107 protein-coding genes, 3 tRNA genes and 3 pseudogenes (2 of these 113 only partly in view) are annotated in these 115,343 nt (G+C 67.3%); 43 read left to right on the forward strand and 70 right to left on the reverse strand.

Annotation, left to right across the window (positions count from 1 at the left end; genetic code table 11):
- A protein-coding gene (locus tag GBRO_RS15405; RefSeq protein WP_041919924.1) for a zinc-binding metallopeptidase family protein crosses the window boundary here: on the reverse strand, positions 1–259 show its beginning. It extends 743 nt beyond the left edge of the window; 259 of the gene's 1,002 nt are visible here — the first part of the coding sequence; its start codon is at positions 257–259; the stop codon falls past the left edge of the window.
- A 36-nt stretch (positions 260–295) separates the two neighbouring features.
- On the opposite strand from GBRO_RS15405, the gene GBRO_RS15410 reads away from it, so the two are divergent.
- Positions 296–1,279 (forward strand): SURF1 family cytochrome oxidase biogenesis protein, encoded by a 984-nt coding sequence (locus GBRO_RS15410; RefSeq protein ID WP_012834823.1) that lies wholly within the window; start codon positions 296–298, stop codon positions 1,277–1,279.
- Here GBRO_RS15410 and GBRO_RS15415 read toward each other — a convergent pair.
- Positions 1,257–2,249: a cobalamin biosynthesis protein gene (locus GBRO_RS15415; RefSeq protein WP_012834824.1), complete on the reverse strand. Its 993-nt coding sequence runs from the start codon at positions 2,247–2,249 to the stop codon at positions 1,257–1,259. The two genes, GBRO_RS15410 and GBRO_RS15415, sit on opposite strands and share 23 nt — an antisense overlap.
- A 221-nt stretch (positions 2,250–2,470) precedes the next feature.
- Between GBRO_RS15415 and GBRO_RS15420 the strand changes: the two genes are divergently transcribed.
- Both GBRO_RS15420 and GBRO_RS15425 read left to right on the forward strand, forming a co-directional pair.
- Positions 2,471–3,313 (forward strand): spermidine synthase, encoded by an 843-nt coding sequence (locus tag GBRO_RS15420; RefSeq protein ID WP_012834825.1) that lies wholly within the window; start codon positions 2,471–2,473, stop codon positions 3,311–3,313.
- A gap of 226 nt (positions 3,314–3,539) precedes the next feature.
- A complete protein-coding gene (locus tag GBRO_RS15425; protein WP_012834826.1) occupies positions 3,540–5,519 on the forward strand; it encodes a serine/threonine-protein kinase in 1,980 nt (659 codons plus the stop codon).
- A gap of 3 nt (positions 5,520–5,522) precedes the next feature.
- Here GBRO_RS15425 and GBRO_RS15430 read toward each other — a convergent pair whose 3' ends face one another.
- Positions 5,523–6,383 (reverse strand): maleylpyruvate isomerase family mycothiol-dependent enzyme, encoded by an 861-nt coding sequence (locus GBRO_RS15430; protein WP_012834827.1) that lies wholly within the window; start codon positions 6,381–6,383, stop codon positions 5,523–5,525.
- Positions 6,384–6,506: 123 nt separating this feature from the next.
- Between GBRO_RS15430 and GBRO_RS15435 the strand changes: the two genes are divergently transcribed.
- From GBRO_RS15435 to GBRO_RS15445, 3 genes are all read left to right on the forward strand, one after another.
- On the forward strand, positions 6,507–8,063 hold the full coding sequence (locus GBRO_RS15435) for a serine/threonine-protein kinase (protein ID WP_012834828.1): 1,557 nt from the start codon (positions 6,507–6,509) through the stop codon (positions 8,061–8,063).
- Between the two features lie 150 nt (positions 8,064–8,213).
- Positions 8,214–9,188, forward strand: coding sequence for a helix-turn-helix transcriptional regulator (locus tag GBRO_RS15440; RefSeq protein WP_012834829.1), 975 nt, complete (start codon positions 8,214–8,216; stop codon positions 9,186–9,188).
- 169 nt (positions 9,189–9,357) lie between these two features.
- A tRNA-Val gene (locus GBRO_RS15445) sits at positions 9,358–9,429 on the forward strand.
- A 102-nt stretch (positions 9,430–9,531) separates the two neighbouring features.
- On the opposite strand, the gene GBRO_RS15450 is transcribed toward GBRO_RS15445, so the two are convergent.
- Complete coding sequence (locus GBRO_RS15450) at positions 9,532–11,259, reverse strand: glycosyltransferase family 39 protein (RefSeq protein ID WP_227892965.1); 1,728 nt, start codon at positions 11,257–11,259, stop codon at positions 9,532–9,534.
- Positions 11,260–11,724: 465 nt separating this feature from the next.
- Here GBRO_RS15450 and GBRO_RS27400 point away from each other — a divergent pair, with 465 nt between their 5' ends.
- From GBRO_RS27400 to GBRO_RS15460, 3 genes are all read left to right on the forward strand, one after another.
- On the forward strand, positions 11,725–11,859 hold the full coding sequence (locus GBRO_RS27400; RefSeq protein WP_012834831.1) for a hypothetical protein: 135 nt from the start codon (positions 11,725–11,727) through the stop codon (positions 11,857–11,859).
- A gap of 78 nt (positions 11,860–11,937) precedes the next feature.
- Positions 11,938–13,683, forward strand: a complete 1,746-nt coding sequence (locus GBRO_RS15455) for an ABC transporter ATP-binding protein (protein ID WP_012834832.1) — start codon at positions 11,938–11,940, stop codon at positions 13,681–13,683.
- Entirely contained in the window at positions 13,680–14,588 is a 909-nt protein-coding gene (locus tag GBRO_RS15460) for a serine/threonine-protein kinase (RefSeq protein ID WP_012834833.1), read from the forward strand. The genes GBRO_RS15455 and GBRO_RS15460 overlap by 4 nt, the downstream gene beginning before the upstream one ends.
- Here GBRO_RS15460 and GBRO_RS15465 read toward each other — a convergent pair.
- Positions 14,546–15,511, reverse strand: coding sequence for a GlxA family transcriptional regulator (locus GBRO_RS15465; RefSeq protein ID WP_012834834.1), 966 nt, complete (start codon positions 15,509–15,511; stop codon positions 14,546–14,548). The two genes, GBRO_RS15460 and GBRO_RS15465, sit on opposite strands and share 43 nt — an antisense overlap.
- Positions 15,512–15,592: 81 nt before the next feature.
- On the opposite strand from GBRO_RS15465, the gene GBRO_RS15470 reads away from it, so the two are divergent.
- The 3 genes from GBRO_RS15470 (at position 15,593) to GBRO_RS15480 (ending at position 18,570) form a co-directional block, all read left to right on the forward strand.
- Complete coding sequence (locus GBRO_RS15470; RefSeq protein WP_012834835.1) at positions 15,593–15,826, forward strand: hypothetical protein; 234 nt, start codon at positions 15,593–15,595, stop codon at positions 15,824–15,826.
- A gap of 233 nt (positions 15,827–16,059) precedes the next feature.
- Complete coding sequence (locus GBRO_RS15475; RefSeq protein WP_012834836.1) at positions 16,060–16,785, forward strand: SGNH/GDSL hydrolase family protein; 726 nt, start codon at positions 16,060–16,062, stop codon at positions 16,783–16,785.
- A 144-nt stretch (positions 16,786–16,929) separates the two neighbouring features.
- Positions 16,930–18,570, forward strand: coding sequence for an acyltransferase family protein (locus GBRO_RS15480; protein WP_012834837.1), 1,641 nt, complete (start codon positions 16,930–16,932; stop codon positions 18,568–18,570).
- Between the two features lie 23 nt (positions 18,571–18,593).
- Here the strand turns inward: GBRO_RS15480 and GBRO_RS15485 are convergent, their stop codons facing one another.
- The 3 genes from GBRO_RS15485 to GBRO_RS15495 all read right to left on the reverse strand — a co-directional run bounded on the left by GBRO_RS15485 (position 18,594) and on the right by GBRO_RS15495 (position 20,260).
- On the reverse strand, positions 18,594–19,085 hold the full coding sequence (locus GBRO_RS15485; RefSeq protein WP_012834838.1) for a peroxiredoxin: 492 nt from the start codon (positions 19,083–19,085) through the stop codon (positions 18,594–18,596).
- Positions 19,082–19,516, reverse strand: coding sequence for a DUF3052 domain-containing protein (locus GBRO_RS15490; protein ID WP_012834839.1), 435 nt, complete (start codon positions 19,514–19,516; stop codon positions 19,082–19,084). The genes GBRO_RS15485 and GBRO_RS15490 overlap by 4 nt, the downstream gene beginning before the upstream one ends.
- Positions 19,517–19,666: 150 nt before the next feature.
- Positions 19,667–20,260 (reverse strand): hypothetical protein, encoded by a 594-nt coding sequence (locus GBRO_RS15495; protein ID WP_012834840.1) that lies wholly within the window; start codon positions 20,258–20,260, stop codon positions 19,667–19,669.
- Between the two features lie 221 nt (positions 20,261–20,481).
- Between GBRO_RS15495 and aceE the strand changes: the two genes are divergently transcribed.
- The 7 genes from aceE (at position 20,482) to GBRO_RS15530 (ending at position 30,619) form a co-directional block, all read left to right on the forward strand.
- On the forward strand, positions 20,482–23,313 hold the full coding sequence (gene aceE, locus GBRO_RS15500; protein WP_012834841.1) for a pyruvate dehydrogenase (acetyl-transferring), homodimeric type: 2,832 nt from the start codon (positions 20,482–20,484) through the stop codon (positions 23,311–23,313).
- A gap of 60 nt (positions 23,314–23,373) precedes the next feature.
- On the forward strand, positions 23,374–24,645 hold the full coding sequence (locus GBRO_RS15505) for a PucR family transcriptional regulator (protein ID WP_041920588.1): 1,272 nt from the start codon (positions 23,374–23,376) through the stop codon (positions 24,643–24,645).
- 195 nt (positions 24,646–24,840) lie between these two features.
- Positions 24,841–25,749 carry an ACP S-malonyltransferase gene (locus GBRO_RS15510; protein WP_012834843.1) on the forward strand — a complete coding sequence of 303 codons (909 nt, stop codon included), beginning with the start codon at positions 24,841–24,843 and terminating at the stop codon, positions 25,747–25,749.
- Between the two features lie 132 nt (positions 25,750–25,881).
- Entirely contained in the window at positions 25,882–26,187 is a 306-nt protein-coding gene (acpM, locus tag GBRO_RS15515) for a meromycolate extension acyl carrier protein AcpM (RefSeq protein ID WP_012834844.1), read from the forward strand.
- Complete coding sequence (locus GBRO_RS15520) at positions 26,184–27,455, forward strand: KasA/KasB family beta-ketoacyl-ACP synthase (protein WP_012834845.1); 1,272 nt, start codon at positions 26,184–26,186, stop codon at positions 27,453–27,455. Before acpM ends, GBRO_RS15520 begins: the two co-directional genes overlap by 4 nt.
- 47 nt (positions 27,456–27,502) lie before the next feature.
- On the forward strand, positions 27,503–28,954 hold the full coding sequence (locus GBRO_RS15525) for an acyl-CoA carboxylase subunit beta (protein WP_012834846.1): 1,452 nt from the start codon (positions 27,503–27,505) through the stop codon (positions 28,952–28,954).
- 147 nt (positions 28,955–29,101) lie between these two features.
- Positions 29,102–30,619, forward strand: a complete 1,518-nt coding sequence (locus GBRO_RS15530) for a DUF6345 domain-containing protein (protein ID WP_012834847.1) — start codon at positions 29,102–29,104, stop codon at positions 30,617–30,619.
- Positions 30,620–30,672: 53 nt separating this feature from the next.
- Here GBRO_RS15530 and GBRO_RS15535 read toward each other — a convergent pair whose 3' ends face one another.
- The 5 genes from GBRO_RS15535 to GBRO_RS15555 form a co-directional block, all read right to left on the reverse strand.
- On the reverse strand, positions 30,673–31,191 hold the full coding sequence (locus tag GBRO_RS15535) for a DUF3145 domain-containing protein (protein WP_012834848.1): 519 nt from the start codon (positions 31,189–31,191) through the stop codon (positions 30,673–30,675).
- A gap of 168 nt (positions 31,192–31,359) precedes the next feature.
- A complete protein-coding gene (locus GBRO_RS15540) occupies positions 31,360–32,172 on the reverse strand; it encodes a serine hydrolase domain-containing protein (protein ID WP_012834849.1) in 813 nt (270 codons plus the stop codon).
- 51 nt (positions 32,173–32,223) lie between these two features.
- On the reverse strand, positions 32,224–33,354 hold the full coding sequence (locus tag GBRO_RS15545) for an NDMA-dependent alcohol dehydrogenase (protein ID WP_012834850.1): 1,131 nt from the start codon (positions 33,352–33,354) through the stop codon (positions 32,224–32,226).
- Positions 33,355–33,586: 232 nt separating this feature from the next.
- Entirely contained in the window at positions 33,587–35,191 is a 1,605-nt protein-coding gene (gene fadD5, locus GBRO_RS15550) for a fatty-acid--CoA ligase FadD5 (RefSeq protein ID WP_012834851.1), read from the reverse strand.
- 69 nt (positions 35,192–35,260) lie between these two features.
- Positions 35,261–36,085 (reverse strand): enoyl-CoA hydratase-related protein, encoded by an 825-nt coding sequence (locus tag GBRO_RS15555; RefSeq protein WP_012834852.1) that lies wholly within the window; start codon positions 36,083–36,085, stop codon positions 35,261–35,263.
- 232 nt (positions 36,086–36,317) lie between these two features.
- Between GBRO_RS15555 and GBRO_RS15560 the strand changes: the two genes are divergently transcribed.
- Positions 36,318–37,529: a TetR/AcrR family transcriptional regulator gene (locus GBRO_RS15560; protein ID WP_012834853.1), complete on the forward strand. Its 1,212-nt coding sequence runs from the start codon at positions 36,318–36,320 to the stop codon at positions 37,527–37,529.
- A 3-nt stretch (positions 37,530–37,532) separates the two neighbouring features.
- On the opposite strand, the gene GBRO_RS15565 is transcribed toward GBRO_RS15560, so the two are convergent.
- Positions 37,533–38,567, reverse strand: a complete 1,035-nt coding sequence (locus GBRO_RS15565; RefSeq protein ID WP_148223280.1) for a hypothetical protein — start codon at positions 38,565–38,567, stop codon at positions 37,533–37,535.
- On the opposite strand from GBRO_RS15565, the gene GBRO_RS15570 reads away from it, so the two are divergent.
- The gene (locus GBRO_RS15570; protein ID WP_012834855.1) at positions 38,554–39,693 is read left to right on the forward strand and encodes an acyl-CoA dehydrogenase family protein; all 1,140 of its coding nucleotides are present in this window, start codon (positions 38,554–38,556) and stop codon (positions 39,691–39,693) included. The genes GBRO_RS15565 and GBRO_RS15570 overlap by 14 nt on opposite strands.
- Positions 39,650–40,366 (forward strand): GntR family transcriptional regulator, encoded by a 717-nt coding sequence (locus GBRO_RS15575; protein WP_012834856.1) that lies wholly within the window; start codon positions 39,650–39,652, stop codon positions 40,364–40,366. The genes GBRO_RS15570 and GBRO_RS15575 overlap by 44 nt, the downstream gene beginning before the upstream one ends.
- A gap of 104 nt (positions 40,367–40,470) precedes the next feature.
- Here GBRO_RS15575 and GBRO_RS15580 read toward each other — a convergent pair.
- The 3 genes and pseudogenes from GBRO_RS15580 to GBRO_RS15585 form a co-directional block, all read right to left on the reverse strand.
- Positions 40,471–40,895, reverse strand: a pseudogene (locus GBRO_RS15580) (pyridoxamine 5'-phosphate oxidase family protein).
- An 87-nt stretch (positions 40,896–40,982) separates the two neighbouring features.
- The gene (locus tag GBRO_RS27555; protein WP_321573995.1) at positions 40,983–41,420 is read right to left on the reverse strand and encodes an HNH endonuclease signature motif containing protein; all 438 of its coding nucleotides are present in this window, start codon (positions 41,418–41,420) and stop codon (positions 40,983–40,985) included.
- Positions 41,398–42,561, reverse strand: a complete 1,164-nt coding sequence (locus GBRO_RS15585) for a DUF222 domain-containing protein (RefSeq protein ID WP_012834858.1) — start codon at positions 42,559–42,561, stop codon at positions 41,398–41,400. The genes GBRO_RS27555 and GBRO_RS15585 overlap by 23 nt, the downstream gene beginning before the upstream one ends.
- A gap of 350 nt (positions 42,562–42,911) precedes the next feature.
- Here GBRO_RS15585 and GBRO_RS15590 point away from each other — a divergent pair, with 350 nt between their 5' ends.
- Positions 42,912–43,247, forward strand: a complete 336-nt coding sequence (locus GBRO_RS15590) for a hypothetical protein (protein ID WP_147290658.1) — start codon at positions 42,912–42,914, stop codon at positions 43,245–43,247.
- Positions 43,248–43,263: 16 nt separating this feature from the next.
- Here GBRO_RS15590 and GBRO_RS15595 read toward each other — a convergent pair.
- Positions 43,264–43,336, reverse strand: a tRNA-Asn gene (locus GBRO_RS15595).
- Between the two features lie 199 nt (positions 43,337–43,535).
- Between GBRO_RS15595 and GBRO_RS15600 the strand changes: the two genes are divergently transcribed.
- Positions 43,536–43,609 (forward strand) — tRNA-Ile (locus tag GBRO_RS15600).
- Between the two features lies 1 nt (position 43,610).
- Here the strand turns inward: GBRO_RS15600 and GBRO_RS15605 are convergent.
- Together GBRO_RS15605 and GBRO_RS15610 are read right to left on the reverse strand one after the other, a co-directional pair.
- Positions 43,611–43,994, reverse strand: coding sequence for an ArsR/SmtB family transcription factor (locus GBRO_RS15605; protein WP_012834860.1), 384 nt, complete (start codon positions 43,992–43,994; stop codon positions 43,611–43,613).
- Positions 43,981–45,342 carry an MFS transporter gene (locus GBRO_RS15610; protein ID WP_012834861.1) on the reverse strand — a complete coding sequence of 454 codons (1,362 nt, stop codon included), beginning with the start codon at positions 45,340–45,342 and terminating at the stop codon, positions 43,981–43,983. The genes GBRO_RS15605 and GBRO_RS15610 overlap by 14 nt, the downstream gene beginning before the upstream one ends.
- Before the next feature lie 136 nt (positions 45,343–45,478).
- Here GBRO_RS15610 and GBRO_RS15615 point away from each other — a divergent pair, with 136 nt between their 5' ends.
- Complete coding sequence (locus GBRO_RS15615) at positions 45,479–46,198, forward strand: HNH endonuclease family protein (RefSeq protein WP_012834862.1); 720 nt, start codon at positions 45,479–45,481, stop codon at positions 46,196–46,198.
- A gap of 430 nt (positions 46,199–46,628) precedes the next feature.
- Here GBRO_RS15615 and dnaG read toward each other — a convergent pair whose 3' ends face one another.
- Entirely contained in the window at positions 46,629–48,548 is a 1,920-nt protein-coding gene (gene dnaG, locus GBRO_RS15620; protein ID WP_012834864.1) for a DNA primase, read from the reverse strand.
- A 90-nt stretch (positions 48,549–48,638) separates the two neighbouring features.
- Here dnaG and GBRO_RS15625 point away from each other — a divergent pair.
- Positions 48,639–50,849, forward strand: a pseudogene (locus tag GBRO_RS15625) (glycoside hydrolase family 3 C-terminal domain-containing protein).
- Positions 50,850–50,862: 13 nt separating this feature from the next.
- On the opposite strand, the gene GBRO_RS15630 reads toward GBRO_RS15625, so the two are convergent.
- From GBRO_RS15630 to GBRO_RS15640, 3 genes are all read right to left on the reverse strand, one after another.
- Positions 50,863–52,140, reverse strand: a complete 1,278-nt coding sequence (locus tag GBRO_RS15630) for a deoxyguanosinetriphosphate triphosphohydrolase (RefSeq protein ID WP_012834865.1) — start codon at positions 52,138–52,140, stop codon at positions 50,863–50,865.
- A gap of 37 nt (positions 52,141–52,177) precedes the next feature.
- On the reverse strand, positions 52,178–52,660 hold the full coding sequence (locus tag GBRO_RS15635) for a cold-shock protein (protein WP_041919927.1): 483 nt from the start codon (positions 52,658–52,660) through the stop codon (positions 52,178–52,180).
- 144 nt (positions 52,661–52,804) lie between these two features.
- Positions 52,805–54,196: a glycine--tRNA ligase gene (locus tag GBRO_RS15640; RefSeq protein WP_012834867.1), complete on the reverse strand. Its 1,392-nt coding sequence runs from the start codon at positions 54,194–54,196 to the stop codon at positions 52,805–52,807.
- 139 nt (positions 54,197–54,335) lie between these two features.
- Between GBRO_RS15640 and GBRO_RS15645 the strand changes: the two genes are divergently transcribed.
- The gene (locus GBRO_RS15645; protein WP_012834868.1) at positions 54,336–55,877 is read left to right on the forward strand and encodes a M28 family metallopeptidase; all 1,542 of its coding nucleotides are present in this window, start codon (positions 54,336–54,338) and stop codon (positions 55,875–55,877) included.
- Here GBRO_RS15645 and GBRO_RS15650 read toward each other — a convergent pair whose 3' ends face one another.
- Positions 55,878–56,432, reverse strand: a complete 555-nt coding sequence (locus tag GBRO_RS15650) for a hypothetical protein (protein WP_147290659.1) — start codon at positions 56,430–56,432, stop codon at positions 55,878–55,880. It lies immediately after the preceding gene.
- 144 nt (positions 56,433–56,576) lie between these two features.
- Here GBRO_RS15650 and GBRO_RS15655 point away from each other — a divergent pair.
- Both GBRO_RS15655 and GBRO_RS15660 read left to right on the forward strand, forming a co-directional pair.
- Positions 56,577–56,924, forward strand: a pseudogene (locus GBRO_RS15655) (ArsR/SmtB family transcription factor); the annotation flags it as partial.
- Between the two features lie 143 nt (positions 56,925–57,067).
- Entirely contained in the window at positions 57,068–57,481 is a 414-nt protein-coding gene (locus GBRO_RS15660; protein ID WP_012834871.1) for a Fur family transcriptional regulator, read from the forward strand.
- Positions 57,482–57,493: 12 nt separating this feature from the next.
- On the opposite strand, the gene GBRO_RS15665 is transcribed toward GBRO_RS15660, so the two are convergent.
- The 13 genes from GBRO_RS15665 to hrcA form a co-directional block, all read right to left on the reverse strand.
- Positions 57,494–57,889 (reverse strand): hypothetical protein, encoded by a 396-nt coding sequence (locus GBRO_RS15665; RefSeq protein ID WP_012834872.1) that lies wholly within the window; start codon positions 57,887–57,889, stop codon positions 57,494–57,496.
- Complete coding sequence (locus GBRO_RS15670; protein WP_012834873.1) at positions 57,886–58,716, reverse strand: isoprenyl transferase; 831 nt, start codon at positions 58,714–58,716, stop codon at positions 57,886–57,888. The genes GBRO_RS15665 and GBRO_RS15670 overlap by 4 nt, the downstream gene beginning before the upstream one ends.
- Before the next feature lie 13 nt (positions 58,717–58,729).
- Entirely contained in the window at positions 58,730–59,488 is a 759-nt protein-coding gene (gene recO, locus GBRO_RS15675) for a DNA repair protein RecO (RefSeq protein ID WP_012834874.1), read from the reverse strand.
- A gap of 153 nt (positions 59,489–59,641) precedes the next feature.
- Complete coding sequence (locus GBRO_RS15680; RefSeq protein WP_012834875.1) at positions 59,642–61,054, reverse strand: YhgE/Pip domain-containing protein; 1,413 nt, start codon at positions 61,052–61,054, stop codon at positions 59,642–59,644.
- 62 nt (positions 61,055–61,116) lie between these two features.
- Entirely contained in the window at positions 61,117–62,025 is a 909-nt protein-coding gene (gene era, locus GBRO_RS15685; protein WP_012834876.1) for a GTPase Era, read from the reverse strand.
- Complete coding sequence (locus tag GBRO_RS15690; RefSeq protein WP_012834877.1) at positions 62,022–62,363, reverse strand: cytidine/deoxycytidylate deaminase family protein; 342 nt, start codon at positions 62,361–62,363, stop codon at positions 62,022–62,024. Before GBRO_RS15690 ends, era begins: the two co-directional genes overlap by 4 nt.
- On the reverse strand, positions 62,353–63,825 hold the full coding sequence (locus GBRO_RS15695) for a hemolysin family protein (protein WP_012834878.1): 1,473 nt from the start codon (positions 63,823–63,825) through the stop codon (positions 62,353–62,355). The genes GBRO_RS15690 and GBRO_RS15695 overlap by 11 nt, the downstream gene beginning before the upstream one ends.
- A 2-nt stretch (positions 63,826–63,827) precedes the next feature.
- A complete protein-coding gene (gene ybeY, locus GBRO_RS15700) occupies positions 63,828–64,394 on the reverse strand; it encodes an rRNA maturation RNase YbeY (protein WP_012834879.1) in 567 nt (188 codons plus the stop codon).
- Complete coding sequence (locus tag GBRO_RS15705) at positions 64,391–65,503, reverse strand: PhoH family protein (protein ID WP_041920594.1); 1,113 nt, start codon at positions 65,501–65,503, stop codon at positions 64,391–64,393. The genes ybeY and GBRO_RS15705 overlap by 4 nt, the downstream gene beginning before the upstream one ends.
- 109 nt (positions 65,504–65,612) lie before the next feature.
- On the reverse strand, positions 65,613–66,407 hold the full coding sequence (locus GBRO_RS15710) for an alpha/beta hydrolase family protein (protein ID WP_085950372.1): 795 nt from the start codon (positions 66,405–66,407) through the stop codon (positions 65,613–65,615).
- Positions 66,395–67,144, reverse strand: coding sequence for a 16S rRNA (uracil(1498)-N(3))-methyltransferase (locus tag GBRO_RS15715; RefSeq protein ID WP_012834882.1), 750 nt, complete (start codon positions 67,142–67,144; stop codon positions 66,395–66,397). Before GBRO_RS15715 ends, GBRO_RS15710 begins: the two co-directional genes overlap by 13 nt.
- A 14-nt stretch (positions 67,145–67,158) precedes the next feature.
- A complete protein-coding gene (gene dnaJ, locus GBRO_RS15720) occupies positions 67,159–68,322 on the reverse strand; it encodes a molecular chaperone DnaJ (protein WP_012834883.1) in 1,164 nt (387 codons plus the stop codon).
- A 108-nt stretch (positions 68,323–68,430) separates the two neighbouring features.
- Positions 68,431–69,465 (reverse strand): heat-inducible transcriptional repressor HrcA, encoded by a 1,035-nt coding sequence (gene hrcA, locus GBRO_RS15725; protein ID WP_012834884.1) that lies wholly within the window; start codon positions 69,463–69,465, stop codon positions 68,431–68,433.
- Positions 69,466–69,551: 86 nt separating this feature from the next.
- Here hrcA and GBRO_RS15730 point away from each other — a divergent pair, with 86 nt between their 5' ends.
- Positions 69,552–70,064, forward strand: coding sequence for a type II toxin-antitoxin system VapB family antitoxin (locus GBRO_RS15730; protein ID WP_012834885.1), 513 nt, complete (start codon positions 69,552–69,554; stop codon positions 70,062–70,064).
- 117 nt (positions 70,065–70,181) lie between these two features.
- On the opposite strand, the gene hemW is transcribed toward GBRO_RS15730, so the two are convergent.
- Entirely contained in the window at positions 70,182–71,360 is a 1,179-nt protein-coding gene (gene hemW / locus GBRO_RS15735; RefSeq protein ID WP_041920596.1) for a radical SAM family heme chaperone HemW, read from the reverse strand.
- Positions 71,361–71,756: 396 nt separating this feature from the next.
- Between hemW and GBRO_RS15740 the strand changes: the two genes are divergently transcribed.
- From GBRO_RS15740 to GBRO_RS15760, 5 genes are read left to right on the forward strand one after another with little or no spacing between them, the layout of a single operon-like run.
- Positions 71,757–73,529 carry a nitrite/sulfite reductase gene (locus GBRO_RS15740; RefSeq protein ID WP_012834887.1) on the forward strand — a complete coding sequence of 591 codons (1,773 nt, stop codon included), beginning with the start codon at positions 71,757–71,759 and terminating at the stop codon, positions 73,527–73,529.
- The gene (locus GBRO_RS15745; RefSeq protein ID WP_012834888.1) at positions 73,526–74,275 is read left to right on the forward strand and encodes a phosphoadenylyl-sulfate reductase; all 750 of its coding nucleotides are present in this window, start codon (positions 73,526–73,528) and stop codon (positions 74,273–74,275) included. The genes GBRO_RS15740 and GBRO_RS15745 overlap by 4 nt, the downstream gene beginning before the upstream one ends.
- The gene (gene cysD, locus GBRO_RS15750) at positions 74,272–75,222 is read left to right on the forward strand and encodes a sulfate adenylyltransferase subunit CysD (protein ID WP_012834889.1); all 951 of its coding nucleotides are present in this window, start codon (positions 74,272–74,274) and stop codon (positions 75,220–75,222) included. Before GBRO_RS15745 ends, cysD begins: the two co-directional genes overlap by 4 nt.
- A complete protein-coding gene (locus GBRO_RS15755) occupies positions 75,222–76,529 on the forward strand; it encodes a sulfate adenylyltransferase subunit 1 (RefSeq protein WP_012834890.1) in 1,308 nt (435 codons plus the stop codon). Before cysD ends, GBRO_RS15755 begins: the two co-directional genes overlap by 1 nt.
- Positions 76,526–77,254, forward strand: a complete 729-nt coding sequence (locus GBRO_RS15760) for a sirohydrochlorin chelatase (RefSeq protein ID WP_012834891.1) — start codon at positions 76,526–76,528, stop codon at positions 77,252–77,254. Before GBRO_RS15755 ends, GBRO_RS15760 begins: the two co-directional genes overlap by 4 nt.
- Positions 77,255–77,418: 164 nt before the next feature.
- On the opposite strand, the gene GBRO_RS15765 is transcribed toward GBRO_RS15760, so the two are convergent.
- The 7 genes from GBRO_RS15765 to lepA all read right to left on the reverse strand — a co-directional run bounded on the left by GBRO_RS15765 (position 77,419) and on the right by lepA (position 85,918).
- Positions 77,419–78,420 (reverse strand): sulfate/molybdate ABC transporter ATP-binding protein, encoded by a 1,002-nt coding sequence (locus tag GBRO_RS15765; RefSeq protein ID WP_012834892.1) that lies wholly within the window; start codon positions 78,418–78,420, stop codon positions 77,419–77,421.
- Between the two features lies 1 nt (position 78,421).
- On the reverse strand, positions 78,422–79,360 hold the full coding sequence (cysW, locus tag GBRO_RS15770; protein WP_012834893.1) for a sulfate ABC transporter permease subunit CysW: 939 nt from the start codon (positions 79,358–79,360) through the stop codon (positions 78,422–78,424).
- Positions 79,357–80,229, reverse strand: a complete 873-nt coding sequence (cysT, locus tag GBRO_RS15775) for a sulfate ABC transporter permease subunit CysT (RefSeq protein WP_012834894.1) — start codon at positions 80,227–80,229, stop codon at positions 79,357–79,359. The genes cysW and cysT overlap by 4 nt, the downstream gene beginning before the upstream one ends.
- Positions 80,226–81,311, reverse strand: coding sequence for a sulfate ABC transporter substrate-binding protein (locus tag GBRO_RS15780; protein WP_041919930.1), 1,086 nt, complete (start codon positions 81,309–81,311; stop codon positions 80,226–80,228). Before GBRO_RS15780 ends, cysT begins: the two co-directional genes overlap by 4 nt.
- A 265-nt stretch (positions 81,312–81,576) precedes the next feature.
- On the reverse strand, positions 81,577–81,777 hold the full coding sequence (locus GBRO_RS15785) for a hypothetical protein (protein ID WP_041920598.1): 201 nt from the start codon (positions 81,775–81,777) through the stop codon (positions 81,577–81,579).
- 218 nt (positions 81,778–81,995) lie between these two features.
- Positions 81,996–84,068, reverse strand: a complete 2,073-nt coding sequence (locus tag GBRO_RS15790; RefSeq protein ID WP_012834897.1) for a M3 family metallopeptidase — start codon at positions 84,066–84,068, stop codon at positions 81,996–81,998.
- Positions 84,068–85,918, reverse strand: coding sequence for a translation elongation factor 4 (lepA, locus tag GBRO_RS15795; RefSeq protein WP_012834898.1), 1,851 nt, complete (start codon positions 85,916–85,918; stop codon positions 84,068–84,070). Before lepA ends, GBRO_RS15790 begins: the two co-directional genes overlap by 1 nt.
- A 47-nt stretch (positions 85,919–85,965) precedes the next feature.
- Between lepA and GBRO_RS15800 the strand changes: the two genes are divergently transcribed.
- Together GBRO_RS15800 and GBRO_RS15805 are read left to right on the forward strand one after the other, a co-directional pair.
- Complete coding sequence (locus GBRO_RS15800; RefSeq protein ID WP_052298289.1) at positions 85,966–86,679, forward strand: alpha/beta fold hydrolase; 714 nt, start codon at positions 85,966–85,968, stop codon at positions 86,677–86,679.
- Positions 86,676–87,098 carry a type II toxin-antitoxin system PemK/MazF family toxin gene (locus GBRO_RS15805; RefSeq protein WP_012834900.1) on the forward strand — a complete coding sequence of 141 codons (423 nt, stop codon included), beginning with the start codon at positions 86,676–86,678 and terminating at the stop codon, positions 87,096–87,098. The genes GBRO_RS15800 and GBRO_RS15805 overlap by 4 nt, the downstream gene beginning before the upstream one ends.
- Before the next feature lie 137 nt (positions 87,099–87,235).
- Here the strand turns inward: GBRO_RS15805 and GBRO_RS15810 are convergent, their stop codons facing one another.
- The 5 genes from GBRO_RS15810 to GBRO_RS15830 all read right to left on the reverse strand — a co-directional run bounded on the left by GBRO_RS15810 (position 87,236) and on the right by GBRO_RS15830 (position 92,715).
- Positions 87,236–87,760 carry a hypothetical protein gene (locus GBRO_RS15810; RefSeq protein ID WP_012834901.1) on the reverse strand — a complete coding sequence of 175 codons (525 nt, stop codon included), beginning with the start codon at positions 87,758–87,760 and terminating at the stop codon, positions 87,236–87,238.
- A gap of 73 nt (positions 87,761–87,833) precedes the next feature.
- A complete protein-coding gene (locus tag GBRO_RS15815; RefSeq protein ID WP_012834902.1) occupies positions 87,834–88,676 on the reverse strand; it encodes a transglutaminase family protein in 843 nt (280 codons plus the stop codon).
- The gene (locus tag GBRO_RS15820) at positions 88,673–89,650 is read right to left on the reverse strand and encodes an alpha-E domain-containing protein (RefSeq protein ID WP_012834903.1); all 978 of its coding nucleotides are present in this window, start codon (positions 89,648–89,650) and stop codon (positions 88,673–88,675) included. The genes GBRO_RS15815 and GBRO_RS15820 overlap by 4 nt, the downstream gene beginning before the upstream one ends.
- The gene (locus tag GBRO_RS15825) at positions 89,647–91,467 is read right to left on the reverse strand and encodes a circularly permuted type 2 ATP-grasp protein (RefSeq protein WP_012834904.1); all 1,821 of its coding nucleotides are present in this window, start codon (positions 91,465–91,467) and stop codon (positions 89,647–89,649) included. Before GBRO_RS15825 ends, GBRO_RS15820 begins: the two co-directional genes overlap by 4 nt.
- Positions 91,468–91,566: 99 nt before the next feature.
- A complete protein-coding gene (locus GBRO_RS15830) occupies positions 91,567–92,715 on the reverse strand; it encodes a hypothetical protein (RefSeq protein WP_012834905.1) in 1,149 nt (382 codons plus the stop codon).
- Positions 92,716–92,943: 228 nt separating this feature from the next.
- Between GBRO_RS15830 and rpsT the strand changes: the two genes are divergently transcribed.
- Complete coding sequence (rpsT, locus tag GBRO_RS15835; protein ID WP_012834906.1) at positions 92,944–93,204, forward strand: 30S ribosomal protein S20; 261 nt, start codon at positions 92,944–92,946, stop codon at positions 93,202–93,204.
- 110 nt (positions 93,205–93,314) lie between these two features.
- On the opposite strand, the gene holA is transcribed toward rpsT, so the two are convergent.
- The 12 genes from holA to GBRO_RS15895 all read right to left on the reverse strand — a co-directional run bounded on the left by holA (position 93,315) and on the right by GBRO_RS15895 (position 104,726).
- Entirely contained in the window at positions 93,315–94,289 is a 975-nt protein-coding gene (holA, locus tag GBRO_RS15840; protein ID WP_012834907.1) for a DNA polymerase III subunit delta, read from the reverse strand.
- Between the two features lie 21 nt (positions 94,290–94,310).
- Complete coding sequence (locus tag GBRO_RS15845; RefSeq protein ID WP_041919933.1) at positions 94,311–94,769, reverse strand: DUF4354 family protein; 459 nt, start codon at positions 94,767–94,769, stop codon at positions 94,311–94,313.
- Between the two features lie 188 nt (positions 94,770–94,957).
- Positions 94,958–96,517 carry a ComEC/Rec2 family competence protein gene (locus GBRO_RS15850; RefSeq protein ID WP_012834909.1) on the reverse strand — a complete coding sequence of 520 codons (1,560 nt, stop codon included), beginning with the start codon at positions 96,515–96,517 and terminating at the stop codon, positions 94,958–94,960.
- Positions 96,518–96,523: 6 nt separating this feature from the next.
- Positions 96,524–97,468 (reverse strand): ComEA family DNA-binding protein, encoded by a 945-nt coding sequence (locus tag GBRO_RS15855; protein ID WP_041919934.1) that lies wholly within the window; start codon positions 97,466–97,468, stop codon positions 96,524–96,526.
- A gap of 96 nt (positions 97,469–97,564) precedes the next feature.
- Positions 97,565–98,425, reverse strand: coding sequence for a DegV family protein (locus GBRO_RS15860; protein ID WP_012834911.1), 861 nt, complete (start codon positions 98,423–98,425; stop codon positions 97,565–97,567).
- Positions 98,426–98,457: 32 nt separating this feature from the next.
- Positions 98,458–99,216: a diglucosylglycerate octanoyltransferase gene (gene octT / locus GBRO_RS15865; RefSeq protein WP_012834912.1), complete on the reverse strand. Its 759-nt coding sequence runs from the start codon at positions 99,214–99,216 to the stop codon at positions 98,458–98,460.
- Positions 99,213–99,926: a histidine phosphatase family protein gene (locus GBRO_RS15870; RefSeq protein WP_041919935.1), complete on the reverse strand. Its 714-nt coding sequence runs from the start codon at positions 99,924–99,926 to the stop codon at positions 99,213–99,215. The genes octT and GBRO_RS15870 overlap by 4 nt, the downstream gene beginning before the upstream one ends.
- Complete coding sequence (gene rsfS / locus GBRO_RS15875) at positions 99,923–100,285, reverse strand: ribosome silencing factor (RefSeq protein ID WP_012834914.1); 363 nt, start codon at positions 100,283–100,285, stop codon at positions 99,923–99,925. Before rsfS ends, GBRO_RS15870 begins: the two co-directional genes overlap by 4 nt.
- A complete protein-coding gene (gene nadD / locus GBRO_RS15880; protein WP_041919936.1) occupies positions 100,282–101,022 on the reverse strand; it encodes a nicotinate-nucleotide adenylyltransferase in 741 nt (246 codons plus the stop codon). Before nadD ends, rsfS begins: the two co-directional genes overlap by 4 nt.
- A 73-nt stretch (positions 101,023–101,095) precedes the next feature.
- The gene (locus GBRO_RS15885; protein ID WP_012834916.1) at positions 101,096–102,499 is read right to left on the reverse strand and encodes a vWA domain-containing protein; all 1,404 of its coding nucleotides are present in this window, start codon (positions 102,497–102,499) and stop codon (positions 101,096–101,098) included.
- Entirely contained in the window at positions 102,499–103,422 is a 924-nt protein-coding gene (locus tag GBRO_RS15890; protein WP_012834917.1) for an AAA family ATPase, read from the reverse strand. Before GBRO_RS15890 ends, GBRO_RS15885 begins: the two co-directional genes overlap by 1 nt.
- Positions 103,422–104,726, reverse strand: a complete 1,305-nt coding sequence (locus tag GBRO_RS15895) for a glutamate-5-semialdehyde dehydrogenase (protein WP_012834918.1) — start codon at positions 104,724–104,726, stop codon at positions 103,422–103,424. The genes GBRO_RS15890 and GBRO_RS15895 overlap by 1 nt, the downstream gene beginning before the upstream one ends.
- Before the next feature lie 232 nt (positions 104,727–104,958).
- Between GBRO_RS15895 and GBRO_RS15900 the strand changes: the two genes are divergently transcribed.
- A complete protein-coding gene (locus tag GBRO_RS15900; RefSeq protein WP_012834919.1) occupies positions 104,959–105,189 on the forward strand; it encodes a hypothetical protein in 231 nt (76 codons plus the stop codon).
- A 33-nt stretch (positions 105,190–105,222) separates the two neighbouring features.
- On the opposite strand, the gene GBRO_RS15905 is transcribed toward GBRO_RS15900, so the two are convergent.
- The 3 genes from GBRO_RS15905 to GBRO_RS15915 form a co-directional block, all read right to left on the reverse strand.
- Positions 105,223–105,975 (reverse strand): HNH endonuclease family protein, encoded by a 753-nt coding sequence (locus tag GBRO_RS15905; protein ID WP_012834920.1) that lies wholly within the window; start codon positions 105,973–105,975, stop codon positions 105,223–105,225.
- An 82-nt stretch (positions 105,976–106,057) separates the two neighbouring features.
- Positions 106,058–108,316: an ATP-dependent DNA helicase RecG gene (recG, locus tag GBRO_RS15910; protein ID WP_012834921.1), complete on the reverse strand. Its 2,259-nt coding sequence runs from the start codon at positions 108,314–108,316 to the stop codon at positions 106,058–106,060.
- 67 nt (positions 108,317–108,383) lie between these two features.
- Positions 108,384–110,015, reverse strand: a complete 1,632-nt coding sequence (locus GBRO_RS15915; RefSeq protein WP_172491694.1) for a DAK2 domain-containing protein — start codon at positions 110,013–110,015, stop codon at positions 108,384–108,386.
- Positions 110,016–110,277: 262 nt separating this feature from the next.
- Here GBRO_RS15915 and rpmB point away from each other — a divergent pair, with 262 nt between their 5' ends.
- Both rpmB and GBRO_RS15925 read left to right on the forward strand, forming a co-directional pair.
- Positions 110,278–110,469, forward strand: coding sequence for a 50S ribosomal protein L28 (gene rpmB, locus GBRO_RS15920; RefSeq protein WP_012834923.1), 192 nt, complete (start codon positions 110,278–110,280; stop codon positions 110,467–110,469).
- 120 nt (positions 110,470–110,589) lie between these two features.
- Complete coding sequence (locus GBRO_RS15925; protein WP_012834924.1) at positions 110,590–111,450, forward strand: enoyl-CoA hydratase/isomerase family protein; 861 nt, start codon at positions 110,590–110,592, stop codon at positions 111,448–111,450.
- 15 nt (positions 111,451–111,465) lie between these two features.
- On the opposite strand, the gene GBRO_RS15930 is transcribed toward GBRO_RS15925, so the two are convergent.
- The 3 genes from GBRO_RS15930 to thiL are packed head-to-tail and all read right to left on the reverse strand — an operon-like array spanning position 111,466 to position 113,770.
- The gene (locus GBRO_RS15930) at positions 111,466–112,155 is read right to left on the reverse strand and encodes a uracil-DNA glycosylase (protein WP_012834925.1); all 690 of its coding nucleotides are present in this window, start codon (positions 112,153–112,155) and stop codon (positions 111,466–111,468) included.
- Positions 112,152–112,676, reverse strand: a complete 525-nt coding sequence (locus GBRO_RS15935) for a gamma carbonic anhydrase family protein (protein WP_012834926.1) — start codon at positions 112,674–112,676, stop codon at positions 112,152–112,154. The genes GBRO_RS15930 and GBRO_RS15935 overlap by 4 nt, the downstream gene beginning before the upstream one ends.
- Before the next feature lie 8 nt (positions 112,677–112,684).
- Entirely contained in the window at positions 112,685–113,770 is a 1,086-nt protein-coding gene (thiL, locus tag GBRO_RS15940) for a thiamine-phosphate kinase (RefSeq protein ID WP_012834927.1), read from the reverse strand.
- Positions 113,771–113,933: 163 nt separating this feature from the next.
- Here thiL and GBRO_RS15945 point away from each other — a divergent pair, with 163 nt between their 5' ends.
- Both GBRO_RS15945 and GBRO_RS15950 read left to right on the forward strand, forming a co-directional pair.
- Positions 113,934–114,179, forward strand: coding sequence for an Lrp/AsnC ligand binding domain-containing protein (locus GBRO_RS15945; protein ID WP_041919939.1), 246 nt, complete (start codon positions 113,934–113,936; stop codon positions 114,177–114,179).
- Positions 114,180–114,390: 211 nt separating this feature from the next.
- The gene (locus GBRO_RS15950; RefSeq protein WP_012834929.1) at positions 114,391–115,020 is read left to right on the forward strand and encodes a DUF3515 domain-containing protein; all 630 of its coding nucleotides are present in this window, start codon (positions 114,391–114,393) and stop codon (positions 115,018–115,020) included.
- Positions 115,021–115,024: 4 nt separating this feature from the next.
- On the opposite strand, the gene GBRO_RS15955 is transcribed toward GBRO_RS15950, so the two are convergent.
- On the reverse strand, positions 115,025–115,343 hold the 3' portion of the coding sequence (locus tag GBRO_RS15955; protein ID WP_041919940.1) for an NAD(P)H-dependent glycerol-3-phosphate dehydrogenase. Its footprint extends 689 nt past the window's final position; the window shows 319 of its 1,008 coding nt (coding positions 690–1,008); its start codon lies off the right edge, out of view — the gene reads right to left on this strand; its stop codon occupies positions 115,025–115,027.

Here is a 115,343-nt window from a genome sequence, read left to right on the forward strand (position 1 = left end):
CCGGACGCGTCCGGGTCAACCGGCACGACGCGCAGAGCTCCGACTTGCCGGTCCATTCGACCAGCCAATTACATTGCGCCACTTTGTTGTTCGCACACCGCTCGACGAGGACACCGTCGACCTCGGTGCGCTCCTTCTCGTCGAGCACGTAGATCGACCGAGTCGGCAACCAGAACCCGAGCGGGCTCTTGCAATGCAGGCAGAGGCTGTTCTCGAAGGAAAGGCGTTGTCCGCATTTGCGGCATAAGAAGTCGCGCATTGGTTCCACGCTACCCGGCCTCGGTAACGTTGAACCGTGCATGTGTTGCGAACCGTACTGCGACCTGGGTGGATAGCCCTGGGTGTCGTCGTGATCGCGTTCGCCGTGGCCTGCTTCACGCTGCTCGCGCCGTGGCAGCTGGGTAAGAACTCCTCTACCGAACACCGCAACGACCTCATCCGCGCCGCCGCCGACACCGGCCCGGTTCCGTTGGCGCAACTCGCCCCGACGGGCGCCTTCGACGCGTCCAACGAATGGCGTGAGGTCACGATCAGCGGTCATTACCTGCCGGCCGCACAGACGCTGGTACGGCTGCGCAACGTCGACGAGCAGGCCGCCATCGAGGTCGTCACTCCGTTCGCCGTTGCCGGTACCGACCGGGTCATCGCGGTCGACCGCGGCTTCGTGCGGCCCGCCGAGGGCGCCGCCCCGCCCATCCCGGCGGTCCCCACCGGCGAGGTCACGATCTCCGGACGCATTCGCGCACCGGAGGGAACCACACCCGGCCGCGGCGCGCACTCCGAAGAGAACATGCTCGCGGTGTATACCATCGATCCGGCCGAGATCGGGCGCGCCACCGGCCTCCGGATGGACGGGTTCTACGTCCAGCTCTCCCCGGCCCAGCCGGGGTCGCTGGGCGAGATCCCGTTGCCGCAGCTCGATTCCGGGCCCTACCTGTCCTACGGGCTGCAGTGGCTGGCCTTCGGCATCATGGCTCCGCTGGGTGCCGCCTACTTCCTCTACTCGGAGATCCGGCAACGGCGCCGAAGCGCCGCAGCCAACCGGGCACGGTCATCGACCGTCACCGCGGAGACCTCCTCGGAATCGGCACCTGCCGTGGACACCGCCGGAGCGGCGTCGTCGGCACGTGCCGAGCGTCGACGACGTGTTCGCAGTGACCTACGTGCCGCCAGTACCGCCCCGGATCCGCGTCAGGTCGGTCAGGTCGGCAGCGGCCCGGACGCCGAACGCACCCCGGATCAGGTGCGCGACAAGCTCAGCCAGCGCTACGGAGGCTGACCGATCGCCTGCGGCGAGGACCGCCGAGTGCGGCCAGCCCGAGCGCGACAACCAGCGCGGAGATCTGGACCCGCCGGGACAGGCGGACGGTCGCGCGCAGATCATCCGGCGTCGGCGGAGCACCCGCACCGAGAACGGGCCGATCCTCGGTTCCGTGCGGGTACACCGTCGGACCGCCGAGGCGCACGCCCAGCGCTCCCGCGAACGCCGACTCCACCACGCCCGCATTGGGACTCGGATGCGCGTGCGCATCTGCACGCCAGGCGGCCGCCGCCCGTCGCGGCGCACCGCCGACCACCACGGTGAGCGCACCCGCCAGCCGGGCCGGGACCAGGTTCGCGATGTCGTCGGTCCGCGCCGCCGCCCATCCGAAATTGCGGTATCGCGGGCTGCGGTAACCGACCATCGCGTCGAGCGTGTTGATCGCCCGGTAGCCGATGAGGCCACCGATGCCGCCCAGCGCACCCCACACCAGTGGGCCGACGGTCGCGTCGGAGGTGTTCTCCGCGAGCGATTCGACAGCTGCCCGGCAGATCCCGGCGGCATCCAGCGATTCTGGATCGCGGCCGCACAGACTCGGCACCAGCGCGCGCGCGGCAACGATGTCCCCGGCGTCCAGGGCGTCGGCCACCTGCGCGCCGACCCGGGTCAGTGACGTCCCGCCGAGCACAGACCACGTCACCGCTGCCGTGGCCAGACACCGGGCCGGGGCCGAGCGGCACACGTCGCGCAGCACACGCCCGCCGAGCACCGCGGGACCCACGGTCCCGGCGACGAACAGCGTTCCGGCCCACCGGGAATCGCGATAGAGATGCCGCTCGGCATCCGCGGCCAGGCGACCGAACACGGCGACCGGGTGTCCGCGCCGCGGATCGGCGGCGATCCGGTCGAGGGCGTAGCCCGCGGCAAGGCCGGCCGCGGTCGAGAACACCTGGGTGCGGCGGACTCCGGTGCGCTGCGATCGGATCACGCGGGAGATCGTATCGGGCGGCGATCCGCCGACCGACCGGCGCGTGCGAGACTGGTGTCCCGTGTTGGAAATTCGTTGCGCGGGTCCGGCGATCCAGGTGGATGCATCGCACGGCGGCCGAGCACGCAGCTACTGGATGTACCTGCGACGACGCCAACACAGCGAGGGCCCGCCCGGGTGTCGGAATCGTCAACGAGTTTCCGACGCGGGACACTAGCGTCGTGGCCAGGACCCCACCGCACCCGGTCGCGGGCACGTACCCGATCGACGGCGGCACCGCCGAACTCGCGCCCGACCCGGTGGCCGGCGGTTGGTTGCTGACCATCAACGGCACGCACAGCTCGCACATCCATCCGGACCCGACGCTGCTCGACTTCGAGTACCTGCGGCAGATGGCGGCCGTCATCGAGGATCGTCACGACACCGGATCACGGCTACGCGTATTGCATCTCGGCGCCGCCGCCTGTGCGTTGCCCCGCTGTCTTGCGTCCCGGTTCCCCGACGCCCGGCAGGTCGCGGTCGAGATCGATGCCGAACTCGCCCGGCTGGTGCGCGAGTGGTTCGATCTGCCGCGCGCGCCGCTGCTGCGCATCCGGGTCGGTGACGCGCGGGCGGTGACGACGAGCCTGCAGCCGGCGACCCGCGAGATCGTGGTTCGCGACGCCTTCGTCGGCGACCGGACGCCCCGTCATCTCACCACTCGTGAGTTCGCGTCCGCGGTGCACGACGTGCTGGTGCCGGGTGGGCTCTACCTGGCCAACTGCGGCGATGGCCGTCGGCTCGAGGAAGCCCGGACCGAGCTCGCCACCATCGCGTCGGTGTTCCAGAACGTGATGGTGATCGCCGATCCGCCAATGCTGAAGGGCCGACGCACCGGCAACGTGGTCCTGGCGGGCAGCGACGGCCCGCTGACCGCATCCGCCGCACTGGTTCGGCGCCTGCTCAGCGATCCCCTTCCGGCCCGCGTCGTCGACGGTCCCGAGGCCCGGGCCTTCGGCTCCGGTGTCCGCCACGACGTCCACAGCGGCACCGACGCCGGCGTCCACATAGAGGCCGACCTCTGACTGCATCGCGAACACAGTGGGTCAATCGTTCAGGCGAACGACATGAGATTTCGTTGCACGAATCCTGGTATTCACCTCAGTGCAACCTGGTCGTACACGGGTTCGAGTGGGGGGTGCGGTGCGTGTCCCCCCACCACTCGACATACGAGGACCTGCTTCACTCGATAGGCTTGCGTCCGTGGTGCGAACGGACGCACCTGATTCCACAACACGAACGAGGGGTGACGTGACCGAGCCGAAGTCGAGGACCGGCACCATGCTGGGTCCCTATCGAATCGGCCGTCTGCTGGGCCGGGGCGGTATGGGTGAGGTGTACGAGGCACTCGACACGGTGAAAGAGCGCACGGTGGCGCTCAAACTGTTGCCGCTGCACTATTCGGACGACGCCGATTTCCGCGAACGGTTCGAACGCGAGTCCAAGACCGCCTCGAAGCTGTCCGATCCGCACGTCATCCCGATCCACGACTGGGGCGAGCACGACGGGGTGCTCTACATCGACATGCGACTGGTGGAGGGGCACGATCTGCGCACCCTCCTCAAGAAGGGCCCGCTCGCACCCGACCGCGCGATCGACATCCTGACCCAGATCGCCGGTGCACTCGACGCCGCGCATCGCAACGGCCTCGTCCACCGTGACGTGAAGCCGGACAACATCCTGCTCAACCTCGACGACTTCGCCTACCTGGTGGATTTCGGGATCGCGCACGGCGCCTCCGACAAACACCTCACGATGGTGGGCACCGCGCTCGGGACGCTGGCCTATATGGCGCCCGAGCGCCTCAACGACGTCCCGGCCGGACCGGCGTCGGACATCTACGCACTGGCATGCGTCCTCTACGAGTCGGTCACCGGTTCGGTCCCGTTCCCGTCCAAGACCGACGCGGGCATCATGACCGCGCACCTGACCCAGCCGCCGCCGATGACCGGTGGCCCCCTGGACCCGGTGCTGGCCCGGGGTCTGGCCAAGGACCCGGCGCAACGCTTCGGGACCGCGAAGGAGATGATGCGCGCGGCTGCCGCCGCGATCTCCCACACCCCGTCGACGGTGACACCGCCGCCGCGGCCGTACGGCCCACCGCCGGGCGGTACCCCCGGCTCGGGACCCACCGCACCTCCCGGGTTCACCGGAACGCCGGGCGGTTCACGTCCCACGACCGGTCCGTCCCACCCGCGGACGACGTCCGGTCCGTCCTACCCGTCGTCGCGTCCCGGGTCGACGCCGACACCGGCGGGTCCGGGCATGTCGGGACCCACGCAGGTGCGTTCGGCGTACTCGGGGCCCACCCCCGGCGGCCCGTCGGGACCCACCCACGCCGGACCGGGCGCCCCGTCGGGCCCGCACACCCCGCCGCCCGGTGGCGGCTACACACCTCCGCCCGGTTCCGGCCCGCAATCGCTGTACGGATGGGGGGGCTCTCCACAAGGCCCCGGCCCGACACCGAAGACCTCCAACGGTTCTCGTGTCGCACTCATCGGCGTCGCAGTGATCGTGGTGTTGGCTCTGGTCGGCGCCGGTGTGTTCTTCGCCGTGCGGGCGGCCAGCGGTGGCGGTGACGACCCCGCGGCCTCGTCGACGACCCCGTCGGTCGCCACGATCGCATGCGACTACACCGACCGGACCGTCGTCGGTGGTGTGTCTCAGCCCAAACCGGCCGGGCAGCAGCCCAAGGACGGCACCGTCCATGCCACGTTCACCTTCGCGCAGTTCGGCGATCTGGCGGTCACCATGAACCGGTCCAAGGCGCCGTGCAACGTCGGTGCGGTCACCGAGGTGATCCAGGGCGGAAACTTCTACTCCGGCAACAGCTGTGGCGAACTCGGAACGTCCTACGTCTTCTGCGGGTCCTCCAACGGCAGGGTCGACAACAACCCCGGCTGGACCAGTCCGGACGAACTCCCCGAGGGCCTGACCCCTGGCGGGAAGAACACCAGCGGTGCGGACACCTTCACCTATCCGCGTGGCACGGTCGCGGTGTTCCCGTCCAGCGAGATCAGCTCCGACGGCGGTTCGACGATGCTGTTCTTCGTCTCCAAGGACATCAACCTGCCGCTGAGGTACACGATCGTCGGCACCGTGGACGCGTCCTCACTCGGGGTTCTCGACAGCATCGTGAACGTCGGGTTCATTCCGTCCGAGGCCGGCAACACCTACGGGAAACCCAAGTCCACCATCATCATTCAGCGGGCCGTCATCACGCCTGGTTAGCGGTCAGATCACGTAGTTCGCTCGTTCGACGATCCGCGCCGCCAGCTCCGCATCGCCGTCGACGCTCACCGAGGCGGGGTCGGCGTCGCGTCGCCCGCCGACCAGTCGCGCCAGGTCGACGGCATCGACGGTGAGCCGGACGGTGGCGGTGTCGTCGCCACCGTCGAAAGCGTCCACCGCCGCAGCGCGCTCTCCGACCGCGATGCGCACGTCTCGCGGCGCGGGACCGGTGATCCGGAAGTGCACGGTGGAACCGGCGGCTGCGCCGGCCCGTTTGCCGACGACAAACGGTAACGACGCGGCGATCTCGGCCAGCGCCCAGTCGGTGGTCAGCGCGTCGGGCGCGGTCGGCGTGGTCGGCGTGGTCGGCGTGGTCGGCATGGTCGAGGTGCCGATGCCGTCGCGCAGATCCACCTCGTGCATCCAGCAGTCGAAGATGCGGATCCGCATGAACCGCCCGTAGGTGTCGGCGCCGGCGGGTGTCATCGTCTCGGCGTCGAAGTCCTCCTGGGTCATGGCCCGCAGCGCACCGACGCGCACGGCGACGATCTCGTCGAGCGCGGCGAGCACGTCGCCACGCGCGACAGAACGGAACTGGGTGATCCACTTCTCGTTGAGCTCGCCGATCGGATTGCGCACGTGCGCAAGCGAACCCACGTCCGGCACCTCGTCGGCGTCGCGGCCGGCGAGCATGCTCTCGGTGCCGATGATGTGCGCGACGATGTCGCCCTGCGTCCATCCCGGCAGCACCGACGGCGACGTCCACCCGTCGTCGTCGAGCGTGTGGCCGAGCTCTGCGATCGCCGCCCACGCAGCGGTCAATGCCTCGGTCACGGGGCCGATGGGCACGAAGGTCGTGGCCATGATGTCGTTCTCCTCGCGGTTGGTCTCCGGGCTGCTCGACTCACCGTAGCGGTGTGTGCGGGTGGTGCCGCACGATTCGCGCCATACCGTCGGTGGCCGGCACCGACCACTAGGCTGATCGTCGTGGCATCAGACGATCGCTCGGGAACCGTCCTCGGGCACTACGCGATCGAGTCTTTACTCGGCCGCGGCGGGATGGGTGAGGTGTATCGCGCAACCGACACCCGAAAGGGCCGCGTCGTCGCGCTCAAACTGCTGCGCGAATCCGTCGCCGACGACGCGTCGTTCCGCGATCGGTTCCTGCGCGAGTCACGGGTGGCGGCCTCACTCAACGACCCGCACGTGATCCCCATCCACGACTGGGGTGAGATCGACGGCCTGCTCTACATCGACATGCGGCTCGTCGACGGCCGGGATCTGCGGGCCGTGCTGGAGTCCGACGGCCCGTTGTCGGGCGAACGCACGGTGTCGGTGCTCGGCCAGATCGCCGACGCGCTCGACGCAGCCCATCGCAGTGGTCTGGTGCACCGGGACGTCAAACCCGACAACGTGCTCATCGACAACCGCGACTTCGCATATCTGGTGGATTTCGGTCTCGCGCAGGCCGACACCGACACCCGAATGACCAGCGCCGGCACCGCCATCGGATCGTTCGGATACATGGCGCCCGAACGATTCGGTGATCATCCCGTCGGGCCACCTGCCGACATCTACGCACTCGGTTGCGTGCTGTACGAATGTCTGGCCGGCGCACACCCTTTCGCGTCCGCGACCACCGTCGAACAGTTGATCGCCGCGCATCTCGCCAAGCAGCCGCCCGCGCTGGGTTCGCCGTTCGACGCGGTGATCGCCGCAGCGATGGCCAAGGATCCCGCCGCGCGGTATTCGAGTGCCGGCGCACTCGTCGACGATGCCCGGGCCGCATCGAGACGACCGTCCTCGACCGCGACCTACGCTCCGGCCGCTCCCCCGACCGTCATGCCGCCACGGCCACCGGTGAGCACATCCGGTCCGCAGTACCTGGCAACGGCGGCCGGGCCGGGCGGATACCCGAGCCATCCGTACGCGCCGTCCGGACCGGTACCGCAACCGCCCCGATCCTCGATCCTGTTGCCCGCGGCGATCACCGCAATCGTCGTGCTGGTCATCGCGATCGGCGCCGTCGGCTGGGTGCTGTTGTCGTCGAACTCCGACGACGGGAAGAACGCAGCAACGGTCTCCGAAGTGCCCACGCGCTACGTCACCGTCGATCCGACGACCACGTCAGCGGAGGCGACGACACCCCCCCTCACGACGCCCCCAGCCGCAACCACACCGACGGCATCCACACCGACGGCGGATCCCCGCGGCGCCGGAGATCTGGGCTTGGCCGTTCCGATCTCCCGGCCCGCGTGCGACGGGACCGGCATCGTGGTGGTCGCCAACGCGACCACCCCGGGCAGCTATGCCACCGAGGTGCAGAACTATCTGAACCAGTACCCGGGGTTCAGCTACCTCCGCACCGATCAGTCCTGTCCGTCGCTGCGCCAGAGCCTCAACGGAAACCCGATCTATGCCGTCTACAAGGTTGCCGGGTCGACGCTCGCCGACATCTGCGCCCTGCGCAACCAGGTCGGCGGTGACGCCTACGGCAAGTGGCTGGACACCACGTCGGACCCGAGCACCTACCTCACCTGCTGAGCCGGCGGCCGCGTCCGGGCGCCGAAATATGTACGTGGGAGTCCGCCGGCTGGATGGTGCACGTGGCGGTGCCCAGCAAGCCAGGTTTTCGGCGGCACTCGGTTCTCATTGAGGTCAGAACCTGTCCGCAAGATGGGGCAGCATGTGAGCATGCTGGAAACATCCGCCCGTCTGCTCGCACTGCTCTCCCTGTTGCAGATGCGACGCGAGTGGTCGGGCAACGAGCTCGCCGACCGGCTCAACATCACCACCCGCACCGTCCGGCGCGACGTCGACAAGCTCCGTGAGCTCGGGTACCCGGTGGACGCAACGGTCGGCGTCGGCGGCGGATACCGCCTGGGCGCGGGGGCCGAGATGCCGCCCCTACTGCTCGACGACCAGGAGGTACTCGCCGTTGCGCTCGGGCTCGACGCGGTGACCACGGGCGCGGTCGCCGACATGGCGGAGGCGTCGGCGGGTGCGCTCACCAAACTGCGTCAGGTGATGCCGTCCCGGCTGCGGCATCGCCTCGACGCGCTCCGTGTGGAGGCGGTCCCCCACCAGCAGCCCGCCAGCGCGGTCTCGGCCGATGTCCTCACCGAGATCGCCACGGCCTGCCATCGAACGGAGCGCCTACGCTTCGACTACCGACGGCCCAACCGCGACGAGAGCCGACGCGAGGTGGAACCATATCGACTGGTGCGCAACGGTTATCGGTGGTACCTCGTCGCCTGGGACCTGACGCGGGAGGATTGGCGCTCGTTCCGCGTGGACCGCATGACCCCCAAGACGCCGACCGGTCCCCGGTTCACCCCACACGAACTCCCCGACGACTCGGCCGCCGCCTACCTTGCCCGCAACCTCGGTGCGGTCTACCGTCAGGCGACCGCGCGGGTCCGCATCCACGCCCCACTCGAAACCGTGGCGGCGATGGTCAACGACGCGTGGGGCACCATCGAGGCCGGCGACGACGCGAGCTGCGAACTGGTGGTCTACAGCACCTCACTGACCTCCATCGCCCGATGGATGCACGCCTTCGACGCGGACTTCACCATCCTCGAACCCGACGATCTGCGCGCCGAGTGCGCCGCGGTCGCCGATTACCACGAGCGGGCTGCACAGCGGTACCGCCGGGCCGTCGGTTGACACGCTCCGTGTCCAGAAAGGTCACCGCTGCGGGGGTCGGGGTGCACCGGTACATGTCGGCCACCGCAGGGGTGACCTTTCTGGATCGTGCGCCACGCGCATGTTTTGGTATCCCGCCTGGTAACCCGCTACATTCGTTTGTTGGCGCGCCCGAGCGGGCGTGGTCCGCGCGCGTATAGCTCAGCGGTAGAGCTCTGGTCTTACACACCAGCGGTCAGGGGTTCGAATCCCTTTGCGCGCACCGTTGCGATGAGCCCGCCCACGGCGTCATGTCATTTAGACCGCAGCACACTGACCGACTCGCCCCAGAACACCCCGCGGCCCGGCGGATGGTTCGGCTGAGTCAGTTCGACGAATCCAGTTCGTAGACAACGTAATTCCCGACGGTCCGCGGCGTGTAGTGCGCCATCACCCACTCGTCGATCTCGTCGCTCACCCCGCCGCGCGTACGTGAACCGAGCCCTGACCCGATACCGGACGACGCGTGACGAACCGACCTCGTCTCGTGCCCCGTCCGACCGTGTCGCGGCGTGGCCGCATTCGTCGTGGCGGCGTTCCCAGTTCCGTTGCCGGACATCACGTAATACCCGATCTCGTGGTCGGCGACGTCGCGCTCGAACTGGACGAGTGTCGGTGCCGGATCGTGGGAGAAGCCACCGATACCCATGATCGGCACCCGCGCCTGCAGTTCGAGCGACGCCGCGGTGCCGGTCCGGTTCACCGCGGCCGCCCAGCGGTCGTGGTTCGCCGCGAGGAGGCGATCGAGGGCCGGTGAGTCCTGCGTACTCCCCCACGTGCCGGAGTGCATGCCGGCGGTGGCCCCGTGACCGGCACCCGAGTGCGCCTGCGGCAGCACCGACGGACTACCCCCGGTATGCGCGACGCCGTCGCCGGTGATGGCGTAGGCGGCAGGCGCCGCGAGCACCGCGACCACCCCGGCGACGACGACCCCCAGGCCGATCCGCCGACTCCATCGCCGCGGGACGAGCACACCGAGCGCCGCGACCGATCCGACGATGAGTACCGCCCATCGCAGCCAGGGCTGCCACGTCGGTTCGCGGTCGAGCACCACGAACGCCCAGATCGCGCCGGCGACGATCATCGCCGCCAGTCCGCCCCGGGCCACCCACCGGCGGTACGCGGCGGCATCGTCGCGGGCCCGCCACGCCTCGACGACACCGATGCCGACGAGTCCCGCGATGGGCGGCGCGATGGCCATCGAATAGTACGGATGGACGGTTCCGCCCATGAACGACAACACGATTCCGTCGACGAGCAGCCAGAGCCCGAACATCACGGCGCCGGCCCGAACCTGGTCGGTGCGGGCGGCGCGTCCACGCAGGATCACCACCACGAGCAGGGCGATGAGCGCTGTCGGCAGCAGAAAGGAGATCTCGCCGCCGAACTCACCGCCGAATAACCGGCCCGGCCCCGGCGGGTTCCCGAACATGCCCGAGAATCGGTGTGCCAGAGCACCGGTGGGTGCGCCGGCGGCCGGGTTGCGATGCCCGCCGCCCTCGATCCGGTCGAGACCGTTGTAGCCGAAGACCAGGTTCATGAAGCTGTTGTCGTCGGAGCCGGCGAGATATGGGCGTGATGAGGCGGGCCACACCATCGTGAGAACCACGTACCATCCGGCGGACACGACCAGTGCCACCGCCGCGATCAACAGGTCACGCACCCGCCGGACCCAACCGCCCGCCCCGGCGAACAGATACACCGCGCCCAACGCGGGCAACACCATCAGCCCCTCGAGCATCTTGGCGAGAAAGGCGAATCCGAGTGCGACGCCGGCCAACGCGAGCCAGCGCACCGATGCTCGCGGCAACGCACGAACCGTGCAGTAGGCCGCGGCGGTCATCAGCAGCACCATCGACGCGTCGGGATTGTCGAACCGGAACGTCATCGCCGCCACCGGGGTCACCGCGAGTGCCGCCCCGGCCACGAGTCCCGCGGCACGCCCGGAAATCCGGGTCACGGCCGCATAGAGCAACGCCACCGCGGCCACCCCCATCAGCGCCTGCGGAATCAACAGGCTGGCCGACGAATAGCCGAAGATGCGCCCGGACAGAGGACCGCGGTGCCGAGCAGCAACGCCGCGAGCAACATGCGATCACGCGGCGTCGCGGGGGGCAGCGCCGGAACCGCCACCGTCGGTTCGGTGGGTGACTCCGAGCAAGCGGTGTCGGCAGAGGCCGGGGGCAGGGTGTGAACCATGCTCCGATCGTGCGCCACGCCCACTGAGGAGAAGGTGGCCTGAGGCTGCCAAACAGCTGTGAGATCACCGAGGGCACAGGAGTGTTCGCCGGATGTGCCGGAATTTGCCCGCCCGGGTCCGACGGCACCGTGACGGGGTGCGCTTCGGTCCCCGCTCGAACGGCCGGGTTCCTGCTCGATCGACCCCACTCGACGCGGATGAAAAGTTCCTCATGAACGCTTCATGGTCGCCTCACGGCGGGGCGGAAAAGTACTGAGTGGCTCCGCAAGACGGAGTCGGGCCGACCGGCCCGAAGCAACCATTCACGAAAGGCTCACCATGTCCCGCTCCGCCATCTTCAGTGCCCTCGAACCCGCCGTCCGCGGCCGCAACGTCCTCACCACCACCGACATCGGTCGATTCCGTCGTCGTCTTCCGCGCCGGCCCCGCCGCCCGGTCATCACCACGGACTGACTTCCCGGGTGGGGGGGGTGCGGACCTCGATACGCACCCCCACCTCCGGTGGCCGCCCGCACATCCTTCAGGAGAACCATGGCCGAGTTCCGCGCCCGTCTCGCCGCCCTGCTACACCCGCAGGCCGACACCCGTCCCATCGTCGAGATCTCGGCCGGGATGACCCTGCTCGACGTCATTCGGCAGTTCTGGCCTCGCCTGCGACCGTTGCGCTGGTGGCTGGCGTTGGGGCTAGCACTGCTGGTGGCGGCTCCGTTCATCGCCGTCGCCGAGATCACGCTGTTCCGCAAGCTCGTCGACGACGTGCTGGTGCCCGCCGATCCGCACCCACTGCTCTGGATCGCACTGGCCTACATCGGCCTGAACCTGCTCGGCGCGCTCGTCGACTCCGCCGACGACTACCTGGGGACCTGGGTATCCCAGACGTTCCTCACCGGACTGCGCCGCGACACCTTCGCCCACGTGCTGGCCCTGGCGCCACACCGCTTGGACCGGCACCGCCTCGGGGACGTTCTGAGTCGTCTCACCTCCGATATCGCGGCCGTCGAATCGTTCATGGTCGGTCAGCTCACCCGCGGCGTCGGGCAGGTGTGCACCCTTGTGGTGTACCTCGTGGCGCTGTTCTGGATGCAATGGCAGCTCGCGCTGGCATCCCTGGTGGTGATCCCGTTCTTCTGGTGGGCCGCAAGGCATTTCGCTGATCTCACCAAATCGGTGTCGCGTGAACGGCGACGACGGGCCGGCTCGCTCGGTTCGATCACCGAGGAATGCCTGGGAAACGCCGCGCTCGTGCAGCGCTACGGCATGATGCGCCAGGCCGTGGCCGACTACGACCGGCAGAATCGCGCGATCATGAGTGCGGAACTGACCGGCAGCCGGGTGCGGGCACTCTTCCTGCCGCTGGTCGACCTGCTCGAACTCATCGGTATCCTCGCCGTGATCGGCCTCGGGGTATGGGCGCTGTCCACCGACCGACTGACCCTCGGCGGGGTGCTGGCCTTCCTCACCCTGCTCGGACGCTGCTATCGCCCGATCCGTGATCTCGGCGACCTGCTGCCCTCCCTGTTCGCCGCGAGCGCCGGCGTCGAGCGCGTCCGTGAACTCCTCGACGAACCCGAGGTCGTCGACCGGCCCGGGGCCACCGATCTGCCGCGCGGTCGCCACCGGGTCGTCGTCGACGACGTCAGCACGCGCTATCCGGACACCACGCGCGATGCGCTGTCTGATCTCAGCTTCACCGTCGAACCCGGCGAGCGGGTAGCGCTCATCGGCACCAGCGGATCGGGCAAGACGACCGTCGCCCGGCTGCTCGACGGCACCCCGGCACCGGCGTCGGGCCGGGTTCTGCTGGGCCGGCACGACATCGCGTCGCTGACCCATGCGTCGGTGCGGGCGTCGGTCACCACGGTGATGCAGGAGACACTGCTGATGGACGCCACCGTCGCGGAGAACATCGCCTTCGCGCGGCCCGACGCGACCCGCGCCGAAATCGAACTCGCCGCGCGACGCGCCGACGCCCACGACTTCATCGTGGGGCTGCCGTCGGGATACGACACCCGAATCGGACAGCGCGGGCGACTGCTCTCCGGCGGTCAACGGCAACGGCTGAGCATGGCCCGGGCCCTGCTGCACGGTGGCGATCTGATGATCCTGGACGAACCGACCACCGGCCTCGACCCCGCTGCCGCGCACCGCCTGATGAGTACGCTGTGCGACCAGCGCGACCGCACCTGGTTGATCCTCACCCATGACCCGGTGGTCCTCGCCTACGTCGACCGCGTGGTGACCTTACCGTCGGAATCGTTGGCGGAGAGTGTGCGATGAGATTGCGTCCGCCACCCACCGACCCGGCGCCCGACCTCGACCACATCGACATCCTCGAACTGATGGCCACCGGCAAGCGGACCACCACCTGGGACGCCTTCGACACCGTGCGGCGGACCCGTTGCATCGTGAAGGTCATCCGCGCGCATCGGCGCGGTGACAACGAGATCCGCACGTCGGTCATCCGCGAGGGCGTCACGCTGCAGACGTTGTCACATCCGCACCTCGTCCGCGGTTACGGCATGTTCGGCGACGCCCCCGACGCCGACGGACCGGTCGGTTTCACCATGCAGACGGTGCCCGGGGCCACCCTTGATGTCGTCATCGACGACGGATGCCTCGACCCCGCGGACACCGTCGAACTCGGCCTGCAGGTGTCCTCGGCGCTGCAGTATCTGCACGGCCACAACTGGATTCATCTCGACGTGAAACCCTCGAACATCATCGTGCACGGCGGGCAGGCAACGCTGATCGACCTCGGCCTGCTGACCGGGCCCGGCGAGCGGCGCGCCGGCGCGGGCACCCGCGGTTACCTGGCCCCCGAGCAGGCCGACGGCCGCGCACTGACACCGGCGGCCGACACCTTCTCACTCGGCGTCACCCTGGTGGAGAGCCTGTCCGGTCAACGCCCCTTCGGCCGGGAGGCCGTCTGGTCGTCACGACGCCGAATCCCGTTGCGCGAGGGTCGGATGCCACGCCGGCCCGCCGGCGTGCCCGAACACCTCCCGGCCGGGTTGCGCGATCTGCTGCTCGAGATGGTCCACCTCGACCCCGCCCGACGACCGTCGATGTGCGATGTGTGGCAACGGCTTTCGTCGTTGTCGAGAACCACGACGAGGTCGGCGGCGACACCGGACACGGGTCAGCCCGCCTCCTCGCCCGCGCACGCGAAGCGCCGACGGTAGACCAGCGGGGCCACTCCCACGGCGGTCGCGAAGTGGTGACGCAGCAACGTCGCCGAGGTGAAACCGACGAGCCTGGCCACCTCCTCGATGGGCAGATCGGTGGTCTCCAGCAATCTCTTGGAGGCCAGCACGCGCTGCTCGGTCAGCCAGCGCCGCGGCGACACCCCGACCTCCTCGACGAACCGGCGCGCGAACGTGCGGCCGGACATGTGCATGCGGGTCGCCATGTCGTCGACCGCGATGTCGTGGTCGAGGTGCTCCATCAGCCACTGCAGCAGTTCCCCGAAGCCGTCGTCGGCGCAAGTCGGCATCGGGGTGTCGACGAACTGCCGCTGACCGCCGTCGCGGTGCGGCGGCACCACCATCCGCCGGGCGATCCGATTGGCCACCGCGGACCCCCACGACTCCCGCACGAGGTGCAGCGACGCGTCGATGCCCGCGGCAGTTCCGGCGCTGGTGGTGACCGGCCCGTCGTCGACGAACAACACATCGGTGTCGACCTCGGCGGAAGGGAACATGCGCGCCAACTTGGCCCCGTACATCCAGTGCGTGGTGCAGCGCCGACCGTCGAGCAGACCGGCGGCAGCAGCCACGAACGCCCCCGAACACACGGTCAGCACACGCCCCCCGTTGTCGACCACCGCACGCAGCGTGTCCAGGACCTCGTCCGGGTAATCACCGGAGGTGCTGCCACCGGGGATGGCCACCAGATCCACGTCCCGACAATCAGCGAACTGATACGGCGCGGCGATCGAAATCCCGTTGCCGACAGTCAGCGCCGACCCGGGTTCGGGGGAGGCCACCCGAAAGTCGAAGGCGGGCACACCGTCGTCGGTGCGGTCGGTCCCGAACACCTCGTAGAGGACGCCGAACTCAAAGAGCGCGACGTTTCCGAACAGGAGCACACCGACCGAACGCAGCATGCCTCCATGATGGCAGATAATTTGTGAATATTGGCTTTCCCGCCACTGGTGGCAGAAACTGCGTGGACGAACAATTTCTTCATGACCGCACTCGCCATCATCCTCATCCTGCTGATCGGACTGCCGATCATCGTCCCGATGTCCATCCTCGTCTACCGGACCCACCGCAAGATCGGCGATCCGATGCCCGTTCCGCTCGGCTTCCTCGTCGACTGGGTGAGTCGGGCACAGGCCCGCCCGTACGGACCGGACACCGACCGGATCGTCGACGAACTCACGGTGCTCACCCGCCGGGACCAGCAACCGAGCGCCTGAGCACCACCGCGATGAGACTCACCCGTACCCGATCCTTGATGAACCCGTAGCCATTCATGAATTGCGACGGATGGGACTGCTGTAGTTCAGTGGGACCATTGTGATTTCAGGTAACCGTGAATCCCGCTGCCGGCGACGTCCCGTACGACGGACCGCTGCGGCCTGCCTGGCCGCCCTCTCGCTGGCCGGCATCGGCGTACTCCACGACACGGGGGCGCGCTCACGCCGACCCCATGCTCCCGAACAGTTCATCCGAACTCGGACTCGACGGCCTCGACCTGACTCAGATCCCGTTCCTGCGCGACCTGCTCGCCCCGCGCACGGACCCGTCGTCGGGCCGCACCGGATGCGGCAACGTCATCCAGATCGGCGACTCCACGTCGGTCGGCATCGACGATGCTTCCCACGCACCCAACCCGGCCGACCGTCTGACGGCACGGTATCGCTCGGTCGGCGCGCGGACCGTCGCCCTCGACGCCGTCGGCGGACGATCGATCGTCGAGCGCGTGAACGGAGCGCCGAACGCCGACGAGGCCGTCGCGACACATCTCGCGCGGGGTGATCGCGGCTGCTGGGTGATCGCGATGGGAGTCAACGACGCCGCCAACATCGTCGTCGGCAGCCGTGTGGGTGCCGATGAACGCATCGACCGCATCATGAAGCAACTTCGGGGGCAACCGGTGCTGTGGCCAACGGTCGTCACCGGCTCCACCACGGTGCGCGGATATAGCGCCGCCGGCATGCGCAGTTTCAACGACGCCCTGCGTCGTGCCCTGTCGCGCTACCCGAACCTCGCCGTGTACGACTGGGCCGCGGAGGTGTCGCCGGCCTGGTTCGCCGACGGAATCCACTACACCGCAACGGGCACCGCCGAACGCAACCGACGGTTCGCCGCGGCACTCGCCGTCGCCTTCCCCGTGGGCGCGACGACACCCGCAGTGCGCTGGGTCCGGACCTGACTTCTCGGTAGCCGGAGAATCGTCCGACCGGCTGACAGCGCTGTCGTGCAAAGCGCGTAAGGTAGGCCGCCGACGCCCGGTCGGGCATCCCGACACCGCGGCGACTTTTGCACTCCCTCCCCCAAGAAGGCTGCACCACAACCAATGCCACGCCCCACACACAGGGGGGCGACCTACCTGCCGGCTCTCGACGGTCTCCGCGCGCTGGCGGTGATACTCGTCGTCCTCTATCACCTGCACGTACCCGGTTTCAGCAGCGGACTACTCGGCGTCGGGGTGTTCTTCACCCTGAGTGGGTTTCTCATCACCTCACTGCTGCTCGCCACCCGCAAGCGCACCGGCGGTTTCGCCCTCGGCCGGTTCTGGCCGGCCCGTGCCCGACGCCTCCTGCCGGCGCTGCTGCTCGTGCTCGCCACCTCGATTGCCGCGACCGCGGCGGTTATGCCGAACAAGCTCAATGAGTATTGGTGGCAAGGGGTTTCGGCGCTCGCCTACGTGAACAACTGGCACAACATCGCCTCGGCCGATGACTATTTCGACCGGTTTGCCGGACCCGGACCCTTTGATCATCTGTGGTCGTTGTCGATCGACAAGCAGTTCTATCTCATCTGGCCGCTGCTGCTCGCCGGGTTGCTGTTCATGTTCAAACGCCGTTTGTTCGTGACGCTCGCGATCATCGGGCTCGCCCTGCTGTCCTTCTATCTCCTCGACGCGACCGCGCACATCGGCTTCGACAACACGCGGGCCTATGAGGGCACCGACACCCGGGCCGGCGGGTTGCTCCTCGGCGCGGCACTCGCGTTCTGGTGGCCCGCTCGCGCGCGCACCGTCACCCACGGCATGCGGTGCACCATCGACGTGGCGGCCCTCGCCGGGCTCGTAGTCATCGTGTCGCTGGCGCGTAACACCCCCGACGGCGCGATCACGCTGTACCAGAGCGGGATCGCGCTGCTCTCCGTCGCGACCATCGCGGTCCTGATCGCAACCGTGGTTCCCGAGACGCTCGTCGCCACGGTGCTCGCACTCCCGCCGCTGCGATGGATTGGGGAACGTTCCTACGGCATCTACCTCTGGCACATGCCGGTCATCGCTTTCGTCCCGGCAACCATCCGCACCGGATACCCGGTGGCCAACGCGGCCATCGTCGTCGCGTTCACGGTGGTGATGTCGGCGCTGTCCTGGCGCTACGTCGAAGATCCCATCCGTCGCGGCGGCCTGCGTGCTGCTCTGCGTGCCCGTCCCGTCGTGAGGAAGCCCATGATCCCCCGCTTGCTCGACTCGATCATCGATCAGCTGATCCGGCTCGTCGGTCTGCTCGAGGGACAGCGCGGATGCTGGGTCATGGCGATGGGCATCAACGACACGGCCAACGTCGAGGTCGGCGGCCCCGGCCCGGTGGACATGCGTATCGACCGCCTGCTCGGGCCGCTACGCGGCCAGCCCGTGCTGTGGCCCACCGTCATCACCAGCCCGATCAACGAGAATCCCGCCTACGACAATCGCGCGATGCGCCGGTTCAATCGGGCGCTGGTCAAAGCGTGTGCGCGGTATCCGAATCTACGGATCTACGACTGGGCAGCCGAGGCGCGGCCGGACTGGTTCAGCGACGGCATCCACTACACCGAGGCCGGCTACATCCAGCGCGCCTACCGGTTCGCCATCGCGCTCGCGACGGTGTTTCCGGCCCACGATCTGGCGCCGGCGGGTTGCGTGTTGCGCAGTTCCGACGTCATCGCCCCACCGCCGACCCTGTCCCCGGTCGGCGGGCCGCCACGCCGCGGCTGACGAGACGCCGCCGCTCGCCGGCCTCAGTCGAGGGCGGCGAGCGCCTTGTCCCACAGATCGGCCTCGCGCACCTCGCCCGGGCCGACCATGTCGGAGAAGACGACGGTGCCGTCGCGGTCGACGACGAAGGTTCCGCGATTGGCGATACCCTGCTGTTCGTTGAAAACCCCGTAGGCCCGGGCGACCTCGCCGTGCGGCCAGAAGTCCGAGAGGATCGGAAACAGGAAGCCCTGCGCCGAGGACCACACCTTATGCGTTGGCGACGGTCCGACCGACACCGCGACAGTGGTCACCGCGTCGTTGTCGAAACGCGGCAGATGGTCGCGGATGTAGCCCAGTTCGCCCTGACATGTCCCGGTGAACGCCAGCGGGAAGAAGACGATCAGCACAGCGCGGTCGGCCCGCAACTTGTCCAGGGACACCACCTGATGGTTCTGGTCACGTAGCTCGAACCCGGGCGCGCTGGACCCGACCGCGGCCCGGTCCGGCGCCGACGGTGATGCGGAATCGCTCATGGGCGTTTGCCGGAGCGTGCCTTGGGCTGCACGAGACGCGATCCCGACCATTCCCCGAGGCTGACCACCGACGTCTGGGTCAGTCCCGCGGTGGGTGCGGCTTCGGCGATCTCGCTGGGGTCGACGTAACCGTCGTTGCCCGTCTTCGGCGAGAACACCCACACGAACCCGTCGTCGGCGAGCGGTCCGATGGCGTCCATCAACGCATCCACCAGATCGCCGTCGTCATCCCGCCACCAGAGCACGACGACGTCGATCACGTCGTCGGAGTCGTCATCGAGCATGTCCGCCCCGATGGCGTCCTCGATGTCGGCGCGCAGATCGTCGTCGGTGTCCTCGTCCCAGCCGAGCTCCTGCACGACCATTCCGGACTGCAAGCCGAGTTTCTGGGCCCTACTGTCCGCAGAGTTACCGTCTGTGGCGGCTACCACCGCGCGCAACCTCCTAGAAAATGCTGATCCATGCCGGGCGAGAATTCGCCATCAGCTTAGAGAACAGCCTAAGGCCTCGCACCGCAAGCCGAACAGGAGGTTCACCCCGGCGTTTCTCACACAGTCTCGGAGAGAACCGCCCACGCGTCGCTATCCGGTCGGCGTGGGCGTCGACGACGGGATCTGCGGACGGGGTGTGGCCGATGTCGCGGCGGGCATCGGAACATAGGGCACGCAGGCGTCGAGCAGTCGTTGTTTGTCGCCGGTCCACTGATCGGCGATCGGGTTGAGTCCGGTGAACCGCTCCCGGGCGATCGCGTCCTGCAGCCGGTTGCTCGTCGCCAGGAAAGCCCGCGCCGGATCGCCGACATCGGCCGGAGTGAGGTCGTTCAGGTGCCGCCGGATCTGATCGGAACCTGCGATGAGGCTGGCCCGCGCCTTCTCGTCGAGATCGCCCAACTGCGCGTAGGAGTCCGTTGTGTTGAGCCGCGTCAGGAAGGTGTTGTAGCCGCGCACCATCACGACCATCGCCGCCATGCCCTCCCGGCACAGGTCGACGCCCGCCTCACGTACCGCCGCCTCGCGCGAGGCGCCCACCTCCGAGCGGTAGGCGGCGACCTCACCGGGTGCAGCCACCCCTGACCCGGGCACCGTCGTCGCACACGACGATATCAGCACACTTCCCACCACGAGTCCGAGGACTGCTTCGACCGGCCGGGCCGCCGACCACGGGGAACCCACCATGTCCTCCCCCTACGCGCTAGTAACAAGGTCAACACGCTACCGCACCCCGCGGGACCGAGATGACCAACACGCATCCACCCGGTGCCAAAAGAACTCACATGGGGCACGATGTGAGAGGGACACCGCAGTTCTCACCATCAGACGAGGGCGCGGTACCCACCGTCATCGCACGCCGGTCCGCCACCCATTGGCCCGGCCGAGCCGAGGGAGTAGGCAACACAGTGACCGACAAGGCAGCAGGCACGACCGGCAGCGCCGACACCACCAGTGAGCGCAGCGGATCCGACGCGGACCCCCAGCGCAACGGACACGCGTCCAACCGCGTCCGGGTGATCCGCGAGGGAGTCGCATCGTATCTGCCCGACATCGACCCCGAGGAGACCGGCGAGTGGCTGGAGTCCCTCGACCAGCTGATCGATCAGGCCGGTCCGTCCCGGGCGCGCTACCTGATGCTGCGCCTGCTCGAGCGCGCCGGCGAGAAGCGGGTGTCCATCCCGTCGCTGACCTCCACGGACTACGTCAACACCATCACCACCGAACGCGAGCCCTGGTTCCCTGGCGATGAGGCCGTCGAGCGACGGTTCCGCCGCATCCTGCGCTGGAACGCGGCGATCATGGTCCACCGCGCCCAGCGACCCGGCGTCGGTGTCGGCGGCCACATCTCCACCTACGCGTCGTCGGCGACGCTCTACGAAGTCGGCTTCAATCACTTCTTCCGCGGTCTCGACCATCCCGGCGGCGGCGACCAGATCTTCATCCAGGGCCACGCCGCTCCGGGCATCTACGCCCGTGCCTTCCTCGAGGGCCGCATCGACGAGTCCCGCATGGACGGATTCCGCCAGGAACACAGCCACGCCGGTGAGGGCGGCGGCCTGCCGTCGTATCCGCACCCCCGGCTGATGCCGGATTTCTGGCAGTTCCCGACCGTCTCGATGGGCCTCGGCCCGATGAACGCCATCTACCAGGCGCGGTTCAACCACTACCTGCATGATCGCGGCATCAAGGACACCTCGGACCAGCATGTGTGGGCCTTCCTCGGTGACGGCGAGATGGATGAGGCCGAGTCGCGCGGCTTCGCCAGCTTCGCCGCGACCGAGGGCCTCGACAACCTCACCTTCGTCATCAACTGCAACCTGCAGCGTCTCGACGGACCCGTGCGCGGCAACGGCAAGATCATCCAGGAGCTCGAGTCGTTCTTCCGCGGCGCCGGCTGGAATGTCATCAAGGTGATCTGGGGCCGCGAGTGGGACAAGCTCTTCTACGCCGACAAGGAAGGGGCGCTGGTGAACCTGATGAACACCACGCCCGACGGCGACTTCCAGACCTACCGCGCCAACGACGGTGGATTCATCCGCGATCACTTCTTCGCCCGTGACCCGCGGACCAAAGAACTCGTCAAGAACATGTCCGACGCCGACATCTGGGAGATGAAGCGCGGCGGGCACGACTACCGCAAGGTGTATGCCGCCTACGCCGCGGCGATGGCACACAAGGGTCAGCCGACGGTGATCCTCGCGCATACCATCAAGGGCTATCTCCTCGGCAGCCACTTCGAGGGCCGCAACGCGACCCACCAGATGAAGAAGCTGACCCTCGACGACCTCAAGGCCTTCCGCGACAACAACCGGATCCCGATCACCGACGCGCAGCTCGAAGAGAACCCGTACCTGCCGCCGTACTACAACCCGGGACCCGAATCCGCCGAGATCCAGTACATGCTCGACCGCCGCAAGGCGCTCGGTGGCTCGCTCCCGGCGCGGCGCACCTCCTCCAAGGTGCTGCGGCCCGACGTCAGCCAGGCGTTGAAAACCGCTGCCAAGGGCTCGGGCAAACAGCAGGTCGCGACCACCATGGCGCTGGTCCGCATTTTCAAGGACCTGTTGCGCGACAAGGAGATCGGCAAGCGGATCGTCCCGATCATCCCGGACGAGGCACGCACCTTCGGGATGGATTCGTGGTTCCCGAGCCTCAAGATCTACAACCGCAACGGGCAGCTCTACACCGCGGTCGACGCCGAGCTGATGCTGGCCTACAAGGAGAGCTCCGAAGGTCAGATCCTGCACGAGGGCATCAACGAGGCCGGGTCGGCAGCATCATTCACCGCGGTCGGTACCTCCTACTCGACCCACGACGAACCGATGATCCCGCTGTACATCTTCTATTCGATGTTCGGCTTCCAGCGCACCGGCGACAGCTTCTGGGCGGCCGCCGACCAGATGACCCGCGGATTCCTCATCGGCGCCACCGCCGGACGCACGACGCTGACCGGCGAGGGCCTACAGCACGCGGACGGTCAGTCTCCGCTGCTCGCCGCCACCAACCCGGCGGTGGTCGCCTACGACCCGGCCTTCGCCTTCGAACTCGGGCACATCATCGCCGACGGGCTCGAGCGGATGTACGGGGAGAACCCGGAAAACGTCTACTACTACCTGACCGTCTACAACGAGCCGATCAGCCAGCCGGCCCGGCCGGAGAACCTCGACGTGGCCGGCGTACTCAAGGGGATCTATCGCTTCGCCGACGCCCCCGAGGGCAAAGAGCACCCGGCCAGCATCCTGGTCTCGGGGGTCACGATGCCCGACGCCCTGCGTGCCCAGGAGTTGCTGGCGCAGGAGTGGAACGTGGGCGCCAACGTGTACTCGGTGACCTCGTGGAGCGAGCTCGCCCGCGATGGTATCCGGGCCGACCGCGCCGCCGTCCGGGAACCGTCCGCCGACGGTGCCCGCGCGTACCTGACCGAAGTACTCGCCGACGTCCCCGGACCGTTCGTGGCGGTCAGCGACTACATGCGCGGCGTGCAGGAACAGATCCGCGCGTATGTGCCCGGCACCTACCTGACGCTGGGCACCGACGGCTTCGGCTTCTCCGACACCCGTCCGGCCGCGCGGCGCTTCTTCAACGTCGACGCCGAGTCGATCGTCGTCGGGGTGCTGGTGGCGCTCGCCCGGGACGGGCACATCCCGTTCACCGTGGCCCGCGAGGCCGCCGACAAGTATCAGATCACCGACGTCAGCGCCGCCGAGGTCTCCTACGCCGACACCGGCAGCGCCTGAAGATTCTCAGGCGTGGCGGCAGTCCATTGCCGCCGCGCCTGACCGCACTACATTGAAGTGGTGTCGGACGCGCGGATGAATCAACAGCCCCCGGGCATGGACGTGTTCGGCGAGCGCGGCGCGCACGTCCCTGCCCCGGCGACGGTGCACGACGCGCTGCCGGACACGTTGCTGCGACGCGTGAAGCAGTACAGCGGGCGGCTGGCCACCGAGGCCGTGCACTCGATGCAGGATCAGCTCCCCTACTTCGGGGATCTCGATGCCGCGCAGCGCGCCAGTGTCCAGTTGGTCGTGCAGACCGCGGTGGTCAACTTCGTCGAGTGGATCCAGGATCCCGAGGGCAACGTGAAGTTCACGGTGCAGGCCTTCCAGGTGGTGCCCCAGGACCTCGCGCGTCGGATCACGCTGTTGCAGACGGTCGAGATGGTGCGCGTCGCCATGGAGTTCTTCGAGAAGTGGCTGCCGCTGCTCGCCCGCAACGACGCCCAGCTGCGGGCCCTGACCGAATCCGTCCTGCGGTACGGCCGCGAGATCGGATTCGCCGCGGCGTCGATCTACGCCTCGGCCGCGGAATCACGCGGTGCGTGGGACTCCCGGCTCGAGGCACTCGTGGTCGACGCCGTGGTCCGCGGCGACACCGGACCGCAGCTGCTGTCCCGGGCGGCCGCTCTGAACTGGGATTCCGATGCGCCGGCGACGGTTCTCGTCGGAGCTCCACCACCCGAGCAAAATGTGTCGGTGCCGCTGGCGATCCACAACACCGCCCGGGCCCACGACCGGTCGGCACTGTCGGTGGTGCAGGGCAAGTTCCTGGTCGCCATCGTCAGTGGGGCGCTCAAACCGACCGAGAAATTCACCAGCGCACTACTCGAGCATTTCGCCGACGGACCGGTCGTCATCGGGCCGACGATGCCCAACCTGGGCAGTGCGCACGCGAGCGCGACCGAGGCGATGGCCGGGATCGAAGCCGTCGTCGGCTGGCCGAACGCTCCCCGGCCGGTGCACAGTCTCGAACTTCTGCCCGAGCGGGCGCTGAACGGAGACGAGTCGGCGATGGCCGCGTTGAGCGAGTCGTTGGTGCGTCCGCTCGCCAAAGGCGGGGCGACTCTGAACACGACTCTGGAGGCGTACCTCGACTCGGGAGGGTCGGTCGAATCGTGCGCCCGCGTACTGTATATCCATCCAAATACGGTTCGTTACAGACTGAAGAAAATTTCTGAAATCACAGGACGTGATCCAACTAACCCTCGCGACGCGTATGTCTTGAGGATCGCGGCAACAGTAGGTCGACTGACACACTTCCGACACGAATCGTTATCACAAGAAACATGAACCTCACACGCCACAGCCGAAAATGCGCGTTTGCGCAGTTGGGACCATAAAAGACACGGTTGAGTAACGAATCTCAGAGTGATGACGAACCAGGTTGCACAACGATCAATTTTGTAGGAACCCTACAAATCCATTGGTCAAGGTTCATGCTTCTCTACACCCACATATGTCCTCGAAACGGTGTTCTCTGGTCACGTGCTCACGATGCTTGCTCCCGGACAGGGTTCTCAGACGCCTGGCATGCTCACGCCATGGCTGGATCTTCCCGGCGTACGTGATCAACTGGCGACCTGGTCGAAGCTGACCCGCCTCGATCTGGAACGCCTCGGTACCACCGCCACCGCGGAGGAAATCACCGACACCGCAGTCACCCAGCCGCTCGTCGTCGCCGCGGCGCTGCTCGCCTTCGACGAGTTCAGCAAGGGTTCCGAACTCCCGGCCGATGCCGTGATCGCCGGCCACTCCGTCGGGGAACTCGCCGCCGCCGCGATCACCGGCGTCATCAGCTCCGACGAGGCACTCACGCTCGCCGCGGTCCGCGGGGCCGAGATGGCCCGTGCGTGTGCGATCGAGCCGACCACCATGGCCGCCGTTCTCGGTGGTGACGAGGCCGAGGTCCTCGCCCGCCTCGACGAACTCGCTCTGGTGCCGGCCAACCGCAACGCGGCCGGTCAGATCGTCGCCGCCGGTGCCGTGTCGGCCATCGAGGAACTCGTGGCCGCGCCGCCGGCGAAGGCCCGGGTCCGTACGATCCCGGTCGCCGGCGCATTCCACACGCACTACATGGCACCTGCCCAGGAGGCCGTGGCGCAGGCCGCCTCCCGCATCACCCCGTCCGATCCCAACCGCACCCTGCTGTCCAACTCGGACGGGCAGCCGGCGGCGGACGGTGCCGACGCACTGACCAAACTGGTCGCCCAGGTCACCAGCCCGGTGCGATGGGACCTGTGCTCGGCCTACCTGCGCGAGCAGGGCGTCAGCGGCGTCGTCGAGCTGCCCCCGGCCGGAACACTGGTCGGAATCGCCAAGCGCGAGCTCAAGGGCACACCGTCAGTCGCTCTCAAGGAGCCCGCCGACATCGCGAAGATCACCGAACTTGGATAGCGGTCACGGCACTCGTCCGTGACCCCCGGAAGGCCGGCACCGCCGGTTGTCCAACATGCGCATGGGCGTCACACGACCCGCATCGCATTCCGGAGCGACAACACACAAGCGAATCAAGAAGGGAACCACACAGTGGCTGCCACCCAGGAACAACTCATTGCCGGCATCGCCGAGATCATCGAGGAAGTCACCGGCATCGAGCCGTCCGAGGTGACGATGGAGAAGTCGTTCGTCGACGACCTGGACATCGACTCGCTGTCCATGGTGGAGATCGCCGTGCAGACCGAGGACAAGTACGGCGTCAAGATCCCCGATGAGGATCTGGCCGGACTGCGCACCGTCGGCGACGCCGTCTCCTACATCCAGAAGCTCGAGGCCGAGAACCCCGAGGCCGCCGCCGCCATCCAGGCTCAGGTCGAGGCAGACAAGAACTCGTGAGCTCGCCCTCCCTCCGCGATTACTCCACGCTGGGCGGGAACTTCCCGAGCGTGGTGGTCACCTCCATGGTGGCCACCACCTCGCTTGGCGTCGACCTCGATTCGACGTGGAAGGGCCTGCTGGACGGCCAGACCGGCATCCGGGAACTGACCGACGACTTCATCACCAAGTACGGCGTGCTGCCGTGCCGTGTCGGTGGACGGCTGCTGGCCGACCCCGCCGAAGAGGTCACCCGCATCGAGGCTCGTCGGATGGCCTACGTCGAGCGCATCGCTCACGTGATGAGCAAGCGTCTGTGGGCGCAGGCCGGTGAACCCGAGGTGGACCCGGACCGGCTGGCCGTCGTGCTCGGTACCGGACAGGGTGGCGGGGACGCCATGGTCGACGCCGTCAAGGCGATCGAGGAGTCCGGCAACTACCGCAAGGTCTCCCCGCTGGCCGTGTCGATGGCCATGCCCAACGGTCCGGCTGCCGTTGTCGGCCTCAACGTCGGTGCACGCGCCGGCGTGATCACGCCGGTCTCGGCCTGCTCGTCGGGCGCCGAGGCCATCGCGCACGCCTGGCGCCACATCGTCATGGGCGACGCCGACATGGTGGTCACCGGTGGTGTCGAGGGACACATCGACGCGATTCCGATCGCGGCGTTCTCGATGATGCGCGCCATGAGCACCCGCAACGACGATCCGGCGGCCGCATCGCGTCCGTTCGACAAGGATCGGGACGGCTTCGTGTTCGGCGAGGCGGCAGCGATGCTCATCCTCGAGCGCGAGGAGCACGCGAAGGCGCGCGGTGCGCACATCCACGCCCGGGTGCTGGGCGCAGGCATCACATCCGACGGCTTCCACCTGGTTGCCCCGGATCCGAGCGGTCAGGGAAACGCCCGGGCGATGACCCGTGCGATCCAGACCGCAGGTCTGCAGAAGAGCGACATCACCCACATCAACGCCCACGCGACGTCGACCCCCATCGGCGACACGGCCGAGGCGGCGGGTATCAACGCCGCGATCGGTCAGCACGCGGCGGTGTACGCGCCCAAGTCCGCTCTCGGACACTCCATCGGCGCGGTCGGGGCGCTGGAGTCGGTGCTCACGGTCAAGAGCGTCGAGGAAGGGGTCATCCCCCCGACCCTCAACCTCGAGAATCTCGACCCCGAGTGCGACCTCGACGTCGTGCACGGTGAGGTACGCCATGGGCAGATCGATTACGCGCTGAACAACTCGTTCGGCTTCGGTGGCCACAACGTGGCGATCGCCTTCGGGCGTTACTGATCCCCAGCGGATCATCTCCGCACCCCCGACACCCTCAGGAGACAGCGATGACCACATTGGCTCCCATCACCGGCCGTGAGGAAGCTGCTGATCCACGTGATCCGCTGTTGCGGTTGACCAACTTCTTCGACGAAGGCTCGATGTCGCTGCTTCACCCACGCGACAAATCGGGTGTGCAGGCCGCCATCGGCCTGGTCAACGGCATTCGCACCGTCTCCTACTGCACCGATGGCACCGTGATGGGCGGTGCCATGGGTGTCGTGGGGTGTGCCCACATCGTCAACGCCATCGACACCGCCATCACCGAGCAGGCGCCGGTCATCGGCATCTGGCACTCGGGAGGTGCGCGGCTCGCCGAAGGCGTCGAGGCGCTGCACGCCGTCGGACAGGTCTTCGAGGCCATGGTCCGGGCATCCGGGTACGTGCCGCAGATCTCGGTCGTCGTCGGCTTCGCCGCCGGGGGCGCCGCCTACGGGCCGGCACTCACCGACGTGGTGATCATGGCCCCCGCCGGCCGGGTCTTCGTGACCGGGCCGGACGTGGTGCGCAGCGTGACCGGCGAGGACGTGGACATGGAGTCCCTCGGCGGCCCGCTCGCCCACGGCAAGAAGTCGGGCGTGTGCCACATCGTGGCTGATTCCGAACCCGACGCCCTGTGGCGTGCACGTCGTCTCGTCTCGACCTTCGGCCGTCAGGGACACGTCGACACCGAGCAGGCCCGGGCCGGCGACACCGATCTCAAAGCCCTTCTCCCCGAGTCCAATCGGCGTGCCTACGACGTTCACCCGATCGTGACCAAGCTGCTCGACACGCAGCTGGCCGCCGACGGCGACACCGAGATCTCCAGTTTCGAAGAGCTGCAGGCGAAATGGGCTCCGAACATCGTCATCGGGTTCGGGCGCCTCGCCGGGCGCAGCGTGGGTGTCATCGCGAACAACCCACTGCGCATGGGCGGCTGCCTGAACTCCGAAAGTGCCGAGAAGGCATCACGATTCGTCCGACTGTGTGATGCCTTCGGCATCCCGCTGATCGTCCTCACCGACGTGCCCGGCTACCTACCGGGCGTGGGCCAGGAGTGGAACGGTGTGGTGCGGCGCGGTGCCAAACTGCTGCACGCTTTCGCCGAATGCACCGTCCCCCGCGTCACTCTGGTGACCCGAAAGATCTACGGCGGCGCCTACATCGCGATGAATTCCCGCGCCCTCGGCGCCACTGCCGTCTACGCGTGGCCCGGTTCGGAGGTCGCCGTGATGGGCGCCAAGGCCGCGGTCGGCATCCTGCACAAGAAGGCTCTGGCCGCCGCACCCGACGACGAGCGCGAGGCGTTGCACGAACGGCTGGCCGCCGAACACGAGGCGATCGCCGGCGGTGTCGGCCGCGCCCAGTCGATCGGTGTCGTCGACGAGATCATCGATCCCGCACGGACCCGCAGCATCATCGCCGAGGCACTCGCTGCCGCACCCGCACGGCGCGGTCGGCACAAGAACATCCCGCTGTAGAACGACGCGGTAGCACTCACTTTCGCCGCCCGGCCCCCGACGAACCGTCGGGGGCCGGGCGCACTTTTCGGGTAGTGGACTACTCACGAGAATCCGCCGACACGAGATCACTCTCGACGCTGTCACCATCGGATCCGAGGAGAACCCATGACCACCACCGCAGAACCCACCGCCGGACACAACCCATTCGGGCCAGCCGAGGACGCACCGCGCCAGGCCGCCACGAAAGCCGCCAATGTCCATGGCGAGTGCAGCATCCAGACCTTCAGCTCGGCCGGCTCGCTGGGCCAGACCCACGCCGACGCACAGGGTTTCACCGACTATCTCAACGTTTTCAGCCCCGGCAACTTCCGGTACCGCGACGCACAGGTCAAGTTCTGGGAGTACACCGAGCCCTACGACGACTGGCAGGGCACCTTCGGCTCCGACGCCGTGCAGGCCTTCTACCACTCCGGCCACGGCACGATGGATGGCAACGGCGTCTTCTACGCACCGCTGGGCGCCATGTGGGACAACAAGGACTGGGTCAACAGCACCCAGATGCTGCTGGGCAACGAGCGGTTGCGCTACCTGTTCTGGTCGACCTGCCTGTCACTGCGAGTCCTCGACGGCCAGAGTCCCATCCGCACCTGGAACGGGCGCAGTCCCGGGGTGCGGATGATCTTCGGCTGGGAGACAGTCAGCTGGGACAGCCCGGTCTACGGCCGGCGGTTCTGGGATCACTGGAACATGCGGAAGTCGTTCTCCAAGGCATGGATGGACGCGGGCTGGGACGCCGGACACGATCAGGCGCCCAGTGCCGTCGGGATCGGCGGATCGCAGGCCGAGGCGCAAAACCGCGTCTTCCACGAGGGTGAGAACCTGGGCACGCTGCAGTGGGGTGCCGCGGCGCAGAACTGGTGGTGGTGGACCTGGTACACCGCAGCGCGTTCGGTGGCGCCGGCGACGACGCTGGAATCCGTTCCGCAACAGGCCTATGTCCTCGAACTCGGTGACGTATCGCGGTTGCTTCCGGCACTCGACGGTGTCGGCCGCACCGACGTCGTCGGCGACGGACTGGCACGCGTCGAACTCACCGCGCAGTCCTCAGCCGCCCTCGAGGTGTCGGTACCGCCGTCGGACGAGACCGTCCTGGAGTCCGCCGATCGCGTCCGCTCGGCTCTCGATCTCGACGACATCGAGCTGCGGGGGCACCTCGTGCGGACCCAGCGGTCCGCGGGGGCGCGCGCTGACGGGACCGACGAATCGCCCGGGACGGTCAGCGGATACGTCGTCGAGTACCGGCAGGAGGTCGACGGCATCGAGGTCATCACGCCGCAATCCGGTTATGTCCGTGTGCATCTCGACGCTGCCGGGACCGCGATGTCCGCCGACGTGACCGTCCGGCCGGTCGACGCCGCACGCCGACAGCCGGTCCTGGAACCGCCCGTCGCCCAGGGCGATTCGGGGACTCGCGGAGCGGACGGGATCGATGCAGCACTGCGGTCCGCGCAACTGGCCCACCCCTCGGTACCCGACGACGCCGCGCCGCTGCCGGGTTCGCGTCGTGTCGGCTACCAACTCAGCGGCGCCACCGCCCATCTGGGTGCGACCGCGGGATATCTCGTCGACTTCGGTGACGGACTGCAGAAGAAGATCTACGTCAGCACCGCCCTCAACAGTTGAGAACAGCGCTCGACCCCGGCCGGACACGGCCGGGGTCGAGCGCAGGACCGGTGTCAGCCGACGCGCTGCTGCAACCAGGTCACCTCGGCACCTGCGCCGCCCATTCGGTACGGCTCGAGTGCGTCGTCCCAGGCGGTCCCGATGGCGGCCTCGAGTTCGCCGGCGAGTCCGGCGCTGTCGGGCTGCGCCTCGATCATCGCGCGCAACTGCATCTCGCCGATCACCACGTCACCGTTGGCGCTGGTGGAGCCACGCCACAGTCCGAGTCCCGGAACATAGCTGAACCGCTCACCATCGACGCCGTCGCTGGCGTTCTCGGTGACCTCGAAGCGCAGCGCCGACCATTCGCGCAATGCCGTCACCAGGCGGGCTGCGGTGCCCACCGGGCCGGCCCAGTCCACCGTCGCACGCTGCAAACCGGGGTCGGCTTCTTGCGCGGACCACTTCAGGTTGGCCCGCGCGTTCAGGGTCGACGACAGAGCCCACTCCACGTGCGGGCACAGCGCCACCGGCGCCGAGTGGATGTACACCACTCCAGTCGTCATGTCCGCAAACTGATTCAGATTGCGCACCTTGTTCACCTCCGGTTGTCGACGAGGAACGTCTTCCCCAACACACCTCGAGACACCGGATATCACACTGCTGTTGTTTATTGTGCCTCATGGTGCGCGTGTTGCGCTAGTGGCACCCGGAGAAAGTGGCGGTTCGACCGACGGCGGCACCGCGACCGCGACGATGCGTCAGTCCGACAGCGCCGACACGACGGAGTCGTTGAACTCGCTCCACAGCGGCTTGGCCCAAGCTCCAAAATCCCGATCGGTCAGCACCACGCAGGCCGCCGCCAACTCGGGATCGACCCACAGGAAGGTGCCGGACTGCCCGAAATGCCCGAAGGTCGCGGGCGAGTTTGTCGACCCGGTCCAGTGCGGTGACTTGTGCGCCCGGATCTCGAAGCCCAGACCCCAGTCATTGGGACGGTGCCGGCCATATCCCGGCACAAAACCGTCGAGCCCGGGAAACTGCACCGTCCGCGCGGCGTGCGCGGTCTGCGACGACACCAGTCGCGGGTCGAGCAGTTCGCCGGCAAAGGCGCCGAGGTCGGCGACGGTCGAGCGCGCACCGTGTCCGGCGGGCCCGGCCAACTCCGACGACGCCATGCCGAGCGGCTCGAAGACGGCGGCGGCAAGGTAGTCCCCGAAGGCGATCTCGGTGGCCGCCTCGACCGTCTCGGCGAGGACCTCGAAGCCGGCACTGGAGTAGATGCGCTTCTCCCCCACTCCGGCCTCCACGTCGCGGGTGGCGAAGGCGAGCCCGGATGCGTGGGCGAGCAGGTGGGCGATGGTCGCCCCCGGGGGGCCGGCCTCCTCGTCGAGTTCGACGGCCCCTTCCTCCACCGCGACCAGAATCGCCTCGGCGACCAACAGTTTGGTCACCGAGGCGAGTGGATAGACGCGGTCGGGGTCGCCGAATGTCTCGGCGACCCCGTCGGTGGTGATGACCGCCGCCGACACATGATCGACCGGCCAGGCGGCAAGCGACTCCAGTACGGACACGAAGCCGACGTTACCGCCCCGCCCGCCGATCGTGATGGCCGGCGGTCGGCGTCACCAGTCGGCTTCGGTGTAGCGGATCACGCCGCGGATGTTCCTGCCCTCGAGCATGTCCTGATAGCCGTCGTTGATCTGATCGAGACGGTACTGCCGGGTGATCATGTCGGCGATGTTGAGCTTGCCGATCTTGTACATCGATAGCAGCTGCGGGATGTCGAGCTTGGGATTGGCACCGCCGAAGATGCTGCCCTGCAGGTTCTTCTGCAGCAACGTCAGCATGGCGAGGTTCAGGGTGACATCGCTCTCCATCATGTTGCCCATGCCGGTCAGCACGCAGGTGCCCGCCTTGGCGGTGATACCCATCCAGGTGTCGACGTCGCGTCCGTGCACCTCGCCGACGGTGACGATGACCTTGTGGCACATGTGGCCGTGGGTGATCTCGGCGATACTCATCGCGGCTTCCTCGACGGAGGCAAAGGCATGCGTCGCACCGAATTTCAGCGCCTGCTCACGCTTCCACTCCACCGGGTCGATGGCGAAGACGTTGCGCGCACCGGCGATCACCGCCCCCTGCAGTGCAGCGGTACCCACACCGCCGACGCCGACGATGGCGACGTCCTCACCTGGGCGGACGTCACCGCTGCGCGTCGACGACCCGTAGCCGGTCGGGATTCCGCAACCGCAGAGTGCGGCCACCTCGAACGGGATGTCCTTGTCGATCTTCACCGCCGAGGCCTCGTGCACCACCATGTACGGCGCGAAGGTGCCCAGCAGCGTCATCGGGTAGACGTTCTCCCCCTTGGCGGTATGGATGCGGAAGGTGTTGTCCGACACCGCCTCACCCTGGAGCAGCATCGCCCCGAAGTCGCACAGGTTCGCCAGGCCCGCCTTGCAGGACGGACACTTCCCGCACGACGGGATGAACGAGAGCACCACGTGGTCGCCGACCTCGAAGTCGGTGACACCCTCGCCGACCTGTTCCACGACACCCGCACCCTCGTGTCCGCCGAGTATCGGGAAGCCGGCCATCGGAATCCCGCCGGTCATCAGATGGTGATCGGAGTGGCACATGCCCGCCGCTTCCATCCGGATCTTGATCTCGCTCGGTGCCGGGTCCCCGATCTCGATCTCTTCGATCTCCCACGGCTTGTTGAGCTCCCGCAGCAGCGCACCCTTGGTCTTCACTTCACATCCTCCATTCGCCCCGGCACCGTGTGCATGCCGGGAATTCCACCCGCAATGGTGATTTCCCTTGTGAGGGTAGTCACTCGGAGCGAAAAATGAAACGTGTTCTAGTCTGTGTTTCTTCTGAGTCGTGTCGTCGCAGTTCAGCACCTACGAGACACGCCGGCCCGGACACCCGTGGCGAGGTGTCCGGGCCGGCGTGTGTGAACCGAGGGTGTGCGGTCAGGTGGCGTCAGTGCGCCAGACCGGCGTCCTTGCTGCCGTAGGTGTTGCGCAGCGTCGGCTTGACGACCTTGCCGCCGGCATTGCGGGGCAGTTCGTCGACGATCACGATGTCCTTGGGGTGCTTGAAGCGCGCCAGGTTCTCGTTCAGGTACGGCTCGAGGTCCTCGAGGGTCAGGTCGTCGACGCGCTCGGCGAGGACGACGACCGCCACCGGCACCTCGCCCCACTTCTCGTGTGCGCGACCGATGATCGCGGCCTCGCTGATCTTCTCGTGGCCGAACAAGACGTTCTCGACCTCGGCGCAGTAGATGTTCTCGCCGCCGGAGATGATCATGTCCTTGGCGCGGTCGACGACGTAGATGAAGCCCTCGTCGTCCTGGCGGACCAGGTCACCGGAGTGGAACCAGCCGCCGTGGAAGGCATCCGCGGTGCCCTGTTCGTTCTGCCAGTAGCCCTTCATCATGTTGGGCCCGCGGTAGACGATCTCCCCGACCTCGCCAGGCTTGACGTCGTTCATCTCGGGGTCGACGATGCGCGCGGTCACCGCGGGCACCACCTTGCCGATGGAGCCGAGCTTGCGCAGGGCATCCTTGCCCTCGAGGACACAGGTGATCGGCGACATCTCGGTCTGGCCGAAGACGGCCACGTTGATGGCGTCCGGGAAGGTGTCGGCCATCGCGTGCAGCACGGTGTCCGACGCCGGCGCGGCACCCCAGCTGATCACGCGCAGTTTCAGGTCGCGCGGCTTGGCCTGCTGGGCGGCACAGACGGCCTGCCACTGGGCCGGCACCAGGAAGATCGAGGTGGTGCCCTCGCGCTCCAGAGTGTCGAGCATGTCGTTGGGATCGAAGGCCCCCAGCGGGTGGATCACCGACAGCGCACCCATGTAGAACAGCGGCGCCATGGCGCCCAGTCCGGCGATGTGGAACATCGGCGCCACACACGAGCCCACGTCGTCGGAGCGGGTGTGCAGGGCCTGCAGACAGGTCACCGCCTGGGCCTGGATGTTCTGGTGGGTGAGCATGGCGCCCTTAGGTTTTCCGGTGGTACCCGAGGTGTACATGATGAGTGCGACGGTCTCTTCGGGGACGTCGATCTCCGGCAGATCCGAGGCGTCTCCGGCCACCAGATCCTCGTAACGCAGGTGTGCCTCGTTGGTGGTGTCCCCGACGACCACGGTGGCGTCGATCGCGCCCGTCGCCGCACTCACGGCGTCGGCAAGCGGGGCCAGCAGCGACTCGGTGACGATCACCTTGGCACCGCTGTCGGTGACCAGGAAGGAGATCTCGGCCGGGTTCATCCGGATGTTGACCGGCACCGGGATCGCACCGATCAGGTTGGCGCCCAGGGTCGCCTCGACGTACTCGGAACGGTTGAGCAGCAACAGCAGGATGCGATCGCCGAACTGCACGCCCCGGCGGCTGAGTGCCGCGGCGAAGGCGCGCGAACGCTCGTCGAGTTCACGCCACGTGGTGACCTTGCCCATGAACTTCAGCGCCGGATTGTCCGGGGTCATGAACGCATGCCGGCGGATCTGGTTGTTCCAGTGGTTGCGGCGCGAGCGCAACGGTTCGGTCGCGAGATCGCTGCTCGAGTCGAGGGTCACGGTCATCGGTGTATCTCCTTCGTCTGGTTCAGATGTCGAAACGTGTTGTGGGCGGCGGGTTGTGCCGGCGTGGTGTCAGCCGCCGGTGAAGGCCGCCAGCGCGGCCTGGAACTCCGGGGATTGCAGCAGTTCGGTCTGGCCGTCGAGTTCGCGCTCGAGAGCGGCTTCGAATCCGGCCATCGTGTGCGCGTCCAGCGCGGACTTGGTCAGTCGCATCGCGGCCGGGCTCGACGATGCGATCTTGCCGGCGGCCTTGTCCACCACGGCGTCGAGCGCTTCGCGGTCGTCGACGACGGCGGTGACCAGACCGGCCGTGAAAGCATCTGCGGCACGCAGTTTCTCGCCCAGCAGGGCCATCGCGTTGGCACGTGCCCGCCCCACCGAGACGGCCGCCGACATCGAGGCCGCACCGTCGGGCATGAGTCCGATGTTGATGAAGGCCAGCAGGAAGTAGGAACGCGACGTGACGTAGACGAGGTCGGAGGCAAAGGCCAGTGATGCCCCGATACCCACCGCCGCTCCGTCGACGGATGCGATCACTGGCACGGGCACCCCTCGTACTGCCCGTGCCAGCTCTGATCCCGCCGAGATCGTCTGCCGCGCTTGCTCAGAGGTCAGCCCCGAGGTTCCGGATGCCGCATTCTTCGCGGCGTTCTCCGCAATCGAGATCACGTCGGCCCCGGTACTGAAGCTCCCCCCGGCCCCGTCGATGACCACCGCGCGGATGTCGTCGCGCGCCGACCACGCGGCGAGCGTGTCGATGATCGCGACGGTGGCCCCGGTGTCGAGGGCGTTCATCCGTTCGGGACGCGAGATCGTCAGTCGCCCGACACCCCGGTCATCGACCGCGACCCCGACCCCGCTCTCGATCACATCGTCGGTCACCGCACCGTCGCTCACAGCACTCCTCGTCCGTCCCGACGTCGCGTCGGGCCTTGAAAGCAAAACCGCCCGGCTAGGAACAACCGGGCATATCCGTCCCATCAGGCCCCTACAGTACTACCACAATGCGATGCACATCACGAGAATACCCATTAACTTATGTCGAACACACAGTGGCTCTTCCTGGTCTTTTGTGACCTGATTCGCAAATGGTGATCGCGAAGACCGCATCCGGTTAGGCTGGAGCGTGATGACCGCACACCAGGGAGCTGCACCGTCGTCTGAGGCGGCGGCGACCGGCGATGCCGCCGAGAGCCGCCGACGCCGGCCGGCCGCGCGTCGGCAGTTCATCCTCGACGCCGCGGCCAAGGCATTCAGCGCCGGCGGCTACCACACTGTCCGGCTCGAGGACATCGCCGACGCCGTCGGCATCTCCGCGCCTGCCCTCTATCGGCATTTCCCCACCAAGTACGCGTTGTTCGCCGAGACCACCGCCCGGCTGGCCGACGCGCTCGCCGACGCCGTCGGTGCGGTGGGCTGCGGGCATCCCGGCGAACTCGACGATCTGCTCACCGCCATCACCACGACATCCATCGAGAACCGTCGGACCGGCGGACTCTATCGGTGGGAGTCGCGGTATCTCGAGTCGTCTGACGGCGAGCGGGTCCGCGAGGTCATCATCAATCAGCATCGGCGCATCCGGTCGGCACTTCGCCATCGGCGCCCCAGTCTCGACGACGCTGACGCCGACCTGATCACCGCCGCGATGACGAGCGTGGTCGCGAGCCCGTCCACGCATCGCGCCGCACTGCCCGCACGGGAGGCCGAGGCGCTGATCCGTGCCGCCGCCCTCAGCCTGGTGAGCGTCGAGCTACCGGCGCCTGCCCAGCTCACCCCACCGACACCGGTGGGTCTCGTCCCGGCGGCACGCCGGGAGGTGATCCTGGCCGAATCGATCGCCCTGTTCGCCACCCGCGGGTTCCGCGACGTCACCATCGACGACATCGCCCGGGCCGCAGGCATTCCCGCCTCCGGCGTGTACCGCCATTTCGAGGGCAAGGCCGCGATCCTCGAGGCGGCCTTCTGGCGCGCCTCCGACCGGGTCACCGCATCCATCGCCGACGCCCTGGCCGCAGCCACCACCCCGCACGAGGCGATCGTCGAACTCGTCTCGCGATACGTCGGATTGTCCTGCGGCAGTACCGAATTGATCACAGTCTACGTCACCGAGATCGGGCACGTCAGCCCCAAACAGCGCACCGCGCTGCGCAACCAGCAGCGGATCACCGTCGAGGAGTGGGCCACCTGGGTCACCCGCTGCCGCCCGGAGCTCAGCGCCACCCAGGCCCGATTCCTGGTTCACGCGGCTCTGGGCGCGATCACCGATCTCTCCCGCACGTCTCCGCAACCGTCGGCCGCCCGCATCACCGCGCTGGGAACCCGAATTCTGTTGGGCGAGTGAGCTTCAGACGACCACCAGATCGCTGATCAGCCAACCGCCGTCGGCGGCGCGTTCCACCGTCATCTTCACGCGTGACTGATAGAAGATGCCCTCGGGCACGTCCTTCTGGATCTGCGGTGAGGTGAGCGTCTGATCGAGAGCGAGCAGCACCACGTACTTGCCGTCGTGGACCGACATGAGCCCCGCGTTGCCGACCTTCGCCGACGACACCGCGTTGACGGCGGCGCTGCGACGTCGGGCGTCCTGCGAGGCCTGCACATACGACTGGGTGAACGCGGGTGTCGAGATGGCTTCGATACGACGATCGAGGTCACCGAAGTTCGTCGAATCGTAGGTGGTGAGTTCGACGGCGTACTTGCGTGCGGCGTCGATCGCTGCCTGCGAGGTCGGATCGAGGCCAGACGTCGAGGCCGTCGGCCGTGAGTTCGCATCGCGATGGGCGACGGCAAGAATCGCGGTGGAGGCAGCCAAAGCGATCACCAGGACGACCAGTGCACAGATCGCCACGAAGACCTTGCGGCTGCCCGCCACCGTGAACCGCGACGTCCGCGACCCGGAGCCGGCGAGCTTGCGCGGAACCCGATCGCCGGCCGACGCCTCGTCCTTCGACTCCCGTTTCGCGGCCTTCTTCTCCGCCTCGGCCCGGTACTTCTCGCGGTTGGTTCGGTTCGCCTCCAGGAACGCGGCGCCGTCGAGAGGGGTGACCGCTGTGGTCGCCCCACCCATGGCGTCCCCGGCCTCCGGACCTTCGGCGCCTCTGGTCGCGGCCTGGATACCGGTCGTTGTGTCGGTATCAGTCGCGATATCGGTATCGGTATCGGTATCGGTATCGGTCGTGGTGACGTCCACGTCATCGGCGGATTCCCCGGTGTCCAGTCCCCTGGCCGGCACGTGGCGTGACTTCGGCATCACACCAATGTAGCGGCAGCCTACTGTGGTCCACATCACGACTCGACGTATCAAATATATTTGATGTGATACTTTGACCGCGTTGTAGACATCTGCGAGAGGAATCCGGCACCAGATGCTGACCTTCACCGTTGAACAGACGGCGTTCGCCAAGGCCGTCGCCGATTTCTGCCAGCGCGAGGCGGGCACCCGTGAACAGCGCGATCGACTCACCGCCAACGGCGCCGAACTGCATTCGCAGGAGCTGTACAAGAAGATGGCCGCACTCGGCTGGACCGGAATCCTGGTTCCCGAGGAGTACGGCGGTGCCGGTGCGGGCAACGTCGAGATGTCGATCCTGCTCGAGGATTCGATGCGCGCGATGGCCCCGATCGGCGGCATCGGCCCGACGCTCATCACCGCGGCGGCCTACCAGAAGTTCGCCGACGAGCAGCTCAAGAAGGAAGTGCTAACCGGTGTCGTCGACGGTGATTCGCTGTCGGTCTCGATGTCGGAGCCGGAGGCCGGCTCAGACGTCGCGAATCTGACGTGCCGCGCCGAGAAGGTCGACGGCGGCTGGATCATCAACGGCCAGAAGACCTGGTGCTCCAACGCGCATTTCGCCAAGTCGATCCTGCTGATCGCGCGCACCGATCGGACCGGCGCCAAGCACGAGGGGCTCACCCAGTTCCACATTCCCGCGGACACACCGGGTTTGGAGATCAAGGGAATCGATACCGTCGGTGGTCGTGAGGTCAACGACCTCTACTTCACCAATGTGCGCGTGCCCGATTCGGCGGTCGTGGGCCAGGTCGGCAACGGCTGGAACCAGCTGATGGCCGGACTGAACACCGAGCGCCTGATTCTCGCCGCCATGCAACTCGGCGTCGCCGAACGTTCCTTCGCTGACACGCTTGCCTTCGTCACCGAACGCAAGCAGTTCGGCCGGCCGGTCGGTACCTTCCAGGCACTGCGGCACCGGCTCGCCGATCATGCGACAGAGATCGAGTGCACCAAGCTGCTGGTGTACCGCGTTGCGCAACTCGCCGACGAGAACCCGACGAAACTCTTCCCGCGCGAGGCGTCGATGGCGAAGCTGAAGGCCACCGAGGTGTCCAAGGCGATGACCATCGACGCGATGCAGATGATGGGTGGTTACGGATATGCCACCGAGTTCGACGCCGAGCGGCAGATGCGTGGCGCCATCATCTCAACCGTCTACGGTGGCACCAATGAGATCCAGCGCGACATCATCGGCAAGACCTTCGGTCTCTGAGGCCAAGCCGGACAAGACATTCCGGCGCAGGCCACAATTGTCCGAGGAGGTCGCCACGCATCTGCGCGGACAGGTCATGACGGCGGCGCTCCGCCCCGGCGACCATGTTCGTCTCGACGAGACGGCGCAGCGACTCGGGGTCAGCGTCACACCGGTCCGCGAGGCGCTGCTCACGCTGCGTGGCGAGGGCATGGTGAACCTCGTGCCGCGGCGCGGCTACGTCGTGGCCGAGTTGAGCCGCCTCGACGTCGAGGATCTGTTCTGGCTGCAGGGTGAGATCGCGGTGAAGCTGGCCCTGCGTACCGCCGATGTCATCACCGAAGATCAACTGGGCGAGCTGGACTGGTGCAACCGTCGGCTCCGGTCCGCGCTCGATTCGGGAGACGTTACCGGTGTGCAGGACGCCGAGTTCGACTTCCACCGGGTACACAACCACGTCGCCGATGGCCGCAAACTCGCGTGGTTCTTACTGGCCGCCACCCGCTATACGCCTGCCCGGCTCTATGCGACAGACCCCGAGTGGGGTGACGTGGCTGTCGACAGCCATGCGCAGCTGATCGATGCCTATCGTGCCGGCGATCGCGATGGGGTCGTCGAACAGACCCGGCGCCAATTCATCGACGGCGCAACGCGTCTCACCCGACACCTGGAGGCTGCGGGTATCTGGGAATGATTGCGGGCATCTGGGAATGATGCTGCGACACAAGACCACCGGCTACAGCCCGGTTACCGGGGTCCTCGGCCGTGCGGGGGGGCCGAGGACCCACCCCCGGTGTCTCAGATGTTGCCGAGGTCGACTGACAACCATTGCTGCGGGTCGAGAGTGACCCTCGTCTGGGGGCCGTGTTCGCGCTCGGCCATCTCCACATACGGCCCGACCTTCTCCTCGGGCAGATACCGAGCGGCCATCTCACGCAGATCGTCGCGGGTTCCGTCAACGTAGTCGACCACCGCACCCGACACGGCGACGTACCGCAGCGTGGGCTCGACGCGGTCCACCATGAGCGTGAATCTCCCTGCAGCCCGGATCAATCCGAGTTTGCGCGATCCTGTCCCAGTCAGCACCCAGGGCTTCTTCCCCGGCGTGTACTGGTACCAGATGGGGATGGTCAGCGGCGCACGGCCGCCTTCGGCTTCCACCGACAGCGCTGCGATGTGCGGTTCGGACAGAACTGTTCGCGTTCGGGAATCGTGAGTGCCATGGACCCAACGGTACGCGCGAGCACCGACTCCGCCTTGACGCTTTGCACGGACGATGACGGTCAGGTGTCATCGCCCGTGCGGCCACGTCACTGGCTGGTGAGTCGGTAGAGTTCGGCGGCCAGGCGTGTTTCGACGACCGAGGACGGTGGGTGGATCGTCTCGGTGAAATGTAGGCGCGCCGGTGGTGGTCCGTCGTCGGCGGGTGGGCCGTGGATCGCCTCGCGCGCGCGTCGCAGGTTGTGTTCATACAGCGTCACGATGTCGGGACGTGTGTTGAGTCGTTTCGGGTTCGGCGGTGCTCCCGGCCGGTTGTTGCGTCGCCACCAGGTGCGTCCGGCATGCGGGCCGTCGCGGTAGACCCCGGTGGTGAATTCCCCGACTGTGTGACCCACCTTGCGGTTGTGGAACGGACACGCCGGGGCGAGGTCGACGATGTCGGTGGTGCCGCCCTCGGCGTAGTCGAGGGCGGCGTGATGGATCTCCACATTGGTCGCCGGCTGATCACAACCAGGCGCTGAGCACACCTCCCCATCGGTGCGGGCCAGCGACGCCAACCGCTGCGCCAGGGTGGCCAGTCGTTTGCCGCGACCGAAGTACAGCGGAATCTCGGTGGCATCGGCGAAGATCGCCAGGTACGGCTGAATCTGCCCGGCCAGCCCGATCAACTCGGGGATGGGGATGACCGACCCGGTCGCGGTGGTCGCCAACCCCGACTTCCCGGATCAGATCCGCCAGGTTGGCCTTGATGATCAACGACACCGGCAACCCACGATGAGTCTTGCCCAACAGCCCGTCAGCGAACACCGCCGTCAACAGCGCGTTGAGCGCATCGTGGTTGCGTTGGGCCTGTGAACGCGAATCGCGGGCGGCGGCGGCCTTGACCTGTTCGATGTCGGCGTCGTCCTCACCACCCGAGGGTGAGTCCGGGTCGTCGGGGTTGTTCATCCCCGGTTTGGCCCACACCGCCAACATCATCTCCAGCAACGCACGCGTCTGCGGGTCCAGGTTGGCGGTCAGCTTCGACATCTTCTGCGCGTCCTGCCGATTGAGCCACAGATTGCGTCGCCGTGCCCGATCCTTCGCATCGGTCAGCTCACCGTCGGGGTCGAGATGGGCCAGTAGCCGCATCCCCAGCGTGGTCAACTCGGCCGGGGTGTGTTCACGCGCCAACTCCGCCAGCGTCTTCTCGGCGGCGACCTTACGGTCGTGCGGCAACCGGTGCGGGATCTTGTCCAAGATCTCGGCGACCTTACGCACATGCGCCGCCCCGACGGCACCTTCGGCAAACCCGGCAGCCAGCGTCGGATACTTGGGGTCGGACACCTCCCCGGACAGCTGGCGGAAACAGGCCGTCGCCTCCATCTGATCTGTGCGGCGGCCCGGATCCGACACCCGCAACGCCACATTCATGAAGTTCGTCAGACTGCGGTAACCCATTGCGCGGGGCACACCCCGATCCGAGAGCGCCACGATCTGCCGATCCCCCTCGAACAACATCCGGTTGATCAACTGCTCATGGGTACGCGCAACGTCCACCAACTCAGCATCGGTGCACTGCGACACGTCAGCGGCGGCAAGGCGATCGAGCACCCCACCGAGCTCGGCGAGCAACGCCGGAACCACCGACAACGACTGCTCGCCCGATGACTGCCCGTTCAGGCTCACCCCCGGCCCCCTCCGCCCGTCTCTCGAATACATGTTCGATGCTACACAACTTCGGTCGAGTGCGCAACAAGATCCGAAGTAGAATCTTCATGGAGGTCAGCTCGCGCGGAACCTACTGTCCTGCAGATGCTTTCGATCGGACGACACCGACCGCCTGTGGAATTCGACTTTCTTTCGGTCAGGTGAATCCGGAGTCGGCACCTGCCAGTCAGCGGTGCGCCAGTCGTATGTTGGACACCTCGATCCCCGGAGGACATGTGCACGGCACCCTCGTAATCTTTACGGCGACAATGGCGATGGCCCTCTGTGGCGTCGGAACAATCGCGCACGCCACGCGGTGGCCACCTCACGTGGCTGTTCAACCGCTGCGTGGCCCAAAAGGGACGACGTCCACCGAGTGCTACCTCTATCAGGTCACGCAACACGACATCGTGCCCGGCGACACCTTCGGAGTATCAGTCAAGTCGTATTCGGGCGCTTCGGTCTCGTGCACAATCCGTGACATCGAGTCCGGTGATCTGGTTTACAGCGACTCGGCCGGCCCCTACGCGACGGCCAACTGCCTCCGCCACGCCACCGGCGAACAAGACCAAGCCGCGATTCGGCTCGCTGAACTGACGGCGGAAGCCCTGGGGCGACCGCACGCGGGCCATAACCACCTCGCAAAAGCAAAAAACCGCCTGTGACCAGGCGGTTTACTTGCTCCCCCAACTGGACTCGAACCAGTAACCGTTCGATTAACAGTCGAATGCTCTGCCAATTGAGCTATGGGGGATTGCTCTGGCACTTCCGCCCCGCCCTGGTGGACGCGGCAGCAGAACCGAACGCTGACTTTAGCGTATCGAGTGCCGAGAGGACAAAACGCCTGCAGAGGGCGGGCGACGCTCCACGCACCGGTCCGACCTGACGCTCAGGGGCCGATGCCGTGCGGTAATCTCCTCCCGCGGACCATGGCGCTTCGTCAACGGTCCCACGGGGCGGTAGCTCAGTTGGTTAGAGCCGCGGACTCATAATCCGTAGGTCGCGGGTTCGAGCCCCGCCCGCCCCACTCACCCGCGCGACCGCCCGCGCCGAAGTTCGTCGACAGCGTCGTCGCGGTGATGGGCAGGCACCCCCGGACCGGCATGTTCGGCGTTGCGCACGGCGTCGAAGACGAGCTGCCGAACATGGTCGTTCTCCAGGCCGTAGAAGATCGTGGTGCCGTCGCGGCGCGTGCGCACCAGCCGTGACATGCGGAGTTTGGCCAGGTGCTGCGACACCGACGACGGCGCCTTCCCCACGGCCACAGCGAGTTCCGACACCGAGAGCTCGGCGTCGGCCAGTGCCCACAGGAGCCGGACGCGGGTGGGGTCGGCGAGCATTCGGAACACCTCGACGACGAGCGCGACCTGGTCGTCGGCGAGCTCGGGGGCGGCCCGCTCATCGGTGGACATGGACTGATGCTACGTCGGGCCAGTGGGGATGCCGATCGTCGATGACGAAGGCGTGCTCGTGACGCCACCGTCCCCCGTCCGCCGGCACCGCATGCACGAGGTGGTCGACCTCCACGGGTGCATCGTGTTCGTGCACCAGAACGTCGGGATCGTGGGTGGGCCACGCGCGGCTAGCCGTGACGACACCGGCGACGGCCAGAAGCCCCAGCAACCCCCAGGTGGACCTGTACCCCCACGCGGTTGCGCCCCAACCCGCCAGCGGATAGGCGACGAGCCAGCAACCATGTGACAACGAGAATTGCGCGGCGAACACCGCGGGCCGGTCGCCCGCCGAACTCGATCGGCGCAACACCCGCCCCACCGGAGTGAGGACCAGACCGGTCCCGACGCCGATCACCGCCCAAATAGTCCCCACCACTGGCCACCGCCACCCGCCACCGCCCGCGAGCGAGAGCGCCAGCGCCGCGCCGGTCGCGCCGATCAGGATGACACAACCACCGAGCATGACAGCCCGTTCAGGGCGCCGCCGAAGCAGTCCCGGCACCACGACGGCCGCTGCGATCACCCCGATTCCGTTGCAGGCCAGGAGAACTGCCACCGAGGACGCCGCGCGACCGAGCGTTTCCTGCACATAGTTGACGGTGTTGACCATGACGATCGATCCCACCGCCGCAACCACCAGGTTCATCCCGAGCAGGCCCCGAAGACGCGGTGTCGCACGGAAGATGGCCACACCGGCGAGCGCACGGTCGAAGATTGCGCTGCGCTGCACATCGCAGGCGTCCGGAACCCGGCTGGAGCCGACGAGCACCGCCGATACGACGAATCCCACCGCGGTCGCGACGAACAACCAGTGAAAACTGACCACAGTCACCAGCACCACCGCCAGCAATGGCGACAGTAGAGTCTCCATCGTCGACGCCAGCTGCGAATACGACAACGCCCGGGTGTACTGCTGTTCGTCGGGCAGCACATCAGGCAGCGCCGCCTGGAACGTCGGCGTGAATGCGGCCGACGCCGATTGCAGCACGACGACCAGTAGGTACACCTGCCAGACGTGATCGACGAAGGGCAGCGCCAGGACCACCGCCGCCCGCACGGCGTCGAGGCCGACGAGCGCCCGGCGGCGGGGCAGCCGATCGGCGAAGGCGCCGGCGATCGGCGCGATGACCACGTAGGCAACCATCTTCAACGCCAGCGCCGTCCCGAGGACGGCCGCCGCGTTCGGACCGGCGAGTTCGTAGGCGAGGAGCCCGAGGGCGACCGTCGCAAGGCCGGTCCCGAACAGCGCCACGAGCTGAGCACCGAACAGGTGCCGATAGTCACGCACTCCGAAGATCGAGCCCATGGTCCTCCTCGCGCGGTCATCGACATCACTCCGATCGCGAACTACATTATCCGCATAGATACGCATATAGCTAGGTGTGGACGCAGGCGGCACCGGGTGTCAGAAGTCACGACCCGGGTATGTGAATCTAGAGACCATGCACACCCGGTTCGTCGTCGTCGGCTTCGTGATCCTCGCTTTGCTGGCGACGCCGGGTTGCGCAGCGGCGACCCCGGCCAGTCCGCCATCCAACTCCCCCGCTCCGAGCTCCCCTCCAGCGAGCTCCCCTGCCCCGGCGCCCCCGGGCTCACCGGTCCTGCGTCAGCTCGACGCACTCGTCGTGAAGGGCCGGGCGCCCAAAACCGGTTACACGCGAGCGCAATTCGGGCAGGCCTGGTCCGACGACGTGACGGTCGGCGGCGGCCACAACGGCTGCGACACCCGCAATGACATCCTGCGTCGCGACCTGCGCGACGTCCGGTTCAAAACCGGCACACGGGACTGTGTGGTGCTCTCGGGCGTGCTCGTCGACCCGTACACCGGGACAACCATCGACTTCGTGCGCGGTCCGCACTCCTCGAAGGTCCAGATCGACCATGTGGTCGCCCTCGCCGATGCTTGGCAGAAGGGTGCCCAGCAGTGGTCTGCGGACAAACGCCGCGACTTCGCCAACGACCCGCGCAACCTGCTCGCGGTGTCGGGAAACACCAACCAGCGCAAGGGAGCCGGAGACACCGCCACCTGGCTGCCGCCGAACAAGGCGTACCGCTGCACCTACGTGTCCAAGCAGGTCACGGTGAAGTCCCTCTACGGCCTCTGGGTGACCGCCGCCGAGAAGGACGCGATGCGACGCGTTCTGTCGAACTGCTTCACCTGATGTGACGGCGTCCACACCAGACGACGCCGCGTGACATGGTTCCGCTCACCTGACCTTTCGGACAGGTTGCCCCGATACTGGGTAAATCGCCGGGAGCTCAAGGGGAGGCGAACAATGAGTCAGCACATCTGGGGCCGTCCAGGCCCGGTACCGGATCGGTGCGAGGGTGCCCACACCTACGCCGGAGGATGCCGATACAACGCCGACGACCCGCATCGGCCCATGTTCCCGGAGGAACTGCGTCCAGGGGTGCGCTCGGCCGCTGCCTGACCCCGAGGGTTGGTAGTTGCGGATACGCCTGTGTCGCTGATGGTTTCGGCGCGCGGCCGTCGCGACTTCGATACGCACCAGGCTCGTTCCTCGCATGGTGCTACTCAGCTCGGCGGCTTCGCTCAACGGTCGCGGCTCGACCAGCAGCGGGGCGACCTGCTCATCCCGCCTCGACAACGGGCCCGACGGCCTGCTCCAGCAGGCTGCGCCGGTAGGCCTCCAGCGCCACCAGATCACCGAAGACGGCGTTGTAGCCGTCGGGGTCCTCGCCGGGCGCCATGCGCCGAAGTCGCGACTTGATGTCGGCGATCTGGGCACCCACCCACACCTCCTGCAGTCGCGCCAGGACGCCAGAGATGTAGCGCGGGATGTTGTCCTCGTCGACCGGCATGCCCTCCACGGCGAGTTCGGTGACCAGCGGTTCGATCGACTGGTCGTCGACGGCGGTGCGCACGGCATCCACCCACCCGGCACCACCGAGCCCCGACGACGTCCCGCCCAGCGCCGTCATCGCCTGCCGCACCGCCGCATACGCCGGCTCGGTGAAGCACTCCACCGGCAGCGAATCGAAGACCGTGCCGGCGATACCCGGGTACTGCAGCGCCGCCTTGAGCGCCTCCCGCTGCGGCCACAGCCGCGGATCGGTGGCCAGCGGCCGCGCCATCACCGGACGCGACTCACCCTCCGGACGTCCGCGCCGCGCCCCGTTGACCGTGGTGGACCGATCCCGGGACACGCTGGTGCGCTGCACCTTTGCGCCCTCCTCACGTACGCGCGCGAGCACCTGACCGACCTCTTCCCAGCCGACCCAGCCGGCCAGCTGCCTCGCGTACTCGTCGCGCAGGGCGATGTCCTTGATGCGCGCCACCACCGGGACCGCCTCCCGCAGGGCGTGCACCCGCCCCTCTGCGGTGTCGAGGTCGTGCTCGGTGAGCAGCGTCCGGATCGCGAACTCGAACATCGGAACACGCCGCGCGATCAGATCGCGCACGGCCGCATCGCCCTTGGCCTGGCGCAGCTCACACGGGTCCATACCGTCCGGCGCGATCGCCACGAACGTCTGCCCGGAGATGCTCTGTTCACCTTCGAAAGCCTTGAGCGCCGCAGCTTTTCCCGCGTCGTCGCCGTCGAAGGTGTAGATCACCTCGCCACGGAAGTACGAGTCGTCCATCATCAGCCGGCGGATCAGCGACAGGTGATCCTCGCCGAATGCGGTACCGCAGGACGCGACGGCGGTGGTCACACCCGACAGATGCATCGCCATCACGTCGGTGTAGCCCTCCACCACCACCACCTGATGCCCGCGGGCGATGTTCTTCTTGGCGTGGTCGAGACCGAACAACACCTGAGACTTCTTGTACAGCATGGTCTCCGGCGTGTTCATGTACTTGCCCATGGTGTCGTCGTCGAAGAGTTTGCGGGCCCCGAATCCGATGATGTCGCCGCCGAGATTGCGGATCGGCCAGAGCAGGCGGCGCCGGAACCGGTCGATCGGCCCCTTGCGGCCTTCCGTCGAAAGCCCGGCAGCCTTCAGCTCGCTGAACTCGAATCCTTGCGACAGAAGGGCTTTGCTCATCGTGTCCCAGCCATCGGGGGCATACCCGCACCCGAACTGCGCAGCAGCGGCCGCATCGAAGTCACGTTCGGTCAGGTAGTCGCGCGCCTTCTGCGCCTCCGGAGTCTGCAGCGCCGCCACATAGAACTTGTGCGCCGCGGCGTTGGCAGCGACGAGCCGGGCCCGGGTGCCGCGATCGCGTTTGATCGCCGTACCGCCGCCCTCGTAGTTGATGCGGTAGCCGATGCGGTCGGCAAGCTGTTCGACGGCTTCGACGAAACTGACGTGCTCCTGCTTCTGCAGGAAGCTGTAGACGTCGCCCCCTTCCCCGCACCCGAAGCAGTGGAAGTGTCCGTGGTTGGGGCGGACGTGGAACGACGGTGTCTTCTCGTCGTGGAAGGGGCACAGTCCCTTGAGGCTGTCGGCACCGGCCCGACGCAGGGCGACGTACTCGCCGACGATGTCCTCGATGCGCGTCTGGTCACGGATTGCCGTGATATCGCGATCGGGAATTCGGCCTGCCACGCGACCAGTGTAGTGACCGACTGCGGGTGACCGGCGCAGAGCTTCACACCGGCTACCGTCGGTGTGGACCGCACCGGCGAAGGAGACCCGATGACCGACCACCACCACAGTGTCGAGCAGCAGGCCAAGCTCACCAGCGGCCTAGATTTCTGGACCACCAAACCCGAGGGCGGGCTGGGGTCCATCATGCTCACCGACGGCCCGCACGGGCTGCGCAAGCAGGAGGGTGCCAGCGATCACCTGGGCTTGTCGGGCAGCGTTGCCGCCACCTGCTTTCCGCCCGCGGTGGGACTCGCCCAGACCTGGGATGTGGATCTCGCCGAGCGGGTGGGCGCGGCCATCGCCGACGAAGCCCGCGCCCAAGGGGTGTCGGTGGTGCTCGGACCGGGTGTGAACCTCAAGCGTTCGCCGCTGGGCGGACGCAACTTCGAGTACTTCTCCGAGGATCCGTTCCTCACCGGACGGCTCGGCGCGGCCTGGGTCCGTGGTCTCCAGGGCCGTGGCGTAGGGGCGTCGCTGAAGCACTTCGCGGTCAACAATCAGGAGACCGACCGCATGCGGATCAGCGCCGACGTGGACGAACGCACGCTGCACGAGCTGTACCTGCGGGCTTTCCGGCACATCGTCACCACCGAACAGCCGTGGACGGTGATGTGCTCCTAGAACCGCATCAACGGTGTCCCCGCAAGCCAGAGCCGCGAGCTGCTCACCACCATCCTGCGCGAACAGTGGGGCTTCGACGGCGCCGTCGTCAGTGACTGGGGAGCGGTGGCCGACCGGGTGCGCGCACTGGCCGCGGGACTCGACCTCACCATGCCGTTCCCCGGCGAGGCCTCCGACGCCGAGGTGGTGACCGCGGTGACCTCCGGCGAACTCGCGGTCGCGGCACTGCGGTCGTCGGCGCAGCGGGTGACGCGCCTCGTGGAACGCGCTGCGACCGAGCCGGCACCACCGATCGACTTCGACGCCCATCACACGCTGGCCCACGAGGCGGCCACCCGGGCGATCGTCCTGTTGCGCAACGACGGCAACCTGCTGCCCTTGCAGCGCAGCACATCGGTCGCCGTGATCGGTGCACTCGCGGCGCAGCCGCGCTATCAGGGTGGCGGGTCGTCACATGTGAACGCGCCCCGGGTCGACATCCCACTCGACGCCATCCGCGCCTTCGCCGAGCACGAGGTCGGCTTTGCGGCCGGCTACCGCCTCGACGGGCAGCCCTCGGGACAACTGCGCACCGAAGCAGAGGCGGCGGCGCGTTCCGCCGACCGCGTGGTGTTGTTTCTCGGTCTGGCCGACGGTCAGGAATCCGAGGGTTTCGACCGCTCCACCATCGAGTTACCCGACGATCAGCTCGGCCTCGCCACCGCCGTGTTCGACGCCAATCCCGCCACCGTCGTGGTGCTCTGCCACGGCGGTGCGCTGCGCGTGACACCGCTGCGCGCACCGGCGATCGTGGATGCGGCACTGCTCGGCCAGGCGGTCGGATCGGCCATCGCCGATGTCCTGTACGGCGCGGTCAACCCGTCGGGCCGGCTGGCCGAGACACTGCCCCGTCGCATCGAGGACACCCCGGCCCACCTCTCCTTTCCCGGCGAACACGGACATGTCACCTATGGCGAAGGTCTCTACATCGGATACCGGTGGTATGACGCGCGCGACCTCGACGTCGCCCACCCCTTCGGTCACGGACTGTCCTACACCACGTTCGACTATCGCGATCTCGTTGTGTCCGAGGATGATTCGGGGATCGCGGTGTCGCTGGCGGTCACCAACACCGGCGCTGTCTCCGGACGCGAGGTGGTACAGGTCTACGTGGGAGTCGATGACGCGAGCGTCGTGCGCGCACCGCGCGAACTCAAGGCGTTCGCCACGGTTGATCTCGGCGCCGGCGACACCGCCGAGGTGATGCTGCACATCGATCGGGACAGCTTGGCGTACTGGGACATTCGCGTTCACGAGTTCGTTGTCGAGGGCGGCACATACCGGGTGTCGGTGGGGGCGTCGAGTCGCGACATCCGGCTGTGCGCGACGGTCGGCATCGCCGGTGACGACATCCGCGTCCCGCTCACACTGGAATCGTCGATCGGCGAGGCGCTCGCCGATCCTGTTGCGGCCGAGGGCCTTCAATCCATCGTCGGGGCGATGTTCGGTGGTGGGGACGGTGGAGGTTCCGCCTTCGGCGTCGATGTGGCGGCGATGATGGAGTCGGTACCGCTGGGGCGACTCGTCGGTTTCTCCGGGGGCCTGCTCTCGCGCGAGATGCTCCAGCAGATCCTCGATCGGGCCAACGCCGGGCACTGAACGACTCCCGGGCTCAGCCCAGGTGCGCCTGCGCCCCCGAGTTCTGCTTGTCGGTCCGCTCGAGTCGTCCCTCGGTCATCGACGCGATCTGGTCGACGACGACGCGCATGCGGGCATCGTCGTCGTCGGCCGCGTTCCAGGCGGGTACGAAGACCGGATCCAGTCCGCCGGGCGCGGCGGCCATGAACCAGGACGCCACCCGGTGAATTCGTTCCCGCTGACGTTGTTGGGTCGCCTTGTGCCGCTCGTTGGAGAAGATGAACCGCAACGCCAGCGTCTTGAGCATCAGAACCTCGGCGGCCACCATCTGCGGCACCGTCAGATCCGCGTCGTAGCGCGCCACCGGACGATCCCCCACCACCGCGCGGGTACCGGTGATGGCCGCCGACGCGAACCGTCCGATCAGCTCACTGGTGAGCCGTTTGAGCGCGACGTAGTGATCCAGGGTGCCGTCGAAGGCGCCCACGGCACGAACGATCTCCATCCGCGACAACCGCTGCGCGGCGTCGGTCAGTGCCTCGATGTCGAGACCGGGAAACTCGCGCAGCCCGATCTCGGCCAGCGCTTTCTGGTCCTGCGGGTCGGCGAGGGTACGCAGATCGATCCGGTTGGCGATCACCCCGTCCTCGAGGTCGTGCACGGAGTAGGCGACGTCGTCGGACCAGTCCATGATCTGCGCCTCGATGCACTGTTTGCCCGCCGGCGCATCGCGGCGGATCCAGTTCAGGATCTCCAGATCGTCGTCGTAGGCTCCGAACTTGGTGCCGGGTGCCCGGCGTGGCCACGGATACTTCAGCGTGGCGTCCAGGGAGGCGCGGGTCAGGTTCAGTCCAGCACTACGTCCCCGGTCGTCGAGCAGCTTCGGTTCCAGGCGGGCCAGGATGCGCAGGTTCTGGGCATTGCCCTCGAAGCCGCCGTGGTCGGCGGCCACCTCGTCGAGCGCCCGCTCACCGTTGTGCCCGTAGGGCGGATGCCCGATGTCGTGGGCCAGACCGGCGAGTTCGACGAGGTCGGGTTCGGCACCCAGACCGATCGCGATACCGCGGCCGATCTGCCCGACCTCCAGCGAATGGGTCAGCCGCGTGCGCGGCGTGTCGCCCTCACGCGGGCCAACGACCTGCGTTTTGTCGGCCAGACGCCGCAACGCGGCCGAATGCAGGACGCGTGCGCGGTCCCGGGCGAAGTCACTTCGATGGTCGGTACGCGTGCCCGGGAGGCTCGCCACCTTGGCGCCCTCCGGGATGATCCGCTCCACGGCCTCGAGGCCGTAACTCGCCTGCGGCGGCGCCACGTGGCCCCCTCCGGTCGACGGGTTCGCGGTGGGGAGCTCAGTCAAGCACCCAGCCCCGTGCGACCGCGAAGTCGGTGATCCGACGACGGATCGCGACGATCTGGGCCGCGGTCAGGTCGTCGGAGGAGTCGAGCAGCAGCTCGGTGAGTTCCTCGGTGAACGCGGCCGCATCCAGCGTTCCGGACCCGCCACGCGGACGCCGCTCGCTGCGATGGCCCCGATCGTGCCCGCGATCGCCACGATCCCCGTGTCCGCGGCCGTGATGCTCATCGCGACGATGTGCCCGGGCACCGGCCTGCTCGTCGGCGGGGGCCTCCTCGGTGACGGCGACGTTCACGGCCTTGGCACCGCGGTCGGTCTCCTCCACGTCGAAGGACACCTTGGCACCCGGTTTCAGCGAGCTCTCGTCGATGTCGATGTCGTTGATGTGCAAGAACACATCAGCACCACCCGACTCCGGTGCCAGGAACCCGAACCCCCGATTCGTGTCGTAATGAACGACTTTCCCGCTGACCGCCACGACTGCACTCACTCTCCTCCGTCGGCGAAGACGAACCCCTTGTCCGCTCGCACGACAAACTCACCGTCAATTGTGACAGACAACCGCAGGTCAGGCGCAACCGTCGTCGGGAACCACTGCCGAGCGGCGGAGATCAGACAGAGATCAGGCGCCGATCAGCTTGCCGGCGAGGTACTCGGCGACCTTGTCGAGCGCCACCCGCTCCTGGCTCATCGTGTCGCGTTCCCGGATGGTGACCGCCTGATCGTCGAGGGTGTCGAAGTCCACGGTGACACAGAAGGGCGTACCGATCTCGTCCTGGCGCCGATACCGCTTGCCGATGCCCTGCGCGTCGTCGAACTCGACGTTCCAGTGTTGCCGCAGTTCGGCGGCGAGGTCGCGGGCCTTGGGCGAGAGCTTCTCGTTGCGCGACAACGGCAGTACCGCCACCTTGATCGGCGCGAGTCGCCGGTCGAGCTTGAGCACCGTACGAGTATCGGTGCCGCCCTTGGCATTCGGCACTTCCTCTTCGGTGTAGGCGTCGCACAGGAAGGCCATCAACGAGCGGGTCAGGCCGGCCGCGGGTTCGATGACGAAGGGGGTGTAGCGCTCCCCGCTGGCCTGGTCGAAGAAGCTGAGATCCTCCCCCGAGTGCTTGGCGTGCGTGGACAGGTCGAAGTCGGTGCGGTTGGCCACACCTTCGAGCTCACCCCACGGGTTGCCGGCGAAGCCGAACTTGTACTCCACGTCGACGGTGCGCTTGGAGTAGTGCGACAGCTTGTCCTTGGGATGTTCGAAGAGGCGCAGATTCTCCGGGTCGATTCCCAGTTGGACATACCAGTCGAAGCGATGGTCGATCCAGTACTGATGCCACTGCTCGTCCTCGCCGGGTTTGACGAAGAACTCCATCTCCATCTGCTCGAACTCGCGCGTACGGAAGATGAAGTTTCCCGGGGTGATCTCGTTGCGGAAGCTCTTGCCGATCTGGGCGATACCGAACGGCGGCTTCTTACGCGCCGTGGTCATCACGTTCTTGAAGTTGATGAAAATGCCCTGCGCGGTCTCCGGACGCAGATAGTGCAGGCCCTCTTCGTCGTCGACCGGGCCCAGGAAGGTCTTCATCAGACCGCTGAACGCCTTGGGCTCTGTCCACTTGCCGGGCTGACCGGTCTCCGGGTCGTTGATGTCGGCGAGTCCGTTGGCCGGCGGATGGCCGTGCTTGATCTCGTAGTTCTCGATCAGATGGTCGGCGCGGTAACGCTTGTGCGTGTAGAGCGACTCCACCAGCGGGTCGGTGAACACCTCCACGTGGCCGGAGGCCTGCCACACCTGCCGCGGCAGGATCACCGACGAGTCGAGGCCCACGACGTCGTCGCGGCTGGTGACCATGGTGCGCCACCACTGCCGCTTGATGTTGTCCTTGAGTTCCACACCGAGTGGCCCGTAGTCCCAGGCCGACTTGGTCCCGCCGTAGATCTCACCGCACTGGAACACCAGACCTCGGCGCTTGGCCAGGTTGACGACGGCTTCGACTCGATTGGACTGGGCGGCGGCCACGATGATTCGCTCTCCACTTGCATCTCGGGGATGGTCTGGTGTGCCGTCACATGCTGTGACCGGCAACCCTTACAGGGTAGCCGCCGCCACCTTCGGTGAAGAATCACAGTCACCTCCGGCGGAGAATCGCCGTCCTATCATGACCTGCGTGAAGCGAAAGCCGGCGGCCGAGGCGTTTGCGGTGCCACGCAGTCTCTGCCCGCTGATAATGATGCTGATCGTCGCTCTTGCCCTCGCGGCATGCCCGACCCACGACACGTCGGAGTCGAGGGAGCAATCGACACCGCGCGCGTCGTCGCCGCAGGTGCCCGCGCCGGTCGATGTGCTGACCCCCGATTCGCTCGCCCGCGCGGTCACGCTCGACAACGTGATGCGTCATGTCGAGGCCCTGCAGACGGTGGCCGGCGCGAACCACGGCAACCGGGCGGCGGGCACCCCCGGCTACGACGCGTCAGTCGACTACGTCGCGGGCCTGCTGCGTGCGGCGGGATTCCGGGTCAGCACACCGGCATTCGATTACACCCGCTATGACGCCGGTCCGGTGGACCTGCGCGCCGACGGGGCCGCCGTCGAGGCGACCGTCCTCGAGTACTCGCCGGGAACCGGTCGCGCGCCGGTCACCGGTGCGCCGGTCGTGGTCGGCGGACTCGGTTGCGCTGCAAACGATTTCCCGGCGAGCGTGCGTGATTCCGTCGCCGTGATCACCCGTGGCGGCTGCGAGTTCGTCCGCAAGGCACGTGCCGCACAGACCGCAGGGGCCCGGGCGGTCATCATCGTGAACAACGCGCCCGAGAAACTTTCCGGCGCGACCCTCGGTACCGAGAATCCGCCGACGATACCGGTCGTCGGGGTCGCCTCCGGCGACGCCGAGCGCATCACCCATGCCCGCTCGATCAGCCTGGCGGTGACGGCGGAGACCAGGAAGATCGTGTCCCGCAACGTGATCGCGCAGACCACCACAGGCGACCCGTCGGATGTGGTGCTCGCCGGGGCACACCTCGACAGTGTCGAGGCCGGGCCGGGCATCAACGACAACGGCACCGGCACCGCGGCAGTCCTCGAGACCGCACTACGCCTCGGGTCGGCTCCGCGCGTACCCCATGCGGTGCGCTTCGCCTTCTGGGGAGCCGAGGAGGACGGGCTCATCGGGTCCACCCGCTATGTCGAATCGCTCGACGATCAGCAACGGCGGGCACTCGCGCTCTACCTCAACTTCGACATGCTCGGCTCCCCCAACGGCGGCTTCTTCGTCTACGACGGCGACGACTCGGCCCGCGACGGTGCCGGGCCCGGCCCCACTGGTTCGGCAGGCATCGAGCGGGTGTTCACCCGCTTCTATGACACCTTCTATCGCGGTCGGCAGATCGTCGACGCCCCGACCGACTTCGACGGCCGGTCCGATTACGGTCCCTTCATCGAGATCGGTGTGCCGGCCGGCGGAGTCCTCACCGGCGCCGAGGGCATCAAAACGCCCGAACAGGCCCGACTGTGGGGCGGTACCGCGGGCCAACCCTTCGACGCGCATTACCACTCGCCCGGCGACACCGTGGCCAACGTCAACCGCGACATCTTCGGGATCAACGTGTCCGCGGTGGCCTATGGCGTAGCGACCTACGCGTTGTCCACCGCGGGGCCCGATGGTGTACCCGGCCCGGCGGAGCGGCAGCGCCGGCCTCGCTGATCAGCCCTTGACCCCGCACATCCACCAGTCGCCGCCTAGGGCGACGGGATTGGTGCACGGCATGCCGTACATGTCGACTCCCGCCGGGGATCTGCCGGAGGTGTGCAGGTATCCACCGGCGTCGTCGGGCACACCGATCCACAGCGGGAAGAACCGGATGTCCCCGCGGCCCGAGACCCGACCGTTGACCGTGAGAAATCGCAGATGCCACGGCAGCGCCCGCCCGTAGTAGCCGTCTCCCGGCTCGACGCGCAGCGCCCGCTCATAGAGCGTGCGGTGGGTGGCGAACCAACCACGTGGCGAGAGCGACCACCACTGCCCGACCGCCGCGGTGATCAGAACCATGACGGTGACCGCCACGACACCCGCGACGACCCTGTGCCGGCAGATGGCGCCGATCGCGACGCAGATGATTCCGGCGATGCCGAACATCCACATCACCGCCAGAATGACCGCATCGAACACCCACACAGTGACCGGCAGGAGGAAGTAGGCAATCGCCACGAGCCACAGCACCAACCCGAGGAACACCGGTGTGCGTCCCCGCCGTGACACGGTTGACGACGGTGCTGCCGATCCCGCCAACGACACTCGCTCCCCTCCGAACCGATCCCACCCCCGTGGGTACGCGACGGTCGCAACTCTTTGACAATCGCTTCCGATAAGATCGACGTGGAACCCACGACAAGAAGGTCATGCATGTCGGCTCACGAACTCGATCGTCGTCAATCTACCTCGGCACGGACCGCGGCCAGCGAACTCCTGCGTGCGCTCGCGTCTCCGACACGCATCGCGATCGTGCAGTCGTTGGGCTCCGAGTCCCGCTGTGTGCATGAACTCGTCGGCGAACTCGAGTTGAGCCAGCCGCTGGTCAGCCAGCATTTGCGTGTCCTCAAGGACGCCGGCGTGGTCCGCGGTGAACGCAATGGTCGCGAGATCATGTACTCGCTGGTCGATCATCACATCGTGCACATCGTCGACGATGCCCTCGTGCACGCGACGGAAGAGCCCACAACCGAACCCGTCGCAGCAGCCCCCGCTGCCACCGACGACTCTGACAGCGATCCCGTTGCCCCTGATGCCGCTGCTCCCGATTCCGCTGCTACCGATTCCGCTGGGACCAATTCCGCTCGGACCAATTCGTCTGCGACCGCAACCCCGACCGCCGCCCATACCTCGGTGGACGCCCGATGAGCACCACGAGTCGCCCGGTCACCGGTATCCGCTCCACGCGTCAGCGTGCCGCGATCGCCGACGCCCTGGCCGCCACCGACGATTTCTGTTCGGCGCAGGAACTCCACGATCAATTGCGTGCCCGCGGCGAATCCATCGGATTGACCACGGTGTACCGAAATCTGCAGGCGCTCAGCCAGTCCGGTCAGATCGACGTGCTCTGGGACGGTTCCGGGGAAACCCGCTACCGCCATTGCTCGGACGGCCATCACCATCATCTGGTGTGCCGGTCCTGCGGAACCACCGTCGAGGTTCAGGCCGAGCCGGTGGAGCGCTGGGCGACGCGTATCGCCTCCGAGCACGGGTTCACCGGCATCAACCACACTGTCGAGGTGTTCGGATACTGCCCCGCGTGCAGCGAGGGAAGCTGATCCGACGCCTGGTCAGCCCCCGACCAGACGCGCAGCCGCGTCGGCACCCGAGGACAGCACGATGTGCAGCACCGTCAGCAACGGGACGTCGCCGAGTTCCCCAACCGGAAACGTGTAGTACTGCAACACATCTGTGGTGACACCGTCGGGATCGGACCGTCGCAAACTGCCGAAGCTCAACTGCGCACCACAGTCCTCGATGTCGCGGCGTAGCTCGTCGGTGTTGGGCAGGTCGAGCGCGATCAGCTGGGTGATCGCCAGGACATCGAGCCCCTCGGCGAGAGCGAGCACACGGACCGACGCGCTCGTCGAACCCAGCCGGACCATGAACGACTCGGCGTCGAGCGCCTCCACCGTGCCGATCTCGGCGGCCAGACCGGCCACCTTCGCCAGTAGCGCTTCGGTCATTGCGGCTTCACCCCACCGAAACGACGGTCCCGCGAGGCATATTCGAGACAGGCGGCCCACAGATCGCGCCGGTCGAAATCGGGAAACAGCTTTTCCTGATAGACCATCTCGGCATACGCCGACTGCCACAGCAGGAAGTTGGAGATGCGCTGCTCACCCGACGGACGCAGGAAGAGATCGACATCGGGCATGTCCGGCTCGTCGAGGTAGCGGGCAAAGGTGGACTCCGAGATCCGTTCCGGATCGATCTCGCCCCGGGCCGCGCGACGAGCGATTTCCCGTGCGGCGTCGGCGATCTCGGCCCGGCCGCCGTAGTTGACACACATCGTCAGGGTCATCACGGTGTTGTCGCGGGTGAGCTCCTCGGCGACCTCGAGTTCACGGATCACGCTGCGCCACAAGCGTGGTCGGCGCCCGGCCCACCGCACTCGGACACCCATCTCGTTCATCTCGTCGCGCCGGCGGCGAATCACGTCGCGGTTGAACCCCATCAGGAACCGCACCTCGTCGGGACTGCGCGACCAGTTCTCGGTGGAGAAGGCATAGGCCGACAGCCACGTCACCCCGAGTTCGATACATCCGCACACGGTGTCCATCAGGACCGCTTCGCCCCGCTTGTGGCCTTCGGTGCGCGGCAATCCGCGATCGGTGGCCCAGCGTCCGTTGCCGTCCATGACCAGGGCGACGTGACGGGGGACGAACTCGGATGGGATCGCCGGCGGGCGGGCACCGCTGGGATGGGGATCGGGCGGCCGGACGGTCCGCGGTTTGGCGGCCGACGTCTCCGATTGCCGTCGGCGTGCCGAGCCACCGGGCCGCAATGCCATCAACCGACTCCTCTCACGCCGTCTCCACCAGCCTATGGGGCGCGGATCGTTCGATGAGCGGCAGGGTTCGGAGTTGACGCTCCAGATGCCACTGCAGATGCGCCGCGGTCAGACCACTGGCCTGGCGACGCAGCGAGGTCCCCGCGTCGACGGTGTGCTCCCACTGACCACGGAACAGCGCATCCATGAGATCGAGCACCCCCGGCGAGGGTGTCGCGGCGCCGGGCGGACGGCAGTGCAGACACACCGCGCCACCGACGGCGACATGAAAAGCCCGATGCGGTCCCGGTGTGGCGCAGCGGGCGCACTCGTCAAGGGCAGGCATCCACCCCGCGCAATGCATCGCGCGCAACAGGAACGCGTCCAGGATCAGCTCGCGCGGACGGCGATCCTCGGCGAGAGCGGCCAGTGCCCCCACCGTCAGCCGGTGCAGTTGCGGGGCGGGTGCGCGTTCCTCGCCGGCGAGCCGCTCCGCCGTCTCCAGCACGGCACACGCCGTGGTGTAGCGGCCGTAGTCGGCGGCGATGGCATCGCTGTAGGCGTGCAGACTGTGCACCTGGGTCACCACATCGAGGTTGCGGCCCGGATACAGGTGCACATCGACATGCGCGAACGGCTCCAGACGCGCACCGAACTTGGACCGGGTCCGCCGCACCCCCTTGGCCACCGCCCGCACCAGTCCGTGCTCGGCGGTCAGCAGCGTGATGATGCGATCGGCCTCGCCCAGCTTGTGCTGGCGCAGCACGACCGCCTCATCCCGGTAGAACCTCACGCCGACATTGTTCCACCGCGGACAGACACTGCGCGCCCGACATACCGGCCGGGCGCCATGACTGAAAACACTCCGTCGGAATCTGTACTCGGCACGGTCCCCAACTGGACTATCCAGTGCCACGAGCCGTGACGTACAGATTCAGTGCACAGATCACGCGTTCATCATCCGATCCAGCCGGGGCGGCAACGTCATCGCTCCCGCGTAGCGGTGCCAACCCTTGCGGTCGTAGTACTTGGCACCCGCCCAACCGAGCAGCGCGCCCAGGATCAGGCCGACGAAGGATTGGATGGTGGCGCGGGCGAGACCGGCGCTCAGGTCGGCGTCGAAATACAGGATGGACCGCACACCCAGATAGACCACGTGCATCGGTTCGACCGCCGCGATCCAGGCGAAGATTCGCGGACTGGCCTCCAGCGGGAGCGGACCGCCCGACGACGGGAGGCCGAACACCACGAAGAAGATCAGGTTGAAGATCAGCCCCGGATTGCCGAACACCGCCATCATCGAACTCGCGCTCACCCCCACCGCGAAGATGGCGAGCACCGAAAACGCCCAGAGTGCAAACGCATTCGGCAGCGAGGTACCGACGGCCGCACAGACGGCGATGAACAGCGCCGACTGCACGAACGACACGAGCAACATGATGGTCCACTTGGCGGCCAGCGTTCCCCACCGCGAGATCGGCAGCCGGGCCCGAAGCTGATAGAAGGGGCCGAACTCGATGGGTGTCTGCCCCAGCATCCCGTCGACCAGGATGCTGACCATCATCGCGCCGGTGAAGCCCGCCAGGATCAACAGCAGCGTGAAGTAGAACGCCGACAACCCATTTCCGGCGCCTCCCGGCAGCGGCGTCGGCTCGATGACCGAGACCTGCACCGGAGTGGCCAGGGCCACCTGGGCCGCACCGGTGAACGGCACGTCGAGTTTGATCAGCTGCGCCCGGACGGTGCTGGTGAGCTGCGCACCGAACTCCTCGTTGACCTGGTTGCGCACGCGGTCGGCGAAGGTCGTGGTGACCGCCGACGCGAACGCCCCCGACCCGCGATTGATGTAGATGCCGATCGACGGCGACGACGGTTTGTTGGTCAGCACCGTCGCCTGTCCCAGGGAGATCGCCTTGTCGGTGAACCCGGTCTCGATGATCACCACGCCGTACACCTTGCCGGTACCGAGCTCGTTCAACGCGGTGGTGCGGTCGGTGCGGTGGATGACGATCCCGCTCTTCGCAGCCGACGAGATGATGCCGTCGGCGACCTGATTGCCGAAGTTCTGCGGCGTCTTGGTGCCGTCACCGTTGTCGAGCTGACCGCCGGTGTCCTCGTTCACCAAAGCGATCGGGAAGTCGTGCAGGTGCTCCTCCGGATTGGCCACCGCGGCCATGTACAGCGCGGCCATCAGACAGAAGAGCGCCACCACCAGCGCGGTCGGCAGCAACCAGAACCGAGGCGACCCGACGACCCCGGCGATGGTGCGCCCGGCCTCCGCCTCGGTCTCCGGCGCGGCATGATCGCCGTCACCGACGACGGATTGCGTCGGTTGCGCACCATCTTCGTGCTTACCCATGTGCCCCTCCGGTCCCTACCGCCGCATGTACAGTAGGCAACCCTGTCACACGTGACCGCGCGTCAGAAACCCATCCGGCCGAGTTGCTTGGGGTCGCGCTGCCAGTCCTTGGCGACCTTGACGTGCAGATCGAGATAGACCCGGGCGCCGAGCAGCCGCTCGATCTGGGCACGGGCCACCGTGCCCACCTCTTTCAGGCGGGCTCCCTTGTGCCCGATGATGATGCCCTTCTGGCTGTCCCGCTCGACGTAGAGGATCGCGTGCACGTCGAGCATGGGTTGCTGATCCGGCTCGCGGTCACGCTCGATGACCTCTTCGATGACGACGGCCAGTGAGTGCGGCAGCTCGTCACGGACACCTTCGAGCGCGGCTTCCCGGATGAACTCGGCCATCAGAACATCGTCGGATTCGTCGGTGAGCTCGCCTTCGGGATAGAACGCGGGACCCGGTTGCATCAGCGACACCAGCACATCGGTGAGGACGTCGACCTGTTTGCCCGACTTCGCCGATACCGGAACCACTTCGGAGGTCGGGCCGAGCAACTTCGAGAGTGCGAGTAGTTGGGCTGCCACCTTCTCCGGACCCACCCGGTCGATCTTGGTGACGATGCCCAGGACCGTCGTCTTGGGCGCCATATGGCGAACCTGCGAGACAATCCACTTGTCCCCCGGGCCGATCTTCTCGTCGGCGGGCACGCAGACACCGATGACGTCGACCTCGGCGAAGGTGTCCTGCACGAGGTCGTTCAGCCGTTGGCCGAGCAGCGTGCGGGGCCGGTGCAGGCCGGGTGTGTCGACCAGGATCAACTGTGCGTCGGGACGATTGACGATGCCGCGGATGGCATGACGGGTGGTCTGCGGCCGATTGGACGTGATCGCGATCTTCTCCCCCACCAGCGCATTCGTCAGAGTCGACTTGCCGGTGTTCGGCCGGCCCACGAAACAGACGAAGCCGGAACGGAATTCGCTCATCGCCCGGGTTCCAGACGCTCGGTGGGCGTGCCGGCGGCGTCGGTCAGGTAGGCGGGAGCGTCCGGGCTGATCTCGGCGAACGTGGCCAGCCCGGGATCGTCGGCACTGCCGTTCACCAGCACGGCGGCTTCGAAACCGGTTGCACCGCTCGATAATGCGGTCGCGACGGCAACCTGCAACGCGGACAACGTCAGCGACGCGGTGCGCACGTCGGCGCCGGCGTAGGTCCGGCCGTCCGCATCACGCACCGCGGCCCCCGCGGGCGCCTCCGCGCGGGCAAGCGCACCGCGGGCGAGCACCACCAACTTGCGATCCTCGTCGCCGAGGTCAACGGTCACGTTCGGTCCTTGCTCTCGGGCCGGACCGGGACGCATGCGCCATCGATCCGGCGTGGTCGTGATCCTGCCGGCCGTGCACTGTCTCATCGGCGTCCGTCGACGAGGCGTGCTGCACCGCACGGGATGTGTCGGACAACGCATCGGACGGGCCCCCGTCCTGCTCACTCGGATCGTCGTCGGCGCCATCGTCCGCCGACGCCACGCGTGTGACGAGAACGGTGATGATGCGCTGGCGCCCTTGCCGATTCGGCCCACCCTCGGCGACCAGCTCGAGTCCGTGGGAGGCGACGCGAGCACCCGGCAGCGGGACGCGACCCAGTTCCAGACCCACCAGTCCGCCGACCGTTTCCACCTCGTCGTCGTCGATCTCGATGTCGAACAGTTCACCGAGATCCTCCACCGGCAGACGCGCCGACACCCGGTAGGCGCCGTCGGGGAGTTTCTCGATCGGGGCGACCTCGTCGAGATCGTATTCGTCGGTGATCTCACCGACGATCTCCTCGAGCACATCCTCGATGGTCACCAGTCCGGCGATGCCGCCGTATTCGTCGACCAGCATCGCCATGTGATTGCGGGTGCGCTGCATGTCGGCGAGAACCTTGTCCAGTGGTTTGGAGTCCGGGATGAACTCGGCCTCGCGCATCACGTCGCGCACCGTCAGCGTCGACGGCGCCCCGCGGCCTGCGGCGGTCTTGGCCACCACGTCCTTGAGGTAGACCACGCCGAGCACGTCGTCGGTGTTCTCCCCGATCACCGGGATCCGCGAATGGCCGGATCGCACAGCCAGATTGGTGGCCTGCGCGACCGACTTGTCGGCCTCGATCCAGACCATCTCGGGCCGTGGCACCATCACCTCACGAGCCGACGTGTCGCCGAGGTCGAAGACGGACTGGATCATCCGGCGTTCCCCGGCCGCCACCACCCCGCTGGCTTCGGCCAGGTCGACCACCTCGCGCAGCTCGACCTCGGTGGCGAACGGGCCGTTGCGGTAACCGCGGCCCGGCGTGAGGGCGTTACCGATGAGGATCAGTAGCCGGGTCACCGGCGTGAGCAACACCCCGAGAACCGACAGCAGCACCGCCGAGGCGAGGGCGATGGTGTAGGCGTGTTGCCGCCCGAGCGTGCGCGGCCCGACCCCGACCGCCACATAGGACACCACGGCCATGCCGCCGATAGCGACGACCAGCCCCCAGGTGACACCGAGGGTGTCGGTGGCGCTCAGCGCGATCAGCGCGACCGCGGCGGTCTCGCACACCACTCGCAGCAGCACCGCGAGTCCCACGTAGGTGCCCCGCGCGGACAGGATGGTGGCCAGCCGACGGGCCCCCGCCCGGCCTTCTTTGACCATGTCCTCCACGCGGGCGATCGATACCGTGGACACCGCGCTGTCGATGGCCGCGAACAGCCCGCCGATCGTGATCAGGATGATCGCCGCGACGACGAACCATATGTCGTCGGGCACGCTCACTTCTCCTCGGGGGGCACATCGGTGGCGCCCGGATCACCGGTGAAACCGATGTTGGACAACAGCCGCGCGTCCCGGTCGGACTGCCGCTGCTGTTGAGCGAGCCGGTGCCGCTCGGCGTAGAAGGCGTCGAGGATCTCGTTCTGCAAACCGAACATCTCCCGCTCCTCGTCGGGATCGGCATGGTCGAAACCGAGGAGATGCAGGACACCGTGGATGGTCAGCATCGACAGTTCGTGGTCGAAGGACCTCTTGGCCGTCTTCGCCTGCTGCGCAGCGAACTCCGGGCACAGCACGATGTCACCGAGAATGGCCGGCCCCAGATCCGCGGCGTCGGGACGACCGCCCGGCACCAGCTCGTCCATCGGGAAGCTCATCACGTCGGTCGGCCCCGGCAGGTCCATCCACTGCACGTGCATGTCGGCCATCGTGTCCTCGTCGACGCACAGCACCGACAGGAGCGCGGCCGGGTTCACGTCCATCGCGACGATGGCGAACCGGGCTGCCTCGATGATGAGTTCGGCGGGAACCTCGACGCCGGATTCGTTGGCGAACTCGATGCTCATGAGCGACGTCCGTGGTTGGCCGATCGTCGGGCCGCCCGGTTACCTGGCAGCCGGTCGGCGTCGCGCAACTGTCCGCGTTGCGACTCCTCGGCGCGGCCGTAGGCGTCGACGATGTCGGCAACCAGCCGGTGCCGCACCACATCCTGACTGGTCAGCTTGGAGAAATGGATGTCGTCGATACCGTCGAGGATGTCGGTTGCCGCGAGCAGACCGCTGCGGGCACCGCCGGGAAGATCGACCTGGGACACGTCACCGGTGACGACCACCTTGGAGCCGAAGCCGAGGCGGGTCAGGAACATCTTCATCTGCTCGGTCGTGGTGTTCTGGGCCTCGTCGAGGATGATGAACGAGTCGTTGAGCGTGCGGCCGCGCATGAAGGCCAGCGGAGCCACCTCGATCACCCCGGCCGCCATCAGCTTGGGGATGGACTCCGGGTCGATCATGTCGTGCAGCGCGTCGTAGAGCGGCCGCAGGTACGGGTCGATCTTCTCACTGAGCGTCCCGGGCAGGAATCCGAGGCGCTCGCCGGCCTCCACCGCCGGCCGGGTCAGGATGATCCGGTTGACCGACTTCGACTGCAGGGCCTGCACCGCCTTGGCCATCGCCAGGTAGGTCTTACCGGTACCGGCGGGGCCGATCCCGAAGACGATGGTGTGGTCGTCGATCGCGTCGACGTATTTCTTCTGGTTCAGCGTCTTGGGCCGGATGGTCTTGCCACGCCGGGAGATGATGTCCAGCGACAGCACGTCGGCGGGCGACTCCGCGGTTTGTTCGGAAAGCATCGACACGCCCTGACGGACCAGATCAGGGGTCAGCGGGGTGCCGCGTCCCACGAGATCGACGAGTTCGGCGATGACCCGCTCGGACGCGGCGACGTCGGCAGGTGCTCCGGTGAAAGTGACCTGATTGCCGCGCACGTGGATGTCGGCGGGCAGCAGCTGTTCGAGAGTGCGCAGGTTGACGTCACTGGCACCGAGCAGCCCGAACACCATGTCGGGAGAGATCTCCACGGTGGATTTCCCACCCACCCGCCTGCTCGACGTGACCACAGGTCGGCGCGACGCTGCCGCACTCGACTGCCCGCTCGTGTCGGGATTGTCGTCAGTCACGTATGAGATCACTCCTAGGGATGCGGGGCGCCGGTGGCGCGCATGTGTGGGCTTCACGTCAGTGTATCGCGGAGCAACCGCCGATCAGCAGGCAATATTCCGCGGGCACTCAGATCCCGAGCACCCGCATGGTCTGCCGGTTGCCGACGCTGCGCGGATCGACGAAGACGTCGTGTCCTTCCTCTGGTACCACGATCAGCTCCGCGGATTGTCCCCGGGCGGTCACGGCCTCGACGTAGTCACGGCTCACCGCAACCGGGATGGCGGTGTCCTTGTCGCCGTGCACGGCCACCACGTGGGCGTCGAAGACGGGCGCTTCGAGTGGGGAGGCATCGCGGTAGCGCTGTGGGGCGTCGGCGTAATCGGCGCCGAGGAACGCCCGCACCGACGGCCGGCCTGCCTTGCCCGCCCCCACCAGATCGAGGGCGGCCGATTGTGCGACGACGGTGGTGATGCGCGTCTTCGCCGTCCGCGCGCCGAGACGGGCGACCGCGGCCACCGCGAGCTGGCCGCCCGCGGAGTGCCCGACGACACCGACCGAGGACCAGTCGACCACCCGCGCGACCTCGTCGGGCAGCGCGTTCCGGGCCTGCTCGTCGAGTGCGGTGAGCGCGGCGACGACGTCGGTCAGGCTGTTCGGCCAGCCGCCGCCCGGTTCGCCGATCCGCCGGTATTCGATGTTCCACACCAACGCGCCCCGCTCGGCATACCGGCGGGCGATCGCCGATTCGATGGTGAGGCCGAATTCGGTGGTCCAGTAGCCACCGTGGATCAGTACCACCGGCCGCACCACAGCGGGCAGGTCGGCAGGGTCCGCCGCGTGATAGAGGTGTCCGTATTGCGAAGGCGCCGAACCATATTCGATCTTGGTCCGATGAACCGGACAGCGTTTCACCGGCTCCACCGTTCGGTCAGCACGCCGATCGCGCCGAGTGCCACGGCCGCCGCGGTGGAGGTCCGCAGGATCTCCGGTCCGAGGAGCACCGGTTCGGCACCGAGCGCGGTGAGATCGTCGACCTCGCCGTCGTCGAGACCACCCTCGGGCCCGATCACGAGGACGATCCGATTGGCTTGTGCGAGAGGGAGTTCACGCAGCCCGCCGGTGGCCTCCTCGTGCAGGATCGCGACCAGGCCGCCGGTGGCAATGGTGTCCGCACACAGTGCGCGGACATCCGTGGTGGTGGCCAGGTCGGTGATTTCGGGAATCCAGGCGCGCCGGCTCTGTTTGGCCGCCGACGATGCGGCGGCCCGCCACTTGGCAACTCCCTTGTCGGCCTTGCCCGCCCATCGGGCAACGCATCGTGCTGCCTGCCACGGCACGATCACATCGGCACCGGCCTCGGTGGCCAGGTCGACGGCGAGTTCGGAACGCTCCGACTTCGGCAGCGCCTGCACCACCGTCACCTGCGGGTCCGGCGGTGCGACATAAGCGAATTCACGTACGCGGGCGATCAGGGTGTCCTTGGATTCGACGGCCTGCACCTCGCACACCGCCGTCGACCCCGCGCCGTCGCCGATGACGATCCGCTCACCCACCGCCACCCGGGTGACGGTGACGGCGTGCCGCCCTTCCGGACCGCTCAGCACCGCGTCGGTTCCCGGCTCGGGGACCGTCTGAGCCCAGAACAGCGGAGGACTCACCGACGCACCGGCCTCTACCGGCCCGCGAAGGCGTTGCGCAGCCGGGAGAACAGGCCACCCGGACCGGCCGCGCTCGTCGTACTGACGATCTCGATCTGGTCGTCGGAGGTCTCCCGGAACCGTTTGAGCGCCGCGGCCTGCGCGCTGTCGAGCTTGGCGGGTACCACCACGTCGAGATGCACGTGCATTGTTCCGCGCACGCCGGAATTCACGTGCGGCATCCCCTGGCCGCGCAGCTTGACCACCTGGCCCGGCTGGGTGCCGGCGGCGATGGCGACCGTCACCGGATCGCCGAGGATGGTGTCGACGCTGAACTCCGCACCGAGCGCGGCGTCGGCCATCGGCACCCGCAGGGTGCAGTGCAGGTCGTCCTTGTCGCGCATGAACACCTCATGTGGGCGCTCGGAGATCTCCACGTAGAGGTCGCCGGCCGGACCACCGCCCGGCCCCACCTCACCCTGACCGGCCAGCCGCACCCGCATCCCGCTCTCGATGCCGGCCGGGATCCGGACGGTCATCGTGCGGCGCGAGCGCACCCGGCCGTCACCCCCACACTTGTGGCACGGGTCGGCGATGACCTCGCCGACACCGTGGCAGGTGGGACATTCGCGCACGGTCATCACCTGGCCGAGCAGCGAGCGCTGCACCGCCTGGATCTGGCCGTTGCCCTCACAGGTGTCGCAGGTGACGGGTTTGCTGGTGCCGTTGGTGCCCGAGCCGGTGCACACATCGCACAGGATCGCGGTGTCGACCGTGATCTCCTTGTTCACCCCCGAGGCACATTCGGCGAGGTCGAGCTCCACCGCGACCAGCGCGGGTTCGCCGGGCTGCACGCGTGAACGCGGGCCACGACCGCCACCGAAGCCACCACCACCGCCGAAGGCGCCACCCGAGCCGAAGAACGCCTCGAACACGTCACCGAAACCACCACCGCCGAATCCACCACCGAAACCGCCCGCACCCGCCGTCGCGAGGGGATCGCCACCGGCGTCGACGATGCGCCGCTTCTCCGGGTCGCTCAGCACCTCGTAGGCGGTACTGACCTCTTTGAAGCGTTCCTCTTCGCCCGGATTGACGTCCGGGTGCAGTTCACGGGCCTTCTTGCGGTAGGCGCGCTTGATCTCCTGCTCGCTGGCCCCTTGGGGCACACCCAGGATTCCGTAGTAATCACGTGCCACGGTTGTCTCGGTCCTTCGGTCTCAAGAGTTCACTTCACGCCGCGGACGGCGCTGGGTCCATCGTCGGTATGGCCACGGCCGGGGATTCGCCGGCTGCCGCGGCGCGGGTCATCGCTCGGCGAGCACCTCACCGACGTATTTGGCAACGGCCGCGACCGAGGCAATGGTTCCCGGATAGTCCATGCGGGTCGGCCCGAGCACGCCCACCCCGCCGAACACCGTGCCCGATGCACCGTACCCCGTCGACACCACCGAGGTTCCACGCAGGTTCTCGGTCTGCGTCTCCTCGCCGATCTGCACTGTGACCGCGCCCATACGCTGGGTGGCGGCCAGCAGCTTGAGCACCACCACCTGCTCCTCGAGCGCATCGAGCACGGTGTCCATGCCACCGAGAACGGGCGCGAAATCGGCGGCCGACCGTGCCAGATTCGACGTGCCGCCCAGCACCAGGCGGTCATCGCCGCGCTCCACCAGGGTTTCCACCAGCACCGTGGCGACGTTCACCACCGCGGTGCGGATGTCGTCCGGCGCCTCGTTGGCGAGTTCGGTGACCGCGGCCGAGGCCTCCTCGAGGCGTTTGCCGTGCAACGCATTGGAGAACATGTCCCGCAGGCGGGTGAAGTCCTCCTCGTCGAGATCCTGCGAGAGCGCGACCATCCGCTGTTCCACGCGACCGTTGTCGGTGATCACCACCAGCAGCAACCGGGACGCCGAGAGCGTCACCACCTCGAGATGGCGGACGGTCGCCGTGGACAGCGCCGGGTACTGGATCACCGCGACCTGCCTGGTCAGCTGGGCCAGCAGTTTGACCGACCGGCGCAGCACGTCGTCGAGGTCGACGCCGGAGTCCAGAACCGAGAGGATGGCCCGGCGTTCGGCTGCCGACAGCGGTTTGATCTCGCTGATCCGGTCGACGAACACCCGGTAGCCCTCGTCGGTGGGCACCCGCCCGGAACTGGTGTGCGGCTGGGTGATGTATCCCTCCGCCTCGAGGACGGCCATGTCGTTGCGGACGGTCGCACTGGACACGCCGAGCTGATGTCGCTCGACCAACGCCTTCGAGCCGATCGGTTCCTGCGTGTCGACATAATCCGTGACGATCGCGCGCAGGATCGCGAAACGACGGTCGTCCGTGCTGGACATGCTGGACACCTCCTGACCGGACCCGCTCTGCCATACAGTGGGTGACATCCATCTTACGAAACAGCGGTGCAAAGGCCGGGCAAGCGATGATCTTCAAGGGGGTTCGCGAGGGTAAGCCCTACCCCGACCACGGGTTGTCGACGCGGGCGTGGGCCAAGATCCCGCCGCGTCAGCTCCGGTTGGACGAGCTCACCACCGTCACCACGGTGCTCGCGCTGGACAAACTGCTCAGCGAGGACTCGACGTTCTACGGTGACCTGTTCGCGCATGTGGTCCGCTGGCAGGGCGAGCTCTACCTCGAGGACGGCCTGCACCGCGCCGTGCGCTCCGCCCTGCGCAACCGGCACGTCATCCACGCTCGCACCCTCGATCTGGACACACTGGATCTGAGCCGGGGCACCGAGTCCCTGGAGAGTCAGCTCGGTGACACCGCGGAACTCCCCAGAGCCGAGCGGCCCGCGGGCGCCCATCGGCGCGACGCCGCGCCGGCCGGCGGGCGCAGCACCGGATGGACGACCCCGCAGGCCGACGGTCGGAGCTGGCGTGTTGGCCGGACCGCCGGGCTCGGCTCCGACGACCACGAACCGCGACGTCAGTAGCGGCCACATCGGGGCCGGTATCGACCATTTGGGATTTCGCCGTCATCGCGTTCGCGATCTTCGTCATCGGGCTCGCGCGACTGGCCCGCACCGACCTCACCGGCGACTGAGAGTCCCTCACCCCCATAGGATTCGGCGCACCACGCCGTCGGCGAGCAAACGTCCCTCGTCGGTGAGGACGTAGGAATCCTCACCAGCAGTGAGCAGACCGTCGCCGCACAACTCACGCGCCCGCCGGTTCTCGGCGTCATCGAGAGCGCTCGCCGGCAGACCTTCGCGGCAACGCGCGGTGAGCATCACCGTCTCGACATGGCGGTCCTCGGGGGTGAGAGTCTCCGACGACGCGCGCGGCAGATGTCGCTCGCCGAGTGTCTGCGCATAGCGCGCCGGGTGCTTGACGTTCCACCACCGGACACCGTTGACATGCGAGTGCGCGCCGGGTCCGATCCCCCACCAATCGTCCGAGCGCCAGTAGGCGAGGTTGTGCCGGCATTCGCCAGACGCACTTCGCGCCCAGTTGGACACCTCGTACCAGCTGAATCCGGCGTCGGTGAGACGCCGATCCAGGATGCGGTAACGGTCGGCGAGCACGTCGTCGTCGGGAGCCGGCATTTCACCTCGTCGTATCCGCCGGGCCAGCGCGGTGCCGTCCTCGACGATCAGCGCGTACGCCGAGACATGGTCGACGCCGGCATCGAGGACCGCGTCGATACTCGCGTGCAGATCCGCGTCGGTCTCCCCCGGCGTCCCGTAGATCAGGTCGAGATTCACGTGGTCGAAACCGGCCGCCGTCGCCTCGCGGGCCGCCGCGACGGCGCGGCCGGGCGTGTGGATGCGATCGAGGACCGCGAGCACATGGGGTGCTGCCGACTGCATGCCGAGCGAGACGCGCGTGAAGCCCGCCGCCGCCAGGCCGTCGAAAAATGCCGGGGAGGTGGACTCAGGATTGGATTCGGTGGTGATCTCGGCGTCGTCGGCGAGCTCGAAGTTGTCCCGCACGCGGTCGAGCAGCTCGGTCAGCCCGGATGCGCCGAGCAGCGACGGCGTTCCCCCGCCGACGAAGATCGACGACACCGGCCGGGCCGGTGACAGCATGCCGGCGGCCAGTTCGAGTTCGGCCGCCACGGCTCGGCGCCAGGACTCCGGCGACGACGACGAGCCCAGTTCACCCGCCGTGTAGGTGTTGAAGTCGCAGTATCCGCATCGCGTCGCGCAGAACGGCACATGCAGGTAGAGGCCGAACGGCGTATCGGGATCGGCGTCGGCGCAGGCAGCGACGACGGCCTGATCGGCCATCACCTGATCCGAGACCTCGAGTTTCACCGTTCCATCATGCCGACCACCCGACCGCAGAAGACAATCGGCGGATACGGGAATAGTCGGTCGGCCGCCGGCCTTGTTCGATGTACCAACACCCATCGGTAGGCCCGGAGACCTTTGCGTCACCATGATGGAAAATAACCCCAAGTAGACGAGGCGAGGATCGGCGTGGCAATATGGACACCGTGACTTTCCCAGGGGTGTGGCTGGCCGCTCGCCGCCACATTGATCTCAAGCGCGTCTGCAGCGCTTTCTGTCGCCTCTAGCGACGTCTCGGCCCTGAGAGTCCCCGCAAGCTGCGGGATGCCGGCACGTTTTCAGCCCGTTCATCGTGCGATACCGGTCGGCCTGTGTGCCGGCACAGGAGACTTCATGACGTCCACAACAGATGCCCCTGCCGTCACGGCGACCGGCGCCGACAACGCCGCAGACAAGGCTTCGGCCGCCGGCGACGCACCGGCGCGGCCCGCCCGCCCGGCCCGCAAGCCGCGTCCGGCCAAGCGGCGTGCGGAAGGTCAGTGGAAGCTCGGCTACCGCGAGCCGCTGAACCCCAACGAGCAGGTCAAGAAGGACGACAACCCGCTCAACGTGCGCGCCCGCATCGAGAACATCTACTCCAAGCAGGGCTTCGACTCGATCGACAAGCAGGATCTTCGTGGCCGGATGCGCTGGTGGGGGCTCTACACCCAGCGCGCCCAGGGATACGACGGCACGTGGACCGGCGACGAGAACATCGACATCCTCGAGGACAACCACTTCATGATGCGCATCCGATGCGACGCCGGTGCGCTCAACGTGGAGCAGCTGCGGACCCTCGGCCAGATCTCGACGGAGTTCGCCCGCGACACCGCGGACCTCTCCGACCGCGAGAACGTCCAGTACCACTGGATCCGCATCGAGGACGTCCCCACCATCTGGGAGCGCATCGAGGGCGTGGGGCTCAAGACCACCGAGGCCTGCGGCGACTGCCCGCGTGTGGTACTCGGATCGCCGCTGGCCGGCGACGCCGTCGACGAGGTCCTCGACCCCACCCCGGCCATCGACGAGATCGTGCGCCGCTACATCGGCGACCCGAAGTACTCGAACCTGCCACGCAAGTTCAAGACGGCGATCTCGGGTCTGCAAGATGTGGCCCACGAGATCAACGACGTCGCCTTCATCGGCGTGGTCCATCCCGAACACGGCCCCGGCCTCGACCTGTGGGTCGGCGGCGGACTGTCGACCAACCCGATGCTGGCGCAGCGTGTCGGTGCCTGGGTTCCGCTCGACGAGGTCCCCGATGTGTGGGAGGGCGTCGTGTCGATCTTCCGCGACTACGGTTACCGCCGCCTGCGCGCCAAGGCGCGGCTGAAGTTCCTCATCAAGGACTGGGGCATCGAGAAGTTCCGTCAGGTCCTCGAAGACGAGTACCTGGGCCGCAAGCTCATCGACGGTCCGGCCCCCGAGCCGCTCACACAGCCGCGTGATCACGTCGGCGTGCAGAAACTCAAGAACGGTCTGAACTCGGTGGGCTTCGCCGCGGTGGCCGGACGCGTGTCGGGCACCAAGCTCACTGCCGTCGCCGACGCCGCGCAGCGCGCCGGCTCCGACCGGATCCGCTTCACCCCGTATCAGAAGGTGGTCGTCCTCGACGTCGCCGACGACAAGGTGGAGCAGCTCATCAGCGACCTCGCCGGCCAGGGCCTGTCGGCCCGCGCGTCCAACTGGCGCCGAAACCTCATGGCGTGCAGTGGTATCGAGTTCTGCAAGCTGTCCTTCACCGAGACCCGCAAGCGTTCGCAGCTCCTGGTGCCCGAACTCGAGGAACGTCTCGCCGACATCAACGAGAAGCTCGATGTCCCGATCACCGTGAACATCAACGGGTGCCCCAACTCGTGCGCCCGCTCGCAGATCGCCGACATCGGATTCAAGGGCCAGCTGGTCGACGACGACAACGGCGGCCAGACGGAGGGATTCCAGGTCCATCTCGGGGGCAGCCTCGGCATGGACTCCGGATTCGGTCGCAAGTTGCGTCAGCACAAGGTGACCTCCACCGAACTCGGCGACTACATCGACCGCGTGGTCCGCAACTTCGTGGATCAGCGCGAAGAAGGAGAACGGTTCGCGCAGTGGGCCGTTCGTGCAGACGAGGAGGCACTGCGATGACCGCGTCCACCGCGGCGGCCACCGGCCGCCGGTTCAGCGAGGACGAATTGCGAGCGCTCGCCGCCCAGGGCGCCGACGAGTTGGGCCCCGACGCCACCCCGGAAGAGCTGTTCGCCTGGACCGCGCGGGTTTTCGGCGACAACTTCGTGGTGGCCTCCAATATGCAGGACGCCGCGCTCGTCGACCTCGCCGTCAAGCACGTCGACCGCGATCTGCTGAACGGCTCCCCGGTGAAGGTCCTCTTCCTCGACACCGGCTACCACTTCGCCGAGACCATCGGTACCCGCGATGCCGTCGAGCAGGTCTATGGCGTCGACATGGTCAACCTCACCCCCGAACACAGCGTCGCCGAACAGGATGAACTCCTGGGCCGCAACCTCTTTGCCCGTGATCCAGGCGAGTGCTGCCGGCTCCGCAAGGTGGTCCCGCTCAAGGCCGGCCTGTCCGGCTACGACGCCTGGGTCACCGGAATCCGCCGCGTGGAGGCACCGACCCGCGCCAACGCGCCGCTCATCTCCTTCGACGAAGGCTTCGGGCTGGTGAAGATCAACCCGATTGCCCCGTGGTCCGACGAGACCATGCAGGACTACATCGACACCAACGGTGTCCTAGTCAACCCGCTCGTCGACGAGGGCTACCCATCCATCGGCTGCGCACCATGCACGGCCAAGCCAGAACCCGGATCCGATCCGCGCAGCGGCCGCTGGGCCGGTCGCGCCAAGACAGAATGTGGGCTGCACGCATGACCATCATCGATTCCACGGCCGGCACCGAGCTCCCCGCACCGATCGCCGAGACCGACGACTTCAGCACGCTCGACGCCCTCGAATCCGAGGCCATTCACGTATTCCGGGAAGTGGCAGGCGAATTCGAGCGTCCGGTGATCTTGTTCTCCGGAGGCAAGGACTCGACTGTCCTGCTGCACGTCGCGCTCAAGGCGTTCTGGCCGGCTCCGCTGCCGTTCGCGTTGCTGCACGTGGACACCGGGCACAACCTGCCCGAGGTGCTCGAGTTCCGCGATCAGGTTGTGGCGCGCCACAACCTGCGGTTGCATGTGGCGAAGGTGGAGGACTACCTCGCTGACGGCCGCCTCACCGAGCGTCCCGACGGTGTTCGCAACCCGCTGCAGACCATTCCGCTGCTCGACGCGATCACCGAGAACCGCTTCGACGCGGTGTTCGGCGGCGGCCGCCGCGACGAGGAACGCTCTCGCGCCAAGGAGCGGATCTTCTCGCTGCGCAACGCCTTCGGGCAATGGGATCCCAAGCGTCAGCGCCCCGAACTGTGGAATCTCTACAACGGCCGCCACGCCCCCGGTGAGCATGTCCGCGTGTTCCCGTTGTCCAATTGGACCGAGCTCGACATCTGGCGCTACATCGCCCGTGAGCAGGTGCTGCTGCCGTCGATCTACTACGCCCACGAGCGCGACGTATTCCTGCGCGATGGCATGTGGATGACTCCCGGCGTCTGGGGCGGACCGCGCGAAGGAGAAGAGCTGCAACGACTCTCGGTGCGCTACCGCACCGTCGGCGACGGCAGCTCCACCGGCGCCGTACTGTCCGAGGCCGCCGACAACGACGCCGTCCTCGACGAGGTCGCCGCATCGCGACTCACCGAACGAGGCGCCACCCGCGGCGACGACCGCGTGTCCGAGGCCGCCATGGAAGACCGCAAACGCGAAGGATACTTCTGATGAGTTCGACCCACCACCACGCTCCGGACCTGCTGCGCATCGCCACCGCGGGCAGCGTGGACGACGGCAAGTCGACACTCGTAGGCCGCCTTTTGTACGACACCAAATCGGTTCTCGCCGATCAGATCGACGCGGTCACCAAGGCGTCGGTGGACCGCGGTCTGGACACCCCGGACCTGTCATTGCTCGTCGACGGACTGCGCGCCGAACGCGAGCAGGGCATCACCATCGACGTGGCCTACCGCTACTTCGCAACTCCCGCACGGTCATTCGTGCTCGCCGACACCCCCGGTCACGTGCAGTACACCCGCAACACCGTCTCCGGCGCGTCGACCGCCCAGTTGGTCATCCTGCTCGTCGACGCACGCAACGGTGTTGTGGCCCAGACACGTCGGCATGCCGCGGTGATGGCGCTGCTCGGTGTGCCGCAGCTCGTCTTGGCCGTCAACAAGATCGACCTGGTGGACGACGCGGCGACGGTGTTCGCCGAGGTCTCCGCCGACTTCGCCGAGCTGACTCGTTCGTTGGGATGGTCGGACGAGCAGGTGACCTCCATCCCCGTCTCCGCGCTGCGCGGCGACAACGTGGCGATCCGGTCGGAATCGACGTCGTTCTACGACGGACCCACTCTGATCGAACACCTCGAGACCGTGCCCAATCTGACCGATCGACGTCAGGTCGGGTTGCGATTCCCCGTGCAGTACGTCATCCGGCCGCGCACTCCCGAGTACCCGGACTACCGCGGATACGCCGGCCAGATCGCGGCCGGCCGGGTGTCCGTGGGCGACGAGGTGGTGATCCTGCCGTCCGGGCAGCGCAGCACCGTGAGCCAGATCGACACCGCCGACGGACCATTGGCCAGCGCGCACACCGGGCGCAGTGTCACCCTGCTGCTCACCGATGACGTCGACATCTCCCGCGGTGACGTGATCGCCTCGGCCGTCGACGCCCCGGAACCGGTGCAGCAGTTCACCGCAACCGTATGCTGGCTCGCCGAGAAGCAGTTGCGCCCGGGAGCCCGCCTGCTGCTCAAGCACGGAACCAAGACCACCCAGGCCATCGTCGGTGCGCTCGACGCGCTGTTCGACGAGCAGAACCTGGCGCTGGTTCCAGCACCGGAATCGGTGGAGCTCAACCAGATCGTCCGTATCTCGGTGCAGACCGCCGAGCCCATCCCGGCCGACGACTACCAGACCAACCGCGAGTCCGGCAGCTTCCTGCTGATCGACCCGCAGGGCGGGAACACCCTGGCGGCCGGTCTCGTCGGTGACGCGCTCTCTCCGCTTCACCTCAAAGAGCTGGTGTGACACCGACTCTCGTTCTTGCCGCACACGGCAGCCGTGATCCGCGTTTCGGCGACACGGCCCGCCGTGTCCGCAACGCGGTGGCCGCGCAGCTGCCCGGTGTGACGGTCCGGCTGTCGTTTCTCGACCTCAACGTCCCGCTCGTGGGTGACGTTGTCGCCGAATCCGATGCGCCCGTGGTGGTTCCGCTGCTGCTCGCAGCCGGCTACCACAGCAAGACCGACCTGCCGGCGATCCTCGCCGAGCGCAACCCCGATGCCCGCCAGACCGAGGTCCTCGGTACATATCCGATGACCTCGGCATTGCGGCAGCGGCTGGCCGAGGCCGGAATGTCCGAGCAGGACGGTGTCATCCTGTGCGCCGTCGGGTCGTCGGACGCCCACGCAGACCGGCACGTACACCGACGCGCCATCGAGCTGTCCACGCACCTGCACCGCCCCGTCGAGACGGTGTTCGCCACCAAGCTGGGCCCGGGTGATCGCGCGCTGCACAGTGCCGTTCGACGTCTGCACGCCGGCGGTGCCCGCCGAGTGGTACTCAGTCCCTACTTCCTGTCCGCCGGGCTGCTCACCGAACGGGTCGAACGAGCCCTCGACACGATCGTCTCCGACGCACTGGTCGCCGGCCCGCTGGGCGCGCACCCCGACGTCGTCGACGCGGTGTGCACGCTGTACCACCGCGCGGCCCGCGACATCGATCGCGACCGCGAGGCAGCCTTCCGCGGCTGAACACCCGCCGCCATCATTGACCGTGCGACGGATCACGTTGATCGTGCTGCCGAATCCGTTGACCGTGCTGCCGGACGCGTTCGGTGTGCACCGCAGATGACACGTGGACGCCCGGTCACCGAAATCGGCGCACGGTCAATGCAAATCGGCGCACGGTCAACGGGTTACACGGCCGGTGACGCCAGGTTCGGCACCTTGGTCGCACGGGCGTAGATGTCCTCACCTGGCTGCAGATTCAGTGCGTTGGCATCGCCGCGAGTGATCTGCGCGGCGAATTCGTCGCCGGTGGTGGCGGCGAGAAGTTCGACGCGTGTCTCGAAGCCGAGGTGCACGACGCGGACCACCTTGGCCTTGATGACGCCGGTGTCGAGATCGGCCTCCGCGGCCGGCAACGCCAGTTCGGGATTACGGCCGATCCGGATATCGTGTGGCCGAACCAGTTCCCCGTTGAGACGCACCGTGGAACCGAGGAAGGACGCGACGAAGGGATTCACCGGGCGATCGTAGAGATCGTCGGGCGTGCCGACCTGTTCGATGCGCCCCTTGTTGAGCACGGCGATGCGGTCGCTGACGTCGAGCGCCTCCTGCTGATCGTGGGTCACCAGGACGGTGGTCACGTGGACCTCGTCGTGCAGCCGGCGCAACCACTTGCGCAGATCCTCGCGAACCTTGGCATCCAGCGCACCGAAGGGCTCGTCGAGCAGCAGCACCTGTGGGTCCACCGCCAGCGCCCGCGCCAGCGCCATGCGCTGCCGCTGCCCACCGGAAAGCTGTGCCGGATAACGCTTCTGGAATCCGGTAAGTCCGACGATGTCGAGCAGCTCGTCGACCTTGCGGTCGATCTCCGTCTTGGGCTTTTTGCGGATCTTGAGCCCGAAGGCCACATTGTCGCGCACCGTCAGGTGTTTGAACGCAGCGTAGTGCTGGAAGACGAATCCGATGTCGCGCTTCTGCGGCGCGAGGCCCGAGACGTCGCTGCCGCTGATGACCACCGTGCCCGAGTCCAGGCTGTCGAGACCGGCGATCGCACGCAGCAGCGTCGACTTACCCGAACCCGACGGTCCGAGAAGCGATGTCAGCGATCCGTCGGGGATCTCGATGGAAACGTCGTCGAGTGCGGCGAAGTCGCCGTAGCGCTTGTTGGCGCCGATTACCGAGATCGACATGTCACACGCCTTCCTTCTGTTCGATGATCTGCCGCGCGTCGAGGGATTGCGGCCCGTGTGGCACGGACAGCTCCAACTCCTCCGATTCCGCGGCGTCGGCTGATGTGCCGGTGTAACTCTGGCTGGCCGATGCGTACTTGCCCTTGGCCCGGCGTTCGATGAGGGTCATCGCGACCAGCACGAGGATCGCGACCAGCATCAGCAGGGTCGCTGCCGCGTAGGCACCGAATTCGTTGTAGTCGTCGGTGTATCGCGAGTGGACCAGCAGGGTCAGCGTCTGCGAGATGCCGGGGAAGTTCGACGACACCATCGTCACCGCCCCGTACTCACCGAGGGCTCGCGCGATGGTCAGCACGATGCCGTAGGTCAGGCCCCAGCGGATGGCGGGCAACGTGATCCGGCTGAAGGTCTGCCACCCGTTGGCGCCCAGGGTGACCGCCGCCTCTTCCTGTTCGGTGCCGATCTCGTGCAGGACGGGCTCCACCTCGCGGACCACGAACGGCAGCGTGACGAACAGGGTCGCGAGCACCAGGCCCGGGAAGCCGAAGATGATCCGGAAACCGGTGCTCTCGATACCGCCGAACCAGCCGCCATAGCCCCACAACAGGATCAGCGCGACACCGGCGACCACCGGTGAGACCGCGAACGGCAGGTCGACGACCGACTGCAGGAAACTCTTGCCCGGGAACTTGCCCCGGACCAGCGCCAGCGCCGTCGCGACGCCGAAGATGACGTTGAGCGGTACGACGATGACCACGATGAGCAGACTCAGCTGCAGCGCGGCGATCGCCGCGGGGGTGGTGATCCACTCCCAGAACTGACCGAATCCGTGCTCGAACGAACGCCAGAAGATCAGGCCGACCGGCACGATCAACAACACGAACAGGTAGATCAGTGCGATGGTCCGCAGCGTGTACCGCGTGAACGGTGAGATCCTCACTGGTCGTTCTCCTCTCGCACGGACTGCCGGCGGCTCACGACGCGCAGGATAAGCAGCGCGACGAACGCGATGAACAGCAACGCGACCGACACCGCGGCGGCGTTCACCGGTTGATCGACCTCGATCTGCTGCTGGATGTACTGGGAGGCCACCTGGGTCTCGCCGGGGATGTTGCCGCCGATGAGGACCACCGAGCCGAATTCGCCGATCGCTCGGGTGAACGCCAGTCCGGCACCGGTCAGGATGGCGGGAAGCAGGGCGGGCAACACGATCTTGGTGAACGTCACCCAGTTGCTGGCACCGAGGACCGCGGCCGCCTCCTCCACGTCACGGTCCAGTTCGAGCAGGACCGGCTGGACCTGACGCACCACGAACGGCAATGTGACGAAGGTCAGCGCGATGACCAGCGCGGGCTGGGTCGCGTTGAGCCGGATGTCGATCGGGCTGTTCGGTCCGTACAGCGACAACAGCACCAGGCTGGCGACGATGGTGGGCAGGGCGAACGGCAGATCGATGATCGCGTTGACGAATCCCTTACCCGGGAACTCGTCGCGGACCAGCACCCACGCGATGAGGGTGCCGAACAGCACGTTGATCACCGCGACCAGCAGCGACACCAGCACGGTGATCCGCAGCGAATCCAGGGCCGCCGGGTCGGTGACGGCATCCCAGAAGCCGCTCCAACCGTCGCCGAAGGACTGGACCGTGATGGCAGCCAGTGGCAGCAACACGATGACCGTCAGCCACAGCCAGGCCACCCCGATGCCCAGCGGGGACACTCCGCTGAAGGTCTTGGACCTGCCCAGGAATCCGCCCGGCGCAGCGGATTCCGCCGACGATGCGGCCGGCTTGACCACCGGTGCACTCATGACCGACCTCCCGACTTGTAGATCTTGGTGATCGCACCGGACTTCGGGTCGAACAAGACCTTGTCCACGGCCTTCCAGCCGGTGAGATCCTTGCCGTCGTTGCTCGCCGCCGTGCCCTGACCGAGAACCTTGCCCAGCTCCTTGATCGTCCACGCCTTGTCGAAGTGTCCGCGGAACAGCCCCTCGGTCGCGGCGATGACGGCGGGCACCACGGGCCGGAAACCCTGCTGGGCCCAGATCCGTTGCGCCTGATCGGTGAAGAGGTAGTTCAGGAACGCCTGGGCGCCGGCCTTGTCCTTGGTGGTGTTGACGATCGCCACCGGGTTCTCGATCTTGAAGGTCTGCGGCGGGATCACATAGTCGACCTGCGCATCGGGCGCTGCCGTCGCATTGGCCCGATCGAGCATGATGGCCTCGTTCTCGTAGCTGATCAGGACGTCGCCCTGCCCCTGCTCGAAGGCCGTCGTCGCCTCACGTCCGGATTTGGGCTGCACCTTGATGTGGTCTCGGACCAGCGCCGAGATGTAGTCGAGTCCGGCGTCGAGGTCCTGCCCGCCGTTGCTCTTCGCGGCGAAGGGTGCCAACAGATTCCACTTGGCCGATCCGGAGCTTCCCGGATTGGGGGTGACGACCTCGATACCCGGCTTGAGCAGGTCATCCCAATCCCGGATGTTCTTCGGGTTGCCCTTGCGCACCACGAGCGCCACGACGGACCCGAACGGGGTGCTGTTGTTGGGTGCCTGCTCTTTCCAGTCCTCGTCCACCAGTCCGGCCTTGACCAGCCGGGTGACGTCGGGCTCCACGGAGAAATTCACGATGTCGGCCGGTACACGACGGGCCACCTTGCGGGACTGGTCCCCGGATGCGCCGTACGACGCCGAGAAGCCGATGCCGGAGCCCTCAGGCGTCTCGCGGAAGGCGGGGATGATCGCGTCGAACCCCACCTTGGGCACCGCATAGGCAACCAGGTTGAGATGCCGGGAGCCGCTGGAGATGTCGATTCCACCGGGCTCGTCGGTGGAACCCCCACCACATGCGGTGACCATGCTGACGGTGGTGGCCAGCGCCACGATCCCGAACATCGCCGAACGCCATCGCCGGCGCGCGTGGTGCCGCCTCTGACCGGTCATCGACCCCTCCTCCGCCACCCGGCCGGGGCCGGGTTCACGCTTGCTTTGACCGGATAACGCTAACAACGGCCGAGCGTGCGAGGGAGCTTGGATTTGTCGCGATTTGAAAGGCGCTTCGGCTGTGTTATCCGCTGCTCAGCGGGTCAAGAACCATGCGACGACGAGCAGGATGACCAGGGCCAACAGGGCGAGGGTGACGCGGGAACGGATCATGTCTCTACAGGCCCGTACCGTCGTCGTCGACGAAGCGCCGGCGGTCGAGCAGCCCCAGGACGCCGTCGACCAGCAGATTCAGCGCGAAGGCGGTGATGATCGCCACCGGTACGACGACCGCGAGGGTCACCAGCAGCTGCGGTACGAAGGACAGTCCGGTGAGCCATTCCTCGACGCTGTCCCACCAGGCAAAGAAGCCTGTCACCCGATCCACCTCATCCGTCATCGCGCTACCCGCGACTTTTGTTCAGCCTGATTTCAAATCCCGGAACCGTCCACCCCACCTCGAGTGGCGGCGACGGAACCACACGCCATCGTATCGCCATCGCCGGTGTCGGCGATTCCCCCGTACCGAGACCGACCCCACCCGTCCGGCCGGTGCCAGGACAACCGGTGCGTGAGAACGCTCGACCAGAAGGGCGCTCAGGCCGCGCCGGTCAGCCCGCGACGCTCGAGCAGTGGCCCGATCTGTGCCCGCCGCCCGATCAGCTTCTCGTGCGCCACCAGCGGATCGACACTGTCACCGCGGGAGAGTGTGGCGTCGGCGAAGCGCCGTCCGTTCGCGCGCTGCAGTCCGCCTTCGGCGAGGAACCACTGCTCGGTCTCGGCGTCGAGTACCTCCGACCAGATGTAGCTGTAGTAGCCGGCCGAGTATCCGCCACCGAAGATGTGGTTGAAGTACGCGCTGCGGTACCGCGGCGGGATCAGATCGGACGCCAGGCCGGCGCCCCGTAGCGCCTGCGCCTCAAAGACTTCCACGTCGGTGACGGCGGCCGCCTCGTCCTCGGTGAGTCGGTGCCACGCCAGGTCCAGTGCGGCCGCCGCAAGGTATTCGATTGTGCTGTGGGCACTTTCGGTCGCCGCAGATCGGCGAGCCGCCGCGGCGAGTTCAGCCGGGATGGGATCGCCCGTCTTGTGGTGGCGCGCATAGTGGGCCAGCACGTCGGGATGCAGCGCCCACATCTCGTTGACCTGGGACGGGAATTCGACGAAGTCGCGCGGCACCGACGTCCCCGACTGGGAGGGATAGTCCACCGCCGACAACAGTCCGTGCAGGGCATGACCGAACTCGTGGAACAGGGTGGTGAGTTGATCCATTGTCAGCAGACATGGTTGTCCCGCATCGGGTTTGGTGAGGTTGAGCACGTTCACGATCACCGGCCGGGTGCGAAGCGCCGCGGATTGATCGATGACGTTGTTCATCCACGCCCCGCCGCGTTTGGACGGCCGCGCGAAGTAGTCGCCGAGGAACAGTCCGATGCCGGTTCCGTTGTCGTCGAACACTTCCCAAATGCGCACATCCGGGTGATAACCGGCCAGGTCGGGACGCTCGGTGAACCGTAGACCGTACAGTTCGTGCGCCGCATAGAACACGCCGCGCTCAAGGACGGTGTCGAGTTCGCAGTAGTCGGCGAAGTCGTCGAGATCCACCGTGGATCGGGACTTCTTCTCGCGGTCCAGCCAGTAGGTGATGTCCGCCGCACCGATCTCCCCCACAGCGATTTCCACCGAAGCGTCGTGTCCCCGGGCGAATTCGGTCAACCGGGCGAGTTCACGGTCCCCGGCACGCATGGCCGAGGCACTCAGTTCACGGAGCAGGTCGTCGACCGCCGCCGGATCGGGTGCGGTCTCTTCGGCGATCACGTACTCGGCGTGGTCGCGGTAACCCAGCAGGGCCGCGCGCCGAGCCCGCAGCCGGACGATCTCGACAACCAGTTCGGTTGTGTCATTGTCATTTCCGCGAGAGCACCGGGATACCGATGCGTCGAACACGCGTTGCCGGGTGGCCGGATCGGTGAGGGCGGCGACCGAGCCCTGGCTGGTCGGCAGTTCCAGTGTGATCAGGTAACCGCCGTCGTACCCGGCCTCGGTCGCGGCTCGTCGTGCGGCCGCGATCTGCCCCGACGACAGCCCGTCGAGGAGGGTGACGTCGTCGACGAAGACGGCGGAATCGTTGGTGTCGTCGAGGATCTGCTGGGAGAAGGTGGTGGTCAGGTAGGCCAGACGCGAGGAGATCCGGCGCATCTCGTCCTGTTGCTCGGTGTCGAGCGCAGCTCCGGCGCGCACGGCTTCTCGGTAGCGTTTGGCCAGCAGTCGGCGTTGCGGTTCGGCCAGACCGGCTTCGTCTGCCCGCTGATGTAGTGACGAGATACGCTCGAACAGAACAGGGTTCATCGCGATCGCGTTTGCGTGATCGGTGAGCAGCACCGAGAGTTGCTGCGAGATCTCGTTGCGCTTCGGGTTGGTGTCGGGTCCGACGAGATTAAAGAAGATGCCGGCCGCCCGGGCGAGGTCCCGCCCGGAGAACTCCAATGCCTCGATGGTGTTGGCAAACGTCGGCTCGTCCGGGTTGGCCGCGATGGCCTCAACCTCCGTGAGATGGCGTGCCATCGCGTCGGTGAAGGCCGGCAGGAAGTCGTCGTCGGCGATCGATGCGAAGTCGGGCAGCTCGTACGGCAGATCGCTGTGCGCCAGAACCGGATTCGGGTCGGCCATCATTTGCCCTTCGGTTTGTCGCCGGCCGCGTCGGTGGACAGCGCCGCCACAAAGGCCTCCTGTGGCACCTCGACCCGGCCGATGGTCTTCATCCGCTTCTTGCCCTCTTTCTGCTTCTCGAGCAGCTTGCGCTTACGGCTGATGTCACCGCCGTAGCACTTGGCCAGGACGTCCTTGCGGATAGCCCGGATGTTCTCGCGCGCAATGATCTTCGAGCCGATGGCCGCCTGGACCGGGACCTCGAACTGCTGGCGCGGGATGAGTTCTTTGAGTTTGGTGGCCATCTTGTTGCCGTAGCCGTACGCGGCCTCCCGGTGCACGATGGCGCTGAACGCGTCGACCGCCTCACCCTGCAGCAGGATGTCGACCTTGACCAGGTCGGCCTCCTGTTCGCCGGCCTCCTCGTAGTCGAGGCTGGCGTAGCCACGGGTGCGGGATTTCAGGGCGTCGAAGAAGTCGAAGATGATCTCCGCGAGCGGCAACGTGTAGCGCAGCTCGACGCGGGTCTCCGACAGATAATCCATCCCGCCGAGTTCGCCGCGTCGCGACTGACAGAGCTCCATGATGGCTCCGATGAACTCGCTGGGCGCGATCACCGTCGTCTTGACGACCGGCTCGAAGATGTGGCGGGTCTTGCCCTCGGGCCAGTCCGACGGGTTGGTGACCACGTGTTCGCTGCCGTCCTCCATGACGACGCGGTACACGACGTTGGGAGCGGTGGAGATGAGGTCGAGTCCGAATTCGCGTTCGAGGCGCTCGCGGGTGATCTCCATGTGCAGCAGGCCGAGGAAGCCGCAGCGGAAGCCGAAGCCGAGGGCCACCGAGGTCTCCGGCTCGTAGGTGAGGGCGGCGTCGTTGAGCTGCAGCTTGTCCAGCGCCTCGCGCAACACCGGATAATCCGAACCGTCCACCGGGTACAGACCCGAGTAGACCATCGGACGCGGTTCGCGGTAGCCGGTCAGCGCCTCGGTGGCACCACCGCGCGCCGTGGTCACGGTGTCACCGACCTTGGATTGCCGGACATCCTTCACCCCGGTGATGAGATATCCCACCTCGCCGACGCCGAGTCCCTTGGACGGTTTTGGTTCGGGCGAGACGATGCCCACCTCGAGCAGTTCGTGCGTGGCACCGGTGGACATCATGGCGATCTTCTCGCGCGGCACGATCTTGCCGTCCACCACACGCACGTAGGTGACGACGCCGCGGTAGGTGTCATAGACCGAGTCGAAAATCATCGCCCGGGCCGGCGCATCCGGATCGCCCTGCGGCGCCGGGACCAGCTTGATCACCTCGTCGAGCAACTCGGTGACACCCGCGCCGGTCTTTCCCGACACGCGCAGCACGTCGTCGGGGTCGCAGCCCACGATGTGCGCGATCTCGGCGGCGTAGCGATCCGGATCGGCGGCGGGCAGGTCGATCTTGTTGAGGACCGGGATGATGGTGAGGTCGTTCTCCATCGCCAGATAGAGGTTGGCCAGCGTCTGGGCTTCGATGCCCTGCGCGGCGTCGACCAGCAGCACCGCGCCCTCGCAGGCCTCGAGCGCGCGGGAGACCTCGTAGGTGAAGTCGACGTGGCCGGGGGTGTCGATGAGGTGCAAAACGTATTCCTGACCGTCGACCGTCCAGGGCAACCGCACGTTCTGCGCCTTGATGGTGATGCCGCGTTCGCGTTCGATGTCCATCCGGTCGAGGTACTGGGCGCGCATCTGCCGTTCCTCGACGACGCCGGTGAGCTGCAACATCCGGTCGGCCAGGGTGGATTTGCCGTGGTCGATGTGGGCGATGATGCAGAAGTTCCGGATCCGGGACGGATCGGTAAAGGTGGTGTCGGCGAAGCTGGGAATCGTCAATCTCCTCGATCAGGACACGCGGGTCGGGCGTTGAGGTCCATTTTCTCATGAGTACCGAGACCACCCACCATCGTGGCCCGACTACCGTGGGCATCGTGCCGAACGACAGCGCAGTGCAGACCGTCGACGAGGATGGTGTCGTCGCCGACGTCCACCGGCCCACGGGTACGCCGCGGGCGGTCGTGGTCCTCGCGCACGGTGCCGGCGGCAACCGCGACGCCGTCATCCTGCGTGCGTTCGCCGACGAACTATGCGCCCGCGGGTTCGTCGTCGCCCGCATCGATCTGCCCTACCGGCAACGCCGCCCCAAGGGGCCACCGAGTCCGTCGACCGCGGCCGCAGACCGCGACGGCATCCGCGCCGCGTGCGCGTACTTCCGTGGTGAGTCCGACGGCCCGCTGATCGTCGGCGGCCACTCCTACGGCGGTCGACAGGCATCGATGGCGGTCGCCGAGGACGGTGCCGATCTCGCCGATGGCCTCTTGCTCAGCTCCTATCCCCTGCATCCGCCCGGCAAACCCGACCGCCTGCGTACCGAGCATCTGCCGTCCATCACGGTGCCCACCCTGGTGGTGCACGGCAGCACCGATCCGTTCGGCACCACCGACGAGATGGACGCCGCAATCGGACTCATCGACGCACCGACGCGCATCGTCGAGATCGAAAAGACCGGCCACAACCTCGACCCGCACCGTCGCCCCACCGTGGGTCTGACGGCCGACGCGGTCGCGGAGTTCCTGCTGACGGAGATCGCCCGATGAGCCCGCGCACACCACAACCGCATCCCACCGCACATCTCGCGCGCGAGATCAGCTACACCCCCGCCCTCGACGGCGACGCCGATCCCGGCGAGATCGTCTGGACCCGGGTCGAATTCGAGGACGACCCGACGCAGGGCAAGGACCGTCCGGTCCTCGTCGTGGGACGCGACAGCCACGCCGAGTCGAGCGATGACGTCCTGGGACTCATGTTGTCCAGCAAGGACTATCACCGCGGTGACGACGACTGGATCAGTGTCGGCACCGGCGCCTGGGACGGCGAGCACCGAGAAAGTTTCGTCCGACTCGACCGCGTCCTCGTCGTCGACGCCGACGGCATCCGACGCGAGGGAGCGATCCTGGATCGTCAACGATTCGACAGTGTCGCAACGGAACTGCGCAGCCGATTCGGCTGGCGGTGACGTCTCGCCTCAGCCGAAAGCGGAGGAAGAAAACTCGTCCTCCTACATTCTGTTCATCCTCCGTTTGCAGCAGGAGGACGAACCAACAGGTGGCGGAAGAACACCGGGAATCCGGCGGACCGCACGACAGGGACCGGTCACGTCTCCCGGACAGACTGCCACATCACCAGCGTCCGGCCCGGTTCACAGTCCGGAAGCACCACCACTGCACGGTCATACGACGACGGCCAGAAGTTCGGATCGCCGGTCGAGATCGCGATCGCCGCGGTTTCGACGATCCTGCCGTCCCGGCGAGCCATCCCATCGTTGCCAGGACACTGGCAGGATGCGGAGTTGCAGCTCGAGTACGTGAGGAACGACGGAGTCGTCCCCCGCCGAAAGTACTTCCCCACATACGCCTTCCACCCTGCTGTCGGCATCAGAAAACTCAGATCCGCGCACCGCGTCCTCGGCCCGGGCGCCGGCAAACTGGTCCGTTCAAGGTACGCCTGCACGTCCGACGCGCCCTCCGGAACCGACACCCCGATGAACTCGGCCGCGTCCTGCGGATCCCGTGACGGGATCACGAAATAGAGAACAACCGCCACCACCGCACCGACGATCAGCAGAATCAGGCCGACGGCAACCCCACCGCCGACGAACCAGGCTCGACGACTACTCATGACGATGGCACCGAGATCGATTTGGGGCTGGAAGTACCCGTCACATCGAAGTGCAGTCCCGGCTCGCCCGCCCTCACGCCAACCGGGTGATCTCCACGATCACATCGAGATCCGTTGCGCCGCCGCCGGTATAGATGCCCTTCAACGGTGAGACATCCGAATAGTCGCGGCCCACACCCACCGAGACGTGTTGCTCGGTGATGGGGGTGTCGTTGGTGGGGTCGTATCCCCACCAGCCACCCGTCCAGGCCTCGATCCAGGCGTGGCTCTGACCTTCGACGGCCTTGTCGATCTTGGCATCGGGTTTGGGGTGGAGATATCCCGACACATAGCGCGACGGAATCCCCAGGCTGCGCAACATCAACAGGGTGAGGTGCGCGTAGTCCTGGCAGACGCCTTTACGTTCGGTCCAGGCGTCGACCGCCGTGGTATGCACGCCCGTCGTGCCGGGGACATACTCCATCTCGGTGTGGACGTACTTGCAGACCGCCTCCACCGCCTCATCCGGGTCGAGCCCCTTGGCGATCCGCTTTGCCGCGGCGGCCATCCCCCGATTCTTGGCCACATAATCGGTGAAGGACAGCATCTCGTCGTAACGGTCCTCGACGTACTCGCTGCGGATCTCGTCCCAAGGGCGTTGCTGCTCGGGACGCTGACCGGCCTCGGTCTCCACCACCGACATCCCCGACACCTCCAATTCCTCATGCGGCGCATGCAGATCGAAGGCGGTGACGGCGGTGCCCCAATAGTCGGTGTAGCGGTAGGCCCTGGTGGCCGGCACGGTCTCGACGCGGTTGACGATCACGTTCTGTCGGGCGTCACTGCGCGGGGTCAGCCGGGCCTCGTTGTAGGACGAGGTCACCGGACTCTTGTAGGCGAAGCCCGTCGAATGGACAACTCGCAGACGCCAGCTCACAGCTCACTCTCCTCGATCACGTGGCCCTCACTGACCCGGGCATCGGCCCACGACACATACGGTGAGACGTGGAAGTACTGGTTGGTGACCGCCTCGTTGACGGCGCGGCAGGTGTCCTGCAGGTCGACGAGTCGTTCCTGCAGATCGTCGAGCAGTTTGCCGGGTTCGATGAACTCCAGTGAGCTACGCGCCCGGCCGAGCAGCAGTTGCGCCTCGGCCTGCAGGCCGACGCGGCTGGCCCGCTTCTCCAGCAGAGCGAGGTTGTGCTCGGCGACGCTGAGCGCGTGGAAGATCGACCGCGGGAACAACCGGTCCAACAACATGAACTCGACGACGTTCTCCGCGTTGAGGATTCCGCGATAGGTCCGCAGATAGGTGTCGTGCGCACCGGCCGACACCAGGACGTTGACCCAGGCCGGCGAACTCGACCGGTCCCCGGCCCGCGCGAGCAGCATGCGGATGGTCATGTCGACCCGTTCCACCGAGCGGCCCAGGAGCAGGTAGCGGTACCCGTCGTCGTGGCTCAGTGTCGCGTCGGCCAGACCGGCGAACATCGCCGCGCGATTCTTCACATACGCGAGGAACTCGTGCGGCCCCAGACGTCGCGATCGACGTTCGGCCGCGTCGAGCCCGTTGTAGGTGGTGTTGAGACATTCCCACAGTTCGCTGGAGGTGACTTCTCGTGCCCCACGCGCGTTTTCGCGAGCCGATCGCACCAGGTCGACGATCGAGCCGACGGCCTCTTTGTCGTAGGCGACCCGCTCGGTCAGCGACCACACGTCGAGTTCTTCATCGGTGTCGGGCGCGGTGAGCCCGAGGACCTGCACGATGAGCCGGGCCTGCCGGTCGACGTCGACGGTCGCGTCCTCGAGAAGTTGTTGGATCGCGACGTCGAGGATGCGCGCCATGTCGTCGGCCCGCTCGACGTAACGTCCAATCCAGTACAGCGATTCCGCGTTGCGCGCCAACATCATCGGGAACCACCCCCCTGCTGCTGGGTCTGGGTCATCGAGCCCATGCGCTGCGTCTGACTCATCGTGCCCTGCTGCTGTTGCTGGGTCTGGGTGTGCACCAGGTCCGGAGCGCTCTCCGCCGGCCGGGCGGCGGCGACACCACTCGCGGTGACGACCTTGGCCCCGGACATCTCGCGCTCGTCTTCGGAGCCACGCGATGCCAGCACCCAGGTGTCCTTGGAACCACCGCCCTGGCTGGAGTTGACCACCAGCGACCCCTCCGGCAGCGCCACCCGGGTCAGTCCGCCCGGCAGAACCCACACCGACTCACCATCGTTCACCGCGAAGGGACGCAGATCCACGTGGCGCGGGCGCAGGTCGTCGCCAATCTTGGTCGGCACCGTCGACAACTGCACCACCGGCTGTGCGATCCAGCCGCGCGGATCGCTGCGGACCTTGCGCGCCAGGGCGTCGAGCTCCGCCTTGCTGGCGTCCGGACCGAATACGATGCCGTAGCCACCCGACCCCTCCACCGGCTTCACCACGAGTTCGTCGATCCGGTCGAGGACCTCCTCGCACTCGTGGTCGAGCCAGCAGCGAAGCGTGTCCACGTTCTGCAGACTCGGTTTCTCGCCGAGGTAGTACTCGATGATCTCGGGAACATAGGTGTAGATCAGTTTGTCGTCGCCGACGCCGTTACCGACCGCACTGGAGATCACCACGTTGCCGGCCCGGGCCGCGTTGAGCAGCCCCGCGACGCCGAGCATCGAGTCCGGACGGAACTGCATCGGATCCAGGAAGTCGTCGTCGATGCGGCGATAGATGACGTCGACGCGTTGCTCACCCTCGGTGGTCCGCATGTAGACGACATTGTCGCGGCAGAAGAGATCTCGGCCTTCGACGAGTTCGACACCCATGAGCCGCGCCAGTAGTGAGTGTTCGAAGTAGGCCGAGTTCGCGACGCCCGGTGTGAGCACCACGATATTGGGGTCGGCCTCGTTGAACGCCGCTGAGGCGCGTAGGGCGCGGAGCAGGTGACTGGGATAATCGGCGACGGCGCGGACCCGGTGAGTGGCGAAGAGATCCGGGAAGACACGAGCCATGGCGCGCCGGTTCTCCAGCACGTAGGACACCCCGGACGGCGAGCGCAGATTGTCCTCGAGGACCCGGAAGTCGCCGTTCTCGTCGCGGATCAGGTCGATACCGGCGACGTGAATGCGAACACCATTGGGCGGTTTGATGTTTGCGGCCTGGCGGTGGAAGTGCTCACAAGAGTGCACGAGCCGTTTGGGTAGCACGCCGTCGCGCAGGATCTCCTGCTCGCCGTAGATGTCGTCGAGGAACAGCTCGAGCGCCTGTACCCGCTGGGTGACGCCGGCTTCCAGCTTGTTCCATTCGGCAGCCGAAATCACCCGTGGCACAACGTCCAACGGGAAAGGACGCTCCTTGCCGGAGAGTGAGAAGGTGACCCCCTGGTCGAGGTAGGCGTTGCCGAGTGCCTCCACCCGGGTCTCCAGATCGGCCCGCTCCTGGCGTCCCATGGACTTGTGGATACCACGGTACGGTGTGCGCACGTCCCCGGAGCTGTCGAACATCTCGTCGTATGCCCGCCCATACGGACCCGAGGAGTATCCCGCGAAAAGACCTGTCGCCGAAGGAACTTCGCCATCGGAGGCGGCCTTGGACCGGGACTGGCGATCGGTGGTGGCCGATTTGGACGTTCCGGATCTGGTCTGAGACTTACTCGGCTGGGGTTTACCCGCTGCCGTCGACTTGGTGGGCACGGACTTACGCGTCGCAGCCTTCTTGGCGGGTGCACTGGTCGAAGCGGGACTCATAACTTGCCATGGTGCTACAAAAACGTCGATTCGGCATGACGGTCGACGACACGCGCGTCACATCAGCACCAAGCGGGAGTTGACGGCGGTGCGGACGGTTCACGCGCCCCGGCGCGCCCCGAGTGCTCGACGTCGCGCGCGCCGCACCAGGTTCATCGCCCGTGTCTGCCACCGCGGACCCACCTTGGGCAGCGGCGCGGCGAGCACCATTGACGCCATCGTGTCCCAGGCCACCTCGAGTACCGCCTCGGTGCTGGGTTCGGCCACCTCACCCGACGCACCATCCGCCGCGATCAGCAGGTCGTCGAGGTCACCGGCCACCTCGTACCCGGCCGTCCGTACCGCCTCGACCATCGACTCGGCCTGTCCGGCCGCCCATTGCCGTTGGCCGGGTGAGAGCCCCTGTGCCGGTCCGACGGGGGCGTCGAAGAGGATCTCCCCGATCACCTGCCCCTTGATGATCCGCTCGTAGCGCTGCCACGCGATCGTGTCCGGCTGCAGGCGCCGGTTCAGGCCCCGCAAGAACTCCGTCTGCGCAGCGGAGAGTGAACTGTTCAGGCTGGGCACCGGGATGGTGAGCGGCTCGGGATCCACTCCCATGGCATCGAGAAAACGTTCCCACAACCCGTCCCCGTCGACCTGCTGCGCGCCACGGCCGGGGACGGTGACCACGTGCACACGGTCGGCACCGACCACCTTTGCCCAGCGTTCGAGAATTCCGATGTAGTCCTGGAACTCCCAGAACGGTTCCTCGACCCTCGACGCTTCGGGCGCCTCGCCCATCGACACCGACGGCGCGAACGCGCGAACCGACTCGACGAACTCATCGAATCCGGCCAGGTGCTGATTCTTGACGTTCTCCTGCCAGACCGACGGCAACTGGCGGCCCAGATCTCGGACCGTGGCGATCACGTGAACCTCGTCGGCGAACGACAGATCGTTCATCAGCGCATCGATGTGCTCCGGGCCGGCGGTACTGAACAGCTCGTGGGAGAGCAGCGACGTCTGCGGCCAGGCCCGGATCTGCCCCAGCAGCGTGGGCCACGTCCCGGCGAAGGCGGGGTCGGCCCAGTCGAGATAGCGCTCGGGCTGGAGATGAACCGCGACGTGGAAATGATCAGAGATCACATTGCCTGGATAGAGCAGGCCCGAGGTACGAAGCGCGATGTCGCGGTTGCGCCAGAGTCGATCCTGTAGATGGGTTGTCCCTGTCTTGGGCAGACCGATGTGCAGGTAGACGACAGCCATGATGCGTCCAGTCTAGGCTTGCGCTCAGTGTGATTTGAAAGCAGCTCGCAGCCGCTGTGACGTGATTTGGGGCCGGAGGATCCCGGCTGGTAATGTTGTCCGCTGTTGCAGTGACACCGGTGACCAAGGGTTCCGATGTCCCGCCACCGGCGCGAGCCGGACCGATCTCCGGTCCGCCGCACACCGGCAGAACCGACCGACAACCAGCACGGACCAGAGGAAACACGCGTGGCAAACATCAAGTCTCAGATCAAGCGGAACCGCACCAACGAGGAGCGCCGCAAGCGCAACCAGTCGGTGAAGTCGTCGCTGCGTACCGCGATCCGTGGCTTCCGCGAGGCCGTCGAGTCCGGCGACAAGGACAAGGCAGCCGAGCTCGGCCAGGCCGCGAGCCGCAAGCTCGACAAGGCAGCCAGCAAGGGCGTCATCCACGCCAACCAGGCCGCCAACAAGAAGTCGGCCATCGCGCTGGCCGTCAACAAGCTCTGAGCCCAGCTCACTGAGCTCTGCCGACCCGTTCGGCAGCAGATTCCTCCGACTCACCCCGGCGATCTACCACGCGATCGCCGGGGTGAGTTGCGTGTTCGTGGTCGGTGTGGCTAGCGCCGACGGCCCGAGGGCCGCAGGTCGGCGACCCTGGCCACGGCGCTGGTGAGAGCGAAATCGGCGTCGGCGGCCTGGCCTTTGACCTCACCGTTGAGCGTGGCGACCACCTGCACCGCCTTCGCGATGGACTCCGAATCCCAGGCGCGCGCCTGCGCCTGCACATCCTTGACCCGTCGCGGCGGCATTCCGAGCTCGGAGGCCAGCGCGAAATGATTGCCGGTCCCCATCGGACGGATCCGCGCGATCCGGTGCACGGCCTCGGCCAGCGCATCGGCCAGCAGGACGTGGGGCACGCCATGATGCAACGCCCACGCCAGCGATTCGAGTGCCGCCGCCCGGTTGCCGGTGACCGCGCGATCGGCCACCTCGAACCCGGTGATCTCCGGGCGGCCCTGGTAGTACAGCCGGACAGCGTCGCGGTCGACCTTTCCATCCGTGTCGGCGACCAGCTGCGCACACGCGGCCGCTAGTTCCCGAAGTTCCGAGCCCACACCTTCGACGACCTGCTCGACGACCTCGGGACTCACCTTGACCCCCAGCGACCGGAACTCCTGGCGGACGAAATCCATCCGCTCCGACGGCCAGCGCGGCGCTGCCGTGGCGTGTTCGACCGCGCCGGCCTTCTTCAGGGCCGGCACCATCGACTTGGCCCGGCCACCGCCGGTGTGCACCACCATCAGCGTGATCCCGTCGGGCAGAGACGCCGCCGCCTGCGCGATGAGAGCGGCCGGCTCCTTACCCGCCTCCGCCGCGGACTCCACGACGACGATGCGCTCCTCGGCGAACAGCGACGGGCTCAGCAGCTCGGCAAGTTCATGTTCACTGACGTCACCGGCCCGCACCCGGGTCACCGGGACCGGGGTCCCGGCGAGCCCGGATTGCTCGGCGGACACCGCAGAGATGACTCGGCCGGTGAGGAAATCGTCGTCGCCGAGAAGCAGATGCAGGCGTTTCGTCACAGGCATCATCGTGCCAGACGCATACGACCGTCAGGACAACGAGCCGAACACCGGAGGCTTCGGCTTGGCCTTGGGCGCAACCGTCTTCCACCGCAGATTCCATTTCGCCAGTTGGCGTCCGAGTACACCCTCGTATATGAGAGCGGTGGGCTTCGGCCCCGTCACTTTCAGCGTGACAACTCCTCGAACCCGTTCACCGGCGGGCAGATCCCCCGAGCGCAGATAGTTGTCGCCCGCATAGGTCGGGTTGTTGTAGCTGGTGCCGTCGGCCGCTTTGGCCACGAAGTAGAAGGGATTGACCGGTACCTCGCCTTTCGTGGCGCTGATGGTGACGTCGAACGCAACCGAATCGGAGTAGAGCGTTGCCGTATTGAGCGTGACGTAGCCGGCCCAGTTGTCCTCGCTCACATACGCGGCAGAAGGAGCAGCCCCGGCCGTAGCCAGAGCCGGGATGAGAAGCAGTGCGATGGCAGACAAACCGGCGGTCACAAGCCACCGCGCGAATCGTCGGGGTCGCCTTCCGGGGGCTCCTCGGTGTCCGGCATGCGGATGTGTGGGGTTCATGTCTGTCCTTCGTTCTTCTCAACGGACGCCTCGGGGTCGAAGCACCTCGGTGGTGGTATCGATCGATATCTCGATCGATATTTCGATCGATACCACCGGACACTACGAACGCCCTACGACAATTCCGGACTGTCATTGTCATTCGAACGATTGAATCGAGAGTGCCACTCGGACAGCGCTTTCCGCGTCGGCGACGGCGCTCGCGTCATGCGGCACCACCCCTCGCGCACACCCACGATCACGGTCGCGGTCACCAGGGCGACGACCGCGGCCCCCGCCACCCCGTCCGGCACCGGGATGTTCGCCCACCGCGGACTGCCGAGGGTGCGCGCGCACCACAGCATCCACCAGAGCTCCGGGCCCAGACCCCGGATGAGCAATTCGCCGACCGATGCGCCGATCCCCCCGGGTGGACCGAGGGCTCCGAGAATCGCGGCCCCGGTCCCCACCACACTGATCAGCGCGACCACCGGCGCCACAAGGAGGTTGGCGATCACCCCGACCACCGAGAAGGTCCCCGTGACCATCGCCACCACCGGGGCGGTCACCACCTGCGCGGCGATCGCCATCGCCAGCACCTCGGCGAGTCCGGCGGGCACCCGTGCACCGCGCAGCCGGTCCCGCAGACGTGGGGCCCACATCACGAGCCCCGCGGTCGCGACCACCGACAACGCGAAGCCGGGCGCCAGTGCGAGTTCCGGCCACCACAGCAGGCCACCGATCACCGCAGCACCCAGCGCCGGAAATGCCTGTGCACGACGGGAGGACAACAGTGCCAGAAGTCCGACGCCACCCATGATCGCGGCCCGCACCACGCTCGGTGACGGGCGCACCAGGATGACGAAGCCGATGATCGTCACCGCCCCCAGTACTGCGGCGACCCTCGGCGACGCGCCCGCCGCTCGCACGGCCAACAGCACCGCGCCGCACACGATGGCGAAGTTGCTGCCCGAGACCGCGGTCAGGTGACTCAGCCCGGCGTCGCGGAATTGCTCGCGGACACTTGGATCCAGTGACCGAACATCACCGATCACCAGGCCCGGCAGCAACCCGGCTGCGGCGGCAGACAGGGCCCGAGAGCTGGTGATCTGCAAGCGATCTCGGACCGATCCCGCAACGCGCTGATGCACCGGTGGCCGACCGATGGCGGTGGGTGGTCCCGACGCCGTCAACGACGCGACCAGCACCGTTCCCCGTGGTGGCGGCCGCACCCGTACGAGCGCGCGAACCCGCTGTCCCGGCAGCAGATCTGCGAACTCACCCACATCACCGGTGAGCTCGGCGGCGGCCGCGGGCACCCTGCGGGTCCCGATTCCGTCGACCGTCACCCGGGCGCGAACCCGGCCGTGGCGCTCCTGTCCGATCAACACCGGATCGTCACGCACCACCATCGTCACGGTCACCTTGCCGGTGACCTCGGTGAGCGGATGAGCGAGCCGTTGTTCCTGGCGGATCAGCAGCGCCACAGCACATGTCGCGGCGAGACCGGCACCCACCACCACCAGCCCCACCATCCGCCAGGCGACCAAACCGCGCCGACACGCGACAATGCAGACCGTGCAACATGTTCCGGCACCGATCGCGACGGTCGCCAACACCTGGACCGGGGCGAGCAGACCGGTGATCGTGACCGCCCATACCACCATCGCCGGGACCAGCAACCGCAGATCCATCCCGGCTCACACGGTCACCAGATCGCGCAGCTTGGCCAGGCGTGCCGGGCCGATCCCGTCGACCTCACCGAGTTGGTCCACAGAGGTGAACCGACCGTTGCGGGTGCGCCAGTCGATGATCGCGCGCGCCGTCACCGGCCCCACACCCGGCAGTGCATCGAGCTGATCCTCGGTGGCCGTATTCAGATTGACGCGGCTTCCTGAGCTGCCCGACGGCGCGGCCGAGGGTGCACCGGAGGTGGTCCCCGGTTCGTTGGCCGGCGGTGCGCCAGATCCCGTCGCCGCAACCACCGCGCTGCGCAACACCCTGCCGTCCGGCCCGGCATAGCCCACCAGGATCTGATCCCCGTCGTTGAGGAGCTGGGCAAGATTCAGCGACACCGTGTCCGCACCACGGCGTGCGCCGCCCGCCGAGGCGATCGCATCGGCAACCCGTGCTCCCGGCGGCAGCCGCACCAGCCCCGGGCGGTGGACCAGCCCGACGACACTCACCACCAGCTGTGCCCCGACGGTGGGGTGCGCCGCTGCGGGAGTACTCACACCGACCGTCGGGCCGGCCGAGGTCTCGAAGGCCACCACCGGCGCCGAGTCCGTTCCCCGGAACAGCCCGAAACCGGCTATCGCACAGGCGATCACGCCGATCGCGATCAACGCCAGGGCCGCCGGCGGGGCCACCGCGAAACGTCGGCGTACAACGGACGTCTCGTCGGGCTCCTCGTCGTCGTACTCCGGCGCGTGGCCGTCATCGTTCGAGTTGCGGCGTGAGTTGTCGTCTGAACCGTCGTCGAGCCACCCGGGCATCCCGCCGATCCCCCAGCCCGGCTCCTCGCGCGCCTCCGCCGGCTCCACCAGGCGCGGTGTCGGCATCGGCCGGTCACCACCCGCCGCCGGGTCGGACGCCCCGACCGGCGCCAGGCGATCAAGCGGGTTCCGCCGTCCTGAGGTGCTCATGAGCCCAGACGCTAATCACCGCATTCGCCCGGAATGCGGATCGTCGTCGCCGTCGCACCGTTCTGTGGATCGACGCCCGACTGTGGATCGCGACACTCAGACGGTGTCGATCCCCTCGATCGCCTCCAGATGACTCGCGATGACCACACCCACCGCACCGGGACCCACATGGCACCCGAGTACCGGCCCCAGGTCGACGGTGATCTCGTCGGTCACCATCCGAAGTCGCGATCGCAGTTGCTCCGCGAGATCCGCAGCGGCCTCCGGGGCGTCGCAATGCTGGATGCCGACCGTCACCGCACGGCCGGCTGCCGACTCCACCGCCCCGTCGACCATCTTCTGCACTGCCTTGGAGAACGTGCGGTGCCGTTCGCGCAACGCCAGCGTCCCGTCCACCATGTGCAGGATCGGTTTGATCGCGAGCGCCGAACCGAGCATCTTGCTCGCCGCACTGATCCGGCCGCTGTTGCGCAGATTGTCCAGCTGCTGCACGCAGAGCAGCGAATCGACCGTGGCCGCCTCCCGAATCGCCGACTCGTACACCCGATCCCGGTCCGCATCGGTGCGCGCGGCCTGCGCCGCCGCGATCGCGGTGAATCCCACCGCCAGACCCACCGACCGGGAATCGACCACCCGGACGAGTCCGGAGAACTTCTCCGCCGCCAGCCGGGCCGCACCCCAGGTCCCCGACAATCGCCGCGACATGTGCACGGCCACCACACCGTCGCCGTCGCTGGCCGCGATCGCCTCGTCAAAGGCGTCGGTGAGATCCTGCGGGTTGGCACCTGACGTGGTGACGCCGGGAGTCGTGATGAGATCGGGCGGTATCTCGTCGACCCCCTCGCGGTAGTCCGCGCCGTCGAGGGACAGATGCAACGGGACCTGACGGATGCCGTAATGATCGGCCACCGATTTCGGCAGCCGTGACGACGAATCTGTGACGACGACGACAGGCACGGGTCTACGTTAGCGGGTTCACGACGCCGGCCTCACATCGTGGGGTCGACGGCCCGCGCACCGATCCGCGCAGCCACCACCGGCGCGACGAGATCCGCGATCCGACGGTGACACTCGAATCCCCAGTGGATACCGTCCGGGTTCATCGCAGAATCCGAATCATCTTGTGCATCAAAGTCATCGAACGCATCCCGGGTCACCGGATAGAAGTCCACGCACTCGAGCCCGTGGGCGCGGGCCCAGCCCAGCATCGCCGACGTCGTCGGTATCCGCCCCAGATGAACATCGCCGTAGTACGGGCTGCGATGAGTCGGCGGAAGGCACACCACGATCGGCAGATCAGGCCGCAACTGCGCCAGCGCCGACCGGATCTTCTCCAGGTACTCGACCGTCACCGCCGGGGGCAACGCCACCGGCCACCCGAGCCGGGCGGCCCGCGGCTGCACCCACTGATAGGCCGTCCGCACGACCTGCCGCAGCCGGTTGGGCCGCACGTATCTGATCTGCTCCCGCAAGGCCGTGGGCAACGGCGACGGCAGACTGTCCATCCCGCCGAACGCGAGCACCACCACCTCCGCGTCGGGTACCGCAGCCCAGATGTTGGGGTCCTGCGTCAGCGCCCACCACACATCCCGACTCGTCCAGCCGATCCGCCCGAACAACCGCACTCCCCGGCCGCAACGCTCACCGACGATGGACGGCCAGATACGCCGGTCCGTAGACGGCAGGCCGCCCGCCGGACCGTAGTAGGCGAGCGAATCGGACAGCACCAGTACACTGCCGACGCTCATTGAACCGCCGGATCCGAATCCTCGGCCGAGGCATTCCACACATCCAGACGCCACCGCGGTGGCGCACCGGGTGTCCCGTGGCCGGATAGCTGCACCCAACTGGTGTTGGCCAGCCCACCGAACACGGGCCAGTTCGCCACCGGAAGCGCCAACAACCCCGCCGTCATCGCCGCGATCACCCCACCGTGGGCCACCAGCACCACCGGCGCTTCCGGATCGTCACCGGCACCCCACTGCGGCAACTCATCGATCAGCTCGTCGACCACCGGCAGCGCCCGGCCCGCCACCTGCACCCGGCTCTCCCCGCCCGGCGGCGTCCACCTCGCGTCGTCCCGCCAGCGCCGACGCGCCCCCGGCATCTGCACGTCCACCTCGGTGTGCGTGAGGCCCTGCCAGTCACCCAGATGTGTCTCCCGAAGGCGCACATCGGTTTTCACCGGCAGCCCGGTCCGCTGTGCCAGCGCCTCCGCGGTGTCGCGCGCACGCCGCAGATCCGACGACCGGATCACCACCGGGCGCCGCTGCGCCAACGCAGCCGCAGCCGACTTCGCCTGCTGCACACCCAGTTCGGACAGATCCGTATCCAGCTGCCCCTGCATCCGGCTACCCACGTTGTACTCGGTCTGGCCGTGCCGCAACAGGATCAACCGCCGCACCACCGGCGTCAGACGCTCGACCGCGGTGTCGTGCGAATCCGGACCACCACTCACGAGGAGGAGCCCAGATCGACCACCGGGCAGTCCTGCCACAGCCGTTCCAGCGCATAGAACGCGCGCTCCTCGGAATGCTGGATGTGCACGACGACGTCGATGTAGTCGAGCAACGCCCAGCGGCCCTCGCGAGTCCCCTCCCGGCGCACCGGTTTGTGCCCGGCCTCGCGCAACTTGTCCTCGATCTCGTCGACGATCGCGTTGACCTGCCGCTCGTTGTCGGCTGACGCGATCACGAACAAGTCGGTGATCACCAACTGCTCGGACACATCGATCACGGTCACGTCATGTGCGAGTTTGTCCTCGGCGGCAGCCGCCGCCACCCGCGCCATGTCCAGCGCCTGCGCTGATGCAGTCACACCTGTCCCTTCGTCTGTTCGACACCCGCTCGCTGCGCTCCCGGCGCTGTACTCTCTCCGCCCGCTCGCTGCGCTCCCGGCGCGGACACCCCCGGGGAGGACGCCTGAGGCGCACGATACAGCTTCCGCTTCGCGATGTACTGGACCACACCGTCTGGGACCAGGTACCAGACCGGTCGCCCGCGGGCCGCGCGGGTACGGCACTCCGTCGACGAGATCGCCAGCGCCGGGATCTCGAGCATCTGCAGTGTGTCCGGCGGCATCGTCTCCAGATGCTGTGCCAGATGCTTGGCGTTGAGCTCGTAGCCCGGCCGGCTCACCCCCACGAACCGGGCCAGCTCGAACAACTCCTCCCAGTCCTGCCAGGACAGGATCGACTCCAGCGCGTCGGCGCCGGTGATGAAGTACAGCTGCGCGTCGGGCAGCAGCTCGTGAAGATCACGCAGGGTGTCGACGGTGTAGGTGTCGCCGTCGCGGTCGATGTCCACGCGACTCACGCTGAACTGCGGGTTCGACGCCGTCGCGATGACCGTCATCAGGTAACGATCCTCTGGCGGCGACACCCGGGCATGCTCGTCGAGCTTCTGCCATGGGCGCCCGGTCGGCACAAAGATGACCTCGTCGAGCTCGAAGCGATGCGCCACCTCGCTGGCCGCCACCAGGTGGCCGTTGTGGATCGGATCGAAGGTGCCACCCATCACGCCGATACGGCGTGCACGAGGACGAGCAGCGGACATGAAGGGTGAGTCTACGCGTCTACCCGACTACAACGTCGTGCACAGGTGCGCTCACCGATTCGCGCTCGGCCCGTCAGATCGGCAGCAGGTCGGCGATCACCCGGCCCAGCTGGGTGGCATTGCGGCATTCGAACATGTCGATCGCCTCGGCGTACACGTCTGCGGCCGAGTCCCCGGTTCCCCAGTGGGCCTGCGCCTCCGGGTTGAGCCAATACGCATGCCGGGCCCGCTCCACCAGTTCGCGCAGAGCGCCGAGCGCAGTGTCGTGAAAGTTGTTGCGGGCATCGCCCAGGATCAGCAACGCCCCCCGGTGGGTCAGGGTCTCGCCGTACTCGGCGACGAAGCCGCTCAGCATGTGCCCATAGTCCGAGTGACCGTCGCGCGTACTGATCCGGGCCGTCGAGATCATCTCGTGCATCGCCGCGCCGAAGTCGTTCTCGGCACCCGAACTCGGGTCGAAGAAGTCGGTCACCTCGTCGACGGTGTCCACGAAGGCGAACACGCGCACCTTGGAGAACTGCTGGCGCAACGCGTACACCAGCCGCAACGTGAACTGACTGAACCCGGCCACCGAACCCGACACGTCGCAGATGATGGTCAGCTCCGGGCGGCCCGGACGCGGTTTGCGATGACTCAGCTCGATGGGCACACCGCCGGTCGACATCGACGCCCGCAGCGTCTTGCGCACATCGACCGCGCCACGATGAGCACGCCGACGACGAATCTCCAGCTTCGCCGCCAGCAGCCGGGCCAGCGGCGCGATGGTGCGACGGATCTCCAGCTGCTCCCGCGCACCCGCCGAGAGAAAGTTGATGTTCTCCGGGAGCGGCGGAACCGCATACTCCCCCACCCGATCTCGCCCGTTACGGTCGGCCATCCGGCGCTGCGTCTCCGATTCGATGGCGGCGCGCAGATCAGCCGCCTTGGCGCGCGCCGCGGCCCGATGCAGCGGGTCGGTGCCCGGCCGTTCACCGGCATCACCCGGCCCTCCGGCCATCGCCGCGGCGATCGCGGCGATCAGCGTCTGCGGGCTCACCGCCGACAACGCCTGATAGGCCGAAAACGCCTCTCCCCGAGTCGATTCGTAACGTCCGAGAGCGTCAACGATCATCGCGACCGCCTCCCCCAGGCGGCCGTCTCCCTCGGCGGAATCGTCGGCAAGCAGCTGCGCCAACATCTCGCGCACACCGTCGATGTCCACCTCACCGTCCTCGGTGCGGGGCAGATCGGTTGTCACCGTGCGCTTTCCGAGCGCGATCGGGAACCACAGATCAAAAACACGGTCGAAGACGCCGCGGTGGGCGGAATCGGAGAGCAGTGTCGTGGCGAGGCCCTCGCGCAGTTGCTCCCGATCGAGCAGGTCGAGGACCGCGACCGCGGACGCGGCATCGATCAGACCCGACGGCCCCACCTCGATACCGCGGCGACGCAACTCGTCGACGAAGTCGGTGAGATGCGCGACGAGCGGAACGGTCATCAGCCCAGCTTGAGTTCTTTGAACGCGGTCTTCAGGTCGGGTCGATGCTTGAGGAGCACCCCGAGGGTCCGGGCGATCAATCCCTCGTCGAGGCCACCACTGCGCCCGGCACCCGTGCCGTCGTCGCCCGCGCCGAGCGCCAGGAGCGTGTTCGCCCAGTCGATGGTCTCTGCGACCGACGGCTTCTTGCGGATGTCCAGGGTGCGCAGCACACCGACGATGCGCACCAGCTCCGCCGACAGCGCGTCGGAGAGCCCCGGCACGCGGGAGGCGAGGATCTCCTTCTCGCGCACCGCATCCGGGAAGTCGATGTAGAGGTAGAGACACCGGCGCTTGAGCGCTTCGGACAACTCCCGGGTCGCGTTGGAGGTCAGCAGCACCACCGGGCGGCGCGCCGCGGCCACCGTCCCCATCTCCGGGATCGTGATCGCGAAGTCGCTCAGCACTTCGAGGAGCAGCCCCTCCGTGTCGACGTCGGCCTTGTCCACCTCGTCGATCAGCAGGACGGTCCGACCCTCCCGCGAGATCGCCTTGAGTAGTGGTCGTGGCAACAGGAACTCATCGGAGAAGATGTCGGTCTTGGCCTCCTCCCAGGCGCGGCTGCCGGTCGCCTGGATGTGCAGGATCTGCTTGGCGTGATTCCACTCGTAGAGTGCACGTGCCTCGTCGATCCCCTCGTAACATTGCAGGCGGATCAGTTCGGCGTCGGTGGCCGTGGCGATCGCCCGCGCGAGTTCTGTCTTGCCCACGCCCGCGGGGCCTTCCACCAGCAACGGCTTGCCGAGCCGGTCGGCCAGGAAGGTCGACGTCGCGGTCGCGTCGTCGGCGAGATATCCGGTGGCCCGCAACCGATCCGACACATCACCGACATCGGCAAAGAACGGCTCCGTCGTCGGGCCCGCACCACCCACCACGGCGCCCATCAGGCCGGCCGCACGTGACCGGCGCCCCACACCACCCATTTGGTGGAGGTCAGCTCGGGCAGGCCCATCGGGCCGCGGGCGTGCAGTTTCTGGGTCGAGATACCGATCTCGGCTCCGAAGCCGAACTGCTCACCGTCGGTGAAGGCGGTCGACGCGTTGACCATGACCGCGGCCGCATCGACCCGCTGGGTGAACTCGTCGGCCGCGGCGAGGTCGGTGGTGATGATCGCCTCGGTGTGCCCGGTGCCGTAGGTGTCGATGTGGGCGATCGCGGCGTCGAGGTCGTCGACCACCTTCATCGCGATGTCCATCGACAGATACTCCTCGGCCCAATCCTGTTCGGTCGCAGGCTCCATCCCGGCCTCCTCACCGTGGATCACCACTCCCTGCGCCTGCAAGACGGAGGTGATCCGCGGCAGCGCGTCGGCCGCGACCGCCTTGTCGATGAGCACCGTCTCGGCGGTGTTGCACACGCTGGGACGGCGGGTCTTGGAATTGAGCACTACACGGGTCGCGACGTCGAGGTCGGCCAGGGCGTGGACGTAGACGTGGCAGTTGCCCGTCCCCGTCTCGATGGTGGGCACCGTCGCATTGCTGACGACGGCGTTGATGAGCCCGGCCCCACCACGCGGGATCACCACGTCTACCAGGCCGCGCGCCCGGATCAGGGCAGTCACACTCGACCGGTCCTCGCTGGGCAGCAGTGCCACCGCGTCGGCGCTGACACCCTTGTCCGACAACGCCTCCCGCAGGATGCGCACCAGCTCGGCATTCGACGACGCCGCCGACGACGACCCTCGCAGCAGCACGGCGTTGCCCGATTTGAATGCGATGCCGAAGGCGTCGACGGTGACATTGGGGCGGGCCTCGTACACGATGCCGACCACACCGAGCGGCACCCGCACCTGACGTAGCTGCAGGCCGTTGGGCAGCGTCTTCCCGGAGAGGATCTCGCCGATCGGGTCCGGCAGTACCGCAACCTGCCGTAAACCATTGGCGATGCCGGTGACGCGTTCCGGGGTGAGTCGCAGCCGGTCGAGGAGACTGGCTTCCATATCCGACGACTCCGCCCGAGCGATGTCCTCGGCGTTGGCTGCCAGGATCGACTCCGAAGCGGACTCGATGGCGTCGGCCGCCGCCAGCAACACCTCATTCTTGCCGGAAGTGGTGAGCCGGCCCAGCGCCCGCGACGCCGCGCGCGCCGACTGCGCGAGTTCCGTGACGACCGCCTCCACGCCGGCTGTGGCGTCCGACTCTGCTCGCGTCTCTTCTGCGCTCGACTCTGCTGCGGTGGGTGCGCTCATCGGTTCCTCGATCGTCCCTCGACTCGGTGCCTACTCGTCGCACCCCGCCGCGGTGGCACACGGGGCACGTCGAGCTCGACTATGTCGTTCACCAGAGTAGCGCCGGTCACTTCGGACCCATTCGGGTGGCATCCACCGACAATCTGGTCTCCGCAATTGTCTTTGTTATAGTTAATTTCACTTCGCGGCGCTAACGACACGGTGCGCCGCCTGGCGGGAGGGGAGCCCGAGTATGACCGTGACCAGGCTGTATGTGATGCCCGTCATCAGGGCCCTCGTGTTCTTTGCCGGATGCGCACTGCTCGTCATGGTGGCGATGATGCTGCCGAGCTTTCGCGACTGGGCCGCCACCTGGGGCGCGCCGACCACCGCTGCCGGATTCTCCATCGCGGCAGTGGTGGACGCCCTGGCCTTCTGGTTCGGCGCCGACGGTGTGCTGGCCAACCTCATCGGTAATCGCTGAGTCCTCCCGCGACCGGCATCGCGTGCACCATGCTCAACAACGCAGTGCGTCGCTGAGCACCCGCCGCGACGCCGCGTCGACCGCGAGACGGTAGGACCGGACGACGATGACGAACTGCACCGCGTACTGACACCAGAACCCGCGGGCGGGCGGCATCCAGCGGGCGGGTTCCCCATCGCTCTTGTCCTGGTTCGACTTCCCGTCGACCGCAACGAGATTGGCGGGATCGTTGGCGAAGTCCCGACGCAACTCCGGCGGCCATCCCCACGCTCCCATGTCCCAGGCGTAGGCGAGCGGGACGATGTGGTCGATCTGCACCGCCGCCGCGCCGCGATCCCGGCGGAAGACGATGAACTCGCCGGTATAGGGACTGTGCAGCTCACCGGCGAGGACGGCTCCCGCGCATGTCTTGGCGAGACCTGTTCGGGTGTCCCGCAGATCGCGGTTCAGGATGTCATTCCTCGTGTCACACCCGTTTCCCCCACCGGGCACACGGACATCGTCGGTCCACGCGGTACCGAAGGCGGAGCGCTCGTAATCGCCGCGATGCTCCCGGGTCGCGCGGACCGGGATGGACTCGATGGTGCCGAGCAGGTGGTGTGCCAGGGTCCGCACCCGCGGGTCGACGGTGTCGCCGCGGGTCGTGATGACACCGACCGCGACCACCAGTGCCGTGACGACGAACACCCCGAGAACGCACCATTGCCGGACCGTCCAGCCGAGTGTGCCGGAACGACGTCGCGTCTGTTGATGATCGCGCAGGGCGCGGCGCACACGCCGGAACATCGGTGGACGATCCATGTGATTTGGACGCAGCGCACTGTGTACGCGTTCCGTCTGCGTGAAACCCGTTGCCGCCGAACAGGATTCAGGACTTGTCGAGGTAGGCGATCTTCTGCGGGGCGAGGATCGCATCCACCAGGTCGGCGAGCGGCCGGTGCTCGATCAACGTGAGGTCACCACCAACCACCTCCTCGGCCAGATCCCGGGCGTCGGCGATCACGTCGGCGTCGTCGAGCAACGAGAGGAACCGCAGGGAGGTGGTCCCGCCGGACTGCAGCGACCCCAGGACGTCACCTTCGCGTCGCTGCTGAAGGTCGACGCGGGCAAGTTCGAAGCCGTCGTTGGAACCGGCCACCGCCGTGAGTCGCTGCATCGACTGGGACACCTGCGGCGCCGAGGTCATCAGCAGGCAGAGGCCGGCGTGTTTGCCACGGCCCACGCGACCCCGGAGCTGGTGCAATTGGCTCACGCCGAACCGCTCGGCATCGACGATGACCATCATCGTCGCGTTGGGCACGTCCACGCCCACCTCGATGACGGTGGTGGCCACCAGGATGTCGAGTTCGCCACGCCCGAAGGCGTCCATGACCTCGTTCTTCTCGTCCGCCGGCAACCGGCCGTGCAGCAGTCCGATGCGGTGGCCGCCGAGCGGACCGGCCAGCAGCGCCTCGTACTGGTCGAGCACCGAGATCGTCTTGAGCGCTTCGGGATTCTTGGCCGCGCCGGACTTTCCGCCACCGGTCTCGTCGTCACCGCCGATGCGAGAGCACACCACGTACACCTGACGTCCGGCGGCGATCTCCTCATCGGCGCGTGACCACACCCGCTCGACCCAGCGCTCGTTGCCCATCGGCACCACGTTGGTGGTGATGGGTTGTCGCCCCAGCGGCAATTCGCGCAACACCGACGTGTCGAGGTCGCCGAAGGCGGTCATCGCGACCGTACGCGGGATGGGTGTCGCGGTCATCACCAGGAAGTGCGGCATCACGCCGTCGCGTCCCCGACCACGCAGGACGTCGCGCTGCTCCACCCCGAATCGGTGCTGCTCGTCGACGACGACCATCCCGAGGTCGAAGAACTCGACATTCTCCTCGAGCAGCGCATGTGTTCCGACGACGATGCCCGCCGTTCCGGTCACCACATCGAGCAACGTCTGACGTTTGCCCTTCGTCTTCATCGAACCGGTGAGCAACGCGATGCTGGTGGCACCCTCGGCAGCCGAGAGCTCACCGGCCTCGGCAAGGTCGCCGAGCATCGTCCGCATCGTCCGATAATGCTGTGCGGCAAGTACTTCGGTGGGTGCGAGGATGGCGCACTGGTGTCCGTTGTCGACCACGCGGAGCATCGCGAGCAACGACACGAGGGTCTTGCCCGAGCCCACCTCACCCTGCAGCAGCCGGCTCATCGGACGGTTCTGTGCCAGATCCTCGCCGAGTTCACCGACCACCGTGCGCTGCCCGGCGGTCAATTCGAAGGGCAACCGCTGTGCCAGGCGGTCCTCGAGACCGCCCGGCACATGCGGGCAGGCGGCCGCGGACTCGTTGCGCCCGGCCAGTCGCCGTTGCGCCAGCACCGTCTGGATCGCCAGTGCCTCATCGAACTTCAGCCTCGCCGACGCCGCGGTGATGTCGTCGTCGGTCTCGGGCAGGTGGATCTTCTCGATCGCCTCGGCGGTGGTGATCAGTCCACGCCGGTTCCGGTCTGCCTCGCTCAGCGCATCGGCGGTCTGCGGCCGATGGGCCAGCACCCGTCGCACGGCACCCCAGATGTCCCAGGTCTGGATGTCGCGGGTGGCCGGGTACATCGGAATGATGGGCCGGTCGAACTGGGCCAGGAAATCGGCACCCGCACCATCCTGGTCATCGGTGAGTTCGGCTTCCACCGCGTACATCTCGGTCAGCATCGCCGAGCCGACGACACGGTCGACCTCCGGATCTCCGTCGGGCAGCACCATCCATTCCGGGTGCGACAGCTGGATCTGCTCGCGGAAGAATTTCACCGTGCCGGCCATCATCACGCGCGCACCGGGCTTCAGTTTGGTCCGGATGAACCGCGGATTGAAGAAAGTGGCCTCATAGGTACGCGCCTCATCGGTCACGGTGACCTTGAGGAAATGCCCGCTGCGCTTGCGCATCGGGATCATGTCGGCCTTGGTGATCCGGCCGACGATGGTGAGATACTCACCGGCCTCCGGCAATTCGGCCTCCGACACCTGCCCCTGACGCACGTATCGGCGGGGGGTGTAGTGCAGCAACTCCCCCACCGTCGCGACGCCGAGTGTGGCCAGCGCGGTGACGAGTTTGGCGTCGAGGACATCGGAGAGCGAATCAGACTGAGTGATCACCGGTTTCGCGCACCCGCCGTTCCGGTCCCCACGGTCACCGCGGTGAGAGTCACCGTCGCTGCCCGACTCATTCGACGCCCACCTCGATGAGATCACCGCACTGTCCGGTCTCGTACACGGCCAGCTCGATGCCGGGATGACTGCGCCGCATCTGCTCGGTGATGGCGTCGAGCGCGGCGGGATCCACCTCACCACCGGCGAGCACGGTCACCATCTCACCACCGGTGGCGAGCATCAGATCCACCAGCGCGGTGGCCGCGGCGGTTTGATCGGGGGCGACGACGAGGACGTCGGAACCGATCAGGCCGAGGACGTCACCGACGTCGCACATCCCGGCCAGGGTCATCATCTTCTGATCGGCCAGTTGGAGTGAACCCCAACGGGTTCCGGCTGCCGCCTCGGCCATGGCGTAGGCGTCGGCGTCGGCCTGCTCACCGGGATCGTGCACCGCCAGGGCGGCCAGGCACTGCACCATCGACGAGGTCGGCAGGGTGACGATGGACCGCTGCGGCGAGCGCACCTCGGTGGCCACCGTCACCAGTTCCTGAGATGCCAGCGCACCGTTGGCCATCACCACCACGTGGGCGCTGTCGGTACCGCGGATCGTGTCGGCGAGTTGCTCGGCGGTCAGTCCGTCGTCGGCGCGCAGCACGGTGGCACCCGCTTCGGCGAACAACTCGGCCGCGCCGTCGCCGGTCACCACGGCGACCACCGCCCGCTTGTACCGTGGCGGGGGTTCCACCGAATCCACGTGTGCGCGAATGGCATCGAGCGCAAAGCAGCTGATCCGGATGTCCGAGACCCGCCCGAGCGTGACCCCGGCCTCCACCGCCGCACCCGGATCACAGGTATGCACGTGAACCGAGAACCGTTCTCCGTCACCGCTGGAGCTGTCGCCGACGATGACCACCGCGTCCCCGACATCGTCGAGGAAGCGCCGCAGGTCGGCGATCCGCTCACCGACCGCGCCGTGCAACTGATACATGACCTCGAAGTCCATGTCGCTGCCGTCGGAGCAGGTCTCGCCCTCCGGATGCCCCGCCTGACCACCACCGGTGAGGAATCCGCGGTAGCGGCGTCGCCGATTGGACACCCCGGTCAGCACCGAGACCATCGCGTCGAGCAGGGCGAGGAAACCACGCCCGCCGGCATCGACGACGCCGGCACTGGCGAGCACCGGGAGTTGATCGGGGGTGCGTTCGAGCGCGTCGGCACACTCATCGGCGATCGCGCGGGCGAGGTCGCTGGCGGTGTCTGATTCGTGGTCGGCCGCCGCCGTGGCCGCGACCTTGATCAGGGTGAGCACCGTGCCCTCCTGCGGTTCGCTGACCGCCCGGGTGGCCGCCAGCGATCCGAGCCGCAGGCCCGAGGCCACCAGATTCTTGAAGGTCAGCTCCGGACCGTCGAGCAGTTCGGCCGCGTCCGCGAGTCCCACCAGGACCTGCGAGAGGATGATCCCGGAATTGCCACGCGCTCCGGCGACCGCACCGTCGGCCATCGCGCGTGCGACGTCGGCCACGCCGGCGTCCTGCGGAAGGGCGTCGGTTGCGTCGGCCGCCGCCGTCATGGTGAAGACCATGTTGCTACCGGTGTCGGAGTCGGGAATCGGGAAGACGTTGAGGTCGTTGATCTCGCCGCGCAGTGCCTCGAGGTTCTCCGCAGATGCGCGTGCCCAGTCGCGCAACACCTGTGGGTTCATGGTCCGGGCGATCACGCGTCCCCCTCTTCTGCTCGCCGCACCTCGGCTCTCGCGGGATGTGTTCGAGATTACTCGGACGGCCCGACACCGACGGGCCGCCGTGGCCCGGTCGCGCGGACCTCGTGCGCTGATTTGGTCACACCGGGTGGGCCCCGCTATTCTTGCAGGGTTGCCTGTCGGCGCATGCGCAAGCCACGTGCTGTGTCCGGCGCCCGGACGGGCTGACCACCAGACCATATTCATCTATCAAGGGAGTTCGACGATGGCTGCCGTTTGCGACATCTGCGGCAAGGGCCCGGGCTTCGGGAAGTCGGTTTCGCACTCGCACCGACGGACCAATCGCCGCTGGAACCCGAACATCCAATCGGTGCGCGTCGAGGTCGCCCCGGGCAACCGGAAGCGTAAGAACGTGTGCACCTCGTGCCTCAAGGCCGGTAAGACCGCGACCGTCTGAGTCGTCTCCGGACGAGAACGATCGTTCGGCGGCCAACGCCGCCACGAGACCCGACCCCGACCGAGCAATCGCTCGCCCCGGAGTCGGGTCTTTGTCGTGCACGGGCTAAGGTGACCGATCATGACCTCCACCACATCAGCCGCCGGTTCCCCGGCCACCACTGCCCCGGCCACCACTTCTCAGACCGGAGAATCCGACTCCCCGGTGCAGATTGCCGACGGCGTCCTGACCATCACTGTGTGCACGGCTGCCGCGGGTACCTCCCTCGCCGACGACGCACTGACGCTCGGCGCCGCGCGCCTGCGCGAGGTGGCTCGCGGTGAACTCGAGGTCGGCGCAGTTCTTCTCGTCGGCGCCGGGGCCAACTTCTGCGCGGGCGGCAATGTGCGCGCCTTCGCGGCCGCCGAACACCGGCCGACCTATGTGCGCGGCCTCGCCGACAATTTCCACACGATGGTGACCGCCCTCTACGAGGCCGATCGTCCGGTGGTGGCCGCGGTGAAGGGGTGGGCGGCCGGAGCGGGGATGTCATTGGTCCTGCACGCCGACGTCGCGATCGGCGGGACGTCGACCCGACTGCGGCCCGCCTACCGCGGAATCGGTCTGACGCCCGACGGCGGTCTCACCTGGACGCTGCCGCGTGCGGTGGGTGCCGCACGCGCCCGCAACATCATCCTCACCGATCGGGTCATCTCCGCGACCGAGGCCCTCGACTGGGGAATCCTGTCCGAACTCGTCGCCGACGACGAGGTGGACACCGCTGCCCGCGCCGCTGCCGCGACCATCGCCGCCGGGCCCTGGCACGCCGATCGCGGCGCTCGGCGCCTGCTGTCCGCCTCGCCCGAGCGCAGCCTCATCGAGCAACTCGCACTCGAGGCGGAGTCCATCGCGCTGCGCTCGGGCAGTCCGGAGGGTCGTGAAGGCGTGGACGCCTTCGTCGGCAAGCGGGCCGCCGACTGGGCGACCGGACGCAACGCCTGAGAACGCGTCGCGTCGTCAGTGCAGACGCCAGTCCACCGGATCGGCGCCGAGATCGGCGAGTTCCTCGTTGGCCCGGCTGAACGGACGCGACCCGAAGAAGCCCTTCGACGCCGACAACGGGGACGGGTGCGCCGACACGATCGCCGGCACATCGGGCATCAGCTTCTGCAGTTCGGCGGCATGCCGGCCCCAGAGGATGGCGACGAGTGGTTCATCCCGGGCGACGAGGGCGTTGATCGCGCACTCGGTGACCTGTTCCCAGCCCCGTCCGCGATGCGACGCCGGCTGCCCGGGCGTCACGGTCAGCACCCGATTGAGCAGCAGCACACCGGCATCGGCCCACGGCGTGAGATCGCCGGTGGAGGGTCGCGGGTAGCCGAGGTCGGCGCAGTACTCGGTGTAGATGTTGGCCAGCGACCGCGGTATCGGCGAGACGTCGGGGGCAACCGAAAAGCTCAGTCCCACAGCGTGCCCCGGCGTGGGATACGGGTCCTGGCCGACGATGAGCACGCGCACGTCGTCCAGTGGACGGGTGAAGCCCCGCAGTACGTGTTTGCCCGCGGGGAGATAGCCGCGGCCTGCCGCCGTCTCGGCCCGCAGAAACTGTCCGAGCTCGGTCACCGTCGGTTCCACGGGTGCGAGCGCGGCGGCCCACCCGGGATCGATGATCTCCGACAGCGGTCGCGGTCCGGCCGGCGTGCTCATCCGTCGATCCTGCGCAGGGCGCTGCGGTAGTGCTGTGCGTTCTGGAAGTACATCTCGCAGTTGAGATCCACGTGTCCGTCACTCACCTCGAAACCCTCCCGGATCTTCGCCGGGACGCCGAGCGCCATCCGCCGCGCGGGCACGGCGAACCGGAACGGCACCACCGCTCCCGCCCCGACGATCGCGCCGTCGCCGACCGTGGACCCGTTGAGCACCACCGAACCCGACGCGATCAGGCAGTTGTCCCCGATCGTGGCGCCTTCGATGTGGGCGTTGTGTCCCACCACGCAGCCGGCACCGATCACCGTCGGATCAACCGGGGTGCAGTGGATCACGGTGCCGTCCTGGATGTTCGTCCGGGCGCCGACGCTGATCGTTCCGTAGTCACCGCGCAGGACCGCACCGGGCCACACCGAGACCCCGTCGGCCAGGGTGACCGCGCCGATGACGACGGCGTCGGGATGGACGTAGGTGTCCGCGCCCAGCGTGGGCACGCGGTCATCGAGTGCATAGATCGCCATCCCACGATCTAATCACCCGGTGTGGTCCTGCACCTCCGGCCGGTCGTGTCGCCGGCAAATCCCTCCCAGCCGCGCAGCCGTGGACCGTCGGGTCCGTGCAGCGGACGCCCGTCGATCAGCACATCCCCACCTTGTTCGTCCCCTGCCGTGTTGTCCCCGCCCGGCAGAACCGCACCGATCACCGTCCACCCGTCGGGTACGTCCTCAGCGGCAAAGGCCCCGAGCAGTTCGTGGTCCTCCCCACCGGCGAGGACCCATTCGGCGACGTCGACGCCCCACTCGGCCGCGAGCGCGGTGACCCGGTCACTGCGTGGCACCCGGGAACTGTCCACCGACATCTGGGTTCCGGACGCCTGTGACATGGTGATCAGCTCTTCGACGAGGCCATCGGAGATGTCGGTCATCGCATGCGCGCCACGGGCCGCGGCAATCGGCCCCTGGGCCAGATCGGGAGTCGGAACTCGATGTGCGGCAACCAGATCCGGCCATCGCTCCACATCTGCCGGGCGATCCGACGACAGGACGGCCAGCCCCGCGGCACAGGCACCCAACCGGCCGCTGACCGCGAGGACGTCCCCCGGCCGCGCGCCGCCGAGCGCGACCGGTGCCCGGCCGTCCATCGCACCGACCGCGGTGACGCTCACCACCACCTGACCGGCGGCGACCAGGTCGCCACCGAGCAGCCGCGCCCCGAGCAGGTGGGTCGCGTCCACCATGCCGGCGTTCAGATCGAGCAGCGTCCCGACCGGCGTCGACGGCGGGGCCGCGATGGACACCACCACCCCGGTCGTGCGTCCGCCCATCGCGGCGATGTCGGCCGCGCTCTGCACGATGGCGCGCGCCCCCACATCCCGGGCGCGCGACCAGTCGAATCGGAAATGCCGGCCCTCCACCGCGGTGTCGGTGCTGATCACCGTCGCACCACGCGTGTCGACGACGGCGGCATCGTCCCCCGAGCCGATGACGATGTCGCGGGCCGGTCCCGCCGCGGATGCCTGCGCGGTGAAGGCGGCGATCATGGCGCGCTCGCCGATGGCACCGACCGTCGCCGACCGCAACGCGGGGTCGTCGATGTCACCGGCACCTGCCGTCATTTCTGTTCACCCGGTCTCTCTGAGTCGCGCGTGCAAGGGGTTGTCGGTGACAATGTGTGCCACAGTGTATTGGCTCCCGGTGTGCTGGCCCCTCGGTCACGTCCCGGCGGGGTCGGCATTGGCGCCGGGATCGACAACCCGGCGACGTGCCGTGACGGAGAGGATGGCCGTGGTTCAGGCATACATACTGATCCAGACCGAGGTCGGGAGGGCGGCGCTGGCCGCGGCGACCATCGCAGAGATCTCCGGGGTCGCCTCGTCCGAGGAGGTCAGCGGACCCTACGACGTGATCGTCCGCGTGGACGCCGCCGACGCCTCCCACCTCACCGACGATGTGCTCCCGCAGATCCAGAAGGTCGACGGGATCACCCGGACTCTCACCTGCCCGGTGGTGACCAGCACTCGCTGAACCGGCCGTCTGACATGCGCGGGTGGCGCCGATCGGCGGTGCGAACCCGGGCACTACCCTGGGTCGCGTGAGTTCAGCAGGTTCCGACGACAGCGCCGACGACGACCGGGCCACCGGCGACAGGGCCGACGCCAGTGCGTCGGACAAGACGACCACTGACGCAGCCGCATCCAAGGCGACCACATCCAGCCCAACGGCATCCGACGAATCTGTGGCCGACGAATCTGTGGCCGACGACAGCGCAGACCAGACCAGCACAGATCAAACGGCCCCCGTCGCCGCCGATCGGTACGGGTCGGGGCCTCGCCTGAGTCCCGCGCTGATCGCCACCCTGGTCACCATCCCGGTGATGGTGCTGGTGGGCTTCATCGCCTACGCCGCCCTGCGGTCCGACGATCAGAGCAGCACGCCGGTCGAGTCCTACCCCGTCGATGCTGCCGTTGCGCCGGCCTGCGAGAAGTTCCTCGCGGCGCTACCGACACACTTCGATGGCTTCGGCGACAAAGAGATTCGGGGCCAGAACGCGGTTTGGCCGGCCGCCGGTGACGGCGACGACCTGACCCTGCGGTGCGGGGTGACCCGACCGACCGACCTCGCGCCGACCAGCGGGTTGCAGGCGATCTATCCGCCCGGCTCCACCGGCAACGACGGCGTGCAGTGGTTCATCGTCGACTCCGTCGAGGGTGCGGGCGAATCGTATGTGGCGGTGGATCACCGGCCCTATGTCGCGCTGTGGGTTCCGCAGAATGCGGGCAACGGCCCCATCACCGACATCACCGGTGTGGTCTCGACGACGCTGCAACCCGCACCGCTGGAATTCGGGCCACGGCCCTCACGCTGATCGGTCAGTCGCGATAGATCTCGGGTTTGATGGTGCGACCCAACAGCGAACTGACCGCGTCGCTCACCGACAGTCCCGAGTGGCACACCTGGTGGACGGCGTCGGTGAGCGGCATGTCGACCTGATGCTTTTCCGCCAGGGCGCGCACGGAGGTACATGACTTGACGCCCTCGGCCACCTGGCCGTTGGCCGCCTCCTGTGCCTCCTCGAGTGTCGCCCCCTGCCCGAGGTGCGCCCCGAAGGTGCGGTTCCGTGACAGCGGCGACGAGCAGGTCGCCACCAGATCACCGATGCCGGCCAGTCCGGCCAGCGTCTCGATCTTG

Source organism: Gordonia bronchialis DSM 43247 (assembly GCF_000024785.1).
Lineage (GTDB): Bacteria > Actinomycetota > Actinomycetes > Mycobacteriales > Mycobacteriaceae > Gordonia > Gordonia bronchialis.

Bases quoted from the DNA above. Each gene is read 5' to 3' on its own strand.
- GBRO_RS15465 (WP_012834834.1), bottom strand. From the start codon at position 15,511: ATGCTGCGTTCGGTCGGTGTGCTCCTGTTCGGAAACGTCGCGCTCTTT.
- nadD (WP_041919936.1), bottom strand. From the start codon at position 101,022: ATGTCCGCTGCTCGTCCTCGTGCACGCCGTATCGGCGTGATGGGTGGC.
- GBRO_RS15610 (WP_012834861.1), bottom strand. From the start codon at position 45,342: ATGGGCTCGATCTTCGGAGTGCGTGACTATCGGCACCTGTTCGGTGCT.
- GBRO_RS15740 (WP_012834887.1), top strand. From the start codon at position 71,757: ATGACGTCCACAACAGATGCCCCTGCCGTCACGGCGACCGGCGCCGAC.
- GBRO_RS27400 (WP_012834831.1), top strand. From the start codon at position 11,725: ATGTCCCGCTCCGCCATCTTCAGTGCCCTCGAACCCGCCGTCCGCGGC.
- GBRO_RS15560 (WP_012834853.1), top strand. From the start codon at position 36,318: ATGACCGCACACCAGGGAGCTGCACCGTCGTCTGAGGCGGCGGCGACC.
- GBRO_RS15800 (WP_052298289.1), top strand. From the start codon at position 85,966: ATGAGTACCGAGACCACCCACCATCGTGGCCCGACTACCGTGGGCATC.
- octT (WP_012834912.1), bottom strand. From the start codon at position 99,216: ATGAGCGTCGGCAGTGTACTGGTGCTGTCCGATTCGCTCGCCTACTAC.
- rpmB (WP_012834923.1), top strand. From the start codon at position 110,278: ATGGCTGCCGTTTGCGACATCTGCGGCAAGGGCCCGGGCTTCGGGAAG.
- holA (WP_012834907.1), bottom strand. From the start codon at position 94,289: ATGATGCCTGTGACGAAACGCCTGCATCTGCTTCTCGGCGACGACGAT.
- GBRO_RS15605 (WP_012834860.1), bottom strand. From the start codon at position 43,994: ATGTCCACCGATGAGCGGGCCGCCCCCGAGCTCGCCGACGACCAGGTC.
- GBRO_RS15575 (WP_012834856.1), top strand. From the start codon at position 39,650: ATGAGATCCAGCGCGACATCATCGGCAAGACCTTCGGTCTCTGAGGCC.
- era (WP_012834876.1), bottom strand. From the start codon at position 62,025: ATGAGCGAATTCCGTTCCGGCTTCGTCTGTTTCGTGGGCCGGCCGAAC.
- GBRO_RS15790 (WP_012834897.1), bottom strand. From the start codon at position 84,068: ATGGCCGACCCGAATCCGGTTCTGGCGCACAGCGATCTGCCGTACGAG.
- thiL (WP_012834927.1), bottom strand. From the start codon at position 113,770: ATGACGGCAGGTGCCGGTGACATCGACGACCCCGCGTTGCGGTCGGCG.
- GBRO_RS15810 (WP_012834901.1), bottom strand. From the start codon at position 87,760: ATGAGTAGTCGTCGAGCCTGGTTCGTCGGCGGTGGGGTTGCCGTCGGC.
- GBRO_RS15895 (WP_012834918.1), bottom strand. From the start codon at position 104,726: ATGAGCGCACCCACCGCAGCAGAGTCGAGCGCAGAAGAGACGCGAGCA.
- GBRO_RS15945 (WP_041919939.1), top strand. From the start codon at position 113,934: ATGGCCGTGGTTCAGGCATACATACTGATCCAGACCGAGGTCGGGAGG.
- GBRO_RS15765 (WP_012834892.1), bottom strand. From the start codon at position 78,420: ATGTCGATCTCGGTAATCGGCGCCAACAAGCGCTACGGCGACTTCGCC.
- GBRO_RS15470 (WP_012834835.1), top strand. From the start codon at position 15,593: ATGACCGCACTCGCCATCATCCTCATCCTGCTGATCGGACTGCCGATC.
- GBRO_RS15805 (WP_012834900.1), top strand. From the start codon at position 86,676: ATGAGCCCGCGCACACCACAACCGCATCCCACCGCACATCTCGCGCGC.
- GBRO_RS15755 (WP_012834890.1), top strand. From the start codon at position 75,222: ATGAGTTCGACCCACCACCACGCTCCGGACCTGCTGCGCATCGCCACC.
- GBRO_RS15460 (WP_012834833.1), top strand. From the start codon at position 13,680: ATGAGATTGCGTCCGCCACCCACCGACCCGGCGCCCGACCTCGACCAC.
- GBRO_RS15780 (WP_041919930.1), bottom strand. From the start codon at position 81,311: ATGTTCGGGATCGTGGCGCTGGCCACCACCGTCAGCATGGTCACCGCA.
- ybeY (WP_012834879.1), bottom strand. From the start codon at position 64,394: ATGAGCATCGAGTTCGCCAACGAATCCGGCGTCGAGGTTCCCGCCGAA.
- GBRO_RS15850 (WP_012834909.1), bottom strand. From the start codon at position 96,517: ATGGATCTGCGGTTGCTGGTCCCGGCGATGGTGGTATGGGCGGTCACG.
- GBRO_RS15855 (WP_041919934.1), bottom strand. From the start codon at position 97,468: ATGAGCACCTCAGGACGGCGGAACCCGCTTGATCGCCTGGCGCCGGTC.
- GBRO_RS15530 (WP_012834847.1), top strand. From the start codon at position 29,102: ATGACCACCACCGCAGAACCCACCGCCGGACACAACCCATTCGGGCCA.
- GBRO_RS15825 (WP_012834904.1), bottom strand. From the start codon at position 91,467: ATGAGTCCCGCTTCGACCAGTGCACCCGCCAAGAAGGCTGCGACGCGT.
- GBRO_RS15830 (WP_012834905.1), bottom strand. From the start codon at position 92,715: ATGGCTGTCGTCTACCTGCACATCGGTCTGCCCAAGACAGGGACAACC.
- GBRO_RS15615 (WP_012834862.1), top strand. From the start codon at position 45,479: ATGCACACCCGGTTCGTCGTCGTCGGCTTCGTGATCCTCGCTTTGCTG.
- GBRO_RS15660 (WP_012834871.1), top strand. From the start codon at position 57,068: ATGAGCACCACGAGTCGCCCGGTCACCGGTATCCGCTCCACGCGTCAG.
- cysT (WP_012834894.1), bottom strand. From the start codon at position 80,229: ATGAGTGCACCGGTGGTCAAGCCGGCCGCATCGTCGGCGGAATCCGCT.
- GBRO_RS15890 (WP_012834917.1), bottom strand. From the start codon at position 103,422: ATGGGCGCCGTGGTGGGTGGTGCGGGCCCGACGACGGAGCCGTTCTTT.
- GBRO_RS15745 (WP_012834888.1), top strand. From the start codon at position 73,526: ATGACCGCGTCCACCGCGGCGGCCACCGGCCGCCGGTTCAGCGAGGAC.
- GBRO_RS15645 (WP_012834868.1), top strand. From the start codon at position 54,336: ATGACCTGCGTGAAGCGAAAGCCGGCGGCCGAGGCGTTTGCGGTGCCA.
- GBRO_RS15430 (WP_012834827.1), bottom strand. From the start codon at position 6,383: ATGGCCACGACCTTCGTGCCCATCGGCCCCGTGACCGAGGCATTGACC.
- GBRO_RS15900 (WP_012834919.1), top strand. From the start codon at position 104,959: ATGACCGTGACCAGGCTGTATGTGATGCCCGTCATCAGGGCCCTCGTG.
- GBRO_RS15885 (WP_012834916.1), bottom strand. From the start codon at position 102,499: ATGACCGTTCCGCTCGTCGCGCATCTCACCGACTTCGTCGACGAGTTG.
- GBRO_RS15820 (WP_012834903.1), bottom strand. From the start codon at position 89,650: ATGATGTTGGCGCGCAACGCGGAATCGCTGTACTGGATTGGACGTTAC.
- GBRO_RS15915 (WP_172491694.1), bottom strand. From the start codon at position 110,015: ATGAACCCACAGGTGTTGCGCGACTGGGCACGCGCATCTGCGGAGAAC.
- hrcA (WP_012834884.1), bottom strand. From the start codon at position 69,465: ATGTCCAGCACGGACGACCGTCGTTTCGCGATCCTGCGCGCGATCGTC.
- GBRO_RS15670 (WP_012834873.1), bottom strand. From the start codon at position 58,716: ATGGCATTGCGGCCCGGTGGCTCGGCACGCCGACGGCAATCGGAGACG.
- GBRO_RS15570 (WP_012834855.1), top strand. From the start codon at position 38,554: ATGCTGACCTTCACCGTTGAACAGACGGCGTTCGCCAAGGCCGTCGCC.
- GBRO_RS15925 (WP_012834924.1), top strand. From the start codon at position 110,590: ATGACCTCCACCACATCAGCCGCCGGTTCCCCGGCCACCACTGCCCCG.
- GBRO_RS15440 (WP_012834829.1), top strand. From the start codon at position 8,214: ATGCTGGAAACATCCGCCCGTCTGCTCGCACTGCTCTCCCTGTTGCAG.
- GBRO_RS15455 (WP_012834832.1), top strand. From the start codon at position 11,938: ATGGCCGAGTTCCGCGCCCGTCTCGCCGCCCTGCTACACCCGCAGGCC.
- fadD5 (WP_012834851.1), bottom strand. From the start codon at position 35,191: ATGACCGTGACCCTCGACTCGAGCAGCGATCTCGCGACCGAACCGTTG.
- cysD (WP_012834889.1), top strand. From the start codon at position 74,272: ATGACCATCATCGATTCCACGGCCGGCACCGAGCTCCCCGCACCGATC.
- GBRO_RS15665 (WP_012834872.1), bottom strand. From the start codon at position 57,889: ATGACCGAAGCGCTACTGGCGAAGGTGGCCGGTCTGGCCGCCGAGATC.
- GBRO_RS15680 (WP_012834875.1), bottom strand. From the start codon at position 61,054: ATGGGTAAGCACGAAGATGGTGCGCAACCGACGCAATCCGTCGTCGGT.
- GBRO_RS15480 (WP_012834837.1), top strand. From the start codon at position 16,930: ATGCCACGCCCCACACACAGGGGGGCGACCTACCTGCCGGCTCTCGAC.
- GBRO_RS15730 (WP_012834885.1), top strand. From the start codon at position 69,552: ATGATCTTCAAGGGGGTTCGCGAGGGTAAGCCCTACCCCGACCACGGG.
- GBRO_RS15935 (WP_012834926.1), bottom strand. From the start codon at position 112,676: ATGGCGATCTATGCACTCGATGACCGCGTGCCCACGCTGGGCGCGGAC.
- GBRO_RS15905 (WP_012834920.1), bottom strand. From the start codon at position 105,975: ATGTTCCGGCGTGTGCGCCGCGCCCTGCGCGATCATCAACAGACGCGA.
- GBRO_RS15930 (WP_012834925.1), bottom strand. From the start codon at position 112,155: ATGAGCACGCCGGCCGGACCGCGACCGCTGTCGGAGATCATCGATCCC.
- GBRO_RS15475 (WP_012834836.1), top strand. From the start codon at position 16,060: ATGCTCCCGAACAGTTCATCCGAACTCGGACTCGACGGCCTCGACCTG.
- hemW (WP_041920596.1), bottom strand. From the start codon at position 71,360: ATGGCCGATCAGGCCGTCGTCGCTGCCTGCGCCGACGCCGATCCCGAT.
- GBRO_RS15525 (WP_012834846.1), top strand. From the start codon at position 27,503: ATGACCACATTGGCTCCCATCACCGGCCGTGAGGAAGCTGCTGATCCA.
- GBRO_RS15495 (WP_012834840.1), bottom strand. From the start codon at position 20,260: ATGGTGGGTTCCCCGTGGTCGGCGGCCCGGCCGGTCGAAGCAGTCCTC.
- GBRO_RS15485 (WP_012834838.1), bottom strand. From the start codon at position 19,085: ATGAGCGATTCCGCATCACCGTCGGCGCCGGACCGGGCCGCGGTCGGG.